The organism is Labilibaculum manganireducens (assembly GCF_963665805.2).
Classification (GTDB): domain Bacteria; phylum Bacteroidota; class Bacteroidia; order Bacteroidales; family Marinifilaceae; genus Labilibaculum; species Labilibaculum manganireducens.
In genome coordinates, this window is the sequence record NZ_CAXXEE010000003.1 from 1,499,461 (window position 1) to 1,614,803 (window position 115,343).

At 35.9% G+C, this 115,343-nt stretch carries 87 protein-coding genes and 5 tRNA genes (2 of these 92 only partly in view); 54 read left to right on the forward strand and 38 right to left on the reverse strand.

What is annotated here, in order from left to right; translation table 11 throughout:
* The 5 genes from ACHZAX_RS05665 to ACHZAX_RS05685 all read right to left on the reverse strand — a co-directional run.
* Window positions 1–2,050 carry the 5' portion of an alpha-amylase family glycosyl hydrolase gene (locus ACHZAX_RS05665; protein ID WP_320018360.1) on the reverse strand. It extends 1,019 nt beyond the left edge of the window, so the window shows 2,050 of its 3,069 coding nt (coding positions 1–2,050); it begins with the start codon at window positions 2,048–2,050; its stop codon lies beyond the left edge, outside the window.
* A 202-nt stretch (window positions 2,051–2,252) separates the two neighbouring features.
* The gene (locus ACHZAX_RS05670; RefSeq protein WP_320018361.1) at window positions 2,253–3,848 is read right to left on the reverse strand and encodes a SusF/SusE family carbohydrate-binding protein; all 1,596 of its coding nucleotides are present in this window, start codon (window positions 3,846–3,848) and stop codon (window positions 2,253–2,255) included.
* Between the two features lie 97 nt (window positions 3,849–3,945).
* Complete coding sequence (locus tag ACHZAX_RS05675; protein WP_320018362.1) at window positions 3,946–5,022, reverse strand: SusE domain-containing protein; 1,077 nt, start codon at window positions 5,020–5,022, stop codon at window positions 3,946–3,948.
* A complete protein-coding gene (locus ACHZAX_RS05680) occupies window positions 5,009–6,628 on the reverse strand; it encodes a RagB/SusD family nutrient uptake outer membrane protein (RefSeq protein ID WP_101310689.1) in 1,620 nt (539 codons plus the stop codon). The genes ACHZAX_RS05675 and ACHZAX_RS05680 overlap by 14 nt, the downstream gene beginning before the upstream one ends.
* A 13-nt stretch (window positions 6,629–6,641) precedes the next feature.
* The gene (locus tag ACHZAX_RS05685; RefSeq protein WP_320018363.1) at window positions 6,642–9,626 is read right to left on the reverse strand and encodes a SusC/RagA family TonB-linked outer membrane protein; all 2,985 of its coding nucleotides are present in this window, start codon (window positions 9,624–9,626) and stop codon (window positions 6,642–6,644) included.
* Between the two features lie 409 nt (window positions 9,627–10,035).
* On the opposite strand from ACHZAX_RS05685, the gene ACHZAX_RS05690 reads away from it, so the two are divergent.
* The 16 genes from ACHZAX_RS05690 to ACHZAX_RS05765 all read left to right on the forward strand — a co-directional run bounded on the left by ACHZAX_RS05690 (window position 10,036) and on the right by ACHZAX_RS05765 (window position 32,518).
* On the forward strand, window positions 10,036–11,070 hold the full coding sequence (locus ACHZAX_RS05690; RefSeq protein ID WP_320020423.1) for a LacI family DNA-binding transcriptional regulator: 1,035 nt from the start codon (window positions 10,036–10,038) through the stop codon (window positions 11,068–11,070).
* Window positions 11,071–11,639: 569 nt separating this feature from the next.
* On the forward strand, window positions 11,640–13,037 hold the full coding sequence (locus ACHZAX_RS05695) for an MFS transporter (protein ID WP_320018364.1): 1,398 nt from the start codon (window positions 11,640–11,642) through the stop codon (window positions 13,035–13,037).
* A gap of 15 nt (window positions 13,038–13,052) precedes the next feature.
* Window positions 13,053–13,700 carry a beta-phosphoglucomutase gene (gene pgmB / locus ACHZAX_RS05700; RefSeq protein WP_320018365.1) on the forward strand — a complete coding sequence of 216 codons (648 nt, stop codon included), beginning with the start codon at window positions 13,053–13,055 and terminating at the stop codon, window positions 13,698–13,700.
* A gap of 35 nt (window positions 13,701–13,735) precedes the next feature.
* On the forward strand, window positions 13,736–16,048 hold the full coding sequence (locus tag ACHZAX_RS05705; RefSeq protein WP_320018366.1) for a glycoside hydrolase family 65 protein: 2,313 nt from the start codon (window positions 13,736–13,738) through the stop codon (window positions 16,046–16,048).
* Between the two features lie 76 nt (window positions 16,049–16,124).
* Window positions 16,125–17,978: a glycoside hydrolase family 13 protein gene (locus ACHZAX_RS05710; RefSeq protein ID WP_320018367.1), complete on the forward strand. Its 1,854-nt coding sequence runs from the start codon at window positions 16,125–16,127 to the stop codon at window positions 17,976–17,978.
* A 38-nt stretch (window positions 17,979–18,016) separates the two neighbouring features.
* The gene (locus tag ACHZAX_RS05715; RefSeq protein ID WP_320018368.1) at window positions 18,017–20,416 is read left to right on the forward strand and encodes a glycoside hydrolase family 31 protein; all 2,400 of its coding nucleotides are present in this window, start codon (window positions 18,017–18,019) and stop codon (window positions 20,414–20,416) included.
* A 435-nt stretch (window positions 20,417–20,851) separates the two neighbouring features.
* Window positions 20,852–22,504: an alpha-amylase family glycosyl hydrolase gene (locus ACHZAX_RS05720; protein ID WP_320018369.1), complete on the forward strand. Its 1,653-nt coding sequence runs from the start codon at window positions 20,852–20,854 to the stop codon at window positions 22,502–22,504.
* A gap of 154 nt (window positions 22,505–22,658) precedes the next feature.
* Window positions 22,659–24,035, forward strand: coding sequence for an alpha-amylase family glycosyl hydrolase (locus ACHZAX_RS05725; protein ID WP_320018370.1), 1,377 nt, complete (start codon window positions 22,659–22,661; stop codon window positions 24,033–24,035).
* Between the two features lie 399 nt (window positions 24,036–24,434).
* Window positions 24,435–25,163 carry a type VI secretion system tube protein TssD gene (gene tssD, locus ACHZAX_RS05730; protein WP_320018371.1) on the forward strand — a complete coding sequence of 243 codons (729 nt, stop codon included), beginning with the start codon at window positions 24,435–24,437 and terminating at the stop codon, window positions 25,161–25,163.
* 3 nt (window positions 25,164–25,166) lie between these two features.
* Window positions 25,167–26,501 (forward strand): hypothetical protein, encoded by a 1,335-nt coding sequence (locus tag ACHZAX_RS05735; protein ID WP_320018372.1) that lies wholly within the window; start codon window positions 25,167–25,169, stop codon window positions 26,499–26,501.
* A 75-nt stretch (window positions 26,502–26,576) separates the two neighbouring features.
* The gene (locus ACHZAX_RS05740; RefSeq protein ID WP_320018373.1) at window positions 26,577–27,734 is read left to right on the forward strand and encodes an outer membrane protein assembly factor BamB family protein; all 1,158 of its coding nucleotides are present in this window, start codon (window positions 26,577–26,579) and stop codon (window positions 27,732–27,734) included.
* Window positions 27,731–28,378, forward strand: a complete 648-nt coding sequence (gene tssD / locus ACHZAX_RS05745; protein WP_320020424.1) for a type VI secretion system tube protein TssD — start codon at window positions 27,731–27,733, stop codon at window positions 28,376–28,378. Before ACHZAX_RS05740 ends, tssD (ACHZAX_RS05745) begins: the two co-directional genes overlap by 4 nt.
* 3 nt (window positions 28,379–28,381) lie before the next feature.
* Entirely contained in the window at window positions 28,382–29,716 is a 1,335-nt protein-coding gene (locus tag ACHZAX_RS05750) for a hypothetical protein (RefSeq protein ID WP_320018374.1), read from the forward strand.
* Between the two features lie 12 nt (window positions 29,717–29,728).
* Window positions 29,729–30,961, forward strand: a complete 1,233-nt coding sequence (locus tag ACHZAX_RS05755) for an outer membrane protein assembly factor BamB family protein (RefSeq protein WP_320018375.1) — start codon at window positions 29,729–29,731, stop codon at window positions 30,959–30,961.
* 348 nt (window positions 30,962–31,309) lie between these two features.
* Window positions 31,310–31,900 carry a hypothetical protein gene (locus ACHZAX_RS05760; protein ID WP_289530795.1) on the forward strand — a complete coding sequence of 197 codons (591 nt, stop codon included), beginning with the start codon at window positions 31,310–31,312 and terminating at the stop codon, window positions 31,898–31,900.
* Between the two features lie 462 nt (window positions 31,901–32,362).
* Complete coding sequence (locus ACHZAX_RS05765; protein WP_320018376.1) at window positions 32,363–32,518, forward strand: hypothetical protein; 156 nt, start codon at window positions 32,363–32,365, stop codon at window positions 32,516–32,518.
* A gap of 507 nt (window positions 32,519–33,025) precedes the next feature.
* Here the strand turns inward: ACHZAX_RS05765 and ACHZAX_RS05770 are convergent.
* Together ACHZAX_RS05770 and ACHZAX_RS05775 are read right to left on the reverse strand one after the other, a co-directional pair.
* Entirely contained in the window at window positions 33,026–33,751 is a 726-nt protein-coding gene (locus tag ACHZAX_RS05770) for a LytR/AlgR family response regulator transcription factor (RefSeq protein WP_320018377.1), read from the reverse strand.
* A gap of 106 nt (window positions 33,752–33,857) precedes the next feature.
* The gene (locus ACHZAX_RS05775; RefSeq protein WP_394698222.1) at window positions 33,858–34,922 is read right to left on the reverse strand and encodes a sensor histidine kinase; all 1,065 of its coding nucleotides are present in this window, start codon (window positions 34,920–34,922) and stop codon (window positions 33,858–33,860) included.
* 290 nt (window positions 34,923–35,212) lie between these two features.
* Here ACHZAX_RS05775 and ACHZAX_RS05780 point away from each other — a divergent pair, with 290 nt between their 5' ends.
* Complete coding sequence (locus ACHZAX_RS05780) at window positions 35,213–37,063, forward strand: glycoside hydrolase family 13 protein (protein ID WP_320018379.1); 1,851 nt, start codon at window positions 35,213–35,215, stop codon at window positions 37,061–37,063.
* A 105-nt stretch (window positions 37,064–37,168) separates the two neighbouring features.
* On the opposite strand, the gene ACHZAX_RS05785 is transcribed toward ACHZAX_RS05780, so the two are convergent.
* Complete coding sequence (locus ACHZAX_RS05785; RefSeq protein WP_320018380.1) at window positions 37,169–37,912, reverse strand: slipin family protein; 744 nt, start codon at window positions 37,910–37,912, stop codon at window positions 37,169–37,171.
* Window positions 37,913–38,375: 463 nt separating this feature from the next.
* Here ACHZAX_RS05785 and ACHZAX_RS05790 point away from each other — a divergent pair, with 463 nt between their 5' ends.
* The 8 genes from ACHZAX_RS05790 to ACHZAX_RS05825 all read left to right on the forward strand — a co-directional run bounded on the left by ACHZAX_RS05790 (window position 38,376) and on the right by ACHZAX_RS05825 (window position 47,181).
* The gene (locus ACHZAX_RS05790) at window positions 38,376–39,668 is read left to right on the forward strand and encodes a cytidylate kinase family protein (RefSeq protein WP_320018381.1); all 1,293 of its coding nucleotides are present in this window, start codon (window positions 38,376–38,378) and stop codon (window positions 39,666–39,668) included.
* A 3-nt stretch (window positions 39,669–39,671) separates the two neighbouring features.
* On the forward strand, window positions 39,672–40,253 hold the full coding sequence (locus tag ACHZAX_RS05795; protein ID WP_320018382.1) for a Crp/Fnr family transcriptional regulator: 582 nt from the start codon (window positions 39,672–39,674) through the stop codon (window positions 40,251–40,253).
* A 175-nt stretch (window positions 40,254–40,428) separates the two neighbouring features.
* Window positions 40,429–41,049: a hypothetical protein gene (locus tag ACHZAX_RS05800; RefSeq protein WP_320018383.1), complete on the forward strand. Its 621-nt coding sequence runs from the start codon at window positions 40,429–40,431 to the stop codon at window positions 41,047–41,049.
* Between the two features lie 274 nt (window positions 41,050–41,323).
* Complete coding sequence (locus tag ACHZAX_RS05805) at window positions 41,324–42,820, forward strand: IMP dehydrogenase (protein ID WP_320018384.1); 1,497 nt, start codon at window positions 41,324–41,326, stop codon at window positions 42,818–42,820.
* A 349-nt stretch (window positions 42,821–43,169) separates the two neighbouring features.
* On the forward strand, window positions 43,170–44,345 hold the full coding sequence (ercA, locus tag ACHZAX_RS05810; protein WP_320018385.1) for an alcohol dehydrogenase-like regulatory protein ErcA: 1,176 nt from the start codon (window positions 43,170–43,172) through the stop codon (window positions 44,343–44,345).
* 1 nt (window position 44,346) lies between these two features.
* Window positions 44,347–45,543, forward strand: coding sequence for a PAS domain-containing sensor histidine kinase (locus ACHZAX_RS05815; protein ID WP_320018386.1), 1,197 nt, complete (start codon window positions 44,347–44,349; stop codon window positions 45,541–45,543).
* 25 nt (window positions 45,544–45,568) lie between these two features.
* Window positions 45,569–46,102 (forward strand): GNAT family N-acetyltransferase, encoded by a 534-nt coding sequence (locus ACHZAX_RS05820; RefSeq protein WP_320018387.1) that lies wholly within the window; start codon window positions 45,569–45,571, stop codon window positions 46,100–46,102.
* Window positions 46,103–46,737: 635 nt separating this feature from the next.
* Window positions 46,738–47,181 carry a DMT family transporter gene (locus ACHZAX_RS05825; RefSeq protein WP_320018388.1) on the forward strand — a complete coding sequence of 148 codons (444 nt, stop codon included), beginning with the start codon at window positions 46,738–46,740 and terminating at the stop codon, window positions 47,179–47,181.
* A 253-nt stretch (window positions 47,182–47,434) separates the two neighbouring features.
* Here the strand turns inward: ACHZAX_RS05825 and ACHZAX_RS05830 are convergent, their stop codons facing one another.
* From ACHZAX_RS05830 to ACHZAX_RS05875, 10 genes are all read right to left on the reverse strand, one after another.
* Entirely contained in the window at window positions 47,435–49,993 is a 2,559-nt protein-coding gene (locus tag ACHZAX_RS05830) for a M1 family metallopeptidase (protein WP_320018389.1), read from the reverse strand.
* Window positions 49,994–50,118: 125 nt separating this feature from the next.
* The gene (locus tag ACHZAX_RS05835) at window positions 50,119–50,922 is read right to left on the reverse strand and encodes a DUF1338 domain-containing protein (RefSeq protein ID WP_320018390.1); all 804 of its coding nucleotides are present in this window, start codon (window positions 50,920–50,922) and stop codon (window positions 50,119–50,121) included.
* Between the two features lie 324 nt (window positions 50,923–51,246).
* Window positions 51,247–51,323 (reverse strand) — tRNA-Asp (locus ACHZAX_RS05840).
* A gap of 54 nt (window positions 51,324–51,377) precedes the next feature.
* A tRNA-Asp gene (locus tag ACHZAX_RS05845) sits at window positions 51,378–51,454 on the reverse strand.
* Window positions 51,455–51,507: 53 nt separating this feature from the next.
* A tRNA-Asp gene (locus ACHZAX_RS05850) sits at window positions 51,508–51,584 on the reverse strand.
* Window positions 51,585–51,638: 54 nt separating this feature from the next.
* Window positions 51,639–51,715, reverse strand: a tRNA-Asp gene (locus ACHZAX_RS05855).
* Between the two features lie 67 nt (window positions 51,716–51,782).
* Window positions 51,783–51,856 (reverse strand) — tRNA-Asp (locus tag ACHZAX_RS05860).
* Window positions 51,857–52,007: 151 nt separating this feature from the next.
* Window positions 52,008–52,556 carry a 16S rRNA (guanine(966)-N(2))-methyltransferase RsmD gene (gene rsmD / locus ACHZAX_RS05865; RefSeq protein WP_320018391.1) on the reverse strand — a complete coding sequence of 183 codons (549 nt, stop codon included), beginning with the start codon at window positions 52,554–52,556 and terminating at the stop codon, window positions 52,008–52,010.
* Window positions 52,547–53,395 carry a DUF3822 family protein gene (locus tag ACHZAX_RS05870; protein WP_101311479.1) on the reverse strand — a complete coding sequence of 283 codons (849 nt, stop codon included), beginning with the start codon at window positions 53,393–53,395 and terminating at the stop codon, window positions 52,547–52,549. The genes rsmD and ACHZAX_RS05870 overlap by 10 nt, the downstream gene beginning before the upstream one ends.
* Before the next feature lie 14 nt (window positions 53,396–53,409).
* Window positions 53,410–54,051, reverse strand: coding sequence for a hypothetical protein (locus ACHZAX_RS05875; protein WP_101311478.1), 642 nt, complete (start codon window positions 54,049–54,051; stop codon window positions 53,410–53,412).
* Window positions 54,052–54,138: 87 nt separating this feature from the next.
* On the opposite strand from ACHZAX_RS05875, the gene ACHZAX_RS05880 reads away from it, so the two are divergent.
* Window positions 54,139–55,572 (forward strand): ATP-dependent DNA helicase, encoded by a 1,434-nt coding sequence (locus ACHZAX_RS05880; RefSeq protein ID WP_320018392.1) that lies wholly within the window; start codon window positions 54,139–54,141, stop codon window positions 55,570–55,572.
* Here ACHZAX_RS05880 and ACHZAX_RS05885 read toward each other — a convergent pair.
* The 8 genes from ACHZAX_RS05885 to ACHZAX_RS05920 all read right to left on the reverse strand — a co-directional run bounded on the left by ACHZAX_RS05885 (window position 55,569) and on the right by ACHZAX_RS05920 (window position 64,035).
* Window positions 55,569–56,789 (reverse strand): response regulator, encoded by a 1,221-nt coding sequence (locus tag ACHZAX_RS05885; protein ID WP_101311476.1) that lies wholly within the window; start codon window positions 56,787–56,789, stop codon window positions 55,569–55,571. The genes ACHZAX_RS05880 and ACHZAX_RS05885 overlap by 4 nt on opposite strands.
* A gap of 45 nt (window positions 56,790–56,834) precedes the next feature.
* On the reverse strand, window positions 56,835–58,580 hold the full coding sequence (locus tag ACHZAX_RS05890; RefSeq protein ID WP_320018393.1) for a phospho-sugar mutase: 1,746 nt from the start codon (window positions 58,578–58,580) through the stop codon (window positions 56,835–56,837).
* A 25-nt stretch (window positions 58,581–58,605) separates the two neighbouring features.
* Complete coding sequence (gene rfbD, locus ACHZAX_RS05895; RefSeq protein ID WP_101311474.1) at window positions 58,606–59,478, reverse strand: dTDP-4-dehydrorhamnose reductase; 873 nt, start codon at window positions 59,476–59,478, stop codon at window positions 58,606–58,608.
* Between the two features lie 2 nt (window positions 59,479–59,480).
* Window positions 59,481–60,071 (reverse strand): dTDP-4-dehydrorhamnose 3,5-epimerase, encoded by a 591-nt coding sequence (gene rfbC, locus ACHZAX_RS05900; protein WP_245870435.1) that lies wholly within the window; start codon window positions 60,069–60,071, stop codon window positions 59,481–59,483.
* Window positions 60,043–60,930, reverse strand: coding sequence for a glucose-1-phosphate thymidylyltransferase RfbA (gene rfbA, locus ACHZAX_RS05905; RefSeq protein ID WP_101311473.1), 888 nt, complete (start codon window positions 60,928–60,930; stop codon window positions 60,043–60,045). The genes rfbC and rfbA overlap by 29 nt, the downstream gene beginning before the upstream one ends.
* Window positions 60,931–61,884, reverse strand: coding sequence for a UDP-glucuronic acid decarboxylase family protein (locus ACHZAX_RS05910; protein WP_101311472.1), 954 nt, complete (start codon window positions 61,882–61,884; stop codon window positions 60,931–60,933). It abuts the gene before it with no gap.
* 26 nt (window positions 61,885–61,910) lie between these two features.
* Window positions 61,911–63,251, reverse strand: a complete 1,341-nt coding sequence (locus tag ACHZAX_RS05915) for a UDP-glucose dehydrogenase family protein (RefSeq protein WP_320018394.1) — start codon at window positions 63,249–63,251, stop codon at window positions 61,911–61,913.
* 205 nt (window positions 63,252–63,456) lie between these two features.
* Window positions 63,457–64,035, reverse strand: a complete 579-nt coding sequence (locus ACHZAX_RS05920) for a PhnA domain-containing protein (protein ID WP_101311470.1) — start codon at window positions 64,033–64,035, stop codon at window positions 63,457–63,459.
* Window positions 64,036–64,303: 268 nt separating this feature from the next.
* Here ACHZAX_RS05920 and rpsA point away from each other — a divergent pair, with 268 nt between their 5' ends.
* From rpsA to guaA, 6 genes are all read left to right on the forward strand, one after another.
* On the forward strand, window positions 64,304–66,109 hold the full coding sequence (rpsA, locus tag ACHZAX_RS05925; protein WP_101311469.1) for a 30S ribosomal protein S1: 1,806 nt from the start codon (window positions 64,304–64,306) through the stop codon (window positions 66,107–66,109).
* A 17-nt stretch (window positions 66,110–66,126) separates the two neighbouring features.
* Window positions 66,127–66,486: an STAS domain-containing protein gene (locus tag ACHZAX_RS05930; RefSeq protein ID WP_101311468.1), complete on the forward strand. Its 360-nt coding sequence runs from the start codon at window positions 66,127–66,129 to the stop codon at window positions 66,484–66,486.
* 3 nt (window positions 66,487–66,489) lie between these two features.
* Window positions 66,490–67,419 (forward strand): ribonuclease Z, encoded by a 930-nt coding sequence (locus tag ACHZAX_RS05935; protein ID WP_320018395.1) that lies wholly within the window; start codon window positions 66,490–66,492, stop codon window positions 67,417–67,419.
* A 62-nt stretch (window positions 67,420–67,481) separates the two neighbouring features.
* Window positions 67,482–68,729 carry a C1 family peptidase gene (locus ACHZAX_RS05940; protein ID WP_320018396.1) on the forward strand — a complete coding sequence of 416 codons (1,248 nt, stop codon included), beginning with the start codon at window positions 67,482–67,484 and terminating at the stop codon, window positions 68,727–68,729.
* A gap of 52 nt (window positions 68,730–68,781) precedes the next feature.
* Window positions 68,782–69,042, forward strand: a complete 261-nt coding sequence (locus ACHZAX_RS05945) for a SemiSWEET transporter (RefSeq protein WP_320018397.1) — start codon at window positions 68,782–68,784, stop codon at window positions 69,040–69,042.
* A gap of 120 nt (window positions 69,043–69,162) precedes the next feature.
* Window positions 69,163–70,695 (forward strand): glutamine-hydrolyzing GMP synthase, encoded by a 1,533-nt coding sequence (gene guaA, locus ACHZAX_RS05950; RefSeq protein ID WP_320018398.1) that lies wholly within the window; start codon window positions 69,163–69,165, stop codon window positions 70,693–70,695.
* Between the two features lie 83 nt (window positions 70,696–70,778).
* On the opposite strand, the gene ACHZAX_RS05955 is transcribed toward guaA, so the two are convergent.
* A complete protein-coding gene (locus ACHZAX_RS05955; protein ID WP_320018399.1) occupies window positions 70,779–71,453 on the reverse strand; it encodes a response regulator in 675 nt (224 codons plus the stop codon).
* A 166-nt stretch (window positions 71,454–71,619) separates the two neighbouring features.
* Between ACHZAX_RS05955 and ACHZAX_RS05960 the strand changes: the two genes are divergently transcribed.
* The 4 genes from ACHZAX_RS05960 to ACHZAX_RS05975 all read left to right on the forward strand — a co-directional run bounded on the left by ACHZAX_RS05960 (window position 71,620) and on the right by ACHZAX_RS05975 (window position 75,616).
* The gene (locus ACHZAX_RS05960) at window positions 71,620–73,233 is read left to right on the forward strand and encodes a S41 family peptidase (RefSeq protein WP_320018400.1); all 1,614 of its coding nucleotides are present in this window, start codon (window positions 71,620–71,622) and stop codon (window positions 73,231–73,233) included.
* A 197-nt stretch (window positions 73,234–73,430) separates the two neighbouring features.
* On the forward strand, window positions 73,431–74,594 hold the full coding sequence (locus tag ACHZAX_RS05965) for a THUMP domain-containing class I SAM-dependent RNA methyltransferase (protein WP_101311461.1): 1,164 nt from the start codon (window positions 73,431–73,433) through the stop codon (window positions 74,592–74,594).
* A gap of 82 nt (window positions 74,595–74,676) precedes the next feature.
* Complete coding sequence (locus tag ACHZAX_RS05970; RefSeq protein ID WP_101311460.1) at window positions 74,677–75,216, forward strand: SiaB family protein kinase; 540 nt, start codon at window positions 74,677–74,679, stop codon at window positions 75,214–75,216.
* 22 nt (window positions 75,217–75,238) lie between these two features.
* A complete protein-coding gene (locus tag ACHZAX_RS05975) occupies window positions 75,239–75,616 on the forward strand; it encodes a DUF1987 domain-containing protein (RefSeq protein WP_101311459.1) in 378 nt (125 codons plus the stop codon).
* Between the two features lie 100 nt (window positions 75,617–75,716).
* Here ACHZAX_RS05975 and ACHZAX_RS05980 read toward each other — a convergent pair whose 3' ends face one another.
* From ACHZAX_RS05980 to ACHZAX_RS05990, 3 genes are read right to left on the reverse strand one after another with little or no spacing between them, the layout of a single operon-like run.
* Window positions 75,717–78,785 carry an ATP-binding cassette domain-containing protein gene (locus ACHZAX_RS05980; RefSeq protein WP_101311458.1) on the reverse strand — a complete coding sequence of 1,023 codons (3,069 nt, stop codon included), beginning with the start codon at window positions 78,783–78,785 and terminating at the stop codon, window positions 75,717–75,719.
* Window positions 78,786–78,831: 46 nt separating this feature from the next.
* Window positions 78,832–79,251, reverse strand: coding sequence for a hypothetical protein (locus ACHZAX_RS05985; protein WP_101311457.1), 420 nt, complete (start codon window positions 79,249–79,251; stop codon window positions 78,832–78,834).
* 20 nt (window positions 79,252–79,271) lie between these two features.
* Window positions 79,272–80,204, reverse strand: coding sequence for a hypothetical protein (locus ACHZAX_RS05990; protein ID WP_101311456.1), 933 nt, complete (start codon window positions 80,202–80,204; stop codon window positions 79,272–79,274).
* Window positions 80,205–80,459: 255 nt separating this feature from the next.
* Between ACHZAX_RS05990 and ACHZAX_RS05995 the strand changes: the two genes are divergently transcribed.
* Window positions 80,460–82,616, forward strand: a complete 2,157-nt coding sequence (locus ACHZAX_RS05995) for a S9 family peptidase (RefSeq protein WP_320018401.1) — start codon at window positions 80,460–80,462, stop codon at window positions 82,614–82,616.
* A 142-nt stretch (window positions 82,617–82,758) separates the two neighbouring features.
* Window positions 82,759–84,090, forward strand: coding sequence for an MATE family efflux transporter (locus tag ACHZAX_RS06000; RefSeq protein ID WP_320018402.1), 1,332 nt, complete (start codon window positions 82,759–82,761; stop codon window positions 84,088–84,090).
* Window positions 84,091–84,119: 29 nt separating this feature from the next.
* Here the strand turns inward: ACHZAX_RS06000 and ACHZAX_RS06005 are convergent, their stop codons facing one another.
* Window positions 84,120–85,838, reverse strand: a complete 1,719-nt coding sequence (locus ACHZAX_RS06005) for a BamA/TamA family outer membrane protein (protein WP_320018403.1) — start codon at window positions 85,836–85,838, stop codon at window positions 84,120–84,122.
* A gap of 351 nt (window positions 85,839–86,189) precedes the next feature.
* The gene (locus ACHZAX_RS06010; RefSeq protein ID WP_320018404.1) at window positions 86,190–86,645 is read right to left on the reverse strand and encodes a hypothetical protein; all 456 of its coding nucleotides are present in this window, start codon (window positions 86,643–86,645) and stop codon (window positions 86,190–86,192) included.
* Window positions 86,646–86,853: 208 nt separating this feature from the next.
* Here ACHZAX_RS06010 and ACHZAX_RS06015 point away from each other — a divergent pair, with 208 nt between their 5' ends.
* A complete protein-coding gene (locus ACHZAX_RS06015) occupies window positions 86,854–87,192 on the forward strand; it encodes a BlaI/MecI/CopY family transcriptional regulator (protein ID WP_394698301.1) in 339 nt (112 codons plus the stop codon).
* Window positions 87,192–89,573, forward strand: coding sequence for a M56 family metallopeptidase (locus ACHZAX_RS06020; RefSeq protein ID WP_320018406.1), 2,382 nt, complete (start codon window positions 87,192–87,194; stop codon window positions 89,571–89,573). Before ACHZAX_RS06015 ends, ACHZAX_RS06020 begins: the two co-directional genes overlap by 1 nt.
* Before the next feature lie 50 nt (window positions 89,574–89,623).
* Here ACHZAX_RS06020 and ACHZAX_RS06025 read toward each other — a convergent pair whose 3' ends face one another.
* A complete protein-coding gene (locus ACHZAX_RS06025) occupies window positions 89,624–90,187 on the reverse strand; it encodes a DNA-3-methyladenine glycosylase I (protein ID WP_320018407.1) in 564 nt (187 codons plus the stop codon).
* Window positions 90,188–90,585: 398 nt separating this feature from the next.
* On the opposite strand from ACHZAX_RS06025, the gene ACHZAX_RS06030 reads away from it, so the two are divergent.
* From ACHZAX_RS06030 to ACHZAX_RS06040, 3 genes are all read left to right on the forward strand, one after another.
* Complete coding sequence (locus tag ACHZAX_RS06030) at window positions 90,586–91,332, forward strand: hypothetical protein (RefSeq protein ID WP_320018408.1); 747 nt, start codon at window positions 90,586–90,588, stop codon at window positions 91,330–91,332.
* Between the two features lie 608 nt (window positions 91,333–91,940).
* A complete protein-coding gene (locus tag ACHZAX_RS06035) occupies window positions 91,941–92,513 on the forward strand; it encodes a uracil-DNA glycosylase family protein (protein ID WP_320018409.1) in 573 nt (190 codons plus the stop codon).
* On the forward strand, window positions 92,510–93,064 hold the full coding sequence (locus ACHZAX_RS06040) for a DUF1643 domain-containing protein (RefSeq protein ID WP_320018410.1): 555 nt from the start codon (window positions 92,510–92,512) through the stop codon (window positions 93,062–93,064). The genes ACHZAX_RS06035 and ACHZAX_RS06040 overlap by 4 nt, the downstream gene beginning before the upstream one ends.
* A 269-nt stretch (window positions 93,065–93,333) precedes the next feature.
* Here ACHZAX_RS06040 and ACHZAX_RS06045 read toward each other — a convergent pair whose 3' ends face one another.
* Entirely contained in the window at window positions 93,334–94,470 is a 1,137-nt protein-coding gene (locus tag ACHZAX_RS06045; protein WP_320018411.1) for an IS91 family transposase, read from the reverse strand.
* Between the two features lie 2 nt (window positions 94,471–94,472).
* Entirely contained in the window at window positions 94,473–95,303 is an 831-nt protein-coding gene (locus ACHZAX_RS06050; RefSeq protein WP_320017809.1) for a tyrosine-type recombinase/integrase, read from the reverse strand.
* Window positions 95,304–95,777: 474 nt separating this feature from the next.
* Here ACHZAX_RS06050 and ACHZAX_RS06055 point away from each other — a divergent pair, with 474 nt between their 5' ends.
* Complete coding sequence (locus ACHZAX_RS06055; RefSeq protein ID WP_320018412.1) at window positions 95,778–97,526, forward strand: hypothetical protein; 1,749 nt, start codon at window positions 95,778–95,780, stop codon at window positions 97,524–97,526.
* A gap of 149 nt (window positions 97,527–97,675) precedes the next feature.
* A complete protein-coding gene (locus ACHZAX_RS06060) occupies window positions 97,676–98,761 on the forward strand; it encodes a GNAT family N-acetyltransferase (RefSeq protein WP_320018413.1) in 1,086 nt (361 codons plus the stop codon).
* A gap of 345 nt (window positions 98,762–99,106) precedes the next feature.
* Here the strand turns inward: ACHZAX_RS06060 and ACHZAX_RS06065 are convergent, their stop codons facing one another.
* The 3 genes from ACHZAX_RS06065 to ACHZAX_RS06075 all read right to left on the reverse strand — a co-directional run bounded on the left by ACHZAX_RS06065 (window position 99,107) and on the right by ACHZAX_RS06075 (window position 102,241).
* Complete coding sequence (locus ACHZAX_RS06065) at window positions 99,107–100,696, reverse strand: M56 family metallopeptidase (RefSeq protein ID WP_320018414.1); 1,590 nt, start codon at window positions 100,694–100,696, stop codon at window positions 99,107–99,109.
* 2 nt (window positions 100,697–100,698) lie between these two features.
* Window positions 100,699–101,088: a BlaI/MecI/CopY family transcriptional regulator gene (locus ACHZAX_RS06070; RefSeq protein WP_320018415.1), complete on the reverse strand. Its 390-nt coding sequence runs from the start codon at window positions 101,086–101,088 to the stop codon at window positions 100,699–100,701.
* A 319-nt stretch (window positions 101,089–101,407) separates the two neighbouring features.
* Complete coding sequence (locus ACHZAX_RS06075) at window positions 101,408–102,241, reverse strand: FKBP-type peptidyl-prolyl cis-trans isomerase (protein WP_320018416.1); 834 nt, start codon at window positions 102,239–102,241, stop codon at window positions 101,408–101,410.
* 345 nt (window positions 102,242–102,586) lie between these two features.
* Here ACHZAX_RS06075 and ACHZAX_RS06080 point away from each other — a divergent pair, with 345 nt between their 5' ends.
* The 9 genes from ACHZAX_RS06080 to ACHZAX_RS06120 form a co-directional block, all read left to right on the forward strand.
* Entirely contained in the window at window positions 102,587–102,844 is a 258-nt protein-coding gene (locus ACHZAX_RS06080; protein ID WP_320018417.1) for a putative signal transducing protein, read from the forward strand.
* Window positions 102,841–103,275, forward strand: coding sequence for an SRPBCC family protein (locus ACHZAX_RS06085; RefSeq protein WP_320018418.1), 435 nt, complete (start codon window positions 102,841–102,843; stop codon window positions 103,273–103,275). The genes ACHZAX_RS06080 and ACHZAX_RS06085 overlap by 4 nt, the downstream gene beginning before the upstream one ends.
* Entirely contained in the window at window positions 103,275–104,081 is an 807-nt protein-coding gene (locus ACHZAX_RS06090) for a hypothetical protein (protein WP_320018419.1), read from the forward strand. Before ACHZAX_RS06085 ends, ACHZAX_RS06090 begins: the two co-directional genes overlap by 1 nt.
* A gap of 7 nt (window positions 104,082–104,088) precedes the next feature.
* Window positions 104,089–104,541 (forward strand): GNAT family N-acetyltransferase, encoded by a 453-nt coding sequence (locus ACHZAX_RS06095; RefSeq protein ID WP_320018420.1) that lies wholly within the window; start codon window positions 104,089–104,091, stop codon window positions 104,539–104,541.
* Window positions 104,542–104,849: 308 nt separating this feature from the next.
* Window positions 104,850–107,498, forward strand: a complete 2,649-nt coding sequence (locus tag ACHZAX_RS06100) for a helix-turn-helix domain-containing protein (RefSeq protein ID WP_320018421.1) — start codon at window positions 104,850–104,852, stop codon at window positions 107,496–107,498.
* 282 nt (window positions 107,499–107,780) lie between these two features.
* Complete coding sequence (locus ACHZAX_RS06105; protein ID WP_320018422.1) at window positions 107,781–110,870, forward strand: SusC/RagA family TonB-linked outer membrane protein; 3,090 nt, start codon at window positions 107,781–107,783, stop codon at window positions 110,868–110,870.
* Window positions 110,871–111,211: 341 nt separating this feature from the next.
* Window positions 111,212–112,885 (forward strand): RagB/SusD family nutrient uptake outer membrane protein, encoded by a 1,674-nt coding sequence (locus ACHZAX_RS06110; protein ID WP_320018423.1) that lies wholly within the window; start codon window positions 111,212–111,214, stop codon window positions 112,883–112,885.
* A gap of 184 nt (window positions 112,886–113,069) precedes the next feature.
* On the forward strand, window positions 113,070–114,089 hold the full coding sequence (locus tag ACHZAX_RS06115; RefSeq protein WP_320018424.1) for a PEGA domain-containing protein: 1,020 nt from the start codon (window positions 113,070–113,072) through the stop codon (window positions 114,087–114,089).
* Window positions 114,090–114,176: 87 nt separating this feature from the next.
* Window positions 114,177–115,343, forward strand: partial view of a hypothetical protein gene (locus tag ACHZAX_RS06120; RefSeq protein ID WP_320018425.1) — the 5' end (the start) only. It continues 1,215 nt past the right edge of the window; the window shows 1,167 of its 2,382 coding nt (coding positions 1–1,167); the start codon lies at window positions 114,177–114,179; its stop codon lies beyond the right edge, outside the window.

A 115,343-nucleotide genomic window follows, 5' to 3' on the forward strand; every position in this document is an offset into this window, starting at 1 on the left:
AAGCAACGGCAGTTTCAACTCTCGATAGGGCTGTATTTAGGTTTGTTACATTATAGCTGCCTAAAGAAGCTCCATAGGTAAGATTACGATACATCATGCGCTCTTCATCATGACTTTCCATATAATTCACCAATTTTGGGCCGACCCATTGTCTCTCTTTCCATGAATACCAACTGAAATCAGAAGAATATCCCATGGAAGCTTCGCTGTATTCATGATTGGCATTTCCCCAAAGCATGATGCCATGCGCGGCCAATTCTTTTTCTTCATCATTATCGGATAAATGCTCGAAAATCACTACGGCGTTCGATTTAACGTTCCAAATTGCAGTAGACATACGTTTTAGTATTTCAATACGCTGAAGGTCGTACTGTCCACCCCAAGGATCACTGGTATTGCTGTGTGGTGTGTTTGAAAATCCTTTGGTAAAATCGAAGCGAAATCCATCAATGTGATATTCGTTCATCCAATAGGTATTAATCCGATCCACTAACTTTTGTGTCGCCGTACTTGTGTGATTGATATCATAACCCCATTGGGCATCCGGATTTTCAAAATTGCTTGTGACATTGTACCATGGATTATCTGCAGTTGGTTTTGAACCATCGAAGTACATGCGTAAAAATGGTGATTGTCCGTAGGTATGATTTAGAACCATATCCATATAAACAGCTATTCCTCTGCTGTGACATTCGTCGATAAATGCTTTGTAGTCATTTTTTGTGCCATAGGCTTTATCAGGAGCAAAATAAAAGGATGGATTGTATCCCCAGGAATCATTTCCTTCGAATTCGTTAAATGGCATCAGCTCAATCGCATTAACGCCAAGTCTTTCCAAATAATCTAATGTGTCTTTAACTGTTTTAATATCACCAGCTGCAGTAAAGTCACGAACATGTAATTCGTAAACGACTAAATCTTCTTTTGACGGAGGAGTAAATTGTGCATCGGACCATGTATAAGTGGTTTGTGCTGTTTGGAAGACACTGGCAATTTCACTTGTTTTATCAGCAGGGTAGGGAATCAAATTTGGATAAGTTGTGCTTGAAATGTATTGGTCATTCCACGGATCTAATAGTTTATCAGCGTATGGATCTGCAATTTTAATATCACCGTCGATAACATACTGGAAAATGTATTCTTTTCCTGCCGTAAGGTTGTCGAGAGTAATCCAAAAATAGTCTCCATCCTTATTCATTTGGTAGTTGTTGTCGTAATTCCAACCGTTAAAATCACCAATAACAAAAACATATTCTTTGTTTGGAGCATAAAGTGATAGAGTAACGGTATTGTCATCAATGTAATTGATACCATCTTTAATCCCGGCAGGTTTTGTTGCTGCGGGCGTGTCCTCACGAAGAGCTATATTTACGGTATCTCTTGCTTCCTCACCGCTTGCAGTTGCAACAGCAATTAATTGGTGATTGCCTGCGGCATTTGGAGTATAGGAATAATTTAATTGAGTTGATGAGGTGGAAGTCATGCTTACGCCATCGATTAACAGCTCTAAATTATCACTTGCTTCAGAATTTGCAGTAATTAATACGGATTCATTCTTTCCAAAAATGGTATTGTCAACCGGTTTCGCGAATTCAACATTGAGTCCACCTTCGCTAATGTCAACAAAAATGTCTGTTCCTCCGTCTCCTTTTCCTTCTTTCGAATTGTCTGCACTTCGAAAAACGAAAGCCATTTTTAATATTTTTTCACCGCTTGTTACGCCGTAGTATTCGCGAATGCTTGGTGTAATGCTTAATTGCCACTTGTTATTGCCAAGTGATGTTAGTTTATATTTTTCGCTGTTATCACCCCAGGTCGGAGCGTATTTCCAATCACTGGTAGAAGTGCTTTTGTCAGTAATAACGCCGGTGTGGGCATAGACATCTCCGGTATAGTCTTTTAATCCGGCGGTACCCAATGAGGCATCAAAGGTTATTGTTACAGGTTTATCTTCGGTAGGAAAGGTTGGATCTGAAATAATTATCTGTCCAATACCAATTGAAGGGATTAGCAGAAGAAAAGAAAGGAGATATGTGTATAGTTTCTTCATAGTTAGTTGTTTCTAGATCAAATTATTTGTCAATAAGTGGCATGCATTAATTATTCTGTTTTTCTTAATTTACGCCAAATATGTGTTAATAATAAGCAATTGTAATTGGTCGAAAACAGATGTTGCGAGAGAGTATTTTTTAAATAAAAACAATTTGAAAAAAGCCGCCCATGGGAGCGGCTTTTTAATTTAATTATTTCACTTATTCAAAAGTTCCAGACTCAGTACTGAAATTTAATTTCACTTTTTGACCAGTTGTAATAGGTGCACCAGCCAAGTCATTTCCTGTTCCTCGGTATTCAATTTTTCCTGCTAACACACTAAACTCTGCCTGCCACCAATCAACAGGATTGTTATCAGTGTTAGTCAAAGTACTAGCTGTTACATACATTCTTGCATTATCATCAGCTACAGCGGCTGGCGAAACAAGAATTTTGGCATCAGTATCATCAGTAGTGAACAAGAATTCTCCACCATTCCAATTTCCAAAAGCAGGACCCTGAGCATAGATAACAGGATCGGTTATTTGAATCGTATTAGTTAAAAGGTTTACGACAACCATTTTATAGCCAGCAACTTCAACAGGGATGTTATCTCCACCTTTATTCCATACTCCATTAGCATCTGAAGTGTCACCGGTTTTCCCGAATTCAGTACCATTCCAATCTCTAACAGAATTAAACTTTAATTCTGCACCAGCACCAAACCATGCAATTTTCCAGAAAAGATGAGAATTACTATGAACCGGAATCATTTCCAATACAGCATCATCTGTCCAAGCCCATCCAGGAACAAAGCTTCCATTGATGTACATGGTTGTTGGGAAAGTTGAAAATAAGACTTCTGCGCCATAAGCGACACCTTCACTATTTATTGCGTAAGCTCTAGCATGATAGGTAGTACTTGTTTCTAATCCGCTAATATCAACTGTAAATTCTCCTTCGTCTCCTGTATTGGTAACTTTACCATCAGCAATTGTTGGGTTTTCAGTTTTTCCATAACAAATTCCTCGTTCAGAAATTGGTAAGCCTCCATTGTAAATAACGTTTCCTGCTACCTGAGCTGTTGTAGCTTTAGCTGATGCAGTTCCTGTTTCAACAGTTGCAATTCCAACAAGAGTGGTAAATGTAATTTGAGCACTATAAACGGTAGCAATTGAATTTGTTGCATAAGCTCTGGCATAGTAAACTGTTTTAGCTTTAAGGTTTGTTAAGGCACTAGTGAATTCACCCATTCCCTCACCTTCTTCAGTAAACGTATTCTCTACTGTTGGATTTTCTTCGGTACTCCAACAGATTCCTTTGGCTGTAACCAATGCTTTCCCATCATAAGGAACATTCGCTGCAATATTAGCTGTAGTATCAGTAATATCTGTTGCCTCATTTGAGATAATAATTGTTGGCTTATGAGCTAATGTTGTGAATACATCATCTTTACCATATAATGTGTTTCCACTTTCAGTAGTTGCGTAAGCTCTGTAATGGTATGTTGTTAAGTGCTCCAAACCGTCAATAGTTACCCAATAAACAGCTTTTTTTACATTATCAGCTACTTTTTTCGAGTCTGCAGTAGTAGGATTTTCTGTAGTAGCCCATACAACACCATATTCTGAAATTCCATCACCTTCAGCAACAATCATTCCACTTAGTTCTGCCGAAGTAGATGTTATTCCATCGTTTTGCCAGGTTGCCATTTCGGTATCCAATTTAACCAGGTCATCCTTATTGCAACCGACAAATACTAAAAGTAAAGCGGTGAATGCAAGGCCTAATAATTTGATAAATATATTATTTTTCATACTTAAATATTTAGTACTAATATTTATTAAATTTTGAATAAACACAGTAATCATTTGGGGTGCGATATCTAAAGGCACCCCTTGATTTATTCATGAATTAATTTTTTATAACGGTTGCTACAGATTCTGTAATGTTAAGTTTAATAGTATAATTTCCTGCACCTTTGGATACTGGAATGTTTTTTCCACCCTGACTTAACGGAACCGTTTTTTTGTCTGAATTGTAATTATCAGCACTTCCATCAGCAGTTCCATTTCCACCGAGATTCCATGCCCAACCGTCATTTAATCTAAATTTAAAATTACCATTTGTTAAATTGGCAGTAATTTCCCAAATACGATCTACGGAGTTATAATCCATTTTTGAATCTGGAGTATTCCATCCGTTTGGAGTCGCATCACCAACAAGACCAATGTTATATGCTTCAATGGTGTAAGTTAAGTCATTGGTATTAACGGTAATATCATACCAACCGGCATCAGCAACAGTTATTGCTGTACCATCTATTGCAATTCCACTAGTTCCAGTTCCGTAAGTAATGTTATTATCAGGATCAAGTAAAGTAAAGTTATCTCCAGCTTCAAATTTTACAAAACCCTCATAAATACCATCACTACCTGGAGATTTGATTTTTTGAGTCTCAGATCCTGAAATAAGCACATCTAAACGAAGTAAACCAAATATGGTTGTAGCTCCATTTTCTGTTTCTGAATAGTAAATAAGATTATCAACACCAAGACCAGCATCTGCTTCAAGAACACATTTAACTCTAAAGTCTACTGATGAAGTTTGATCTTCAGGAAAACCATTCAGTAAAATTGAATTTAGTTGGTTTACAGTTAACTCAATATTATCGCATGTGCTACCCTTATATAATTCAGTTACATCTTGAAAGTTATTCCCTTCTGGACATGCCTCAAGAAAATAGGTTACCGAAGCAGTAAATCCAGGATCTATCGGAGTACAGGTAAAAATTAAGTTGTCTGTTCCGTTAGCTCTTACTAAAGTTAAATCTGGTAAAGTAAGAGTAGGGACAGTAACGTTATCACTCAATCTTAGTTGTTCACCGTCTTCATCACAACTCGTGAAGAAGCCTAATACCCCAACTAATGCAAATAATAATATATAATATTTTTTCATTTTTTTTGGATTTAAATGATTAATAACCATCATTTTGCTTAATATTAGGATTCGCAGAGATTTCATCACCTGGTATTGGGAAAATATCGAAATGACTACTTGTGCTTGTTCCGTCAAATGTTCCACCTTTCCACTGCCATAGATAATCTCCACCAGTGAATTTTCCAAAACGAACTAAATCAGTACGTCTTTGTCCTTCATAGTAAAATTCTCTTGCTCTCTCATCTAAAATGAAATCAGCATCTACATCACTAACTGAGATGTTACCACTATCATCTCCATATGCTCTTTCGCGAATCATATTAATATCAGCTACAACAGCAGCAGTAGCGCCACTTGTATTGTATAAAGCTTCCGCTCTCATTAAATAGGCATCTGCTAAGCGAAATACAGGAAAATCTGTAGATGCAAAAGTAGGGCTATAATTCTCAGCTCGTGAACCGTCGTAATTTCGCGCTGTAAACTTATAAACACCTATACCAAAGTCTCCGCTTGATGAAGGAGTAGGGATATTTATTGATCGTTTTTGATGCAAGAATACTCTGCCATCAGGACACTGAGCAAAAGTTGCATCTGTAGCAGGAACAGGATTATTACCATAAACAGTCAAAGTATCAACCAAAATGTTCATTAAGTTTTTTCTCGCTCTGTTACCATTCCAGTTTGGATTATCAGGAAGATCATGCAATGTTGCTGCGTCGATATAAGTTCCATCACTAGAAGATTGAATAATGAAAGTAATTCCACCATTTCCTTGTGTGTTTATACCATCTTCGGCGAAAGCAAAAATCATTTCATTGTTACCATGACCACGATCGTTATCTGCACTAAAGTTTTGTCTGTAATTAGCAGCTAAACTATATGCAGGACTCGCAATAACTTTATCACAATAGGTTTTACATTCATCCCACTGGGCTGTTCCGGTATAAACCTCTGCATTTAAGTATGTTTTTGCCAATAACATCCAACAACTTCCCTTATCAGCTTGTGGATAGTTAAATCCAGGCTCCCCTAAATCAGGTTCAATTGCTTTCAACTCATCTACTATAAATTTAAATAAATCTGCACGTTGAATTTGTTCTGGGAAATATTTACCAACTCCGTCTTCTTCTGTTGTAAAAGGAGGGTTTGCAAAAAGATCCATTAACCAATAGTAGGCAAAAGCTCTTAAGTATCTTGCTTCCGCACGATATTGAATGATGTTTGGCTCTGTACTCCCAGCTGTTACATTTAAAAAGTCGTTAGCATAAGTAACACTTAAACTTAAACGTTGGTAAACCGCTGTTAAGAAAGGATTTTGTGCACTCCAGTTTTGAGTATTTAAATCTGAAATACCAACATCACCCCAAGCACATATACCTTCATCTGTTGTAATGGTTTGTAGATTCCAAAGTGCTCTCATGGTAATAAAGAAACCATCATCACTGGATGTAATATCGGCATCGTCATCTTTTTGACCAGAGATAATAAAACTGGCATACAATTTAGCCAATGTTTGTTCCATATAGGCTGGATCGTCGCCAAGATTTCCTGCTAAAATTTTATTGGGATCAGTTGGCTTCACGTCCAAATCATCTACACAAGATGTATACACCATTGCAGTGATTAGGATACTGAATATTATATATATTTTCTTCATCTGTTGTTGTATTTTAGAACGTTAAATTTACACCCAAAGTGAATGTACGTGGTCTAGGATAAAAGTTGTTGTCAACGCCAAATCTGTCATCTTTTTCTCCAACTTCTGGATCTAATCCTGAATAATTTGTTATTGTAAATACATTCTGAACGGTAAAACTTACCCGTGCATTAATGTCTTTACCTGCAAATTTGTTAAAAGTATATCCTGCACTAATGTTATCCATCTTTAGAAAGGAAGCGTTTTCTACGAAATAATCAGAAGTAAATTGACGTTTTACAAAGTTTGTTTTGCTTAAATTGGTTGGCATGTTTTTCCAGTAACCAATTTGTTGAATTTGATCATATGAAGCTCCTGCTGCTACTTGATTTAAAACATAATTTCCTATGTTTGCACGTAAAGATGTTGACATATCAAATTGCTTGTAATTGAAACGAGCAGAAAGACCAAAGATATCTGTAGGAGTAGGACTATGGTAGATATACTTGTTCGCATTATCTCCACTAATTTTTCCACCTTTGCCAGCTATATCTTCGTATAAACCTTCTATAGGTTTACCGTTAGAATCGTAAATTTGCTTGTTTACAAAGAAAGAATGAGCTTCTTCGCCAACTCGGGTAATTTGTGTTACACCAGTCATTCCTGAACCTTCTGGAACACCAATGTAATTAGGATCATCAGTTAATAATAATTTAGTCAATTTATTATCATTGTGAGTATAATTCATTCCAATATTTAATGACATATCGGGAGTGGAAATTGCAACAAAGTTTAATGAAACCTCAAAACCTTTGTTTTCAAGACTTCCAACATTAGTATACAATCTGTTGGAAAAATTACTTCCACTTGGAATGGTTACATTGTTTAATAAATTTTTTGTTTCTCTAAAATAGTAATCAACCGAACCATTAATACGATTGTTTAAGAATCCAAAGTCTAAACCAATATTTTGAGTGGTTGTTTCTTCCCATTTAATGTCAGGATCGTAAGTGTTTGGTCTCAACGTTGAAGTGAATTGCCCATTGATTGGGTAATAGTAACCTTGTTCAGAGCTTATGTATTGTGGTTGATAAGGATAATCGTTATCCGATATATCCTGCTGGCCAGTGATACCCCAGCCTAATCTAATTTTTAAGTCAGATACAGCATCTACATCTTTCAAGAATGATTCTTCATGCATTTTCCAGGCAAATGCTGCCGAAGGAAAAAATCCCCAACGATTGTCTTCGGAAAATCTTGATGAACCGTCATATCTAAATGTTCCTGTAAGTAGATATTTATTCTTTAAAGCATAATTCATACGACCAAAGAAAGAAACTAGATAATTTTCCGTTTCAGAAGCAGTATTCTTATCTACTTGCAATGGATGATCAGCATCTTCAATTGATCTGGTATAGTCAGTACTTTCTCTTTCAAAATGCTGCCATGAATATCCTCCTGTTAAATCCAGTTTGTTATCTTCATTAAACTCTTTTTTGTAGTTTAAATAGAAATCTAAAAGGTTGTTCTTATTCTTGGCAGTGTAATCGCTTAATTTACCCCATGAGGATACAATCGTTGATGGTGATGTAATCGGACGATTGTTTTGACCATCACTTTCTGTATAGTCTGTTGCGACATTCAAATTAGCCTGCATATCACGAAGAAATGGAAGCGTGTAATTTAATTTTAAGTTAGCTACAACTCGATATACATCCGATTTGTTATTAACCTCTTTTGCTTGTTCTACTGGATTAGGTGTTCCAAGGCCAGCTCCGTATTTCTGCCACTGATAATATCCACCAAATTCGGGAGCATTGGTGTCATAAATTGGTTGAGTTGGATCCATTGATATTGCAGATCCAATTGCACCGTCATCTCCAAAGTTATTGTTGGTCATCATGAATTTAGCATTCATGTTAACCTTTAAATCATCATTCAGAAATGTTGGATTCAAATTTAAAGATCCGGTGTATCTTTGCATATCTGTATTCTCAAGAATACCAGTTTGGTCGGTATAACCTAAGGAAATTCGATATGGGACATTTTTTTTTGATCCAGAAAAGGCCAAGTTATGATCGTGGGAAATTGCTGTGCGGAAAATTTCTTTCTGCCAATCAGTATTCTCAGTTCCCAACTTGTTATAGTTTAAAGGATCGTATAAAACAGGATGATCAACGGCAATTTTTCTTAGCTGATCACCAGAATATACATCGACATAGTCAATAGCACTGGCAACAGAAATGCTTCCAGTATAGTTAACTTTTAAAGGGGATCCTTTTACTCCTTTTTTGGTAGTAATAATAATAACACCATTGGAAGCTCGGGAACCGTAGATCGCAGTTGAAGAAGCATCTTTCAGTACCGTAAATGTTTCAATGTCATTTGGGTTGATAAATGATAGGGCATTTGAACTACCGCTTACATTATTCCCAACACTTTCAATTGGCATTCCATCAACAATAATTAATGGATCATTTGATGCATTAAAAGAAGAACCACCACGAATACGAATTGTAGATCCGCTACCAGGAGCACCACCTGCTGATGTAATTACAACTCCGGCAGATTTACCTACTAAGAGATCTTGAGGTGAGGTAATATTACCCTTATTAAAGTCTTTTGAAGATACACTGGTTACAGAACCTGTTTTGTCTTCTTTTTTAACTGTACCATAACCAATCACAACAATTTCGGAAAGGTTCTCGGTTTCAATACTTAAAATTACATTGATTTGAGATTGTGAGCCAACTACAATCTCCTGAGAACGATATCCTACAAAAGAGTAAATAATAGTTGCATTGGCATCTACACTTAGCGTGTATTTTCCGTCAATGTCGGTAGTTGTTCCTACAGTTGTGCCTTTTACAACTACTGAAACACCAGGAATTCCCATGCCATCGTTTGCATCGGTAACTAAACCAGTAACTACTTTTTCCTGTGCATGAATCATGGTAAATGAAAATACCATAACGAGCATAAGAAGTAGTTTTCTAAGTCTACTAATGTTAAGTTCCATAAATTAGAAATTTAAGATAAATTAGTTAATTAGTTAATTAGTTAAGGTGTTTTAGATAAAAATATGAACTCGTGTTTCCGACTTGGGTTCTTCCTTTTTTAGCTTTCTAAAATTACCCTAACGTTAAGTTAGCCTTAATTCATTCTGTAATCAAAGATAAATGCGGATGTTTTTTTTTTGTAAATGATTGATAGTTAAGTGTAAATAAATCATCGCAAACGTCACCGCAAACGTTTGATATTCACATATTGATATAAGTTGATAATATCCGAACAAATTCCAATCAAACCTATATGTTTGTTTAATTTTTCCTATATTTACAAAGCTTGTTTCAAGTGTATTTGTAATGTGTAGCACATTTCTAATCATCTTGTTACATGTCTTTACTTAGGGTGTTAATATCTAATTAATATACAAATTTTATATGAGAAGCGGGCAAGTAACAATTAAAGATATAGCCAAAGAATTAGGAATTTCTGCCTCTACAGTTTCAAGAGCACTTAAAGATCATCCTGATATTAGTTTTAAAACTAAGGAGGCCGTTAATGAACTTGCTAAGAAATGGCATTACAAGCCCAATGCTGTAGCTTTAAGTTTGCGAAATAGTAAAACGAATATCATTGGGGTGATTATTCCGGAAATTGTCCATCACTTTTTTTCTTCGGTAATCAGTGGAATTGAAGATATAGCCTCAAAAGCCGGATACAATGTGATGATATTTCAATCGAATGAATCTTATGTGAGAGAAATGGCTAATGTTCAGGCTTTACTTTCAAGTCGTGTCGATGGAGTTTTGGTTTCCATGTCAAAAGAAACAAAAGATCACAGTCATTTTCAGGAATTAAGGGATAATGGAATACCAATCGTATTTTTTGATCGTGTTTGTAATGATTTGTCATCAGATAATGTAATTGTAGATGATTTTGCAGGTGCTTTTGCGGCAGTAGAACATCTAATTAAAATAGGGTGCAGAAGAATTGCTCATTTATCGGCACCCCAGCATATGTTATTGGCTCAGAATCGTCAGAAAGGGTATCGCCAGGCAATGTTAAAACACAAAATTCCAATCGATGAAAATTTAATAGTTAAATGTGACAGTTTTGATGAGGCAATTCTAAAAACTCCTGATTTATTGGCTTTGCCTAAACCACCGGATGCGATATTTGCAGTGAATGAATTAACTGCAGCCGGAGCACTTTTGATGGTGAAAAAATTAGGATTAAAAGTTCCTGAGGATATTTCGATAGTTGGGTTTACTGATGGAGTGGTTTCGCGAATTACTGATCCTTCACTTACCACTCTTGAACAGCATGGTTTTGAAATTGGTTTGAAAGCCGCAGAGCTGATTGTGGAAAGAATTTTTGCAGGAGATATGGATTATGAGCCTGTCACAAAAGTTGTTAAAACCAATTTGATTGTAAGAGGATCAACCAGACATATATAATATTGTATACTGATGTCTAAAAAAAGTTGCCTTGAGCAGCTTTTTTTGTATGCTGTAAGGGCTTTTTTTGATGAAATAAGATTATAAATTCATCTTAAATTGAAAAAAAACAGATTTATTTTTGAATTTGTTGCAATCGTTTGTTATGGGTTATTAAGCCTGTTTTTATTGACTGTTTGAAACTTTCAGCTTGAAGTTGTTTTGACATATTGTATTTTTTTCTCTACTTTTGACCGTGGAGGGAAACCTCTTTTCCGACTTAATTTTATATTTACTTCCTTATTAATATGATCTCGTTTCCAGATAAAATGATGGAAATTACACAGATCTATTATTTGTTTAACACTATATTGTGTTGGATAATTAAGTTAGTCCTTTGCAACACAAATTAAAGTGATGTGTATCAGGATCTATTTTTTCCAAAATTTTATTTGAAACAAGAATTGTTTATTGAATTTCTCATTGCTGAGGAATCTGATCCGTATGTTCATGGGTCAAATTAAAGAACAGTTTATGATTGTAATTAAAAACGTCAACCCATTTACAGGAAGGACATAATTAACTAACAAATGAAAAAACAGCCTCGATTAAGTTTTTGGCAAATCTGGAACGTCAGTTTCGGATTCTTAGGAATACAGATGGGATTTGCCTTGCAAGGAGCAAACGTAAGTCGTGTATTATCAAGTTTAGGAGCAGATTTGCATCATTTATCTCTATTTTGGTTGGCGGCACCTGTTATGGGATTAATTGTTCAGCCAATTGTTGGAGGTGCGAGTGATCGGACATGGAACCGTTTTGGTCGAAGAGGCCCTTACATTTTGGGAGGTGCTGTTGTTGCTGCTTTGGCAATGTTTTTTATGCCTAATGCAGGTATAGCAGTTAAAATTATGCCGCCTCTTGTATTTGGTGCTGTGATGTTCGCTTTAATGGATGGGTCGTTTAATATTACGATGCAGCCATTTAGAGCGCTTGTTGCGGATATGACTCCTGAAGAACAAAGAAATGCAGGATATTCTATTCAAAGTTTCCTGATTAATACAGGAGCAGTTTTGGGATCTATTTTGCCATTTGTTTTAACCAATGTAATGGGAGTTAGTAACGTTGATCCTGATGGAGGAGTTCCTTCGTCGGTTATCTGGTCGTTTTACATTGGTGGCGGTATGTTACTGTTATCAGTACTTTGGACTGTTTTCAGAACAAAGGAATATCCACCTCATGAATATGCAGCCTATAAAGGTTTGGATGTAGTTTCAAAGGAGAAAAAGGAAAAACGTACGTTACTTGGATTCTTTAAATTGTTGAAAGAAACTCCAAAAACCATGATGCAATTAGCTGTTGTCCAGTTTTTTTCGTGGTTTTCTCTTTATTTGATGTGGGTATATACTACCTACGCTTTGGCACAGCATTCCTGGGGATGTCCAATTACTGATGTGAAATCGGAATCGTTTCAGGACGCAGGAGATTGGGTTGGAATTTTGTTTGCAGGCTATAGCTTGTTTGCCGCAATATTTTCAATTTTAATGTCCAGATTGGCGAATCGGTTTGGCAGAAAAACTGTTTATTCTTTAGCCTTACTCTTGGGAGGTTTAGGTTTTTTGTCGACCTACCTGTTTAGCGGAGGCGATTTAATTCATTTAAATCTTTTATTAACTGAAGTTGATGTGCCTTCGAGTGCTGCATTGTGGATGATTCCAATGGTGGGTGTAGGAATAGCATGGGCTGCAATTCTTGCGATGCCTTATTCTATTCTATCTGACTCTTTACCTGCTGATAAAATGGGCGTGTATATGGGAATCTTCAATTTTACAATTGCAGGACCTCAGATTATTAGTGGAATAATTGCCGGTGAAATTTTAAGATACTTTTTTAACGGTGAGGCAATTTATATTATGGTGATCGCCGGAGTATCAATGTTGTTAGGGGCAATTTCTGTCACTTTCGTTAAGCAAAATAAAGCTGTTAATTAATAATATTTGTTTGAAATGGGAACAATTAGTGCATGTATATTTGATTTAGATGGAGTAGTGGTTGATACGGCGAAGTATCATTACATCGCATGGAAAAGTATAGCAAATGAGTTAGGCTTTGACTTTACAGAGGAGGATAACGAGAGATTGAAAGGAGTAAGCCGAATGACCTCTTTGGATATTCTTCTGTCGATTGGTGGAGTTGAGCTGGATCAGGAAACTAAACTGAAATTGGCCGATAAGAAAAACAAAAACTATTTGGAGTACATATTAAGAATGACTCCTGATGAAATTCTTCCTGGAGTGAAAGAATTTATGAATGAACTCAAATCCAAAGGAGTGAAGATTGCTTTGGGATCTGCAAGTAAAAATGCGATGACTATTCTCAATCAGTTGGAGCTTACAAATTATTTTGATGTGGTTGTTGACGGAACTCATGTGAGCAATGCAAAACCTGATCCGGAAGTATTTCTAAAAGGTGCGGAGCTTCTTAACGTATTGCCATCGGAATGTGTGGTTTTTGAGGATGCAGAAGCAGGAATAGAAGCTGCTGTTAACGGTAAAATGAAGTGTGTAGGAATTGGTTCGCCCGATGTATTGGGGAAAGCGAATATTGTAGTTCCTGGTTTTGTAGGGTTTTCAATAGGACAATTGAACTTTTAAGGACAGAGTAGGATTATTTTTTAAAGGAAATCAACATGAATGAATATTTAAAGCATGATGAGTGGTGTATTATAGAGGAAGGATTCAAACCTGAAAATCATCGATCATCTGAAAGCATATTTAGTCTTGGTAATGGCAACATGGGACAAAGAGCCATGTTTGAAGAAACTTACTCGGGCAAAACATTACAAGGAACTTATATCGCCGGGGTTTATTATCCTGATAAAACCAGAGTAGGTTGGTGGAAAAACGGTTATCCGGAATATTTTGCGAAGGTATTGAATGCGCCAAACTGGATCGGAATTGATGTGAAAATCAATGGAGAAATACTTGATCTTGCAAAATGTAAAGTGAGCAAATTTGTTCGCACATTAAATATGCAGGAAGGTGTTTTGATGCGTTCATTTGTTGCCGAAATGTCGAATGGAAACCAAATTAAGGTAGACGCAAAACGTTTTTTAAGCATTGTAACTTCTGAAGTAGGAGCAATCCGATATTCAGTTACTGCTTTAAATTTCGATGGAAAGATTAGTTTCAATCCTTATCTGGATGCTGATGTAGCGAATGAGGATTCTAATTACGATGAGAAGTTTTGGGATGTATTATCTTGTAAATCTGTAAAAGGAGAAGCTTTGATAACGGCTAAAACCAAAAAGTTGGATTTTCATGTTTGTATAGGAATGAAATATGACGTATACAAAGATGGACAGAAACTTGAAATGACTGCTTCAATTACCGAAGAGGAGAAATACGTTTCCAATACGGTTGAGTTTGATGTTAAAAAAGAAGAAGAACTTACCATTTATAAGTATGCAGGTGTTTTAAGTTCATTAAATCACAGTAAGGATGAAATTCTTACTGATGCGCAAAAAGTTGTTGCAGAAGCTTATGGAAAAGGGTATGATTCCCTTTTAGAAGAGCATGTTGCTGCATGGGCAGGAAAATGGGCGAATAGTGATATTACCATTGAAGGTGATGTTGCAGCACAGCAAGCCATTCGTTTCAACATTTTCCAATTAAATCAGACTTATACCGGTGAAGATGAACGATTGAATATTGGACCTAAAGGTTTTACCGGAGAAAAGTACGGAGGAAGTACTTATTGGGATACAGAAGCTTACTGTGTTCCTTTCTACCTAAGTACATCAAAACCTGAGGTTACCCGCAACTTGTTGATTTACCGTCACAAGCAATTGCAAAAGGCCATTGAAAATGCTGAAAAGTTAGGTTTTACCAATGGAGCAGCCTTGTATCCAATGGTAACAATGAACGGGGAAGAGTGTCACAATGAGTGGGAGATTACTTTCGAGGAAATTCACCGTAACGGAGCCATTGCATTTGCTATTTACAATTACATCCGTCACACAGATGATAAAGATTATTTAGCAGAATTTGGCTTGGATGTACTAATTGGTATTTCAAGATTCTGGAGTCAGCGGGTTAACTATTCTCAGGCTAAGAAGAAATATGTAATGCTTGGCGTTACAGGTCCTAATGAGTACGAAAATAACATCAACAACAACTGGTATACAAATACCATTGCAAACTGGTGTATGAAATATACTCAGGAAGCTATGGCTCATGTTAAAGAGACAAATTCCGGTCGCTTTGCTGAGATTATGGAGAACCTGAAATTCGATTTCGAAAAGGAAACTGCAAAATGGAATGATATCATTGATAACATGTATTATCCGGTTGATGAGGAAACAGGAGTATTCCTGCAACAGGACGGTTATTTGGATAAAGAACAAATTCTGGCTGCCAATTTAGATCCGAAAGTACGTCCGATCAATCAGCATTGGTCCTGGGATAGAATTTTGCGGTCATGTTTCATTAAACAGGCTGATGTACTGCAGGGTGTTTATTTGTTCGAAGATCAGTTTGATGAGGAAACTATCAAGAAGAATTATCAATTCTACGAGCCTAGAACTTTGCATGAATCATCTCTTTCTCCATGTATTCACTCCATTCTGGCATCTAAAATTGGTGATATTGAAGGAGCTTACAATTTGTATTTAAGAACTTCCCGTTTGGATATTGATGATTACAATCATGAAGTACACGAAGGACTGCACATTACAAGCATGGCAGGAACGTGGATGTCGATTGTTGAAGGTTTTGGCGGAATGAGAGTATCCAACGGACAATTGATATTTAAGCCGTTGATTCCTAAAGAATGGAAATCATATTCATTTAAGGTTCGATTCAGAGGAAATCTTTTAAATGTAAGAGTTTCTGCTGATGAAGTTGGTGTAATCAATGAAGAGGGTGAAGATATTTCCTTATTCCTGATTGATGACGAATACCTAATTGAAAAGAACAGCTGCCTGGTTATCGAGCACGCTTAAAATCAGTATAAAAACAGTTCAGGATAAGGGGAATTCCTCTTATCCTGATTTTTTATCAAGTCTTAATTTTAATAGAATGAGAACTTTTTTGATTTCCTTACTGATGGTTTCCTTTTTTAGTTTTTCCTCGTTTGCCGAAAAAGTGAAAATTGAAAGAGTAGAGCCAATGTTTTGGTGGGTGGATATGAAGAATCCAAATTTACAACTTTTGGTTCATGGTGAAAATATTTCGAAATATGATGTTTCGATGAATTATCCGGGAGTTACAATTGAAAGGATGATAAAGACAGATAAACCCAATTATTTGTTTGTAAATCTGCTGATTAAAAAAGGAACGAAAGCGGGTAGCTTCGATCTTGTTTTTTCGGAGAAAGGCAAAAAGAAAGCAAGTTACTCGTATGAATTAAAAGCCCGAAAAAAAGATGCTGCAAACCGAAAGGGTTACGATGCATCAGATGTGGTGTATTTGATTATGCCGGATCGATTTGCGAATGGAGATCCAAAAAACGATTCGGTTGATGGAATGGAAGATAAATTGGATCGTGAAAATCCTGACGGCCGTCATGGCGGGGATATTCAGGGGATTATTGACCATTTGGATTATTTGCAGGAACTTGGAGTTACTGCAATCTGGAATACCCCTTTAATGGAAGATAATGAACCAACAACATCTTACCATAATTACGCCATTTCGGATTATTACAAGATTGATGCCCGTTACGGAAGTAACGAGGATTATGCCCGATTATCAGCGGAAGCAAAAAAGCGGGGAATTAAAATTATTATGGATGTGGTGACCAACCATTGTGCTTCGGCTCATTGGTGGATGAATGATATGCCTTCAGGAGATTGGGTTCATGTATTTCCTGAATATACCCAATCGAATCACCGCAAGAGCACTACGAATGATCCGTATGTTTCGAAAGTAGATTACGAAAAGAACTTTGATGGCTGGTTTGCAAGGTCTATGCCGGATTTAAATCAAAAAAATGATTTACTGATTAACTATTTTATTCAGAATACCATTTGGTGGATAGAATATGCCGATTTAGGCGGGATTAGAGTAGATACCTATCCGTATAACGATAAAGATGCCATGGCAGTTTATTCTGGTACAATTATGAAAGAGTATCCAAACCTGAATATTGTTGGAGAAACTTGGTTAAGCTCGCCTGCTGAGATTGCTTACTGGCAAAAAGATGCAGTAAATCATGACGGCTACAATTCTAATTTACCATGTGTAATGGATTTTTCTTTGTTCGAAGCCATGACAAAGGCTTTTAATGAAAACGAAGGATGGAATACCGGTTTGGTTCGCCTGTACAATTCTCTTGCTTTTGATTATTTGTACCCACACACAGACAACTTATTTATTTTTGCTGAGAATCACGACACCGACCATATTATGTCGGTTTTAGGAGGCGACATACAGAAATACAAAAACCTGATGACTTTTCTGCTTACAACACGTGGTATTCCTCAGATTTACGTGGGTACAGAGATTTTGTTGGAAGGCAAAAAGAGCGATGGCGATGGAAAAATGCGCGTTGATTTTCCCGGAGGATGGGAAGGTGATGCAAAAAATGCTTTTACAGCTGAAGGAAGAACGGCAAAAGAAAATGAGGCTTTTAATTTCTTGAAAAAACTATTGAATTGGAGAAAGCAAAATCCGGTAATCCACACCGGAAAACTGATGCATTACGTTCCCGAAAATGATACTTACGTTTATTTCAGAAGCAATGCGGAAAAAACAATAATGGTCGTGATCAATAAGAACAAAAATGCACAGGAATTGAATTTGAAGCGATTTGCAGAAAGTTTGGGAACATTCACTTCTGGAAAAGATGTGATTAGTGAAAAAGAATTCGATTTATCCAAAGGAAGTATCTCCTTGGCTCCAAACACATCAATTATATTGGAATTAAAATAAGTGTGATCGGGTGATCACAAAACTCTCAATCTCAGAAGATGACTAATAAGATTATTTTGCGTTTTTCGATATTTCTGATTGTTGCACTTGCTTCATTTTCGGCAATTGCACAAAACGGCCGGAGGGTTTATCAATCGCATAAAGTGAATGGCAGCCAATTGGAACTTGTTACCAATGATGGCAGTTATGAAATTCAGTTTTACAATCAAAACATTGTAGAAACGGCCTTTATCCCGAAAGGGGAAAAGGGAAAAGGAGAATCGACTGCTGTCGTTTTACAGCCCGAACAGACTTCTGTTAGTTTGATTGAAAAGGGGAATGAATTGCAATTCCTGTCCGAGGGAGTGAATGTAACAATTTCAAAATCTCCTTTTGATATCAGTTACAGCTACAAAGGCAGACAGTTGCTTTCCGAAAAAGAAGGATACGTAAAAACAGACAGCACCGAAAATATTGATTTTACAATTGATAAGGATGAAGTTTTATTTGGTGGCGGTGCTCGTGTTTTGGGCATGAATCATCGCGGATACCGACTCCAATTATACAATCGGGCTCATTACGGATACGGAACTCATTCCGAATTGATGAATTACACCATGCCTTTGGTGATTTCTTCGAAAATGTATGCCGTTAATTTCGACAACGCACCCATTGGTTATTTGGATTTAGATAGTAAAAAAACAAATACCCTGCGATACGAAAGTATCAGCGGAAGAAAAGTATATCAAGTAATTGCTTCGGATACCTGGGAAGGTTTCACTTATGAATTTACAAATTTAACGGGCAGACAACCTATGCTTCCCCGTTGGAGTTTTGGTAATTTTTCGAGCCGTTTTGGATATCATTCCGAGAGGGAATGCAGAGCAACAATCAATCAGTTTTTGAAAGATTCCATTCCTGTGGATGCGATTATTCTGGATTTGTTTTGGTTTGGAAAAGAGATGAAAGGGGAGATGGGAAATTTAGCTTTTGAGCGTGATTCGTTTCCAACACCAGAGAAAATGATAGCTGATTTTGAAGACAAAGGAGTAAAAACAATCCTGATTACGGAGCCATTTATTCTGACTACTTCAAAACGATGGGATGAGGCTGTGAAGGAAGAAGTTTTGGGAACCGATTCGATTGGAAATCCTTATACCTACGATTTTTATTTCGGTAACACCGGATTGGTGGATGTTTTTAAACCCAAAGCAATAGATTGGTTTTGGAAGATCTACAAAGGATTGGCGAATAAAGGAATTGCTGGTTGGTGGGGTGATTTGGGTGAGCCGGAAGTGCATCCTTCCGCATTGCAGCATGCAAACGGATCGGCCGATGAAGTGCACAATATTTACGGTCATTACTGGGCAAAATTGATACGTGATGGATATCAAGAAGATTTTCCCAATCAGCGCCCGTTTATTTTGATGAGAGCAGGAGCTGTTGGCTCGCAACGATATGGAATGGTGCCATGGACAGGTGATGTGAGTCGCTCGTGGGATGGATTAAAGCCACAAACCGAAATCTCATTGCAAATGGGATTGCAGGGAATTGCTTACATGCATTCCGACTTGGGCGGGTTTGCAGGTGATAATTTGGATGATGAATTGTATACCCGCTGGTTGCAGTATGGTGTTTTTCAACCGATATTCCGCCCGCATGCACAGGAAGCAGTTCCTTCCGAGCCTGTGTTTAGAGAAGCAAAAACCAAAGCCTTGGCAAAGAAATCAATTCAATTGAGATATCAGTTGATGCCGTACAATTATACGCTTGCATTTGATAATAACCAGACTGGTTTGCCGTTGATGCGTCCACTGTTTTTCGAAGAACAAAATAACAAAGAATTACTATCTGTTTCGGATACCTATATGTGGGGAGATGCATTTTTGGTATCGACCATTACCGATGCTGGCTTAAAAGAGAAAGATGTTTACATGCCTGCTAATTCTGTTTGGTTCGATTTTGTATCCGGGAAGAAATACGAAGGCGGAAAAAGCTGCACCATAACAACAGAGGAAGATCACATTCCCGTATTTGTGCGCGGCGGTTCTTTCATTCCAATGATTAAAGGAATGTTGAATTCCAAAACCTATTCTCTTGAAAATATGGAATTGCATTACTATCACGATAAGTCTGTTGCGGCAAGTAAAGGACATTTGTACAACGATGATGGAGTAACTCCTGATGCATATGAAAAGGGAGAGTATGAAATACTGAATTTTGCATCTAAGACTTCCAAATCGAAATTGCAGATTGCTGTTAATACTGAAACCGGAAGTAATTACAAGTCTGTCGAAAAGAATATCAATTGGGTTATTCACAATATAGATAAGAAACCAAAAAAAATATCCTTAGGGAAAAAATCTGTTGATTTTATTTGGGATAAAGAATCAAAAACACTACGGTTTAAAGGGAATGTATCAGAAGGGAATCAATCAGTAACAATAAAATTGCGATAGGTTTTGTGAGGAAGAATTAAGAGTAGGATGCTTTTTAACCAAAGAATAAAATTGAACCACAAAGAGCACCAAGTAGATCACAAAGGCACACAAAGAATAATATTGATATTAAAATTTAAATAATTATCCGGATCTGAAAAATGGGAACAATCAGTATGTGTTTTCTTGCTATTTGTATTGAAATCAGCGAAAATCATAGTGAATCATTTAAAATCAGCGTCTAAAACCTTATTAACCAAAGAATAAAAAATGAACCACAAAGATCACCAAGTAGATCACAAAGGCACACAAAGAATAATATTGATATTAAAATTTAAATAATTATCCGGATCTGAAAAATGGGAACAATCAGTATGTGTTTTCTTGCTATTTGTATTGAAATCAGCGAAAATCATAATGAATCATTTAAAATCAGCGTCTAAAACTATTGAAACAATGAAGAAATTAGGATACAGCTTATTTGTAGTATTGTTTTTTTTGCTGTCGGCTTGTTCAACATCCGAAAAGCAAATTGCAGATGCCGACAAGCCATTTGTGTGGGAGGGAGCTAACTTGTACTTTTTGCTGACAGATCGTTTTTGCAACGGAACCACAGACAATGATGTGAATTTTGAGCGTGAATTGTCTACCGGAAAGCTGAGAGGTTTTGAAGGTGGTGATATCAAGGGAATTACCCGGAAAATAAAAGAAGGATATTTTAATGATCTGGGAATTAATGCCATTTGGTTTACTCCGGTAACCGAACAAATTCATGGATCGGTGGATGAGGGAACAGGCAATACGTATGGTTTTCACGGATATTGGGCCAAAGACTGGACTGCTTTGGATCCTAACTTCGGAACGATGGAAGACTTGTCTGAACTGGTGGAAACCGCTCATGCCAACGGAATTCGGATTGTTATGGATGCCGTGATTAATCACACCGGACCGGCAACAGCGACTGACCCGGCCTGGGAAAAGGAATGGGTGAGAACCGGACCAACCTGCACTTATCAGAACTTTGAAACTACCACAGAGTGTACGTTAACTAATAATCTGCCCGATATTAAAACCGAAAGCACACAGGAAGTGACTGTTCCTGCAAGTTTGGCGGAGAAATGGAAAAATGAAGGCAGATACGGGCAGGAAATGAAAGAACTGGATGAATTCTTTGCCCGCACGGGATATCCCCGTACCCCAAGATACTACATGATTAAATGGTTGTGCGATTACATCATTCAGTTTGGAATTGATGGTTACCGGTCCGATACTGTGAAGCATACTGATGAAACCGTTTGGGGCGATTTCCGCAAAGAATGTGAGTATGCATTTCAGCTTTGGAAGAAGAACAATCCTGAAAAGGTGATGGACAACAACGAATTTTATTCTGTTGCAGAAGTTTATGGATACGGTATCAGTAACAAATTTATTTACGATTTTGGCGATAAGCAGGTGAACTATTATGCCAATGGATTTACCGATGTAATCAATTTTGAATTCAAGTACAACGCATTATCGGGCTACGAAGAATTGTTTTCGAAATATTCTGAAATATTAAATGGCGACTTAAAAGGTTACGGAGTTTTAAACTACCTGACATCGCATGATGACGGATCACCTTTTGATCAGAAACGGGAAAAAAGTTTTGAATCGGCAAATAAATTGTTGCTGTGCCCGGGAACTTCGCAAGTGTATTATGGCGATGAAACAGCCAGATCATTGATAATAGAAGGAACTGTTGGCGATGCAACTTTACGTTCGTTCATGAATTGGAAAGAAGTTGAAACCGATGAGCATGCACAAGCCGTATTGGCTCACTGGCAAAAGCTTGGCAAATTCCGAAGAGATCATCCGGCAGTAGGTGCAGGAGTTCATAAGATGATTTCAGAATCACCTTACCTGTTCAGCAGAACATATAACAATGCTGAATTGCAGGATCAGGTTTTTGTAGGATTGGATTTGCCAATAGGAGAAAAAGAATTGTCAATAGCAGATTTAGAGGACGGAACCAAATTGCGTGATGCTTATTCCGGTAAGAAAACAAAAGTGGAAAACGGAAAAATAAGCATCGATACCGAATACGATATTCTATTATTGGAGTTGTTGTAATTATTTATACAATTGCCCCAAACCCCTAAAAGGGCTTTTTAAAAAATGATGATGTAACAAATTGGGTAAAGTCCCCTTTAAGGGATTTAGGGGTAAGGCTATAAAGATTTGAAACTAAAACATCACACAAACTAATCATCTAAACAAAATAGCAATGAAAAAATTTAATCACATTGTTCTGGGTTTGGCTTTGCTAACAGGAATGTTGGCATCCTGCCAAAATAAGCCGGCTAAAAAAGCTGTTGCTGAAGAAGTAAAAGTTGAAAAACCCCTTGCATGGACTCGTAATGCGAACATCTACGAAGTGAACATTCGTCAGTACACGCCTGAGGGAACGATCAATGCCTTTGTTGAACACATGCCTCGTTTAAAGGAAATGGGTGTGGATATTCTTTGGGTGATGCCTGTTTTTCCTATCTCCGAAAAAAATCGTAAAGGAAGCATGGGCAGCTATTATGCTGTATCAGATTACCGGGCAGTTAATCCTGAGTTTGGAACTATGGATGATTTGAAAAACATGGTAAACAAAGCTCACGAAATGGGCATGCATGTTATTTTAGACTGGGTTGCCAATCATACTGGCTGGGACAATATTCTAATGACTGAGCATCCAGATTTTTACACAAAAAATGAAGCAGGAGAAATAGTTATTCCCGAAGGAACCGATTGGTCGGATACTGCAGACTTGAACTACGACAACAATGAACTGCGTGAGTACATGATCGGTTCATTAAAATATTGGATTGAGAATGCTGACGTTGATGGATTCCGCTGCGATGTAGCAGGAATGGTTCCTACTGATTTTTGGGAGAAAGCCCGTAAAGATTTAGATGCAGTTAAGCCTGTATTCATGTTGGCCGAAGATGGCGGACCGGAATTGGTTCAAAATGCATTTGATATGTGTTATGGATGGGATTTTCATCATTTGATGAATGAGATTGCCAAAGGCGAGAAAAATGCCAACGATATTGAAGCATATTTCACCAAAATAGATACTGTTTTTCCGGCAGATTCTTACATCATGAATTTTATCACCAACCACGATGAAAACTCTTGGAACGGTACCGTTAAAGAAAGAATGGGCGATGCAGGAAACACTTTTGCAGTATTGACTTTCACCATGCCTGGAATGCCCTTGATTTACAGCGGACAGGAAGCAGGAATGGACAAGCGGTTGAAATTTTTCGAAAAAGATGATATCGATTGGAGCAACAAAAGCTTATTGCCATTCTATACACAATTACTTAGCCTGAAAAGCACAAACAAAGCTCTTCAAAATGGAGTGAAAGGTGGTGAGATTGTTCGTATTTCTTCCGACAAGAACGAAGCTGTTTATGCATTTTCCCGCGAAGCTGAAGGCGATAAAGTACTGGTGGTATTGAACCTGACTGCCGACGCTCAGGAATTTACACTTGCGTCAGAAGTATTAGCAGGCGATTACAAAGACTACTTTAGCAAGGAAGAGGTGAAATTCTCAGCAAAAGAGAAAATGTCTCTTAAAGCTTGGGAATACAAAGTGTACGTAAAATAAGCAAGACCGATTTCCGATATTTCGGAAACCAGATACCCCAGCGAAAAGCCGTTCATGTGAGCGGCTTTTTGTGTTTTATACCATTCATTCAATAGCTTTGCAGTCCTTAATTTGTCGGGATGTTTGTTGTGAAATCAGTCTTTGTTGCAGCGATTCGGTGTAGAAAATCGTAATCCTTTAATATCCATTAGGCAGTAAGCTGTTTGTAATGATGTGTTTGTGGTGATGTATTTTGTTTTGTGATGAAAGTGATTAACGATAATTCACACCTGTTAAATGCACATAATTTATTTTTATTATCTTTACTACCTCTTACTAATAATTAATAAAAGAGTTTGCTTCTCCAGCTCAGGTTTTACAGGAGAAGTTATTATACTTTTACAATTAAGCGAAACATAAATGAGTATTATAGCAAAAATGTATGTTGATGATCTGGTTTACAACATCCGACAATTAGATTTTGGTTTCGACCAAAAAATCAATACCAATGGCACCGCCTCCACACAACCCTTAGGTGGATTATTCAATATAGAGGTAGAAAGTCCTAAAAATACACATTTGTATGCTTGGGGAGCCAGCAATTTGGATATGAAGTATGTGAAATTGGTGTTCTCACCGGTTACACTTGCATCCAAAAGCCGAACCATCGAGCTGTACGATACCCTCTGCATTGCACACCACGACTATTTTCACAGCGAAGGCAAAGATCCAATGGTTAGCGTACTCCGACTCTCACCCGCCATCATCGTTCAGGATGGCCAAACTATGGTCGAAAAAAACTGGAAGGTAACTGATTTAAGCAGGCAGAATGTGGAGCCTACGGCCGTGCCAGTGAGTACTGAAGATGAAGAGGAGCAAGAAGAATCACAACCTGTAATAACAGAAATGTATTATGAAAGTTTAGATGGTGTAATTTGGAACAATTGGCTTGACCATGGTGAATTTATTTTATGTGTTAAAAGTCAAAATTCTGTAGGGAAATCATTTTCTTCCAATTTAAATTTTCCAAACAGAATAATTGAATACCAAGGAAATGAACTTGTTGATAATAAGTTGGAGAATATTGCAATAAAATCCAACGAAATGAAAATCAAATTAAAGTCAAAGTTAAAAACAAAAAAACAATAGGTTATGAAGGGAGTTACAACTATTTGGCTAAACGATTTTCCTGCGAATAAATTAAGTATTGAGGAAAAAGAAATTACCGAAAGTGATCAGGTTCAAGGTGGTGGCTTATTGGAGATTATAAATTATATAATAAGTGAGCAGATAAGATTGGGTAAAGAATCACCATTAGATAATTTTATTCAGGCATTGGGAATATTTTATTATAAACCTAAGGATTCTTTAAATGAATTTGCGGATACAAAGTATTGTTCAAAAGTGCTTAGAGATGTATTGGGCGATGTAATTGTGGGGATTGAAGCCGAAGCCCGATTTATTGTCGCTACCGTGTTTAAACATCTTCAGAAATTGGAGTTTTTGAAAAATGAAGATGAAATATTAATCATTCTTGAACAAGGAGGCTGGACAGAAAAAGAAATAGCAAATCCAACAGCTATTGCAGAACAGATTCTGACCAAAGAAATGAAGAAGCTAAGTAATGGTGCCGAAATTTTGGGATTGACCTCAGATTATGTAGAATCTTACTTTCAAACCAAAGCTCAAAATATTAGTGCCTTTACTTTAGAGCATGCCGAAGATTTCTTTAAAAGCAAAGAATTGAGTGGTAAAAAATTCAAAGCAATTGCAAACTCATTGGGTGCAAGCAATAAAGAGCTTCAACAGCTGATGAAATATAGAACTACTGGGAATACAAAAGGAATAGAATTATTCCTTGTAAATAAAAGAGTAACGAACGGTACGACTGATGCTGTTTTAAAGAGAATGTATCAATCAAATAAGGAATTAAAATCATTTATAGGAACAAATACGAAAGCCGTTAAAGATTTGGTAAGAAAGAGTGGTTATGCAAAAAAATTCATGAAGTTTGCATTTAAAAATGTTAATACTCTAGGATATGTAGACTCATTAATCTCATTGGAAAGTGCTTATGAACCAGAAAAGATGATGGATAACATGTTAACGGCAGCTGGAACTTTGATAAGTGCTTCGGCCGGTTTTGGGGTTAGCGCTTTATTGGCTATTGGTAATGATCATTGGGATCGATTTGAAGAAGATATGTTTGACGCAATTTATAATTCCTGTGGTATTTCATGGCCTGATTTGTGTCGACTAAATAAGAGTGACACATTTATGTTTCCTCAATTTGCCCGAATGTTTTTTCAATATAAAAAAGAGGAACATATTTTGTTTTCAAATAAAAAGATTGTTCCTACGAGTATTAGAATTCTTGATACAAGTGTAGCAGGGGATGTTTTTGGATTTGAACCAAAATATGTGAATTACTTTTTGTATGAAGATCAAGAATTACAGGAGGTTTGTTGTACTAGGTATCAGAATTAGTTACGTAGAGTTTATTTAGAGGAAAAAATTAATGAGAATTTACAATAATATAATATGGTTTTTAAAAGTATTGTTTTGAGTATAGTTTTATCACTATTTATTGTTTCTTCAACAAAGGGTCAGAATAAAAAAGTTGAAGATTTAATGCAATATTACAGATTAAAATCTGATTCCATAGATATTGCAATAGATAATCAAGCTCGAAAAGTTTTAAATAATCAAATTAGATATATAGGACATTTTAATTTGAGTGGAAGAACAGAATCATCTAACCTTGTATTATCAAACGATACTATATTTGTTTCAAAACGAGATTCTATTATCTGTTTCAATGGCAAAACGGGCGAAAAATACTGGGCAGAAAAGCATAAGAATAGATCAAATGGAGAAATGTTGAATACAAAATCCAATATCATCCTTACTTACTATAGAGCTTTTAAAGGTATTTGTAAAAGAACAGGAGAATTGGTCTGGACTACTGAAGAGTATAACATTCGAACGAGTAAGTATAATAAACAGAAGGATCTTATTTTTCTATCAAAAGATTCGACTACCGTTGGCTTAGATGCTGCATCAGGAGAAAAAAAGTGGGAATATAAAAGCAGTATGCCGTTTTATTTATTGATGACTCAGAATGATTTTTTAATAGGTAAAAGCAAAGATACTTTATTATGTATTTCTATTAATTCTAAAAAAATTATCTGGAAGTATAAAGAGGAATATTTCGATTCAGTTACTGCATGTGGGGATAATATTGTTGTGAGAAATCGTAATGATAGTACTCTCAAACTAAATATAGAAAATGGGAATATTCTATCTAAAGAATTTATGAAATATGATAGAAATTGGATTGATATAATTTTAACACGAAAAGGTTATGTGAAAAAAAGAATGGGACAAAAAGGAATATCTCTTGCAGGTAAGAAATTAGACAAGCCAAAATGGACGTATGAATTCCCAAATAATGAGACGCTTAATGTGCCTATTAATAAACCTATTGGATCAGATAAAAAGAATCTTTATGTAAGTACAGAGCAAGGCAAGTTACGAGCTATAAATCTAAAAAATGGAAAGCCTTTATGGGAGTTTGATACTTATTCCAGAGTAACATCTAATATTGTTATGGGTAGTGGGGTGTTGTATTTTGTGAATGTTTCAGGTCAAGTCATAGCTATTGACACTGATTTAAAAGATGGTGTTCATAAATGGACTAATTTAAGAGATTTTGAATAAAAAAAACGCAGTGCTGTACTCTTCTCTTGGGTGGATTATTCAATATAGAGGTAGAAAGTCCTAAAAATACACATTTGTATGCTTGGGGAGCCAGCAATTTGGATATGAAGTATGTGAAATTGGTGTTCTCACCGGTTACACTTGCATCCAAAAGCCGAACCATAGAGCTGTACGATACCCTTTGTATTGCACATCACGATTACTTTCACAGCGAAGGCAAGGATCCAATGGTAAGCGTCCTTAAACTCTCACCAGCCATCATTGTTCAGGATGGCCAAACTATGGTTGAAAAAAACTGGAAGGTAACTGATTTAAGCAGGCAGAATGTGGAGCCTACGGCCGTGCCAGTGAGTACTGAAGATGAAGAGGAGCAAGAAGAATCACAACCTGTAATAACAGAAATGTATTATGAAAGTTTAGATGGTGTAATTTGGAACAATTGGCTTGACCATGGTGAATTTATTTTATGTGTTAAAAGTCAAAATGCCGTAGGGAAATCATTTTCTTCCAATTTAAATTTTCCAAACAGAATAATTGAATACCAAGGAAATGAACTTGTTGATAATAAGTTGGAGAATATTGCAATAAAATCCAACGAAATGAAAATCAAATTAAAGTCAAAGTTAAAAACAAAAAAACAATAGGTTATGAAGGGAGTTACAACTATTTGGCTAAACGATTTTCCTGCGAATAAATTAAGTATTGAGGAAAAAGAAATTACCGAAAGTGATCAGGTTCAAGGTGGTGGCTTATTGGAGATTATAAATTATATAATAAGTGAGCAGATAAGATTGGGTAAAGAATCACCATTAGATAATTTTATTCAGGCATTGGGAATATTTTATTATAAACCTAAGGATTCTTTAAATGAATTTGCGGATACAAAGTATTGTTCAAAAGTGCTTAGAGATGTATTGGGCGATGTAATTGTGGGGATTGAAGCCGAAGCCCGATTTATTGTCGCTACCGTGTTTAAACATCTTCAGAAATTGGAGTTTTTGAAAAATGAAGATGAAATATTAATCATTCTTGAACAAGGAGGCTGGACAGAAAAAGAAATAGCAAATCCAACAGCTATTGCAGAACAGATTCTGACCAAAGAAATGAAGAAGCTAAGTAATGGTGCCGAAATTTTGGGATTGACCTCAGATTATGTAGAATCTTACTTTCAAACCAAAGCTCAAAATATTAGTGCCTTTACTTTAGAGCATGCCGAAGATTTCTTTAAAAGCAAAGAATTGAGTGGTAAAAAATTCAAAGCAATTGCAAACTCATTGGGTGCAAGCAATAAAGAGCTTCAACAGCTGATGAAATATAGAACTACTGGGAATACAAAAGGAATAGAATTATTCCTTGTAAATAAAAGAGTAACGAACGGTACGACTGATGCTGTTTTAAAGAGAATGTATCAATCAAATAAGGAATTAAAATCATTTATAGGAACAAATACGAAAGCCGTTAAAGATTTGGTAAGAAAGAGTGGTTATGCAAAAAAATTCATGAAGTTTGCATTTAAAAATGTTAATACTCTAGGATATGTAGACTCATTAATCTCATTGGAAAGTGCTTATGAACCAGAAAAGATGATGGATAACATGTTAACGGCAGCTGGAACTTTGATAAGTGCTTCGGCCGGTTTTGGGGTTAGCGCTTTATTGGCTATTGGTAATGATCATTGGGATCGATTTGAAGAAGATATGTTTGAAGTAATTTATAATTCTTGTGGAATCTCTTGGTCTGATTTATGTGATGTTGATGATGATGGTAAGTTTGAAACGCCTCAATTTTGTAGATTATTTCTTCATTATAAAAAAGAAGAACATATTTTGTTTTCAAATAAAAAGACTGTTCCTACGAGTATTAGAATTCTTGATACAAGTGTAGCAGGGGATGTTTTTGGATTTGAACCAAAATATGTGAATTACTTTTTATATGAAGATCGGGAATTGTCGGAAGTGTGTTGTACTCGATACCAAAATTAAATTATTATTATCATGAGTAAAATAAAAAGTTGGAGTTATAATATGAATACTTTATCAAATACAACGAGAAGATTTTATTTAGTAGTGACTATTCTATTTTGTGTATCGTTACTTCCGGCTAAAAGTCAGGAGAATTCTAATACTATGCTTAAGTTAATTAAATCTCATTACAATTTGAGAGCAAGAGTTCTTCATGTTGAAAAAGTTAATGAAGCGCGTTGGGTTTTCTCAAATAATGAAAGGTATGTAGGACATTTTAATTTGAGCGGAAGAACAGAATCATCTAACCTTGTATTATCAAACGACACTATGTTTGTTTCAAAACGAGATACAATTATTTGTTTCAATGGAAAAACGGGAGAGAAATACTGGGTTGAAAAGTATAAAAATAGATCAAATGGAGAAATGTTGAATACAAAATCCAATATCATTCTTACTGACTATAGAGCTTTTAAAGGTATTTGTAAAAGAACAGGGAAATTGGTCTGGACTACTGAAGAGTATAACATTCGAACGAGTAAGTATAATAAACAGAAGGATTTTCTTTTTCTATCAAAAGATTCGACTACCGTTGGCTTAGATGCTGCATCAGGAGAAAAAAAGTGGGAATATAAAAGCAGTATGCCGTTTTATTTGTTGATGACTCAGAATGATTTTTTAATAGGTAAAAGCAAAGATACTTTATTATGCATTTCTATTAATTCTAAAAAAATTATCTGGAAGTATAAAGAGGAATATTTCGATTCAGTTACTGCATGTGGGGATAATATAGTTGTGAGAAATCGTAATGATAGTATTCTTAAACTAAATATAGAAAATGGGAATATTCTATCTAAAGAATTTATGAAATATGATAGAAATTGGATTGATATAATTTTAACACAAAAAGGTTATGTAAAAAAAAGAATGGGACAAAAAGGAATATCTCTTGCAGGTAAGAAATTAGACAAGCCAAAATGGACCTATGAATTCCCCAATAATGAGACGCTTAATGTGCCTATTAATAAACCTATTGGATCAGATAAAAAGAATCTTTATGTAAGTACAGAGCAAGGAAAATTACGAGCCATAAACCTTAAAAACGGGAAAATGTTGTGGGAGTTTGATACTTATTCTCATGTAACATCAAATATAGTAATAGGAGATGGAGTATTGTATCTAGTGAATGTTACAGGTCAGGTAATTGCCATTGATGCCAATTTAAAAGATGGCGTGCAAAAGTGGACTAATTTTAGAGATCGTTAATAATTACTTTATGAAGATTAAAAGCAGTTCTATAAATGGATTGCTTTTTGAATTATGATATGAGAGATGGTTTGGTGAACTTTCTGAAAAAGAAAAGAGGATGCGATAATAGCGATATTGGAAAATTCTAGTCATAAAGAGGAATTCGTTAAAATAAAAAACAATATAAATTTATAACTAAGAATCTGAGAGTGTTTTTATTGGTCTTTGGCTGTGTATCTGTTTTTTTGGATTGTAACTTTGTTTATAAAACGAAGTATTCGTCAAGGACATAAACAAAAGGAGTTGAAGTCTTAATGACTAATAAGTAAGGAAAAGGAATTGTTGTGTAATTGAACATATTTATAGATGAGTAAATTTAAAATAATAATAGTTGTTAGTATTTTAATGATTCTTTTAAATTCATGCAAAGATACCAAGGAAGCTATTGTGATAGAACAGAAAAGGGTAGATTATCCTGTCGTTTTAAGAATGAGTTCTAAGTACAAGAAAATTTTTAGAATTAACCTTCCTCTTAAACTTAAAATCAAGAATAATTCTTTAAGGAGAAGATCTTTTACTTCTATCGATTATGAATATGAACCTTTCAGACGGAGGTTCGGGATAACCTTGTTCCGAGAGCAAGAGAAAAAGTTAAAGAGAATATCAAATACTAAGTTTAAGCATATATATCCATATGAAGAAGAGGTATTTGTTTTTAAAACATGGCATAGATTGGATTCTTCTCAAACTTTTCAAAAGTATTTCTCAGAGGATATTAAAAAAATGATAGCACTTAAACAGGATACATTACTTGTTGGTAATTTAGATGATTTTAAATGCAATTACAAAGAAATATTTGATCAAATAGTTAGTGGTGACTCTATTAGGATAGACTTTAGGAATCCTAGAGCAGGAGATAATTTAAACGGAAGAATTACTGTGCCTGTAGAATGGTAAACATTTATTTATGAAAAAAATACTCAAGTACCTAGCTCTTATTCTTTTTTGCGAAATAATTAGCTTAAGTATTGTTGCATATATTAATCTCTATTTTCGACAATGGAAGTATATGAATATTACGCACCTTTTGTTTTTTTTCGTTTTGGTAGTGGTTTTATTTTTTTCAATAAAGAAATATGGAGCTAAATTTCTTTACCGCATATTAGCAATCCTATTGTTTGCTGGAATTAGCTTTTTTGGAATGGAATCGATTGATGGATATTTAATGTTTGATAGAGAAATATCAAAAACGATATTACATTTATGCGGATGGGAAAATATATCCATTTGGGAGTCGGAATCGGAATCAAGAGTATATGGATTGTTTACGATCATATTGCCAGGTTTTATTGTGTTTTACACTTTGCTTATGTTGTTGTTTGGGAGGTTCTTACCTAAATTTTTAAAGTGAAATCTTTTATGAGAATTGAGTATATATATAATAATATTCCACTAGGAAGAAATTATGGGATAGGATTATTTGAACAAAAAAATGACAGTATTTCTATTCGTTTTTTAGACTCTAGCACAAAGAGTGGTTTAGGAGAAAGGATTGCCGTACCTGTAAAATTGTAATTCTTTAGGTTCTAATCTCCAATAAACGATTTGGCTGGCATACTTATTCAGCAATATTTCGGAAAACAGATACCCCAGCGAAAAGCCGTTCATGTGAGCGGCTTTTCCAGTTTAGTATGATTTTTAAGTCAGTATCCCATTCAGTTATAATATAGAGACTTTCTATGGTGATCTGGGCAATCAAAAAAAGTTTGGCGATCATCTGGCGTGAGCCAAGCAGTCAAAAAAAAGTTTGGTGGTCATCTGGCACGAGCCAGGTAGTCAAAAAAAAGTTTGGCGATCATCTGGCACGAGCCAGGTAGTCAAAAAATTGTTTGGCGGTCGTCTGGCGCAATTTAGATAATCAAAAAAAAGTTTGGTAGTTGTTTGGCGTGATCCAGGCAGTCAAAAAAAAGTTTGGCAATCATCTGGCACGAGCCAGATAGTCAAAAAAATGTTTGGCGGTCATCTGGCACGAGCCAGATAGTCAAAAATTAGTTCGTGATAATCCAAGAGCAAATTCGGAATTTAGTTGATGCTGTTTTGGTTGAGTACATCCATAACCATGCTTTTGTAATTTCGGCCAATTGGGATGTATTTTTGTTCGACTTGAACAAGGCTTGAAGTGAAACTTTCAATTTTGTCGATCGCAATAATAAATGATCTGTGTACTCTTAGGAAATTTGTTTCGGGTAGCTTTTCTTCAATGTTACTAATGGTGTTAAGAGTAATAATTTCCTGTCCGTTTTCCTGATAAATACTTACATAGTTTCGCAGGCTTTCAATGTAAAGTATTTCATGTAAGAAAACTTTCACCATTTTCTTTTCGGATTTCACGAATATAAATGCTTGATCGGTGTTGCTTTGTTCCTTTTTTTCGGGAATCTGATAATCGTGTTTTTTGAGCTTGAAATATCTGTTTACAGCTTTAATAAAGCGTTCGAAAGGAATAGGTTTGATTAAATAATCCAAGGCTTCCAGATCATAACTTTCCAAGGCATATTCTGAATAGGCAGTAGTGAAGATTACTGTTGGAGGATTGGAAATATTTCGCAGCAATTGAATTCCTGTTAATCCCGGCATTTGAATGTCCAGAAAAAGCAAATCAATTTTTTTACTGTTTAAAACAGATAAAGCCTCAACTGCACTTTTGCATCTTCCTTCCAATTGCAAATAGTCAATTCGCTTTATATATTCTTCCATTATATCAAGAGCAAGATCTTCATCATCAACTAGTAAACACTTTACTTTCATACGATTATTATTTTATGTTTTTGCCATATGGTTCCAAAAGCTTTCGGGATTACCAAGTTGGGATAATCATCTCCCTGTGTGTCAAAATCGCTTTGGCACGGATGTTTCATAACAATTGTAAATTTAAAAGAACACTATAAGATTCTTCAGTATGTCTTATTTTAAGTTCATGTTTTTCGGGATAGATTAAAGATAATCTCCTTTTTACATTTTGCAAACCAATGCCACCTGCAACAGAATCTTGATTGGAGCTTACTTTCGGAATGCTGTTTTCAATTTTCAGAACCAGTTTATTTGCCTTACTTCCAAGTTCGATGGTGATCCATGCATTTTTATCCAATCCTTTGGTACTGTGTTTAAAGCTGTTCTCAATAAATGGCAGGATGATCATTGGAGCAATGTGATTGCTGTCCAAATTACCCCAAATATTCAAACTTACATCAATACGGTCTCCATATCTTATCTTTTCCAATTCCATATAACTTTTGATGCTATCTACTTCTTTGCGTAAATCAACCTGAGTAGAATTGGTTTCGTAAAGCATGTACCGCAGCAAATCCGATAGTTTAAGAATCACATCCAGGGATTGATCAGACTTTTTTAATATCAGTGAATACAAACTGTTTAGAGTATTGAAAAGAAAATGAGGTTGAACCTGATTTTTTAAAAAGATTAATTCAGCCTCTAGCTTTTCTTTGGCCAGAATCTGTTCGTTCTGCTGAACTTTTGCTAAATATTCCATCAGTTTTACTGTCATGGGTAAGGCGAGCACAGCTCCTAAATTAACGGCTCCCCGAACTATTTGAGTGAGAGAAAAAGTTGATTCTTTTTGCCATTCAGGGAAAAAGAAATCAACAATAATCAGGTTATCGGTTATGCGTTGAATAAAGGCAGCAAAACCGATCAGGATAAGGAAATAAAAAAGGAACTGCCAAATTTCCCCTTTGTATAAAAACCTTGGATACAAGTAGTAAATAACAGCATAAACCAAGAGTATTTTTACCGGTAGATTGATTAGTTCGACCTTTACTGTTTTTATATAATTTGCATCGAATGTGCCCCATGCATAAGCAAAGAAAAGTACAAATATGATCCAGTAAGTAAGGTGCTGAACAAGTCTGTTATTTACGACTTTGGAAAGCCAATTATTCTCGGGGGTGATGATCTGCATTCTTGTAAAGATAAATATTCCGAAACTACATATGTAAGGCATTTTACAAATATTCACTGGATATTTAAGTGTGTATTGGATATAAAACCTACTTTCTATTGCCAACAACCATTTTTATGGGATGTTTGCAAACAAGAACATTATACAGTAATCCGCAGGAGTAGTTATACTGTTTGCAGTATTTATTTGCATCTCATTAAGAGGATTGGTTACTTGAACTATAATCAAATGAAACGTCCATATATAAAGCTTTCGGAGCCATTTAAAAAAAAACTTAAAATTATAAACAGATGAAAAGAATACTCATGATTTTTTTAACCGTACTGCTGATAGGAAGCAGTTCGGCTTATGCAAAATACAAAATTGATCATTTGGAGCCTGCGTTTTGGTGGACAGGCATGAAGAACACCAGCCTGCAACTGTTGATTCATGGCGAGAATATTGCTGATTTACAACCTGAGGTAAATTATGCCGGTGTCAGCATCATGAAGGTAAGTAGAGTGGCGAATGAAAACTATCTGTTTGTTGATTTAAAATTGAGTGAAATCACAAAAGCCGGAAGTTTTGATATCCTTTTTAAAAAAGGAGCGAAAACCATCCTAAAATACAAGTATCAGTTGTTGGAACGAAAAGAAGGTTCTGCCGAACGTTTAAGCTACACTCCTGCGGATGTGATGTACCTGATTACGCCGGATCGTTTTGCCAATGGCAATATGGCGAACGATAATGTAGAAGGATTACCTGAAGGTTTGGATCGTGAGCAAAAAGATGGTCGTCACGGTGGAGATATTCAGGGAATTATTGATCATTTGGATTACATTTCCGATATGGGATTTACGTCCATTTGGTCGACTCCATTGCTGGAAAATAATCAAACTACTTATTCTTATCATGGTTATGCCATAACCGACTATTATCAAATTGACCCACGCTTTGGAACAAATGAGGATTACCGTAAATTTTCGAAAGAGGCAAGGAAAAAAGGAATAGGAATCATCATGGATATTGTTTTGAACCATTGCGGTTCTGAACACTGGTGGATGAAGGATCTGCCCTCAACGGATTGGATCAATAACGAAGGGAAATTTACAAGTTGTTCTCACAAGCGAACCACAGTTCAGGATCAATATGCATCGAAAGAGGATTTGAAACAGTTTTCTGATGGTTGGTTTGTAGAAAGCATGCCCGATTTGAATCAGCGCAACGAGTTTATGTCAAAATACTTGATTCAAAATACCATTTGGTGGATAGAATATGCCGACTTATATGGACTCCGTGTAGATACTTATCCATATTCAGACTCTGAATTTTTGATTGAATGGAACCGTAGAATTTTGGAAGAATATCCAAACCTAAATATTGTTGGCGAGGAGTGGAGTACCAATCCAGCCGTTGTATCCTATTGGCAAAAGGGGAAAGAAAACAAGAATGGTTATGTTTCCAACCTGCCAAGTTTGATGGATTTCCCCTTGCAAAATGCACTGGTGGAAGGATTAACAGAAGAAGACACCTGGGGGACAGGATTCATCAAATTGTACGAGATATTGGTAAATGATGTGCAATATCCAAATCCAAATAATTTGGTCATCTTTCCTGATAACCATGATATGGCCCGAGTTTTTAATCAGTTGAATAAAGATTACAATTTGTATCGAATGGCTATGGCTTACATTCTTACAATGAGAGGAATCCCTCAAATATATTATGGAACAGAGATCCTGGCAAACAGCAATGCAGGTGGTGATCATGGATTGCTGCGCATGGGTTTTCCCGGAGGTTGGGAAGGCGATGAAGTGAATGCTTTTACAGGAAAGGGCCTGAGCACACAAGAAAAAGAAGCTCAAAATTATTTAAAGAAATTATTAAATTGGAGAAAGACCAGTTCCGTTATTCATAAAGGAAAGTTGATGCATTATACACCTGAACATGGAATATACAGCTACTTCCGGTATACCGGCAAAGAAAAAGTAATGGTGATTTTGAATAAGAATACTGAATCGGTTCATTTGCAAACAGAGCGATATCATGAAATGCTGAAAGGGAATGAAACAGCAAAAGATATTATCTCAGGCAAAATAATTCAAATGAATGAGGGCATAGAAGTTCCGGCCCGATCGGCAATTATTTTGGAGATAAAGTAAGAGTAAATTAGAATTAGTTAATGGCCTCGGGTAATTTTGAACTGCACCCCAAATGTTGTGTTTAACTTTTGGGGTGCAATTCAGTATTTCCGGGGATTTTATATTCTAATTCTCCTCTTTTGGTTTCCGTGGCAACACCTCTTCAGGAAATGGGAACAGAATGGTCGAATTCTTTTCCGAAGCAATATTGGCAAGGGTTTGGTAGAGTCGTAATTTAATAGCCGATGGCGATTGATCGATTAATTTACCTGCGGCCAATAAATTTGCAGCGGCTTGTTCTTCTGCCAATGCGAGAATAATCCGTGCTCTTCTGGAGCGTTCTGCTTCGGCCTGATTGGCCATCATGCGCCTCATGTTCTCAGGCAGCTGAATGTCTTTAATTTTCACATCGATAATTACAATTCCCCAAACTGCAGTTTCTTGCTCCACAATCTTTTTGATATTTTTCCCCATCTCTTCGCGTTTCGACAAGATGGTATCCAGTTCCACCTTACCACACACATCGCGCAAGGCAGCCTGAGCCAACTGCGTGATGGCAAAAGTGTATTCCTCCACTTCCAAAACCGCCTTTTCGGGATCGTTGATTTGAAAAAACACGACACCATCTATACTGCATGGTACATTGTCTTCGGTCATCACTTCCTGCGAGTCGATATTGATGGTGATCACACGAATGTCGACAATGCTAATGGTTTCAACAATGGGAATAATCCATCTGAAACCGGGCTGCAATATTTTGATGTACTTCCCAAAGCGGAATTTTAAGGCTCTTTTGTATTCGAAAATTACACGGATTCCGGCCAACAGAAAAAAGATAAGGGCAATGCTGCTTACTAAGAAAAAATTCATGGCGTGTGGTTTTATTTGAGGTGAAAAACAATATCCGCAACTTAATATTGGAGAGCAGAACTAAAAGAATTGTTATTCTTTGCATGTGAGTGGTTTACATCAATTTACGAAAAAATGGGACGAGGGGCAAAATTAGATGACACTGAAACATACAATACTTCATGCGTATATCTCTTGTATGAGACATTTTCTCGGGTATGAATATGCTTTTGTTTAAAAGTGAGAAGGATTATTTATTTTCTATTGTTTGATTCAAATCAAAATCAAACATTTTCTGTCAAATTCTCAATGTAAGAATAACTTACAACACTTATTATGATGTTAATTTAGAGGTGCTGTTGTTTTATAAATTAAAATTTCCAATATGTGTTTATAAACAATGGTTTATTGGGATATCGGATAGCGTATTATTAGTAATTTTGAACTTGTAATCAAGTGATTTTAGCTATTATAGTAAATGAGAATGAATAATATTACGCAACGAATTTTGGCTTTTGTTTCCGGGCTTTTCATAATGGCTTTTGGGGTAGCATTATCAGTAAAAGCGAATCTGGGAGTCTCACCTATTTCATGTATCCCATACATTTACAGTTTAAGGTATCCGCTGACAATGGGAGAGATAACTATTATTTTCAACGTTTTTCTGATCCTATTGCAAATTCTCCTATTACGTCGAAAATATCGTTTGTTTCAATTAATACAACTTCCAGTCGTATTTGTATTTGGTTTTTTTACTGATTTCACCCTTTATTTAGTTTCAGATCTTACTTTATCAGGATACGGGTGGCAGGGATTGTTGTGTTTGCTCAGTTGTGTAGTGATTGCATTTGGTGTATTTCTGGAAGTAAAAGCGGGCATTACCTATTTGCCGGGAGAGGGTTTGGCCATGGCTATAGCCGAAACATGGAAAAAGGAGTTTGGGAAAGCTAAAATTTGGGTTGACAGTTCAATGGTCATTGTAGGCGCGTTAAGTTCTTTTGCATTGATTTACCACTTACAAGGAGTGCGGGAAGGAACAATTGCCGCAGCTCTTTTGGTTGGTTATCTGGCAAGATTATACAGTAGGAAACTACCGTTTTTCGATGTTTGGCTGGGAAATAAGCCGCAAGAGAAAGAAAAGTCTGAAACTCCTGTTCAAATACCAAATAAAAAATTAATTATTACCATATCCCGGGAATATGGCAGCGGAGGACATGAGATTGGACAGCTGATTGCAAAAGAACTGGGATTTTCTTTTTACGATAAAGAGTTAATTCAATTAACTACCGAGCAAAGTGGGTTCACAACTCATTATATTGAGGAACACGAACAAAAACTGGCTCATTCTCTGTTGTATGATCTTTATGAACAGAACTATGCTTATTTAAATGAACAGCAGCCTCCGCTTGATGTGCTGTTTTTAGTGCAAAGCAAAATAATTCGTGAAATATGTGAGAAGGAATCTTGTGTTATTGTAGGGCGGTGCGCCAACTTTGTGTTAAAGGATCATCCTGATTGTTTTACTGTATTTATACATGCAGGCAATGAATACCGAAAAAATAAAATTGTTGAGGAATATGACTTGGAGGCTCGGGTAACAGATCAATTATTAGAAAAGGCAGATCGCGAACGGGCTAACTATTGCAGCCATTTTACGGGTAAAAATTGGAACAATGCAAAAAATTATCATTTGACTATTGATAGCTCGCATTATGGATCAGAGAAAGTTGCCCGAATGATTATTGAGGCAGTAAGAGAAAAAATTCCTAAGAAGTAGTTTATGGATCAGCTAAGTAGAATAAAAAAGAGCATTGACTCAATTGTTTCGTTAACAGATGAGGAATTATTGATATTCTCTTCTTGTCTGGAAATGAAAGCCATTAATAAAAATGAACTCTTTTTACAGGAAGGGAAGGTGTGTGATTTTGTCGGGTTTGTCAATTTTGGAATGTTGATTTATTTCAAAACCTTGGAAAATGGCAACGAACTGACAACAGATTTTGCATTTGAAGGCGATTGGGTAACGATTAACGAAAGCCGTTTGAGTAATTTGCCGTCATTAATCAATATCAAGGCCATCGAAAACTCTGAATTGTTAGTGATTAAACAGCAGGATTTATCCAAGCTATATACAAAGATTCCAAAATTGGAGCGCCTGGGCCGAATCTTAATGGAACAATCATTTGTGAAGATTGCTCAGCAGAGTATCGATTTGCAAGTGCTTTCGGCAAAGGAGCGATACAAAAGCTTATTGTGCAATCATCCTGAAATCTTTCAAAAGGTGCAGCAATACCATATTGCCAATTATTTAGGTATTGCTCCAAAGTCGTTAAGCCGAATTCGCAAAGAGTTTTTTCAGTAAATCAATTTGGTAACAATTGCGGAGGGATCTCACTTCCTTATATGCCGATATTTGTATCGTAAACAGTAACACTTTATGATATGAAACGTCCATGCCAAAGCGATTTTGACACACAGCGGGATGATTATTCCAAGCATGGTAAGTTCCATCTTACAAATGAAAGCAAATGTAAAAGATGAAAAAGCAATTCTTTCTTTTTGTGGTAATAATAGCTTTATCCACAACAGTTTCAGCACAATCAAAAACAGTTGAATCAACTTGCAGCAAATCAAACTTTGCTTCCCAAACCGATAGTATAACAACCAAACAAACCGTAGGCATTGCCATTGATCTGCTTCCTCCGATTATGAGTGCCACAACCGGCAATCTGGGTTATTCGGCTCAATTGTGGTATGGATACAGAAAATATCGGGTTCGCGGAGTAATTGCAGGTTTTCAGATGCCCGATAAATTGATGGGGAATAATGATTTTAAAGATTTGAAAACAACAGCCGCAGCTTTGATTTTTGATTGTTTCAAAAACAACAATTTTGAAGGTTGGTGGTTGGGAGCAGGGGCAGAAATGTGGGACAACACAATCAGCTCGAAAATTGACAACAGGAGTTATGATTTTACAAATTATGTGATTACGGCCGGTAGCGGATACATCATCAAACTGCATAAAAATTTCTACATTGAACCCTGGGCAGCCGTGCACTATGTTGTAAATAATGAAAAAGTATTGGTTGGTGCAACCGAGTATAAAACCAAAAGGCTTCAAGGGGAAGTATCGTTGAAAGTGGGTTGGCATTTTTAGGTGTATTTCAACTAAATAATGGTAATACAGAAGAATTGAACGTATTTTTAAAAGTATTTGGGAATATTATTGATTTTCAATTTTGTAATTTAAAGAATGGGTTTGAGTCTTGCTAAGTTTTTGTATAGTAGTGTTTTAGTTTGATTGGTGAGAGGTTGTTGTCTGTAGCGAATCAGATTGTTTTAATTTTTAAGCCTGTTTGATTTAATAGAGACAGGATGTTTTTATACCTTCGTAAAATTTTTTATTTGAACAACCATTGAATAGAACAACTATGGCTACGATTATTAATGACGTTTCGAGAACCTTTAGTGAGTATTTAATTATTCCAGGACTAACTGCGGTCGATTGCACACCTGACAAAGTTAGCTTGATGACTCCATTGGTTAAATTTAAAAAAGGAGAATCTTCCAGAATCAACCTGAAAACACCTTTTGTATCTGCAATTATGCAATCTGTTTCCGATGATGGAATGGCTATTGCCTTGGCTAAAGAGGGCGGTGTGTCGTTTATTTTCGGTTCTCAGTCAATCGAGGAGCAGGCCAAAATGGTTAAGAAAGTAAAAAAACACAAAGCTGGTTTTGTAGAGAGTCGTGCTAATATTATGCCTGAACAAACTTTACAGGATGTAATTGCTTTAAAAGAAGAAACTGGATTTTCAACAATTGGGGTAACCAGTGATGGATCGGCAAACGGAAAATTTTTAGGGATTGTTACTGGCCGCGATTATCGATTAAGTAAGGATAGTCTGGATAAAAAGGTAAAAGAGTTCATGACTCCTATAGAGAATCTTGCTGTAGGTGAGTATGGAATTAGTTTGACTGAGGCAAATGATATTATCTGGGATCACAAGTTAAATACCTTGCCTGTTATCGATAAAAAGCAAAATCTGAAATACTTTGTTTTTAGAAAAGACTACGATAATCACAAAGAGTATCCGAATGAATTACTGGATGATCATAAAAGACTAATTGTAGGAGCAGGTATTAATACCCGTGATTTTGAAGAGCGTGTACCTGCCTTGGTTGAAGCTGGTGTTGATGTTTTGTGTATCGATTCATCGGATGGATTTTCGGAATGGCAAAAAATTACCATAGAATATATAAAAGAACATTATAAGGGTAAGGTGGCTGTTGGAGCAGGAAACGTGGTTGATAAAGCTGGGTTTTTATATTTAGCCGAGGCTGGCGCCGATTTTGTTAAAGTTGGAGTAGGCGGTGGATCTATTTGCATTACCCGCGAGCAAAAAGGAATTGGCAGAGGTCAGGCAACAGCTTTAATTGAAGTGGCCGAAGCCCGCGATGAATATTTTAAGAAGACCGGAGAGTACATTCCTATTTGTTCCGATGGTGGAATTGTGATGGATTATCACATGACCCTTGCTTTGGCAATGGGAGCTGATTTTATGATGATGGGAAGATATTTTGCCCGTTTCGACGAGAGTCCGACCAGAAAATTATTAATTGGCAGCAACTATGTGAAGGAATATTGGGGCGAAGGTTCGAACAGAGCAAGAAACTGGCAGCGATATGATATGGGAGGTAAGAACAGTCTTAAGTTTGAAGAAGGTGTGGATAGTTTCGTTCCTTATGCCGGTAAATTGAAAGACAATTTAGATATTACCACAGGTAAAATTAAATCTACCATGTGCAGTTGCGGTGTTGCAACAATTGCAGCATTGCAGGCTGAAGCAAAAATTACCTTGGTTTCATCTACAAGTATTATCGAAGGTGGTGCTCATGATGTTATTGTTAAAGACACAAAGAACTAAACGATTTAAGTTTAAGTATATTTCCAGACCAAGCTCTTAGCTTGGTCTTTTTTATATCTGCTAATCTTTTTTATTTTGATGAAAAAGGCATAGAGTATATCTGTCATATTTGAATGGACAACAATTGAATTCGTGATTTGGATAGCTTTTTAGCACAGAGTCCTTCCTGTGATTACGGATCTTATTTTTCCTAAATTTTGTTTTTTTAAGAAATCCATTTATTGTAAGATTCTAATTGGGAGAATATTAATGCAAGTATTTACATATTTGCTATCTTTAAAGGAGTTCTTGCTAAAAACTTCTTTATCTGAGAGGTATTGTACGTACTAACCTTTTTAAAATATTCGTAATGAATAAAGAATTCGATGATATACAATTGGAAATTAGAAAATTTGTAGCTCCGGAATATATTTTCGGACTCGATTCAAGAGTTTACGTGGGTTTGTATTGTCAAAAGCTTGGCGGACGAAAAGTTTTGTTGGTTACCGACAACATAATTTTAAAGTCACCATGGTTGTTGGAGGCGGAAGGTAAGTTGAAGGAAGCTGAAATTGACTATGTGATTTTCTCCAATGTTTCTCCTAATCCCAGAAATTACGAAGTAATGGAGGGGGCACAAATGTATAGCCAAAACAAGTGCAATATGATTTTGGCAATTGGAGGAGGGAGTGTTATCGATTGTGCGAAAGGAATTGGAATTATCGCTAACAACGGTGGAGATATCAGAGATTTTGAAGGAGTAGACAAAATATACAAGCCCATGCCTCCCTTAGTGTGTATTCCAACTACAGGAGGAACATCAGCCGATGTTTCTCAGTTCGCAATCATCAATAATTACGAAGAGAAGTATAAGATGGCGATTATTAGTAAGGCAACTGTACCTGATGTGGCACTGATTGATCCCTATGTATTAACGAGTATGAGTAAGCATTTAACTGCTTGCACCGGAATAGATGCCCTTTCTCACGCCTTTGAGGCGTTTGTATCTAATGCAAATTCAGCATTTACCGATTTATATGCACTCGAGGCAATCCGATTGCTGGATAAAAATTTATTGTCATCAGTACAAGAACCAAACAATTTGCAGGCAAGAGGAAAAGTAATGTTGGCAAGTCTTTATGCAGGATTGGCATTTTCAAATGCCAGTTTGGGATGCATTCATTCAATGGCTCATAGTTTGGGTGGGTATTTAGATTTACCACATGGTGAGTGCAATGCCATATTATTGCCACACGTGGTGAACTATAACTTTAATACAGCCTCTGACAGATATAAAAAGATCGCAGAAATTCTGCAATTATCATCGGTGGGGGTTAATAATCAGGAAAACAAAAAATTACTGATGAACTATCTTTTTCAAATGAACAAAACATTAGGTGTTGATAAAACCCTTCAGGAAAAGGGGGTAAGTTTAGATATAATCTCAGTTTTGGCGAACAAAGCAATTCAAGATCCGTGTAATGCAACCAATCCGCGACCTCCGGTAAAAAAAGATTTGGAAGTGGTTTATAAAGAAGCTTTATAATATGGAAGATAAATGGATTAACGATAGAAATAAAATAATAGGCTTAGGTGAGAATTCACATCGGAAAAGCTATTATCCAGAGTTGCAAAATAAAATTGAAGAGCTGGAAGCTTCACGGAAGAATCTGGATGCGATTATTCACAGCACCAGCGATGGAATCATCATTCATGATATTTCAGGTAATATTTTATTTTTAAACAAACCTGCTGAATCATTGTTGAATGCTAAATTGGGTGATAATTTAACGGTAATGGATATATCTGCTGTCCAAAACGATATTGATATTCTGCCTGACATATGGAACGAAGTAAGAAATAACAATACACAAACAATAGAGTGGATTGTTTTACAAAATAAAACTAGAAAAGAAATACCCGTTCAGGTTTCTATTAATAATACTTTTTGGAATGGGTTAGATGTTTTTGTAGCCGTTATCCGTGATTTTACGGTACGCAAAGAATATGAAGAAAAGCTGCTGGAAGCTAAAAAAAAGGCAGAAGAAAGCAATCACTTAAAAACAGCTTTTTTACAAAATATGTCTCATGAAATTCGAACCCCCATGAATTCCATTGTTGGGTTTTCGGAATTACTTAACGATTTGGATTTATTACCTGAAAAACGCAAAAAATTCACCTCCATAATAATTGATAATGCGCATCAGCTTCTTTCAATTGTAAACGATATACTCACCATTTCAACTTTACAAACAAAGCAGGATAAGGTTTATCTGGAATCAACCAATGTTAATCAGGTTTTATCGGATTTATTGATTATTTACGAAAAACAGGCACTTTCGCGACATTTATCAATTCAGCTTCATCGAGCATTATCCGATAAGGAATCGGTTGTATTTACTGATAAAACTAAAATAATTCAGATTTTAACTAATTTACTGAACAATGCGTTTAAATTTATTCACGAAGGCAGCATTGAGTTTGGATATAGGCTGATTGACGGGGATATGGTTTTTTATGTAACTGATAGTGGTATTGGTATACCGGAAGAGATGCAAACCAAAATTTTTGACCGGTTTATGCAGGCAAGTGATTTTGTCATGTCAAATTATGGAGGAACAGGATTAGGTTTAGCCATTTCAAAAGAATTCATCGATTTGCTGGGTGGTAAAATTTGGGTGGAATCTGACGTAAACAAAGGCTCAACATTCTATTTTACCATTAAGTATCTTCCTGTAAATTAAAGAACCATACTAATTAATAGCCACAGTGAAAAGAGTTAGACTAACACAAACCGATAATACTGGTTTTTTGCAGGCTTGGGAATTGTATGGGGATGCTTTCCCTGAAGCGGAACGCCGGGAGTTTGATTTACAGAAACAGATAATGAATCGTGCAAATTATCATTTTGATATTGCAACTGTTGATGAGGTTTTTTCAGGTTTTATATTGTGGTGGCAATTTGAAGGACTGAGGTATATAGAACATTTGGCAACACCGATTGAATACAGGGGCAGAGGATATGGTAAAACAATTGTTGAGCAGTTGATTTCTGAGAGTTACGATGATATACTACTGGAGGTGGAATTGCCGGATTGTGATAGCAGTAAGCGACGAATTGCTTTTTACGAACGCTTGGGATTTATCCTAAATAGGCACGACTACCGGCAACTTCCCATGCGAAAAAATGGAGTTCCCATACAGATGCTATTAATGACTTATCCTAATGGGTTAACAGAAACTAGTCTGACTCTTTTCAAAGAAAGCTTTTGGGAAATGTGCTATGTTCCATATTTTGAATAGTTGATGCGATTATCATATGTAGAATTAATCTGAGGCTATACTAAAAACGGGTAATCTAAAATTTACAATCAAAAAGATTGCTTTTCTGAGAGTAGAATGAACTCTCCAAACAAAAAGATGGCTTTTCTGTAAGTAGAATGAGTCCACCAATCAAAAAGATGGCTTTTCTGTAAGTAGAATGAGTCCACCAATCAAAAAGATGGTTTTTCTGAGAGTAGAATGAACTCTCCAAACAAAAAAATTGCTTTTTCTGTAAGTAGAATGAGTCCACCAAACAAAAAGATTGCTTTTTCTGTAAGTAGAATAAGCCAACCAATCAAAAAGATGGCTTTTCTGAGAGTAGAATGAGCTCACCAATCAAAAAGATTGCTTTTCTGAGAGTAGAATGAACTCTCCAAACAAAAAAATTGCTTTTTCTGTAAGTAGAATGAGTCCACCAATCAAAAAGATGGCTTATATGCGGGTAGTGTTTCTATTTTTTATGTATTTTTTTTGGCAGGAGAACAAGCTTGGTAAAATTTAGTGTCCAATTTTTAGGCATGGGACAGTGAAAGAGCAGAAGATTTTTTTATTGCTTATTTAAAGGTCTCCGAGAACTTTAAATTCCTATTTTTGTTTTCAAATTTACGATTTATATGAGATATTTTTTGATGTTGTTGGCTCTTGCTGTTGGTTGTTTGTTGCCAGTTCAGGCGAGTATAAATGCAAAGTTAGGTGTGTTTTTAAAAGCGCCGCTTATGGCTGCTTTGGTTAATTTTATGGTGGGTGGTTTTGTCCTTTTACTGGTAATTTTGGGTACCCGTACTCCAAATAACTTATTGTTGGCTGCAAAGGAAGCCCCAATATATGCATGGATTGGCGGCATGATGGGTTCTATATTTGTTGGTTCAGTTATTTTTCTGATTCCACGACTGGGGGCAGCCTTAAGCTTTGGCTTAATTGTAGCCGGTCAGTTGGTATTTTCGTTGATTCTTGACCATTTTGGAATGTTTGGCGTACCTGTTCAACCCATTAACTGGGGACGTATTTTAGGAGTTTTACTCATCTTCGCAGGAATATTGGTGGTACAGAAGTTTTAGCTTTTACAACCAAAGTTTAGAGTTCCCCTTCTACTTTAGGAGAAGGGGTTAGGGAATGAAGTAGGTAATAAAAATAAAAAAATACCACTCCCACAAACAGATCCAAAATAGTAAGTGTTTACTTAAAAACTAACAGCGTCGATAAACCTATAGGTATTGAGTAAAAAAATGGCACTCCCTTTTAACAAGAGCACCATTTAAATTTTTAATACTGAGACTTACTCCTTGGTACTTTTACCTTTCTCCTTTTCCCTTACTTCTTCCTCAGCACCAAATCCGATGCCTGAAGAATCTTCAATTTCAAATTTTCAGGATAATCTGGTTGTTCCTCTAAAAACTGACGGGTAATATTTCCTGCTTCTTTCGATTGCAGACCGCTATAACTGGCACTTAACCAATTGGCAGGAAAGAAAATGTCTCCGGTAATCTGAATTTCTTTCAGTAATTCCAAGGCCTGTGGTAAATATGCTAGAGCTTCTTTTTCCCTTATCGGATGATTCAAATAGCCCAAACCATCTAAAACCCAGCGCTCAATTTCTCTGTTTTCGGCTATGTGCAGACTGGCAAAAAACTCTTTGCGAACTTGCTGATTGGCCGACAGGGCAGGAGCCGCAAATTGCAGGCGTTTCTTACGGTCTGGATTTTTAATTCGTTCGATTTGTGTGGCAACAAGCTCTTCTGATTTTTCGGGCATTTTAATGGCCAAATTGCAAGCCAGGTCGGTAGCTTTGGTTTCCGAAAGACTAAATCCGCCAATGGCAATTTCTTCTTTCCAGGCTGTGAAGAGTTGCTCCAAACACACTTTGCTTTCGGCAATACTGCTTAAGGTGCTGAATAAGCTCGATTTCTTGCTCATGTCCTTCTCCTCATTTAGTTGAATCCAAAGGCTGTCTTCCAAATGTTTCCCAATTTGTAACCTTTCTTCGGCACTTATATGAAGCCAATAAGCCGACTGCATATAAGACAGCATGCGTTCCAAAATCAATGCGTTTTTTTCCTTTGCCAATTGTTTCTCGGCAGCAAGCACAAATTCTTTTCCGTTTACTTCTCCTTCGCAAAGATTCTCATACAGGTTGATCCACGCCACTCCACGCACCAAATCATCTTTAATTTTGTGCATATTTTCAAGAAGGAATTGCTTGCTTTTACTGTCTAGTTTAAAAAATCCATAGGCATTGCCTTTTCCATTTGGGATCATATAGTCAGGTGTTTTTTTGCCTGTAGCTTCCGAAATCACAAGCTGTGGCTGATCAAATTTCACAGATAACACTTCGTTTATTTCTTCATAGCCTAAAAGGATGTTCAACTCCTGATTCCAGTCACCATCATTTCCTTTGGCATCACTTTGCGTGATTGTCAAATCAGTAATCAAACCATTTTCACTTGAAATTGATGATGTTATTACAGGCCTTCCGGCTTTGTCAACCCAAACTTTGCTCCATTGCTTTAAATCACCAGAAGTGGTTTCGTCCAAAATCGCAATCAAATCTTCCCAACTGGCATTGCGGTAAGCATATTTTTTCAGATAAGTTTGCAGGCCTTTTTGTAATGCTTTTTCACCGGTTATCCGTTCCAGCATATCCATTACAATTGGCGATTTGTGGTATATAATACTTCCGTAAACCGATCCGGCATCTTTTAAGTTTGGCAACACCTGATTAATTGCATTGGCTCCGCTTGTGCGGTCAACTGCATAGGAACTCGGGAAATGAGCCATCTTAAATTTCAGTGCATGGTTCATATCCGGAAAGCTTGGGTTGGTAATTTTATCGGCAAGAAAATTGGCAAAAACCTCTTTCAGCCAAACCTGATCGAACCATTTCATAGTCACTAAATCGCCAAACCACATGTGAGCTGTTTCGTGGGCAATTAAATTTGCCCGGTACAATCTGTCGTTTTTGCTTGCATTTTTATCCAAAAACAATTTGGAAGCATTGTACAGCGTCGCTCCCGTGTGCTCCATTCCGCCATATTGAAAGGATGGAATCACCACAATATCATACTTTCCAAAAGGATAGGAGATATCGGTATATTCTTCCAGCCAATCGAGTGATTGAAACAACAAACGAAAGATTTCATCGGTATTACCAGCCAACATTTCAGGATCAGTTTCGCGGTGATACATGGTGTGTTGATGTCCATTGTGTTCGCGGGTTATGGTTTCGAATTTACCGGCTGCAAAAGAGAACAGATAGGTTGGCAGTTCTTTTGTGGTAAAAAATTTATAATGGCTTTTGCCTGCGTCTTCTTTAACTGATTCAGTTTTACCATTGGCTATTGCCTTCCAGCTTTTTGGCACACTTAATGCCAATTGAAATTTGGCTTTTAAATCTGGCTGATCGAAGCATGGGAAAGCAGTTCTGGCTCTGTCCGGCACAAACAAAGTGTATAAAAATTCATCGTTACGATTCAAGGAGCTGTTTCCGGTCGTAAATTCAATGTCAATTTCGTTTTTCCCTTCTTTCAATTCCCCTTTCGGGATAATCAAATGCTCCAATTCAAAGCGGTATTTCGAGGGGTTTCCATTACAAACCACTTTATGGATTAAGTTGGCGTTTTCACGAAAATCAATTTGGAGATCCTGATCGGTTGATTGCAATTCGAAACTGATTTTATTGCTTCCCGGAATTGTCTTGTTACGATCCTCAGGGATATCAAAATTCAGCTGATATTTCAGATTGGAGATATTCGCTTTTCGGTATGCCGCCATTGTTTTGGCTACGCCTGTTTCAATGTTTAATTGTTTTGTGTTTGTGGTGCATGCCGAAAAAAGAAATGCAATAAGAAGGAATAGTGTTGATGTATTTTTCATGTTGTAGGTTTAAGTTAGAGGAGGTAAAGATAAAAGTTTATGGAACAAAGAGGAATGATGAAAAGCAAAAAGCCCGCTCAAAACAGATTTGTTCGGCGGGCTGATACATTTTGGTAAATTTTAATTTATTTTTCTCTGAAATTACTGCTGTCAAAAATTTTATTGGCATTGGCTGCGATAAAGCTTGAGAATAGCTGTCCGTTTTCATCCGGATAACGAATAGCAAATTCATAGAAGCATGCAGGTATTTCGTATACACCTTCTTCAAATTCAACTTTAATAATCTCGGAAAGGGTAGAGGACTGCTGCAGAAGCTTTTCAGGCGTGCCTTTAATTTCACCTCCCGAGGTGTTCATTTCAAAGCCATTGTCTTTAATAAATTGATTCACTTTCTCGATACTATTGTATTTCTGAAGCGCGTTGATGCTGACCGTAAAGTGATTCACCCTGAATCCGTGAACGTAAAGCCAGGCGGCGTATTCTGATTCCTTCCGCAGAAATTGATAATCGGCATAGCTTGGTTTACCCCAAACACTTCCTTTGTGAATTAAATCAGGATCAGCATAATAGGCATTGCCCACCGAATAGAGTCTTCTTTTTATAGTCTTCTGAAATTCTTCTGAAAATTCAGAAAGTATTAATTCTGATATAAATACCCTTGGTGCATTTTCCTCACTTGGATGTTCCAAATGAACGGCGTTCAAGTGCTTATCTTCGAACACATATTCTCCTTTATATTCGTAGCCTGCTTTCAGGAATTTCTTTGCCAAAACCTGAATGTTCATTCTTGGGTCATCGAAGGTTCGAAAAGCTACATGGTCATTAATTACCTGTTCCCCTTCTTTGGTGAATAAATCATGTATAGCCTGGGCAGAAGGATTTTGTTTTGTGTATTCCTTCCATAGCCGATGAAATATTTCTTGTTGCATAATCTGTATTTTAGTTAGTTGTACAGTAATTTATGAATTTTAATTGACTGGATTTATGTTTGTGGTCAGATTTCTTTTAAACTTTTGCTCATGTACTATTGAAAATGCAAAAAAATGACAAAAAAAGAATCTGCAGTCTTAAATTGTCAGGAAAGTATCGTTTATAATTTGTTAGTTGATGTTTGCTTACGAAAGTGACTTGGATAGAGTCGAAGAAGGAGTAGAAGAGTTTCGATTTGTTTTCAAAAAATTTGAATGTTTTTGGAAAGATGTAAAATCGAAAAAGCCTCCGATTCTTTTGAATCGGAGGCCTTCTAATTATTTTGGCGGTCTGGACGAGACTCGAACTCGCGACCCCATGCGTGACAGGCATGTATTCTAACCAACTGAACTACCAAACCAAAATATTCTGCGATTTGTTTTTTGTAAGAGTAACAAATCAAAACTCTTTATTTTGGCGGTCTGGACGAGACTCGAACTCGCGACCCCATGCGTGACAGGCATGTATTCTAACCAACTGAACTACCAAACCAAAATATTCTGTGATTTGTTTATTGTAAGAGTACAAATCAAAACTCTTTATTCTGGCGGTCTGGACGAGACTCGAACTCGCGACCCCATGCGTGACAGGCATGTATTCTAACCAACTGAACTACCAAACCAAAATATTCTGCGATTTGTTTATTGTAAGAGCAACAAATCAAAACTCTTTATTTTGGCGGTCTGGACGAGACTCGAACTCGCGACCCCATGCGTGACAGGCATGTATTCTAACCAACTGAACTACCAAACCAAAATATATGCATTTCCCAAAAGGGAAACTGCAAATCAAAAATAGTGCAAAGAACTTTTTCTTTTAGCGGTCTGGACGAGACTCGAACTCGCGACCCCATGCGTGACAGGCATGTATTCTAACCAACTGAACTACCAAACCTTTTTTTGATTGCGATGCAAAGATAATGCAAGTTTTCTTACTTGCAATATCTGTATGCAGTTTTTTTGACTGAGATTCTGCTTTAAGGTAGTAAAATAGCGGTTTTGAGCTTGTTACGCTGGTGAAAAAAATGCTTTTTTTTTGTAAAGATCTATTCTGATTCTTTTACCGACTTAAAGAAGCTGAAATTTACACTTCCGTAAACTCTTTTTTCAGTAAAATTTGGATGTTCAGAAAAGTCATTCGACGAACCGTGTTCAATAATTAAAAGACCATCTTCGGTGAGTAATTCCTTTTCGAAAACTAAATTGGGAATTGTTTCAAGAGATTTCATGGCGAACGGAGGATCGGCAAATATCAAATCAAATTTTTGAGGGAAATTTCGGAGAAATCTAAAAACATCCGATTTAATTACTTGAATTTGTTCAAACTTTAATTCTTTAATTGTTTTTTGAATAAAAGAGAAGTGGTTGTGGTTTTTTTCCACACACATTACCTTTTCGGCGCCTCTGGAGGCAAATTCATAACTAATACCTCCTGTACCCCCAAAAAGATCTAAAACGTTTAAATCTTCAAAATCAATAACGTTATTTAATACATTGAAAAGGCTTTCTTTGGCAAAATCGGTTGTTGGCCTGGCCTTAAAATTTTTATCCGGAGATATCCTTCTTCCCCTATGAGTCCCACTTACTATTCGCACCTGGATAAATTTAAAAGATTAATGAATTGATTGTATTCCTTGTGTGGAATACTTTTATTTATTCTAAACTCCGATGGAAGTATTTTAACTTCAACCTGACCTAGGTATTTTTTTAGTAAAAGAATTACATTGCTATCTTCCTGAACGAGTCCGTCAATAATTAGCCTGCTTCTCTCATTGTTTAACTTTTGTTGTTTAAAGATGTTGAGAATATAGTAGGCTAAATCAGAACTTGCGCTGTATGAGAATGTGTTTATGAAATGTTTCCCGTTTCGATCAGGTATAATTACATGAAAAAAGTAATTCTGAATGTTCAAAAAAACCTGTGGGTGATTTTCAGCAATTTTTTGATTCAATGCCTCTTTGTAAAAGGGCAGGCAATGATGATACAGCTTACTGTTTTTAAAGTGAGATTGAACAAATTCTTTAATGTTGTTAGGAAAAGAGAATACAATCCACGATTTTAATTCGGGAAGCTCATTCCATTCCAGATATTCATTTTTTTCAAGGCAATGAGATAATTGAAAGCTCTCAAAAGCAAAGTCTTCCGAGAAAAACTCTGATGGAATAAGCAATACTTTATCAGAGATCCAAAGAAGCGAAACATCCTTAAAACTTAAATTTAAGAGTTCGTGGTTTCGAACAATTTCAATAAATGAATTTATTGGATTATTGTCGCTGTTTGTTTTGAAAGGAATGAACTGATTTAATGCGATGCACTCCTTATGCCCGTTGAGTATAGAAAAAGAAAATCCATCCAGGCTTACCTGGATGGATAGTGTATATTCTTTTGTTTTGTTTTTATCAAATGATGAATCAACAAATACAAGGTCGCTCATGTATAATTTTATATTTATTCCCAGTTACCTGCGTTGTTGTTTGCTTCTTCAAGAGAACCAACCATTAAACCAGGATATTTATTTAAACGAATACGGTTTCCATTTTCTTCAAGAACTTCTTCACGATATTCATCCATAATATCATCAAAAATATCCATGTTGGAAACTTTTGCTTCAAAAACCTGAACTTTTACATTCGATCCGGTTACAAATACAGTTGCACCTAATTTAAATTGTTTTTGTCCTTTGGTAAAAGGAACAAAACGTAAATTCTCGATTGCATATTCTCTTCCAAAAACAGTGTCAAGAGCTGAAATCATTACTGTATCACGAGTGATGAATCCTTTTTTTACAGCTTCTTTTTCAGTCATACCAGCTTCAACTTGCTCATCAGTAAGAGAACCTATCGCTTTAATCAAAGGCATAGAGTCAGTTTTGATAAAATTAATTAAAGTGTCAAAACTTCCGGTATATTTACCATTAACATCTTTGTAAGCACCTTCTGCTTTACGGATATCTTTCAACTGTTCAATAATTCTAGCGTACCTTTGATCTTTGATTTTACCAAATTTAATCGGTTTCATAATGCTTTGGTAGCTTAAAAAAGCAAGAACAACAATAGCTATGGCAAGTAAGATTTGAAAGACTTTTTTCATTTTTATTCTTATTAGTTTGTAAGTTTGTCTGCAAATTTAAAAAAAAAATCTATTTGGTTATTTTTCTAGCCATTAAAATTATCAGAAATGTTAAAAAATCATGTTGCCTTACTAATTAGAGAAAGTTTGAACTTCGAACCAACCGATGATCAGCAAAGGGCAATTGACTGTTTAGCAGATTATGTAACGAAGAATGATGAAGGTGGAATTTTTCTGTTAAAAGGTTATGCCGGTACCGGAAAAACGACTCTGGTGAGTGCTTTGGTATCTGTTTTAGATAAAATGAAAATTAATTCAGTTCTTCTGGCACCAACTGGTAGGGCGGCAAAGGTTCTGTCTCACTATTCAAAAAAATCAGCCTTTACAATCCATAAAAAGATTTACCGGCAGAAGTCATTAACTGATGATCTCGGGATATTTGCTTTGGATCGAAATTTAAATAATAACACTGTTTTTTTAGTGGATGAGGCTTCTATGATTTCCAATTATTCTGCAGAGGCATCCGTTTTTGGTTCCGGCAGATTATTGGATGATTTAATGCAATATGTTTTTTCAGGAAAAAATTGCCGTTTGATTCTAATAGGTGATACTGCACAGTTGCCTCCAATTGGATTGGATATAAGTCCGGCTCTTGATCTTCATGAGTTGGAGTCGTGTTACAATTTGCCTGTAACAGAGATGATTTTAACTCAGGTGGTTCGTCAAAATCAGGAATCAGGCATTTTAATGAATGCGACTAATTTAAGGGGTATGCTGGCCGATGAAAAAAGTGGTTATCCTGTTTTAACAACAGAAAATTACCCGGATATAAAACGAATTGGCGGAGCCGAACTGATAGAAGAAATCTCCAATGCTCATTATAAATATGGCTTGGAGGAAACAATTGTAATCAGCCGCTCCAATAAAAGGGCGAATAAATTCAATCAGGGAATTCGAAATACAGTTCTGTACCGTGAGGAAGAAATTTCAGGCGGTGACTATTTAATGGTTGTGAAAAATAATTATTTCTGGGCTCAGGATATTAAAGAAATGGATTTTATTGCTAATGGCGATATTGTTGAAATTGTTCGGATACATAAGCATCTGGAAATGTATGGATTTCGTTATGCTGAAGTTACCATTCGATTTCCGGATTACAAAGATGTGGAGTTGGATACTATGATCATGCTGGATACTTTGGATATCGAAACGGCATCACTTGGTTATGAGGAAAATAAAAAGCTGTTTTTTACCATTGCCGAAGATTATGCTGATATTCGTTCCAAGAAAAAGCGATATGAAAAAGTTCGTGATAATAAATTCTTTAATGCCTTGCAAGTGAAATTTTCATATGCCGTAACCTGCCACAAAGCTCAAGGTGGACAATGGAAAACAGTATTTGTAGATCAAGGCTACCTAACCGATGAGTTATTGACAGCAGAATATTACCGTTGGCTTTATACTGCGGTAACTCGGGCTACAGAAAAATTATTTCTGGTTAATTTTAAAAAAGAATTCTTTCCTAACGAGAACGAGAATTAAAGCTCAATACCAATAATTAGAATATCATCGGTTTGTTCATTGTTTTCTTTCCAACTTTCAAACCAATTAAAAATATCCGATTTTTGAAGATTAATGGATTTTGATTGAATTGTTAGTAATTTGTCGTAAAACTGCTTCTTTTTAAGTGTTTTAAGCTGTTGTCCTCCAAGTTGGTCAGTGATACCATCTGTGTACAGGAAAATGCGGTCACCGACCTGTGTTTCTATTTTTTTAATTGTGAATTCGGCAAACTCTGATTCTTTGCCTATAGAATTGCGGTCACCTTGAATTTCGAATAAAGAATATTCATCACTCCTGTCTTTAGCCTCAATAGTTTCGTTATTGCATTTTAAGGGGGCTGAAGTCTTTCTGATTAAAACAAGTGATCTTTTTGCTCCTACAAATTCCAATATATGTTCTTGTGGGTAAATGGAGCAAAATAATCCATCCATTCCGTCATATTGCGTGTAGGTATCACTGGATGTATTCAGAATCCGGCTAAATTTCTGACTGAGAAGTGGAAAAACATGTTCTGCACTAATTTCGTTCCCATTTTGAGAAAGAGTGTGCAATTCCATTTGCCCCATAACAGTTAACATGGCTGCAGGAACTCCGTGACCGGTACAATCAAATAAACCAATGTTCTTCTTATGGAAATTTTGTTGAATCCAATAAAAATCTCCGCTTACAACATGTTTAGGCAGATTAATGATGAAGGATTTAGAGAATAATCTTCTGAAATTTTCCGCATCGGGAAGAATCGATCTTTGAATTCTACCTGCATGAATCATACCTTGATGAATATCGTAGTAAGATTTGTATTTGGAAATTTCTTGTTTTTGTTCATTGATTTGAAATGCAATTAATACTTTGGTTTGCAGTTCGGTAAAATCAATTGGTTTTTTAACGTAGTCCTGAGCGCCTAAACTTAAGGTTGCTTTAATGGATTCCATTTCTGTTTTGGCCGAAACCATAATAACAGGAATTTCTTTCAGTCTTTCATTCAATTGGATTTTTTCAAGAACTTCGATTCCATCCATTACGGGCATCATAATGTCAAGAAGAATAACATCAGGAATGTTATCGTTTAGCCAATCAAGAGCTTGTTGGCCTCCTTCTTTTGAAATGACAGTATAATCACGTCTGAAATATGCTTCAATTAATTTATTATTAATTGGAGAATCGTCAACAGATAGAATGGTTCTTTTGTTATCCATAATAAGTTAAAAGGTATAGGGTAGCATAAAGCTACCCTAAAAATATCAGTTTAATTCTAAAGAGCTAATAATTCCTTGAATTTTTTTATTGGCTTTATCTTCAGTAGCGTAAAAATCTTCAATTGAAGCAAGGTTTTCACGGACTTCGAAATAATATTTAATTTTAGGTTCGGTTCCCGACGGACGAACAGAAATCTTTGTTCCGTCTTCCAAATAAAATTGAAGAACATCTGCTGTTGTTTCAAAATCTAAAGCAGTTTCTTCTCCTGTTACCGGATTGGTTGCTATTCTTGTTGAATAATCTTTAACCAAAACCAAGGTTGATCCGTTAATTTTTTTCGGACGATTGTAGCGGTAGTCGTACATTAATTTTTCAATTTCCTGTGCTCCTTCCAGTCCTTCACGAACGATGTAAATCATTTTCTCTTTCGAGTAACCATATTCTACATAGATATCTTTAAGGATATCGAATACGTTTTTCCCCTGCTCTTTAGCCCAGGCAGCAATCTCGGCCATAATACTGCAGGAAGATACTGCATCTTTATCACGGGTAAAATCACCTGGCATGTAACCAAAAGATTCCTCGCCGCCACCAATGTAGTTTTTATCAGGATTCTTTCTGATCACGTCAGCAATCCATTTAAATCCTGTGTAAGCATCAAAACATTGTACTCCATTTTGCTCCGCTACATCCTTGAATAGTTCTGTTGTAACAATAGTTTTTACTACATAATCGTTACCAGTTAACAGTCCAAGTTCTTTTCTTCTTCTAATTAAGTAGTAATTAAAAATAAGAGCAGTCTGATTTCCATTTACAATTTCCCACTCGCCTTTATCATTAGTTGCTGCAATGCCCAAACGGTCACCATCCGGGTCACAAGCCATCACCAAATCAGCATTAATTTCTTTGGCTTTATCAACAGCCATTTTAAGAGCTTCCGGTTCTTCAGGATTGGCTGACCATACAGTAGGAAAGTTACCATCTACAACATCTTGTTCAGGAATATGAATTACATTCTCGAAACCGTAATTTTTTAATGAAGCAGGAACTAGTTTTACTGTTGTTCCATGCAAAGGAGTAAAAACAATTTTTAAATCTTTTTGATTTTTAATCGCTTCCGGTGAAAGGCTTAATGTTTTAACTGTATCCAGATAAAGCTTGTCCATATCTTCTCCAAGCACTTCTATTAAAGCAGGATTACCTTCGAATTTGATTTCTTCAAGTTTTACCGCCTTAACCTCAGCAATTACATTTTTATCGTGAGGAACAACCAACTGAGAACCGTCTTCCCAATATGCTTTGTATCCATTATATTCTTTAGGATTGTGTGAGGCGGTTATAATCACACCCGATTGACAGCCCAATTGACGAATTGCAAAAGACATCTCAGGCGTTGGTCTTAAATCTTCAAAAATATATGCTTTAATACCGTTTGCCGAGAAAATATTGGCAACAGTATCAGAGTATAATTTGCTGTTGTTACGACAATCATATCCAATGCAAACAGAAAGATTATCTTGTCCGGCAAATACTTTGTTGATATAGTTTGCCAATCCTTGGGTGGCGGCTCCAACAGTATAAATATTCATTCTATTTGTTCCCGGCCCCATTTTGCCTCGTAATCCTCCGGTTCCAAATTCAAGATCTTTATAAAAAGAATCTATTAAATCAGTTTTATCTTCTTTCTCTAATAATGATTTTACAGCATCCTTTGTTTCCTGATCGTAGTTCCCCTCAATCCAGATTTTGGCTTTTTCATTTACTATTTCAAAAATCTCAGTTTTGTTCATCTTTGACACTATTTCTTTTGGTTAACTATTCCGTAATTCTTTTAATACAATGTTCAATTCTGCTTCTCCAGTGTGGTATTTCTATCGTAAAAATATGTTTAATTTTCGATTTATTCAAAACGCTGTAGTGAGGCCTTTTTGCAAGGCATTGAAAATCCATGCTTTCAATGCTGTTAATTTTACATTTATTTTTCGACGTGTTTTGTATTTCTGTGGCAAAATCGTACCAGCTGCAAACGCCTTCGTTGGAGTAATGGTAGGTTCCAAAATCATTAAATTTACTATTTTTATCAATACTCTCAATAATTTGAATGATTGCAGAAGCTAAATCATGTGCATAGGTTGGTGTTCCTATTTGATCGCTTACAACGCCTAATGAATCTTTTTCTTTCCCCAGCCGAAGCATGGTTTTTAAAAAATTCTTACCGAAGGGGGAGTATAGCCATGAGGTACGTATTATGATGTGTTTTTTGCAGGTGTTTCGAACATTTTCTTCTCCTTCAAATTTTGTTCTGCCGTAAACTCCCATTGGTTTTGCTTTTTGATCCTCAGAATAAGGAACCGAATTGTCGCCAGAGAACACATAGTCGGTAGAAATATGAATTAAAGTGATGTTATTCTGAGAAGTTGCTGTAGCCAGGTTTTTTACAGCATCAGCATTTATCAATCTGGCAGCATCCTCATTTTCTTCTGCCTGATCAACATTTGTGTAGGCGGCGCAATTAACAATGTAGGCGATTTGTTTATCCTTGAGGTAATTGCTTATTGCATCCAAAGAGCTGATGTCCAATTCTTCAATATCCGTAAAGAAAAACTGAAGATTGCTAAACTTTGCCGATAGCTCTTTTATCTCAGTACCCAACTGCCCGTTAGAGCCTGTAATTAGGATTTTTGTCATGCTCATTTGCTGTATTTAAAATTCTTTTCAGCTTCTTTGAAATTTGGATATACTTTATCCTTTGGGGATATGATAGCTTTGCCCGGCTCTATTCTCCAATTTATATTTAAGAATGGATCGTTGAAGTTAATTCCTCTTTCTGCTTCAGGATTATAAAAATTATCGCATTTGTAAATGAAGGTCGCAGACTCGCTTAAGACAGAGAATCCGTGTGCAAATCCCTTTGGAATTAGAAATTGAATTTTATTATCCGCAGACAATTCAATGCCACTCCATTGCCCGAAAGTTGGAGAATCTTTTCTTAAATCAACAGCAACATCAAACACTTTACCTTCTATTACGCGTACCAATTTTGTTTGAGAGTAGGGAGCCAACTGATAATGAAGCCCTCTTATTACTCCATGTCCGGATTTTGATTCATTATTTTGAACAAATGACAAGTCAAGACCTTTTTCCCGGAAAATCTTTTCGTTGTAGCTTTCGAAAAAATATCCTCGTTCGTCTTCAAAGACTCTTGGTTTGATTATTAATAAATCGGGAATTTTGGTTTTGATAATTTCCATGTTAGCTGCACTGCTTATTGATGTTTTCATTGGCTACCATCATCAAATATTCTCCGTATTGATTTTTGAGTAATGGTTGAGCTAATTCAATTAGTTGTTCTTTGTTTATGAATCCGCTTCGGTAAGCAATCTCTTCCAAACAGGCAACTTTTAATCCTTGTCGTTGCTCTATTGTAGCAATGTAATTGGATGCCTGAAGCATGCTGTCATGTGTTCCCGTATCCAACCAGGCAATTCCACGCCCTAAAACCTGAAGCTTAAGATTGTTTTCTTTTAAATAGATGAGGTTTAGATCTGTTATTTCGAGTTCTCCGCGTTTTGATGGTTTTAAAGACTTGGCCTTTTCAACCACAGTATTGTCGTAAAAATACAAGCCGGTTACTGCATAGTTGGATTTAGGATGTTTAGGTTTTTCTTCCAGACTTTTCACTTTGCCATTCTCATCAAAATCGGCAACACCATATCTTTCCGGATCTTTCACATGATAGCCAAATACCAGTGCTCCTTCGGTTAGTTTTGCCGAAGCGGTAAGTTGTTTGCCAAATTCATATCCGTAATACAGATTGTCGCCCAATATCATACAAACAGGACTGTTTCCGATAAACTCTTCACCAATAATAAATGCTTGTGCTAATCCATCCGGTGAAGCTTGTTCTGCATACGAAAGGTCAAGACCGAACTGGTTCCCATTTCCAAAAAGATCTTTGTACAGAGGTAAATCTTTTGGAGTAGAAATAATTAGAATTTCCTTTATTCCTGCAAGCATCAAAACGGAAAGAGGGTAGTATATCATTGGTTTGTCGTAAACCGGAATGATTTGTTTCGAAATGCTTTTTGTAATCGGATAAAGCCTTGTGCCCGAACCTCCGGCCAATATGATTCCTTTCATTTAGTGTGTTGGTTTTATTGATAATAAGTTATCAAAATACGAAATAGTTCGAAGTAAACCTTCATTTAACTGGATTTTTGGTTCCCAATTATTCAATTCCTTTTTTGCAAGACTAATGTTTGGCTGTCTTTGCGAGGGATCATCTTTTGGTAAGGGTAAATAAATGATCTTAGAGCTTGAATTGGTTAGTGCAATTACTTTTTGAGCCAATTCCAAAATTGTAAACTCATTTGGGTTACCAATATTCACAGGGCCAATAAATTCTTTTCTTGAATCCATCATTCTAATCATACCTTCCAAAAGATCATCAACATATTGAAAACTTCTGGTCTGCAAACCATCACCGAAGAGAGTGATATCTTCGCCTTTTAGTGCCTGAACAATAAAATTCGAAACAACACGGCCGTCATTTGGGTGCATGTTGGGGCCGTAAGTGTTGAAAATACGCACAATTTTTATTGCAACATTGTTTTGTATATGATAATCCATAAACAAGGTTTCGGCACAACGCTTTCCTTCATCGTAGCAGGAACGAATGCCAATTGGGTTTACATTTCCCCAATAGTCTTCTGTTTGCGGATGAATTTCAGGATCGCCGTAAACTTCACTTGTTGATGCCTGAAGAATTTGAGCGTTTATTCTTTTGGCGAGTCCAAGTAAATTTATTGAGCCCATTACCGAAGTTTTGGTCGTCTTAATTGGGTTGTATTGGTAGTGTATCGGAGAAGCAGGACAGGCCAAATTGTAGATTTGATCTACTTCGGCATAGTATGGTTCTGTAATGTCGTGACGAACAAGCTCAAAATACGGATTGTCTGTTAAATGAGCAATATTCCTTTTTGAGCCTGTAAAATAGTTGTCCAAACAGATCACATCATTGCCTTCGTTAAGTAATCTTTCGCAAAGATGGGAGCCAATAAATCCGGCGCCTCCGGTAATCAAAATTCTCTTCATAGTTTAACTCCTTTGGTCTTATTTGTTTACACAACAGCTTCTTTTTTAATGATTTCTCTTCCAATAGAATAATAGGTGTAGTTCAGTTCTTTCATTTCAGAAAGGTCATAAATATTTCGTCCGTCGAAAATTAATTTTTCCTTCATCAATTTTTCCATCACTTTAAAGTTTGGAAGTCTGAATTCCGACCATTCAGTAACTATTAGTAAAGCATCGGCATCAATTAAAGCTTCGTATTGGTCTTTGGCATAGCTGATTGTGTCGCCAATTTTCCGATGGCATTCTTTTGCAGCAACAGGATCATAAGCAATTACTTCTGCTCCTTCACTTAAAAGTTTGTTGATAATAACCAATGATGGAGCCTCTCTCATATCATCAGTGTTTGGTTTGAATGATAAACCCCAAAGAGCAATTTTTTTGCCCCTTAAATCTCCATCAAAATGCGCCATCATCTTTTTGTACAGCACGCTTTTCTGGCGGTTGTTTACCAATTCAACAGATTTTAAAATTTCAAGAGGATGTCCCTTTTGTTCCGCTGTTTTAATAAGAGCCTGAACGTCTTTTGGAAAACAGGATCCGCCATATCCTGTGCCTGGATAGATAAATTTATTTCCAATACGGCTATCTGATCCAATACCACGGCGAACGTTATTTACATCAGCTCCTACAATCTCGCAAAGATTGGCAATGTCATTCATGAAAGAGATTTTTGTTGCCAGCATTGAGTTAGCAGCATATTTTGTCATTTCTGCCGAAGGAATATCCATAAAAATTACCGGATGATTATTCATTAGAAATGGCTTGTAGAGTTTGGTCATTACTGCCTGAGCTCTTTCCGATTCTGTTCCAATTACCACTCTGTCAGGTTTTAGAAAATCGTCAATTGCAGCTCCTTCTTTTAAAAATTCCGGGTTCGAAGCAACGTCAAATTGAATATCAACATTTCGGCTTGTTAGCTCGTTTTTAAGGGCGGCTTTAACTTTTTCAGCAGTTCCAATTGGTACGGTACTTTTAGTAACAACTACAAGGTAGTGATCAATGTATTGTCCAATTTCTCTTGCTACACCAATTACGTATTGAAGATCTGCACTTCCATCTTCGTCTGGTGGGGTGCCAACAGCAATAAAAACGGCATCAGCATCAGAAATACTATCTTTTAAACTATTTGAAAAAAACAATCGGCCTTTTTCCATATTACGTTTTACCATTGGCTCCAAGCCAGGCTCGTAAATTGGAATAATACCTTTATTTAAATTGTCTATTTTAGTCTGATCTACATCAACGCATGTGACAGTAATTCCCGTTTCTGCAAAGCAAGTTCCGGAAACTAAACCTACATAACCGGTACCAACAATAGTAATGTTCATTTCGTTCGTTTTAGAGTTTTATTTGGATGGCGTAAATTATGATGTAAATAAAGCGAAATTAATTCACTAATAAAATGATTTTGATGGCTGATTTTAGAGCATTGGGACATCTTATATCACTAAAAAGAATTGTTGTGAAAAAGAATAGGGATACCAAATTAACAGCATCCCTACGTTAGTATATATTCAACTTATTAATGCTGATCTAGTTCGATTTCTTCACGTATTTAGTTAAGATCACAATCTGCTGTCCTTCTACACGGCCTTCAATATGTTCTGCGTTATCTGCTACCAGAGAGATATTACGAACAGCAGTTCCACGTTTGGCTGTAAAACCACCACCTTTTACATTTAAATCCTTGATTAGGGTAACTGTATCGCCAGCTTGCAGTTGTGCTCCGTTACTATCGATATGTTTTACTGCATCTTCGTCGTTATCGTCTTCGCCGGTTGCTTTGGCCCATTCTAAAGTTTCCTCGTCCAGATAAAGCATATCCAGTAAATCTTGCGGCCACCCTTCTGAGCGCAATCTGTTTAGCATGCGCCAAGCCATTACCTGAACAGCAGGAACTGTGCTCCACATGCTGTCGTTTAAGCAACGCCAATGGTTGGCATCTGCTAGTTCCGGGTTTTCAATTTGAGAATGGCAGGTCGCACAAACCAATATGTTTTTATCGGCAGTTCCATTTGTTGGAGAGACTTCGTATGCTTTTAAATCTTCTTTTGCACCACACAATTCGCAAAGGGAACCGCTTCTGCTATGTAATTCTTTTTCAATATTCATTTTCTTATTGTTTAATTTGTGTCTGTTGAACAATCTTTTTTCTTAGATTGACCATCTCGATTTACCAGAGCACAAAGTTAAACGAGTTTATTTAAAATATAAATAGTGTGTCGAAATAGTTTTGGTTAAAGAGCTTAATGATTGTGATTATTTTAATGGATTTCCTGAAAAAATAGCTGTAACTTATATATTTCTCAGAATAATTGTATACTTTTGCACCGAATTTTATATATAATGTCTAATTTATTAGTGAAAAGTAATTAAACAAATGATTGAAGAAAACAAAAAAGTAGACAGTTCTGCTCCAGATGCAGAATTTGATTGGGATGCGTTCACAAGTGACGAAGGTTTCGCTGGTGGAAACAGAAAAGATTTAGAAGAAATGTATGATAAAACTTTATCTACCATTTCTGAAAAAGAAGTAATTGATGGTACAGTTATTTCAATGAACAAAAGAGAAGTTGTAATCAATATTGGTTACAAATCCGACGGTATTGTCAGCTTAAACGAATTCAGATATAATACTGAATTAGCAATTGGTGATACAGTTGAAGTTTATGTTGAAAATCAAGAAGACAAAAAAGGACAGTTAGTTCTTTCACACAAAAAAGCTCGTGCGTTACGTTCATGGGATCGTGTTAACGCGGCTCTTGAAAAAGACGAAATTATTAAAGGTTACATCAAATGCCGTACTAAAGGTGGTATGATCGTTGATGTATTTGGAATCGAGGCTTTCTTGCCAGGATCTCAAATTGATGTTAAGCCTATCCGCGACTACGATGTATTCGTTGGAAAAACTATGGAATTCAAAGTTGTGAAAATCAACCACGAATTCAAAAATGTTGTTGTATCTCACAAAGCTCTTATCGAAGCTGAATTGGAACAACAGAAGAAAGAAATTATCGCTAAGCTTGAAAAAGGTCAGGTTCTTGAAGGAACTGTTAAAAACATCACTTCTTACGGTGTGTTTATTGACTTAGGTGGAGTAGATGGTTTGATCCATATTACTGACCTGTCATGGGGTAGAGTAACTCACCCAAGCGAGATTGTTGAATTAGATCAGAAATTGAACGTTGTTATCCTTGATTTTGATGATGATAAAAAACGTATCGCTCTTGGTCTAAAACAATTAACTCCTCATCCATGGGATGCTCTTGATGCAGAAATGAAAGTTGGCGATAACTTGAAAGGAAAAGTTGTTGTTATGGCTGATTATGGTGCATTTGTTGAGATCGCTACTGGTGTTGAAGGATTAATTCACGTATCAGAGATGTCTTGGTCACAGCATTTGAGATCTGCTCAGGATTTCATGAAAGTTGGAGACGAGGTAGAAGCTCAAATCTTAACATTGGATCGCGACGAGAGAAAAATGTCTCTTGGTATCAAGCAATTGAAACAAGATCCTTGGGAAGGAATTGAGGCTAAATATGCTGTTAACTCTAAGCACACTGCTAAAGTTCGCAACTTCACTAATTTTGGTGTATTTGTTGAAATCGAAGAAGGTGTTGACGGATTAATTCATATTTCAGATCTTTCCTGGACTAAGAAAGTGAAGCATCCAGCTGAATTTACTACTATCGGTGCTGAAATTGAAGTTGTTGTTCTTGAAATAGATAAGGATAACAGAAGATTAAGTTTAGGACACAAACAATTGGAAGAAAATCCATGGGATGTATTCGAAACAATCTTTACAACCGACTCAGTTCACGAAGGAACTATCGTTGATATTTTCGAAAAAGGTGCTGTAATTGCTCTTCCTTACGGAGTGGAAGGATTTGCAACTCCACGTCACCTTGTGAAAGAAGATGGCTCGCAAGCTAAAGTTGAAGAAAAATTAACTTTCAAAGTTATTGAATTTTCAAAAGCAGCGAAAAGAATCATTCTTTCTCACTCAAGAACTTTCGAAGATGAGAAGAAAGCTGACGAGACTGCGAAGAAAAAAGAAGTAGCAAAAATCGCTAAAAAAGGAGTTAAAAAAGTGAAAGATTCACTAGAAAAGACTACCTTAGGTGATATATCAGAACTAGCTGCTTTGAAATCGCAAATGGAAAGCGACGAAGTTGGCGAGAAATAATTAAAAATTAAGTAATTATGGATTTCAAGATTGACAAGAAAGATGGTTATACCCTTGTACAGGTATTGAAAGACAAGTTGGATACCCACATTGCTCCTGCTTTAAAATCAGAATTGGTTTTAATTTCCGGAAATGGTGAGAAAAGTATCCTTTTGGATTTAACTCCTTGTACATATTGTGATTCGTCTGGTCTTAGTGCAATACTTGTAGCCAATAGGTTGTGTAAAAATGCTAATGGAACATTTGTGCTTCATGGCCTGCAGCCTGCTGTTGAACGATTAGTTTCAATTTCTCAGTTGGATTCGGTTCTAAATATTTCTTATAATATGGATGATGCTGTTTCAACGATGAAAGGTCAAATTGAATTAAACAAATAGTTAGTGAAATTTGAAGTAACAATCTTAGGCAGTAACTCTGCTTTACCAACTACCAAAAGATTCCCAACCGCTCAAGTACTCAATGTACTTGAGCGGTTTTTTTTAATAGACTGCGGAGAGGGAACACAAATTCAAATGAAGCGGTTCAGAGTTCCGATGAGCCGAATCAACCATATTCTAATTTCGCACATGCATGGCGATCATATCTTTGGATTGATTGGTTTGCTGTCTACTTTCTCGCTTCAGGGACGAAAATCGGATCTTCATATTTACGGTCATAGTAAATTGGAAAGATTCATTCAGTTTCAATTGGAACTGTTGGAGACGAAACTTGATTATCAGATTTTTTATCATACCATTTTTGGAACCGAAATTCAAACCTTATTTGAGGATGATTCTGTAATTGTACAGTCATTTCCTTTAAAACACGGTGCAATGCCTTGTGCTGGATTTCTGTTTAAAGAAAAGGAAAGACTTCGGACTTTAAAATCGGATATGCTGACTTTTTATAATATTCCTATTAAAAACAGGCATGCTATTAAGCAAGGCGAAGATTTTATTCGTGAAGATGGAGAGGTGGTTCCGAATAAAAAGTTGACAAACGATCCGCTAAAAGTAAGAAGTTACGCTTTTTGTACAGATACGGCGTATTTGCCAAAAATTGCACCAATAATTGAAGGTGTCGATTTATTGTATCATGAAGCAACATTTTTAAAGGCAGAAGAAAAGCGGGCAAAGAAAACCTACCATTCAACCGCAGAACAAGCAGCGAAAATCGCTGTAGAAGCTAATGTGAAAAAATTACTAATTGGTCATTTTTCTGCTCGTTTCGAGGATTTAAAAGAACATCTAAAAGAGGCAAAAGATGTTTTCCCAAATTCAGCACTGGCCGAAGATGGGAAAAAGTTTTTTGTGGAACTTGGTAGGGATTAATCATATTACAATCAAGTTTTTTTTTACTTTAGCAGTTCATAAAATTTAAAATAGACACACAAATGAAGCGATTACTATTTATTGGCTTGGCTTTTGCCCTTTGCTCATCAGCAATGGGACAGCAAAAGCAAGATAAATCGAAATTTCAGGAATACAAACCTGGCTATTATCAAAATTCGATTCTGAAGGACATTCGTAATGTGGATGAGCAATTGGAAAGTAAAGATGTTGACAAAAAATTCTTTATGGATCAAAGCTCATATGAATTGCCCAATAAAGTATCATTGTATAAAAACAATACGGAATGGGCACAACCGACACTTTCGCAGGGAAATACCGGAACATGCTGGTGTTTTTCCACCACTTCATTTTATGAATCGGAAGTGTATCGTTTTCACAAAAAAGAAGTAAAAATTTCTGAGCTGTATACAGTGTATTGGGAGTACGTTGAAAAAGCCCGTCGTTTTATTCAGGAAAGAGGAGATTCTCATTTCGAAGAAGGTGCCGAAGGTAATTCTGTTGCCCGAATATGGAAAGAGTACGGAGCATGCCCTGAGAGCGAGTTTACGGGCTTGTTGAATGGTCGTAAATTCCATACTCATGCGAAGATGTATAAGGAAATGATGGATTTTCTGAATGGATTAAAGCAAAGTAATGCATGGAATGAGGGGGAAGCTCTTTCAACGATCAAATCGATCATGAATCATTATTTAGGAACACCTCCTTCAAAATTTACAGTGGAAGGAAAGGAATATACACCACAAACTTATCTTGCTGATTATCTGAAATTAAATATGGATGATTATGTGGAAATTCTTTCGTACAAACAAGAGCCATATTGGGAACAGGTTGAATACAAAGTGCCTGACAATTGGTGGCATTCTAAAGAGTATTACAATGTTCCTTTAGATGATTATATGACTGCTGTAAAGAAAGCTGTTCGTAGTGGTTACACAATGAGTATTGGTGGAGATGTTTCTGAGGCCGGCTTCTTAAGAACAACGAATTGTGCCATGGTTCCATCATTTGATATTCCTTCGGAGTACATTAATGATGATGCGCGTCAGTTACGTTTTTCGAATGGTTCTACGACCGATGATCATGGAATGCATTTGGTGGGTTACTATGTTGATAAGGAAGGTAAAGACTGGTATTTGATTAAAGATTCAAGTTCGGGGTCAAGAAATATTGATGAAAACTCAGCTGAATTTGGATATTATTTCTTCCATGAAGATTACGTGAAACTTAAAATGATGGGATTTACAGTTCATAAAGATGCAGTGAAAGACCTTCTGAAAAAATTTAAGTAATTTACAAACCCCTAAGATTTTCTTAGGGGTTTTGGTTTAACTGAAATAATTAATGGAAACTACCTTTGTGTCGATTTTAGGTTTTGCTGCAGCTTTCTGTACTACCGTTTCATTTATCCCGCAAGCATTACGTGTTATTAAAACGAAACAAACGAAAGATTTGTCTTTGGTAATGTATTCCATGTTTAATATTGGAATACTTATGTGGTTGATTTATGGGGTGTTGATAGATGCCTGGCCAGTTATAATTGCAAATGTTATTACTCTTGGTTTGACCTTAATAATTTTGGTATTGAAGATAAAGTACAAATAGATTTGCAATCAGGTGTTTTTTGATTCGCGTATTCAAATAATGTAGTTTACGAGAACAAAATTTGTATATCTTTGTACGCCAAATAGGATTACTGAACAACCCCCTCAATTTATAGATTTTATGCAGGAAAAAATTCTGATTTTAGATTTTGGCTCACAATATACACAGTTGATTGCCAGACGAGTTCGTGAATTAAACGTTTATTGTGAAATTCATCCCTTTAATAATCCTCCCGTTATCGATGAATCGATTAAAGGAGTTATTCTTTCTGGAAGTCCGTTTTCTGTTCGTGACGAAAAGGCTCCGATTCCAAATTTATTAGAAATAAAAGGTAAACTTCCACTTCTGGGAGTTTGTTATGGTGCGCAGCATTTGGCTCATTGTTTTGGTGGAGAAGTTATGGCTTCTAATAAACGTGAATATGGTCGTGCCAATCTTACTTCTGTAGATAACAGCAACGAATTATTGAAAGGCATTAGCTTGAATTCGCAAGTGTGGATGTCGCATGGTGATACCATTGAGAAAATGCCTTCAAATTTTAAAGTAATTGCAAGTACTTCGGATGTAGAGAATGCCGCATTTGCGATTGAAGGTGAGACAAGCTTCGGAATTCAGTTCCATCCTGAAGTGTATCACACAACAGAAGGAAGTATTCTGTTGAAGAATTATATCGTAGATATTTGTGGTTGCCACCAGAATTGGACACCTGATGCATTTGTTGAAACAACAGTTGCTGAATTAAAAGAAAAGCTGGGTAATGACAGAGTAATTCTTGGCTTATCGGGAGGTGTTGATTCAACGGTAGCAGCTATGTTGGTACACAAAGCAATAGGTAAAAACCTGTATTGTATTTTTGTTGATAATGGTTTGTTGCGTAAGAATGAGTTTGCCGATGTATTAAAAAAATATGAAACTTTAGGATTGAATGTGATTGGTGTTGATGCGGGAGAGAAATTTATTTCTGCACTGGCTGGTGTTACCGATCCTGAAACTAAGCGTAAAATAATTGGTAATGCCTTTATTGAGGTTTTCGATGAAGAATCTCATAAAGTTGAAAATGCCAAATGGTTAGGACAAGGAACTATTTATCCTGATGTTATTGAATCAGTATCGGTATCCGGAGGACCGTCGCAAACCATTAAGTCTCACCATAATGTTGGGGGATTACCTGATTTTATGAAATTGAAGGTGGTTGAGCCATTAAAGTTGCTTTTTAAAGATGAGGTTCGAAGAGTAGGAAGAAGTATGGGATTGGAAGATAAATTTATTAGTCGTCATCCATTTCCAGGACCTGGTTTGGGAATTCGTATTTTAGGTGATATTACTGCTGAAAAAGTTCGTATTCTTCAGGAGGTTGATCACATCTTTATCTCAGGATTGGTAGAAGATGGATTGTACGATGAAGTTTGGCAGGCAGGAGTGATGTTGTTGCCGGTTCAGTCTGTTGGTGTTATGGGAGATGAGAGAACTTATGAAAGTGTTGTTGCCTTAAGGGCTGTTGGGTCTACAGATGGAATGACAGCAGATTGGTCACATTTGCCTTATGAATTTCTTGCAAAAATTTCGAACAAGATTATTAATGGAGTGAAAGGTGTCAACAGAGTTGTTTATGACATAAGCTCAAAACCACCGGCAACTATCGAGTGGGAATAATACTCTACAGTAAAGGCTAAAATATATATATTGCAACGCAATATCTTCGACTGAAGGTATTGCGTTTTATTTTAATTGAAATGTTAGGATTTGAATTGATCTTGGTTGTCAAGATAAAATTTGCGGGTATTCTCAATATCAGTAATTAATTGATTTAATTTTTGAACTGATAATTCCTGATCGTTATCTAAAATATGTTTTTCCAATTCGATAATAGTAGTTCTTGCAGCTTCCATAGAGAAGTTTGCCAATACTCCTTTTAGTTTATGAGCAGCATCCTTTGCAAGTTTAAATTCCCCGTTATTTAAAGGAGTTTGAATGTCATTGATTCGGGATTTCCAAATTTCAAAAAACTTTTCGATTACTGTTTGTATAAATTCACGATTGTTGTCAACCCGTTTAAAAAGATCTTTGAAATTAATAATAGCGACTTTTTGATCACCTCTTTTTATTTCTTTTGGAAGATCGATTAGTTTCAGTATCAGTGATTTTAAATTGAGATTTTCTGGAAAGAACAGTATTTTATTGTCTTTGCAAAGCTGCTCTTCTTCAGGATTAGTGGTAATAATAAGAAGCTTATTGTTTTTTGGAATAGTATTTGCAGAGTAGCTTTTTACAGATTTAACAGACTGATTTAATTCAATAGCATTTTGGTCATCTAACTGATATTTTGAGATAATTAAATCAAAATTTTCATCGATGATTAATTCAATTGCTTCCTGTCCTGTGTTACAATTTTCAAAAGCTATTTGAGTCATTGAATCAATGTTCAGTGAATTATGAAAACCAATTAAAAGTATGTTCGGTTTATGTTTCATATTTGTATTTTACAATACCTGTATTTCTTATAAAAATTGTATCTTTCGGTGACTTTTTGAAATTTAAAATCAATTTGCGCAAAATTTATTAAAAAGCATAATTTATATGAGTAGTAAGAAATTATTTTTGAGGAACGTGGTTTCTATCTGTTTAGTCGGCCTGTTTATGTATGTCGGTGGACTTAAGGCTCAATCAGTAAAGAATCAAGCGATAAAATATCAAAATTTGTTGGCATTAATCGATGCATTCTATGTTGATACAGTTAGTCTTGATCGATTAACAGAAGATGCAATTGTTAAAGTGTTGTCTGAATTAGATCCGCATTCGGTTTATATAAGCAAAGATGAGATTCAGGAAATGAATGAACCATTGCAGGGAAGTTTTAGTGGAATTGGCATCCAATTTAATATTTTGAGAGATACATTAATGGTTGTAGCAACCATTCCTGGTGGTCCGTCAGAAAAGGTTGGTTTACGTGCCGGCGATCGAATATTAAAAATTGATAACGAAAATGTTGCAGCTGTTGGATTAAAAAATAATGATGTTCGTAAAAGCCTGCGTGGTGATAAAGGAACAATTGTTAGTCTTGTTGTAAAGAGGAAGCGCGAAAAAGAATTGATTGATTTTGTAATAACAAGAGATAATATTCCTATCCATAGTTTGGATGCATCTTACATGATTAATAATCAGATTGGTTACGTCAAACTTAATCGATTTGCTGCAACAACTTCGGAAGAATTTATGGAAGCTTTAATTAAATTAAAGGCTGAAAATATGCAGGATATGATTCTCGATCTAAGAGGTAATGGTGGAGGTTATATGCAGGCTGCAATTGAAATTGTTGATCAATTATTCGAAGCTGAGCAATTAATTGTTTATACTCAGGGTTTAACAAATCCAAGAAGGGAAAATATATCTACTGCCAAAGGTATTTTTAAAAATGGGAAAGTTGTTGTGCTTCTTGATGAAGGATCTGCATCTGCATCGGAGATTGTAGCAGGGGCAATTCAGGATTGGGACAGAGGCTTAATTCTTGGCCGCAGATCTTTTGGAAAAGGTTTGGTACAACGTCAGTTTCCATTGTCCGATGGATCTATGATTCGTCTTACCACAGCTCACTATTATACTCCGACAGGAAGATGTATTCAAAAGTCGTATGAAAAAGGTTTAGAGGATTATCATCTGGATATATTGAACAGATATAAATCAGGCGAAATGATAAGTGCAGATAGTATACACTTTCCAGATTCGTTAAAGTATAATACATTAGTGAAAAATAGAATCGTTTATGGAGGAGGAGGTATTATGCCTGATATTTTTATACCTATTGATACAACGGCTAATTTTAAATATTTCAATTTATTGGTTCGGAAAAATGTAGTTTATCCTTTTGTTGTGAATTATATGGATAGGAATTTGAAGAAGTTGAGAAATAAATATGCAAACTTTGAAGATTTTGATAAAAACTTTGAAGTCAGTGAAGAGATGCTTCAAGAGATCGTTTCTATGGGAGAAAAAGAGGGGATAGAGAAAAATGAAGAGGATTATCTTGCTGTTGTTGATGATTTGAAGCTTCATGTAAAAGCACTTTTGGCCAGGGATTTATGGGAGAGTTCTGAGTATTATAAGGTCGTAAATAAGAAAAATGATTTTATATTAAAAGCGGTAGAGGTTTTGAGTAATCCAAAGATCTATCAGAAAGAATTAGCGAATGAATAAGTAATGATACTAAGCCGAAAGTTTAACTTTCGGCTTTTTTTATTAATATCTTCTCGAAAACCTATGTTTTTAAGAGCTAAAGATTAATTTTGTAGCCGAAATGCGGATCGAAAGCTTTGGTTTTTGAAATGAATAAGGAATTGTTTTTCTTGTAACCGTTATTTGAAATAATTAAGAGACATTAAAAAAAGAAAGTTTTGAAAACAGACTCGGGTAAATTCAGATTAATTGCAAAAACCTTTCAAGGGTTAGAGGAAGTATTGTTTCATGAGTTGGAACAATTAGGTGCAGAAGAGATTAGAATCTTAAAGCGAGCTGTGAGCTTTGTTGGAGATAAAAGCTTAATTTATAAAGCAAATCTTCATTTGAGAACAGCAACCCGGGTTTTGAAACCAATCCATAAATTTAATGCTAAGGACACAGATGAGTTGTACAAAGGGATTCAGGAGATAGACTGGAGCGAGTACATCACACATCGTGAAACAATTGCCATTGACAGTACTGTAAGTTCAGAAGATTTCAAACACTCTAAGTTTGTAACCTATCGTGTAAAAGATGCTATTGTTGACCAATTCTTCGACAAGATTGGAGATCGTCCAAATGTTCGGGTGGTTAATCCAACCCTAAGAATTAATATTCATATCGATAAAAATACCTGTACTGTTTCTCTTGATAGCTCCGGAGAATCATTACACAAAAGAGGGTATCGTGTTGCAGAAACAGCAGCTCCTCTTAATGAAGTTATGGCCGCAGGTATGATCTTGTTATCTGATTGGGATAAAAAAATGAATTTTATTGACCCTATGTGTGGTTCGGGTACCCTTTTAATTGAAGCCGCTCTTATTGCATATAATATTCCTCCTGGATTGTATCGTAAAGAATTTGCTTTTCAAAAATGGAAAGAATATGACGAAGATATGTGGGAAGATATCTATAACGAAGAAACTGAAGTAGAATTTGAAGGGAAAATAATGGGTTCAGACATTTCTGATAAAGCTGTTGAGATTGCCGAAGCAAACATTAGAAATGCGGGCTTGCGAAGAAAAATTGATTTGAAAATTACTCCATTCCAGCAATTTGTTCCACCTATAGAGAAAGGTTTGATGATTACAAATCCACCTTATGGTGAGAGACTGAAAATTAAGGATTTGGAAGGATTGTATTCTATGATTGGAGAGCGTTTAAAGCACAATTTTGCTGGATATGATGCATGGATATTGAGTTACTCTGAAGAGTGCTTCCATAGCATTGGATTGCGTCCTTCCCGAAAAATAACGCTGTTCAATGGTCCATTGGAATGTAAATTTCAAAAATATTCAATGTTCGACGGAAAAAAGAACGAAAGATATAAAAAGGAGTAATTAGGAAAATTGATTCCATATCTCATCAGCTCAACGATATTTTATTATATTTGTCCAGCGGGTAACAATAATTATATTATTTATGAACTTTGATCTAAACCAGTGGTATTCCGAAAAAATAGATGAAGATGCTATTTTCGACTATATGGGGCGGATTGAAGATGAGGATGTTACTGATATTTTACACTCGATTGAACAAATTTTGAAAGATAGAAATGAACCACCAAAGCTTTTCAAGAAAGTTTTTAATGTATTGGTTGAACTGGTTCAGAATTTACATCACCATGGTGAGGTTCCTTCTGAATTAGATGTTTCCTATGAAAAATTTGGTGTTTTAATTTTACGTGATGAAGGAAATCAGTACAGAATTTGTGCAGGGAATTTTATTAAAATTGATGGATTAAGACTTATTCGAGATAGAATTGATCAAATTAATACATTGTCTTCGACAGAAACTCAAAGTTTATATAGGATTATCTTAGAAAACGACCAATTCTCTGAAAAGGGTGGTGGCGGACTAGGAATGGTTGACATTGCAAGAAAGAGTGGCAATAATATGGAGTATCAGTTTTTTCAATACAACCCTAATTTTTTGTTTCTTGCTATAGATGTAATTATTTAATAACAATCAAAAATAGATTTTCATGAATTCACTTATTATAGAAGGTAGCCCTAAAACACCAAACATAAATTTTGATGGAGATGAAGGTTCTTTTTTAATTTCCGGGCGATCAATTCCAGAGAATTCCTTAGATTTTTATAAGCCAATTATTGAGTGGCTTGATACCTACATTAATGAACCAAAGGAAGCTACGATCGTAAATATTAGACTTGAGTATTTTAATACCAGCTCTTCGAAATGCTTGCTGGATGTCTTTAAAAAGCTTGAAGTTATATTTAAGCGTGGACAAAAGGTTGGAATTAACTGGTATTATGAAGCGGATGATGAAGATATGTTGGAGGCTGGTGAAGATTATCAGTCTATTATTAAGATTCCATTTACAATGATAGAAGAAGAATAGTATATTTTAAGATATATAAAAACCGCAAGTTTTCACTTGCGGTTTTTTTATGAATTGAAATCAGGCTTTTTTTGAATTTGATAAATCGATTTTTGAAGATTTATCGTTCGTATTTTTTCTTGTTAAATTTTTGATCAAAAACACCTAATAGTTTCTTGAATAAGCTATAATACAGAATAATATACAGCGAAAATGTCGAGAGCCAAATAACGATGATATTTACCCAGTAAGTGTCGAAATATTGTCCAAATACCCTTTTCTGAGGAGCATAAAAGTGTGCTTTAATAAAACTTCCTTCTGGATTCCTGTAAATAGGATCAATTTTTTGGAATAATTTCCCTTTGTATTCAATAATTCGTTCGATATCGTTCGAATTTCTAACAAACTCAGTAAGGCCATCATTCGTGTATGATTTTTTCATGTTCACAAATGCCTGCTTGTCTAAAAATCCTTTTTGCAACTTGGTTAAGCGTTCATCCTTTTTACGATTCGAGACGTTGTATAAATTGATGTAGTATCGGTTCAATTTACTAAAATACTCCCGAGTCGCTTTAATAACGTCAGCGTTTAATTTTTGAGGATTGAGTTGATCTAAGTTATCAAATGGAATTGCAATTTGATCAAGATCTTCTATCGAAAGTTCGTTATGAAGGAGTAATAAATTTTCGGCAAGTTCCTTCTTTTTATCTGGTAATTTAAGATATCGTTCGCTGGTATTTAATTTGTTCTTAAGTATAGGAAGCCAATAATTTTTACGATAATCTGCTTTACTCATTAACTTTTCGTAGACGTAAAAATTAGCCATATATTCGTTGTCTTTGTATTGTTTTACAGCTAAAGCTTCATAAGCCCAACGAGCAGTTATTATTTCACCATACCAGGGAATATTATTCGGTGTCGAAATGGTTGGATTAAGTTTATCAAATTTTACAATTATACCACTTAAAATTAGCTGTGGTATTAAGATAAAAGGAATTAAAATGTAAATGGTAATCACAGTTTTAAAACTGTCAGATATGATTAAACCAAGCATGTTCGCAAAACACCAGGCACTGAACAGAGCAAGCCAATATTCAAAAAACATTCCTTTAATTTCCAGAATAGAATTACCTATTATCGTAAATAAAAAGGCTTGAAAGGCTGATATGGAGAACAGAATAACAATTTTTGAAAGTAGATAACTAAACTTGCTTAAGTTTAAAAACCGTTCCCTTTTAAGAATTTTTCGATCTTTAATAATTTCCTCAGCACTAAGAGTTAAGCCAATAAACAGAGCAACGATTACCGACATAAAAAGATAAACGGGAAGGTTGCTGTTGTTACTAAATGTATAACCTAAATCATTGGCAACATCAATATTGTAAAATTTAATAATATAGCTTAAAAGAAATGCCAATAATGGTGTTTCAAATAAATTAATAAATAAGTATTGGCGGTTCGCCAGTTTGGAAATTACATCCCTTTTTACAAATACACTAAATTGTTTAAAGATATTTGGAATTTTGAATGTTACCGGAGGAAGTTCTGTTGTATCCTCAATAGACTTGTTCACACCGACATATTCGTGATATTTTTTATACCATTGAATTGGAGATACCTTTCTAACCTGTGTAGGATTACCGTATTCATCCAACACCTCAGATTCAATAATATTAAAAATCTGGTCAGCATCAACGTTACCGCATGATGAGCATTCACTCTCGGTGCGATTTGCCCGCATTGTTTGCGATTTGAAATAGGTTATCGCATCAAGTGGGTTCCCGTTAAAAATCAGATAACCACCAGTATCCAAAATTAACAAGCGATCGAACATTTTAAATATATCCGAAGACGGTTGATGTATTACGACAAAAATCAACTTCCCTTTTAATGCTAAATTTTTAAGAAGATCCATAATCTTTGCCGAATCTCTCGATGATAAACCTGAAGTTGGTTCATCAAGAAATAATACGGAAGGTTCACGAATCAATTCCAAAGCAATATTTAACCGCTTTCGCTGTCCGCCGCTGATTTTTTTATCCAATGGATTTCCCACTTTAAGATTTCGGGCATCGTACAAGCCTAGATCTTTAAGTAAGTTCAATACAATTCTAATTAGTTGAAAAGTACTGTATTTGTCGAAGCAAAGTTTGGCATTAAAATATAGATTTTCGAAAACGGTAAGCGATTCTATTAATAAGTCATCCTGCGAAACATGACCAACAACACCTTCCAATTGGGATTTATCGGCTACAATGTTGTATCCATTAATCTCAACAATTCCATCACTGGGATTTTCTGACCCATTTAAAACATTTAAAAGCGTTGTTTTACCTGCACCACTTGATCCGATAATGCCAACCATTTTTCCTGACTCTTCCTTGAAAGAAAGATCATGAATACCAATATTATTTTCTTTAAACCGGTATTCAATATTTTTGGCTTCGAATACAACCCTTTTGTGTTCCTGATCGCGATGAAAAGTAGTGGCAATATCACTAAAATAAATCGGATTAATTTTCGGGTTTCGGATGGATGAACCTTGAGTTAAAAGATGTACTCTTTCGGGATTAAGATTCTGCCCGTTCATGATTAGCTCTTCAATTCCCTTGAATCGCAACACGAACATATCTACTCGCTTAAGACGAAGAATTTTAATTTCACCTACGAAACCTTCAGCATAATAATGTTCTCCTACTTCAAATACTTTGTTCTCATTACTAACGGTAAGTAAGCGTACTGATCGGGTGATTTCATCGAAATCATTTAGAACAAAATTCTTTAATCGATCATAACTTCCAAGAGGAAGGTTAAAGGTTTCTGCAACAGTTTCAACAAATGCGAATTCTTGATCACTAATTTCTTTTTCCAATTTTAGGAATTCCAACAACTGAATGAGGACAATAACCTTTTGACGGACAATGAGTTCTTCGTTTATTTCGGTGCATATGCGAAGCACTCTCACCGAGCTTGCCGAAGTGTATTTTTTAATTTTTGTGGTTCTTGTAGTACGCTTCTGGTTAGCCTCATAGTGTTGATCATATAAGCTAAGATATTCCTCAGCAGTTTCTTGATCAAGTTGTTGCTTGAGATATTTGGAAACCATTCTTCGCCTTTCAATTGCTGAACTTTTTGGGTGAGCAATGATTGCAAATAGCTGCATTAAAGCCTTAAGAATTCGTTCACTCATAGAATGTGAAAGTTAGTGGTGTGTTGTGAGAAGAGGTGAACGGATATTATTGTTTAAATCCGATTAGGAGAAGGACAAATCCGGATGTTACTTCTTTCTGATTTAATTTGGCTTCAATGGTACAATTTATCGAGTTGGTAAATTGAAAATCCCAGTAAGGCGAGTTCTTATGATCCTTATTGGAAAAAAGCAAATGATTTTCCTCATCGTAAATTGAGAAGATTACATTTTTTTCCATTTTGCCAGTGGCTCCTACAATTCGGTAATAGTTATTGGCATAAAAGGTTGTGTGAAATTCAGCAACTTCACCACCTGATAGAAGGGCTTTATATTGTTGGCCATCGGATATAAATTCAGGTTCCAGATATTTTGTGCAGTTTTGCAATGTAATATCCGATTGCGCATTAGAGTGAAGGCTAAGACCTGTAAATAATAATATAAGAATAAGGGTATAGAAGCGATTCATAAGTCGTTTTTTTAAATGGATTACTTGATGATGTAGTTACGAATAACACTTACTTTATCAGTAATTGAAGCTAATTGTTCTTTATTCATCACCAATTCAGATTTGCTTTTTACAATTGTCAGTTTGTTTTTAGCATCAGTAATTGGAGGAATATATGTGTATTTATCTTCTATTTCATCAAATGTGTAGGCTAAATCGATCAATCGATCAACCAAAAAATAGAAGTCTTTAGATTCATTGGAATAGGGTACTAAAAGTTTTATTAAATTCTCAAGAGGTCTTTTCTGCTCTGAAATCCGGGTCATTAATTCTTTGTTTGGACTCGTCTTGATTTGTTGGGTTAGAATATAAACCGATTCTATCCAACCACCTGCTAAGATTAAAGCTCCGGTATTTTCTCTGTCATTGGCTTTTAAATAATTATCGATTTTACGATAGGTAGTACTTACAATAACGAGCAAAGAGTCTCTATTTTCAATATTTTTCTCAATACGTTCAATTGTAGGTTTATCCATTGCGTTGTATAATCCAATTTCCTGAGAAATGATTTTTAAAACCGCAAAATAACTTGCTGCATCCTGAGTTTGACGATAGATGTTAATGTATCCTAAATCAGATCCGTAAATGCCGAAATTTACAGCTTTACTAAAATTTTCAACATAGTCGCTTGCTTTGCTTGTGGTATGCAATAAATCTTTATTGTAAGGAATTCCCGATTGCTCAAGAAGCAATGAGATTTGATACGGAGATGGCAGACTGAAGAGAATATTATTGTATTTAAAAATATTCGCAGACTGATCTATATCTTCCATGATAGCAGCTTCTGCAGCGATCTCGTCAGCGGCAACATCATTCTCAGTCTTATTTTTGCGTAAAATAAAAAATGTTACGATTGCAGCAATAGAGATTAAAATAAGAAATTTAATACTGTTTGGTATTTTGTTCTTCGGCATATTGTATAACTTAAAATTTATTAAGCCAATTTAGAAAGAATAAACTACTTCTCAAAGCTTAGTGTATGCTACACTACTGATTCGTTTTGCGAATTTACTATTGATTGAGTTTTTCGATCTTACTTTGGATTTTGTTCAAAGTAATTGGTGATTGTCTCGGTTAATTATTCTTTCATTATTACTCTATTTCTACTAAAAAGGATACATTTGGAGACGAATTTTTTGAAAAGAAATATAACAACAACAAAAAACACTATGAAAAGAGTATTCCTTCTAACCTATTTACTAATCATTTGTGCCCTTTTTACTGCTGCAGATGCTCAAACAAAGAAATTGAGTATGGAAGACGCTATTTTGGGACAATGGGGAAAGTTTTATCCTGAAAATTTATCTCAATTATCGTGGAAAGGCGAAAGTAATCTGATATCCTATGTTTCAAACAATGAAATTATGGTGGCTGAACCAGATGAAGAGGCTAAAATTATTTTTACATTATCGGATTTAAATGTGATATTAAAATCGGCAGGAAACAAAGAATTAAGCAGATTGCCGCGGTTTTCATGGATAAGTAATGATGTGATTCAATATTATAATCAAGGTAATTTTATTCAAATCGATCTGCTCAATAAGAAGCTTGTGTCACAATTGAAAATTAACTCTAAGGCGGAAAATGCTGAATTTTGTGCTGTTAATTCATCTGTTGCATATACCATTGAGAATAATCTGTATATAAGCGGTGCAGATGGAAATGAAGTGGCTGTAACTTCGGATCAGGATAAAAATTTGGTTAACGGTCAGACGGTGAGCCGGAGTGAATATGGTATTAGTGATGGAATTTTTTGGGGACCAAAAGGAAAATGTTTGGCTTTTTATCGGAAAGATGAAAGTAATGTTACCACATTTCCATTATTAGATATCAACACACGGGTTGGCGATTTGAAGGAAATTAAATATCCGATGGCTGGCATGGGCAGCGAAACGGTGAGTTTGGGTATTTATAATCTGAAAGAGAAATCGACAGTATGGATTCAGCCTGATGATTTTGGAACGGATCAATATTTGACAAATATTACTTGGGGGTCAGATGGGAAATTTATTTACATTCAGGTTTTGAACCGTGCTTCGGATCATGCTAAACTGAATAAATACGAAGCAGCAACAGGTAAATTTGTAAAAACACTATTCGAAGAAAAAGATGATCGCTGGGTAGAACCTTCCCATGAATTGATTTTCTTAAAAAATAATCCAAATCAATTTATTTATCAGACCAATAACCGGGATGGTTTTAATCATGCTTATTTGTACGATACGGATGGAAAATTGATCAAACAATTGACATCAGGTGATTGGGAAATTACAGAAATTTTGGGTTTTGATAAATCAGAAAAGAACCTGTTTTTTGTATCAACGGAAGTGAGTCCTATTGAAAGACATGCATATAAATTGAATTTAAAAACGGGCAAGCGAATTCGCTTAACAACAGAGGAAGGAACTCATGCAGTTCAACCAAGTGCCGATGGTAAATTTATTATTGATAATTACAGCAGTTTAAATGTGCCGCGAAAAATCAATATTGCTGATGCAAAAGGCAAAGTGATAAAGGAATTGGTGAATGCTGAAAATAAGCTGACTGATCATGATTTGGGTGAAATAACTTTGGGTACCATAAAATCCGCAGATGAAAAAACTGATCTGCATTATAGAATGGTTAAACCAGCAGATTTCGATCCAAATAAAAAATATCCGGTGGTGGTTTACGTTTACGGGGGGCCGCATGCGCAATTGGTAACTGATAATTGGTTGGGAGGTTCCCGTTTATGGGAGCAATATATGGCTCAGAATGGCTATTTAATCTATGTTTTGGATAATAGAGGTTCAGCAAATAGAGGAAAAGAGTTTGAAGCCATTATCCACCGTCAGTGCGGTCAACCCGAAATGGCTGATCAAATGAAAGGTGTAGAGTTTTTAAAATCATTACCCTATGTTGATGCTGATCGTATTGGCGTTCATGGATGGAGTTATGGCGGTTTTATGACCATTTCCTTAATTACAAATTACCCGGATGTATTTAAAGTTGCTGTAGCCGGTGGTCCGGTAATTGACTGGAAATGGTACGAAGCGATGTACGGAGAGCGTTATATGGATACTCCGGAAGAGAATCCGGAAGGATATGCTATGACCTCCTTACTTGCAAAAGCAAAAGATTTGAAAGGAAAACTATTGATCTGTCAGGGCGCAATTGATAATACTGTGCTATGGCAGCATAGTTTAAATTTTATCCGGGAGTGTATTAAAAACAATGTTCAGGTTGATTATTTCCCTTATCCTTGTGCCGAGCACAATGTAAGAGGGCGTGATCGTATTCACTTAAAGCAAAAGGTGAGTAATTATTTTGATGATTATTTGAAATAAGAGAGGCTGGTTAGTTATAAAAATAAATAAATCGTCATTCCAATTCCGATATTTTTCGGCAATTTTGGGGTGACGGTTTTTTTGTTCCTGAAGTGTCACTCATTATGATTTTAAGTGTGTATACATTAAATAAAATATCAATTTGAAAACGCAAATCAATTATAGAAGTATCTGGAAAATAGCTTATCCTATTATTTTAGGAAGTGCAGCACAAAATATAATTGCTCTTACCGATACTGCATTTTTGGGGCACTTAAGTGAAACAGCTTTGGGGGCTGCGGCTATTGCAACAATATTTTATTTTGCGGTTGTAATGCTTGCCTGGGGGTTTGGATTGGGAGCTCAAATTGTTATTGCAAGAAGAGTGGGGGAAGGAAATCTCAAACTTGTTGGCAAAACCTTCGATCATGCTTTGTATTTTTTATTGTTTTTGGCGGTATTGCTGGTCGTTTTTATGGAATTACAAGCTCCGCCTATTCTGAAGACTATTGTGAAATCGAATGCAATATATAATGCCAGTATCGATTACATTTCTTACCGGGCGTGGGGAATCCTGTTTGCATGCGTAAATTTATTGTTCAGAGCTTTCTATATTGGAATCGCAAAAACAAAAATAATTGGCTGGAGTACCATTCTGATGGCAATTATTAATATCTTTTTCGATTATGTGCTGATATTTGGAGAGTGGGGATTTCCTGAAATGGGAATAAAAGGTGCAGCCTTTGCTTCTGTAATTGCCGAGTTTTGTGTTATGCTTGTTTTTATTGCCTATACTCTAAAAAGAGTACCTGTTAAGACTTATGATTTATTCGGTTTTGCAAAAATTGATTGGGAACTTTATTCGCGGCTAATTAAAGTATCTTTTCCCATGATGATTCAGAATTTTTTGGCTCTGTCGTGTTGGTTTGTTTTCTTTTTAATGGTAGAAAGAATGGGGCAGAGAGAGTTGGCAATTTCAAATATTATAAGAAGTATTTATGTTTTGATGATGGTGCCGGTTTGGTCTTTTGCATCAGCGGCTAATACTTTGGTGAGTCAGGTTATTGGGGAAGGACATTCGGCTGAGGTTATGCCGGTTATTTGGCGGACAATTAAGTTGTCCTTTCTTTCGGTTTTAATATTGGTTGGTATCTGTATTATTAATCCTGAATTAATAATTTCAATTTATACCGAAGAGCTGGGGTTGATTGCTGATACAAAACCGGTTTTGTACGTGATTTTTGGTGCAACTTTAATTTTTCCAATTGCAGTGACTCTTTTTCATGGTGTTTCAGGAACAGGAAATACTTTTCATGCTATGTTGATTGAGATTGGGGTTTTAGTATGCTATTTGGGTGGAGTCTATCTTTTAATAGCAGTTTTAAAATTACCAATTTCAGGAGTGTGGACTTCGGAGTATTTTTATGGCGGATTTCTTGGTTTGAGTTCCTGGTTGTACCTTAAATTCGTTAATTGGAAAGAAAATAAGATTTAAATTTTTAGAGAATAAGAAATTCCAAAGAACTATTCAAAAGGAATTACTTCTGGTTGAGAAACTCTAAAGTTGTTGAATTTAGGTCTTTCTTCTCCGGATAATTGATATTCGAACTGATTAAAATCGGAGGGCGCTTTTGGATAAAAAGCAAGGCGCAGCTGTATGGTTTTAAATACCAGATTTTCGTTGCGCAAACGAATACCAAATCCTACACCGTAATAGAATTTTTCCTTAAGAATGTTCTTTTTATTACTGCCTATAAATCCCATGTCGGCAAAAGAGTAAAAAGCAAAACGAAAACCCCCTAAAGTATAAGGTGTAAAGGCAACAGTTTCCAAATTAAGAACTAATTTCTGAGTGCCTGTTACATCTTCTTTTGAAAAACCTCGTATTCCTGTATCAGTAATTAAGCTTATGAATTCTTCTGGAAATCTTCTTATTCCCAGTGTATATTGCAAATCTGCAAAATTACGAAGACGAAGAGATCCGAGATTACGAATGCGACTGAAGAACTTTGTTTGACCAAGCAAGACACCCTGTTCAAACCTTTCTGAATTAAAATATCCGCCAAGCGCAACCCGGTTAAAGAAATAAGTTCTGCTTTTTTGAAGGTAAACTGCTTTTTGGAAATCAAAACCCAAATACCTTCTATAGGAGTATTCCCGGTCTTCGTACCCCATGGTAAGCTGTGCTAAAGAACCATATGGTATATCCTCAGTTCGTCCAAAATTGTAAATTAAATTACTCTTGTAATATTGAATTTGACTTAAGCTTAAACTAGCCAGATAGAGAATATTATTGTGGAAAAATTGATTTAGTGTTGGACCAACTTCAGGTCTTTCGAAAAATTCCCGACCCGATATTCTTCCTGTTATATATAATTTTCTTCGGGCAAATTGTTTTCCCGATTTAATCTTATAAGAACGCCCGAACCAAATATTTCCATAATTAAAATCCAAAGGTATTTCGTTAATAATCGGATCATCTTTTTGAATTTCGTCCGATCTCATGGTTTGCGAGAGGGTAAAGCCTCCGGCATATTTGGTATTGTAGGTTGCGAAACTTCGGTCCAAATCTATTTGAATAACCGATTTTTCATAAGTGTTTTGGTAGGTAAAAGTGGCATCAATATATGATTTTCGGATATTTCTAATTTTATATCTCCCTGTGTAACCATATTTCTGATCTTTATTTGAATCAAATTCAAAACTATTACTAAATTCATGTCCCAATCCGTAAAGATTTCGATTGTATATTTCAAAATCGGTAGAGGTTAGGGAGCCAAGCTTCATATTTGCTCCCCACGAAAACTGATCTTTAACCCATAATTGAAGATCGACTAATGTTTGTGAACCTAAAACAGGAACAACTCTGAAATAGGCATCCTTAATGTATGATAATTCACGGATTAAGCGTTCATTATCAGCCAGATTGTATGGATCTACATCATCACCTTCGTTTATTCGTAACAGTTTGCGTAAATGGTTTTTCCGACTGGTATTATGAAGTTTATTTCCGGTTGTTTCTATCCAGGTTGCTGCAACTTGAGTTGTATCATATAAAGTAGGCCCAAATGGTTTTAAAACCCGAACAGTAATGTTTCGTATTGTTTTACCTCGATACTGCACGAAAGCGGTTTCGCTGCGTTCTGTTTTTATCGTATCTGTTGGATTTAGTTTGTCGGGCGAGATAAAAAACAAATTGTATAATTCCTTGGTGAACTTACGCTTGCCGGCACCCTGCTGCAAAGAATTGTAAAATTTAGATCCATTTTTCGAATTGTTTTTAAAACGTTTTTCTCTTACGGTATCTAATAGAAAAATAATTGTATCTCTGGAAATGATATAGGTGCTATCCTGTAATTTGGCATATTGTTTTTTTTCAGCAAGCGTATCTCTTCGCGAAATCCTTTGCCCATTTGCATGGAGAAGATTTCCTATCGAAAGAATAAGAATCAGACAATATGTACCTATTTTACGAATGAGTCCAAATTTTAATTACAAAGAGGATGATCTTTTCCCAAAGATATATAAATTGTAATTTGATTTATGCGTACCAAAGCACAAGAATCATACCTTAACAGGTCTGAAATAGTTAAGTTATTTTAATTCGTTGATAGATATCAATTTTTTGTTGAGCTGATTTATACTTTCCTCAGTCCATTTCCATTTGCCTTCTTTTCTTATTTCACCCGCTAAAAATTTTCCCTTAAAAAGTTCAATAGTCTCTACCGCACTTCCAAAACCAAATCGTTTCAATCCCATTTTAAAAACAATTTTATCGTACTTTATATTTTCTTTTCCACTGAAAAATATTAAGTAATAGTAGAATAATCCTATTTCGGCTGAGTGATCATCGAACTCTATTTTGTAAACGATTCTGTTCCTTTTTAAAAGTAACAACAGCACGTACATGCATAGCACAGTAGTTAAATAAACCACGTTTATGCCTACAAAAAACAGGATAATAACAATTAGAAGTGCCAGTAAGGAAAGTTCCTTTTTTATTCTTTTTCCCAGAGGGTATTCAATAGGGTCTAATTCAAATTTTTCCATTGCTTATTTTTTGCATAGTTAGCAAAATAGCACACAGTAATCAAGATGAAATGAATAATTATCGAATGCTCTCTACACTAACTTGTCTTATCAACTAAAGTTTTAGTAATAAAATTTGTCTACTAAAAAATTAGTACTAAGTTTGTAGTAGATTAATCTAAAAGTAAATATTGATATGAAGGAGTTGACCAAAGCAGAAGAACAGGTAATGCAAATTGTGTGGGATTTAAAAGAAACTAACGTAAGAGATGCAATAGCTTGTTTTCCGGATCCCAAACCTGCTTATACAACGGTTGCGACTGTAATGAATGCCTTAGAGAAAAAAGGATTTGTGAATAAAATCGCTCAGGGAAAATCTCATGTGTTCTCTGTTAAGATACCTAAAGAAGACTATTCTGGCTTTAAAGCAGGAGCATTGGTGACAAATTATTTTAACGGTTCATTTTCTAGAATGGCTTCTTTTTTTGCTAAAGATAATAAGTTAAGCATTCAGGAATTGGAAGAGATGATTGAGATTGCTAAACGTGAAATAAACAAAGAGAAGTGATGGGAGCAATGACGGATTACTTACTACAGTCATCGGCTGTTCTGATTTTGTTTTATCTGATTTACATTTTGGTATTGCGAAATGAACGATTCTTCGCAGAGATTCGCTTTTACCTGTTGGGAAGTGCTTTGTTAGCTTTAATTCTGCCCCTTCTAAAGTTTTCTTACTCGATTACTGTAGAATCAGTCTTTGTAAATAATGCGATGGGAGATTTATTTGTTGATTCACTTTCTGGAGAGGCAATTCAGCAGGCCAAATCGATAATTTCCTTGGAATCGTTATTGCTTTTAATTTATCTGACTGTGTGTACCGTTCTATTTGTTAGAAGTGTTTTAAAGGTTCTTCAAATAAGACAAATTATAAAAGCCGGAGAATATCAAATTATTGATGAACAAAAGGTAATTCTTTTGGATCAATCCATACCTGCTTTTACCTTTTTCGGATACATTGTAATGAACAGGGAGGAGTTTAGCGACAAGTCTCTGAATAATATATTTGCGCATGAAAAAGTACATGCTCAGCAAAAGCATTGGATCGATCTGCTGTTTGTTGAACTGTTGACCATTGTATTTTGGTTCAACCCTTTTGTATGGCTTTATCAGGTTGCGGTAAAACAAACGCATGAACTTTTGGCTGATGATGGAGTAATAGCGCGTGGCTTTAACATCGGACAATATCAGGCAATTTTAATGAACCAGATTATGGGAACTGAGGTTTTGGGCTTAGCCAATAACTTTAACTATTCCATCACTAAAAAACGTATGATTATGATGTCGAAAGAAAAAAGCCCGCTAAATAGGCGCTATAAATTATTGATTGTTATCCCGGTAGTGTGTGCTGTAATGTTATTCAACCTGCAAATAGTAGAGGTACAAGCTCAGGAAAAGAAGGTTGAGCATAAGTTTAGTGCGGATAAGAATGGTGAAAAAGTATATGTGACTGTTGATAAAATGCCACAATATCCTGGCGGGTCACTTGCCTTACAAAAATACATTGCCGAATCGGTGAGATATCCAAAAGATGCATTTGAAAAAGGCATCAGCGGAAGAGTTTTCGTCACTTTTGTTGTAAATAAAGAAGGGAAAGTAGATCAAGCTCATGTTGTTCGTGGTGTAGATGCCTCTTTGGATGCTGAAGCACTCCGGGTGATGAATTCAATTCCGAAATGGACGCCAGGTTATGAAAAGGGAGAAGCCGTAAGCGTTTCTTATACCGTGCCAATTAATTTTAGTTTTAAGGATGATGAGAAGATAGATGAAACAAGTGTTGATGGAAGGGCAAATCGCAGCCAAATGGATGGTGTTGCTCCTCAATTTCCAGGAGGGGATTTGGAATTACAGAAATTTATAGCCAGAATGGTAAAGTATCCTGAAGAAGCTCAGAAAAAAGGAGAAAAGGGTAGAGTTTTTGTGACATTTATTATAAATAAATTAGGAGCTGTTGATAGTGTTCGCACCGCAAAAAGTGTCTCACCTTCATTGGATGCTGAAGCAATTCGTGTGATTAAAGCCTTACCTGATTGGATTCCAGGAAGCAAAGATGGGCAATCTGTGAATGTTACCTACACACTTCCGATTAATTTTGATTTGAAAGATGATCAAGGCCAAATTATTGTAGACGTGCCTAAAAAGGAAAAGATAAAGGAAAAGGAAAAGTACAATGGCGAAGATGTTTACGTTACAGTTGAAAAGATGCCGCAATATCCTGGCGGGTCACTTGCCTTACAAAAATACATTGCCGAATCGGTGAGATATCCAAAAGATGCACGGGAAAAAGGCATCAGCGGAAGAGTTTTCGTGACTTTTGTTGTGAACAAAGAGGGTGATGTAATTCAAGCCCATGTTGTTCGTGGTGTCGATCCTTCTTTGGATGCCGAAGCACTTCGTGTGATGAATTCAATTCCGAAATGGACGCCAGGGTATGAAAAGGGCGAGGCAGTTAATGTATCTTATACTGTACCCATTAATTTTAGTTTAAAAGATGATAAGAAGAAAGAAGTAGAGCAGAATCGAAAAACAAATTTGGATTCAAAGATTGAGTCTAAAAAAGAAGAATTTAGTTATAATGATGAGCCTGTTTTTGTAATTGTTGAGGAAATGCCGGAGTATCCTGGGGGAGCTTTAAAATTAAAAGAGTTCTTTGCCGGTGAAGTGTCTAAATTGGATGCCGGCTATATAATTGGCAAGAGATGCTTTATTACCTTCTTGGTAACAAAAGAAGGATTGGTTGCAAATGCTCATGTTGTAAGAGGGACAGGTGATAAAGACGTGGATGCAAAAGCATTGGAGATTGTTAATAGTTCTTTAAAATGGAAGCCAGGAAAACAAAGAGGAAAAGCAGTAAATGTATCGTATACCGTACCAATTAATTTTGGAGCATAAGTTAGTTTTTAAAAAGAATTGCCCCTCACTTCGGTCAGGGGCAATTCTTTTTAAACCGATTTGTATCGAAAGCAATCCGTAGTATGATCGTTTACCATACCCGTTGCCTGCATAAAGGCATAACAAATGGTGGGGCCAACAAATTTGAACCCTCTTTTTTTCAGGTCTTTGCTCATAGCTTCCGATTCGGGCGTAGAGGCAGGAACTTCCGACATGCTTGTCCAATGATTCTGAATGGTTTTTCCATCGGTAAAGCTCCAAATGTATTGGTCGAAAGAACCGAATTCTTTCTGAACTTCGAGAAATGCCTTCGCATTTTTAATGGCAGAATTTATCTTGAGTTTATTTCGGATTATCCCTTCGTTTTGGAGCAATTCATCTACTTTTTCGGGAGTGTAATTCGCAATTACATTTGCATCGAAATGATCGAAAGCTTTGCGGTAGTTTTCCCGTTTGCGCAGAATGGTAATCCAGCTTAAACCAGCCTGTGCTCCTTCCAAAATCAGAAATTCAAACAACATTCTGTCATCGTGCAGGGGTGCTCCCCATTCACTGTCGTGATATTCGCAGTACAATGGATCGTCGCCAGCCCATTTGCATCGTGTTTTGCTCATTTTGCTTCCTTTTTAGCTTCCCGATAAAGATAAAAAGAAAGTTCAGACTTATCTCTTGCTATCCGGCTTTAGCCAATCAATTTGTTTTCGGTTCCCCTTCGTGGATGTAAGGCATCTGTTTTTGATATTTGGTTTTATATCGGAAGTGCAATTTTATTTTAAGATTTTTTAACATTCAATTATGATCTGTTTTTATTAGCTTTAAACCTGCTTAGCCGAAACATAACAAAAAATAAGAGAAATAGTCTCTTGTTACAATGTAAGGCGTAAAATCTGTCGATTGAAAATGGATTGCTTTGCGGGCTGATTCATTAAAACAGATTGTTCTCTCATTTGCTTCCTGTTAAGGGAGTTTGATTAATTTATCTTTTAAACTTTTATTTTAAAACTGGTAAAATATGAGCAATGCTAATTATTTGGCTGCTAACAGAGAAATTATTGAGGCATTTCCTGCCGAAAGGATCGTTGTTATTCGGGTACCTGTAATGTATGCAGTGCAGGAAGCCGAAAACTTGTATCATTGGGCTAAAGTGGATCTGCCGCAATTAGAAAGTGTAAACATAACTGCCGATAGTCTGGCCGAACTTAATGTTCGTTCGGGGGCTTGCCGCGAGGCGCAGTCTCTTTGGATTACTAATCAGAAATTGGGAACCGAAGCTCAAAACATGTGGAACGAAGCTTCGCCTGCCGCTTACAATTTGCGCGATGAATTGATTCATACATTTCGGTACGCATTTCGTGCAAACGAAAAGCTGTTGGCTCATGTAAATTTAATTGCAGAGGGCAACGGTCACGCCGATATGATTCAGGATTTAAATGACTTAGCCGTGTTGGGTAAGAACAATGAAGACCTGCTTACTGCAATTCATTTTGATCTTGCAAAATTAGATCTGGCGGCGGCTTTATCGTCTGATATGGCCGATTATCTGGCAATTGCCAACGGCAGTAAACAAACAGGCGATGAATCGAAGCTGCTGCGCGATAAAGCCTATTCTTACTTAAAAGAACAGCTTGATGAGATTCGTGCTGCGGGGAAATTCCTGTTCTGGAAAAATCCCGAACGCCTGAGTGGATACAGCAGTGATTACTGGCGAAAGAAAAACGCTTCCAAAAAACAGGAAGATGCCGCAGAAGTAAATGCTTAATGCAGTACCACAAGTAAAAACTCCACCAAAGTGGAGTTTTTTTTTGTCTCGGTAGCTTTGTAGGCCAGGTAAGTAAAGTTTTAGGTCATCCGAGTACTGTTTTACTTGATGCGAGTACTGTTTTTTGGCATACGAGTTAAGCGTATTGCCCTGCTGGTAGCTTTTAACACTCCCAAAGTTGAACAGGATAGGAGTAAAGACAACAGGAATACAAAAAACATTTACCTGCAGAAGAAAAACGGATACTTGTTCGTAGAAAAAGACTACTTGCCGGCACAAAATTTAAACACTTTACCTTCTTGCTGATGTGTAAATGCTTATTTATATTAATTAAAAAGGGTTTTGGATATAATAAGCAGCCCTGTTTTGTTCTAAATAATTAAATTTATGCATCGATTAAAAAAAGGTATGGAGATTAAATCCCTCAATCATTTCCTTTTTCGTGGAAGGGTGTATAATCTCTTGCAAAAAACAAGAGTCTGTTAGATGTAATTTTAGCAGATAACAAAATAAATAACAGTAGCTTACGCAGACTAACAGATAGGTGGGATAAAGTACATTGTACTTTGCGTATGCGTTACCAACAAGCTTAAAAAAAGACCGCATTAATGGGACATTATAGAATTGAAATAGAAATAGAAGGAAAAAAACATAATACACTTTCCGATATTTTACCAGACAATGGAAGTCTTGAAATATTATTTATAGCAAAGACACCAGCTCCATCAAGTGTAGAAATTGGACATTATTTTCAAGGAAGACAAGGAACGATGTTTTGGAATAAACTTTCTGAATTTGATATTCTTAATATTCCATATGGTCAATTTGCAGATGAATATTTATTATCCAATAACTATGGAATTACTGATATTGTTAAAATCCCAAGGAGTTATGGAAATGAACCTTCAGATTATGAATACAAACAAGGATTTACAAGGATATTGAACCTAATTGAAAAATTCGAACCAAGAGTTATCGTATTTGTATACAAAAAAGTACTTGATAATATTATCCGATTAAACTATGGGATTAATGAAAAATCGAATTACGGTTTTAATGCCAAACTTGACAAGTACTTTAAAGCAAAAGTTTTCGTGTTTCCAATGCCAGGAACACCTTGCAGAAGAGAACAAGCTATGCAATCAATGAAAGAACTTAGCAATCTAATGAAAGAAAAATGAGAAAACCTGTTTATAAATATCCTGACTTTGTGAGCAAAGTAACTTTAAAGAATGATGAAAAGAAAAGGTACTGGCTTAATGTAGAGATTGACAAAGAAAAGGATGAAAGTATTTTAGTTATTCTCAAAAACCCAAGTAGAGCAACAAAAGAAATATCTGATAAAACTGTATTCAATGTTTGTAATTACATTCATCGTAATCAGAGTAGATTTTTGGAATTGAAAAATATAGGTAACGTAATATTCCTAAATCTTATAACGAATTACGAAACGTATTCTGACAAATTACAAGTCATCAAAGATGAGATTATTGACAAAGAAAACTTAATGACAATAAATGACTTTTGTGGAAAACACAAAAAAGTGATTATCGCATGGGGTAATCATCCAAGTGGTCTTTACAATGAATATCAAATTTTAAAATCTTCAACAATGGAAATATTGACAAAAAATGAAAGTGAAGTGTTTTTTGTTGATAAAATGTCAAATATTGGTAATCCAAAACATGGACAAGTTTGGGGTTATAAAAATGAATTAATTGGACTAAAATGAATAAAAGCCAGCTTGTAACAACTAAGCGTTCGTGTGGCAGGAACTGCCCAGCATGAACGGTGGGTTGACGTAACCGATGACAGAATTCTGACTCTTATGGGGAATGGTGTAAGTGAAAACCTTTTTAGAAAGGGAATTTAATATGGAAAGATTTTTAAATGCAGTAATTTCAAAGAATAATAGAAAGTTGTAGATCCGTCTACAGCTTTTTTTGTGTTTTAGATTTAGAATAGTTGACAATGGCACATAGCTATGGCAGTAGCCTTTTGTTAAGACTTTATTTTTACAATAGCCTGAATAATTGATGTATCAAGAGCTTTGATGTTTTTCGGAGGGCCTCGATTATCAAAATACCGGATAGTGATGAGTTCTCCTTTTTTACAAGTTGGACAAATTCGATGTTTACTTTTTTGTTCTAGGCAAATAGTAATCGAGCCCAATTTCTCGTGCAAAATGGGCAGTATTTCTTGTTTTAGCGAACTAGAAAGTATGCCGTAATGACGAATGCGTGTAAACCCCTTTGGCAAAATATGTAAGGAGAATCTTCGAATAAATTCTCCATCCTGTAAGCTTACCAGATGTTTTTTTCCTCCCTGCCGGTAATCTTTGGCCATAAAAGTTACTTTCCCTTCTGCTATATCTATCAGTCTGTGGTTGCTAATGGCAACTTTGTGGGTGTATCGGCCAAGGTATTCTACCACTTGTTTGGAGCCAAAGAAAGGCCGTTTGCAGTACACCACCCACTTTTTCTGAAACAATTGTTTGTAGATCTCTGGTGTGAGATTAAAATGCAATCTGATTTGCCGGGTAAAACGTGCCCGAAAAACTTTACTCATAGCTTTTACAGGAAACAAATATTTATCCTTTCCCTTAGCCACTTTCCATTTTTTATTACGATTAATCCCACCACCAGGAACAATGCAGTGTAGATGTGGATGAAAGGACATATTTTGCCCCCAAGTATGAAGAATACTAATCATCCCCGTTCTCCCTCCTATAAATTTAGGATTGGCTGCAAAGTCTTTAACTACACTCCAAGCGGTTTTAAAAAGAATGGAATAGACTGTTTTCTGATTGGCAAATGTTAGTTTGTTTAGCTCTGATGGCAAGGTAAAAACTAGATGATAGTAAGATACATTGATCAATTCATTTTCGCGTGCGAGTATCCACTGCTGACGTTTGTGTCCCTGACATTTGGGACAATGACGATTTCTACAAGAGTTATAGCTAATATGTATCCCCTTACAATCTGAGTTCAAACACTGATCGATATGTCCGCCCAAAGTTGCAGTTCTACAAATTTCGATGGCATAAAGCGTTCTTAGTTTCCACCGATTGGGAACCTTCTGTTCTAACTTATGGTGATTTCTTCTTAAGATATCAGCCACTTCATACTTAGCTTTCATCGCTATTTCATCTTATAGATTCTATCCATAGGTGAAAAGGCTTTATGCTTATCCAGATTGCAGATGTGAAGATAAAGCATGGTGGTTTTAATATCGGTATGTCCCAACAGATCTTTAAGTGTCATAATATCAGTTCCCATTTCCAGAAGATGAGTCGCGTAAGTATGACGAAGAATATGGGAACTGATCTGTTTTTTGATTCCCGATTTCTTACGAGCTTCATTAATAATCCACCTCACACCATTTGCTGAAAAATGTTGAACTGTTCCATCGGGTCCATTCCCATTAAACAGCCAGATGTATGGACGAAGAATAGCTATGTATTTTTTAAGTGCATAAGATAAGTTGTCACCCAATGGCACATAACGATCTTTTCGCCCTTTGCCTTCTTTGATGTGTAGCATTTTACGATCCAAATCCACATCTGGAATTTTTATATTGAGTAGTTCCGATCGCCTCAATCCACAGCCATACATTAAGGCAATCAGCATTCTATGTTTTAGTAATTTAGGTGTTTCTATTAAGCGTTTTATCTCTGGAACACTCAGTACTACCGGAAGTTTGTGAACTTTTTTTAAGGATGGTAATTTATGCAGTATGGGGGCTTTATCGTAAAGTTTGTAAACAAAACGCAAACCATAAAGTGTATGCTTAAAATAAGACGATGAAGGTGTTTTCTTTTTCGATTGCAGATAATGAAGGTAATCTAGTACTTGTTCAGCATCTAAATCGAGAGGTGAACAGTTAAAATGAAGTGTTAATGTAGCCAAACAGCGAGCATAATTAGTAAGCGTACTCAAACTTTTACCAGAAAGCTCAATAGAGCGTTTCATCTTACAATAAATATTGTTAAATTCATCGCATGAATTACATGCCCGTTCGATTAAGGTGCTTTTTTTTCATAATACGAATTTTAAATTAAATACTATCTAAAGGTAAGTAAATGGGTTCTTTAGCTACCTTTAGGTTTCGTTCAACAAAATGTAAATGTAATGCGGGTTTCAGCGGTTTTTGTAACCGCAGTCCTTCGTTGCAACACCGCCAATTCGTCTTTGACGATTGACGGAAAAAATGAAAATATGAATAAACGAATTGGCTCCGTGCGGTTTTGAAAGCTCACCGCTTTTAATCCCGCACTCCACTTACATAAACCGTCAGACTGTCTAAAAAGCAAAGCTTGACAGTGATTTATATAAGTAGTCTGTAAAAATGAATAAATAGGAGAATCTAAGCAAGTTAGTTTAGGTTATTAGACAGACTGCCGTTGTGTGTAATTTAACCGAACCCTGATACAGTGTAGCTTTTATATGGAAAATTGGTATCCTAAAATATTTGACGATGTAAAGGAATTTAGTCCTATAAAGGGAGATTATTTGTTTGTAAGTGAACTTGTAACTCATGAATTAAAAGGAGGAATTCAATCTTCAAGAGATTATCAAAGCTTGTTAATAAATCCTGAGTTAATCAAATTTATAAATCCGAAGGAAATTAATCATGCAACAGATAGTTCTGTACATCCGATATATGATGAGGATTACGAATATAAAGGAAGGTCTTCTGTTTTCATTTCTAATCATGAAGGTTTAGAAAATGTCAGCCCGTTTGTCTATTCTTGGGAATCAGCTAATAATATTACCTTTCAACCAGACCCAATGTTTCTTCAAACATATGGATTAACACCAAGATTAACAGAGAAAACGATTCACTGGGATGACCTTAGCAGACCTTTAATGGATATTGTTACACTAATTCCTAAATCTGTTTATGACTTCCCGAATTATTCGCAAAGCTATGTTCAGATTAGAAAGGATTATTTACAGGATTATTTAAAATTAACGAAGAAATCCTTGATACAGGTTTATTGTGAGACTAGGATATTAGAATGTAATCAAGAACTCGAAGGATTATTAGGGGAAAATGGATATTTTGAAAGGACAACAAAGTATAACCATTTTAGAATTAACAAAATATCAGAGAATAAAATATTTACTGAGGTAACTGGATACCGACAAATAAATCTTGGCGATAAAGTTCCATTTAGTAAATGGGATAAAAAAGAGAAAGTCTTTAACTGGCCAGGATACACAGAACCTATTTCTAGAAAAAATGCCAAGCACTTTGACTATGTATTTGTATCAGATGAAGTTTTAGATATTTATGAGAAAGACGAAAAATATGAAGTTTATCCATCAGGTGGAGTTGGATATATGAATCAATGGTCAGTTTCTAGAGCTTCACGAGTAGGTAGGAATCATATTCAACTTGAATTATTTAAACTATATGAAGGTACTCCAACGGATGTAATTGCTCATTGGAATAAATTTGCAGTTAACAAATCGGCAGTTGATTTCGATAAAGAAAATATTGTTGACAAGGCTGAAAGATTAGTTTTTAAATACATAGATTTTGCAGAATGCCTATCTCAGCTAATTTTCAATTATTTCGAAACCAATCTAAAAACCGATGAGTTAATTAGGTTAGATAAGAAAAAGCTAAAATATTATGGCTGGTACACAGAAGAAACTATCAAACCGATAACACATCATTTACGTCATAAATTAGATAAGCAAGACTTTTTGTTTCGTGTTAAGAAACTTCATCATTTCTTAGTTGAAAATCTGGTAGAAAGAAAACTTAGATATATTGCATCTGATATTTTTGGTATTGATTTAAACAAATTCAAGAGAAATCCAGATGAAGTTATCCGTAGTATTAAACTTTTAAATATCATATTGAACTATATTCGGATATCTGAAGAAACAGGTTTAAATCTTAATCAAGACTCTGCTGAGATAAATAATCGATTACTAGAAAATGAACTAGTAGAGATGGAGTTGATTAAACATTTAAATGCAATTAATAACCTTAGGCAATTGGATTCTCATAAAGGAGGAACCAAATCAGATGAAAAGTTGACTAAAGCTCTAAATATATTTGGATTGGAAAAGAATCAAGTGCATGATAATTATTTAGATGCATGCGAAACAATTTATGATAAAATAGAACTTGAATTGAGAGAATTAAGAAAAACTACACACAACATTTTGTATAAGTAATGGCAGGGGAAGTGCAAAATATCAGCTTTTGTTGCCCGCTCAAACTGCGTAGCGGTTTGACAGGAAAGAAGCCCGCAATCTGCCACTACTCATACAATTTACCGTTGTGTGCCATTTGAGCGAACGTTACAACAGATAGATGATAAGGAATGAAAATAGAAACAAATAGACTTTTAATAAGACCAATATCACAAACCGATATAGAATCAGTATTTGAATATCGCTCAGATAAAGAGACAAATAAATATCAAGGTTGGATTCCTGAGACAATAAATGATGTTGAGACTTTTATTGAAAAAGTTGCGAAACAAATAAATGAACCCGAGACTTGGTTTCAATTTGTAATTGTAGAGAAAAATTCAAAAAAAATAATCGGAGATTTAGGTATACACTTTTTCGGAGAAGAAAATTTACAGGTCGAGATTGGTTGTACGCTGAATAAGCTTTACCAAAGCAAGGGTTATGCAACAGAATCCGTTGAATCCGTAATTGATTATTTATTTAACGATTTGATAAAACATCGGATTATAACTTCCATTGACCCAGCAAACACAAATTCAATAAAACTTGTTGAAAGAATTGGTTTTCGCAAGGAAGCTCATTTTATTAAAAGCTTATTCATTAATGGAAAATGGGTTGACGATATGGTTTATGCAATAACAAAAAAGGACTGGGACAAGAAAAAGGAATCATCTGCAATTTCCGATTTCCCAGTGTTGACAACTGATAGATTTGTATTAAGACAGTTTAATCATGAGGACTTAGAAAGCGTTTATAAAGGTTTGTCAGATCCTGACGTTATTAAATACTATGGGATAAGCTTTGATACTTTGGAAGCGACTAAAGAACAAATAACTTGGTTTAGTGATTTAGAAAAAAACGAGACAGGAATATGGTGGGCAATTTGTAATAAAGAAGACCTAACTTTCATTGGAGCGGGTGGATTAAATGGTTTGGAGAAGGAAAATCGTAAGGCTGAAATCGGCTTTTGGCTTTTACCTGAAAACTGGGGAAAAGGAATTATGAAAGAAGTTATGCCTGTAATATGCGATTTTGGATTTAAAACTTTAGGACTCCACAGAATTGAAGGATTTGTAGATTCGGAAAATAAGAATTGTAAGAACGGTCTGAAAAAGTTTGATTTTGTATTTGAAGGTACAATGAAAGATTGTGAAGTTAAAAATGGAAAATACATAAGCCTTGACATATATTCAGCGATTAATAAAGACAAGTAAAAACGGCACACAGCAACTAAGCGTTCGAGTGGCAGGAACTGCCCAATAGGTACGGCGGGTTGACGGAACCGATGGCATAAAATATTGATATTTTCACCTCTAATTCTATCGTGTAATTCAATCAATTTAGGTGTTTCAGCGCGACAAGGAATTTTACCTTGAATAGCTACAGATTCTTTCTAAATCTTGACCTGTGTTTAATTTACCATTAATTATCGGCACCTCTTTTCTCTCAAATTTTCCAGTGTAAAAAAGTTTCAGCCGGACTACATGCAATGGTAAAACGTCCAGTGACAAAACAAAAAGAGACACCATTTGGCATCTCTTTTCAACTTTATTTGTTTTTTAAAATTCTAATTCCATCGCAAAATTGACAGGAACAGCCTTTCCTCGTTGTGATCCAGGTTTCCAATTTTCCATTTCGCCTGCAATTTTTGTGGCAGCTTTTGCAGCTATATTGTTGCTTTTGGTAAGGATCTGAATATTGATTACTTCCCCTTTTTCATTTATGGTAAAACCAACAGTTGCTTTCCCTTCAAGTTTTTTGCCCTCAAAAAAGAGTTCATTTTTCAGTTTGTTCTTTTGTTTTTGCACGTACCTTTCTAATCCGTAAAATCCTTGATTGTATTGTGGCATATCTTCTACAACAATAAAAACAGGTTCATCCGATTTTGAAAATTCTTCAGGAGCTGTTGGAGGTGGAGGTACATCTCCGTCTGAAGACAACGCATTGGTGTTAATATTAATACCAATGACTTCTTTCTCCAGTTGGAGATTAAAAGTTTGTTCTTTCAATTGTGGATTTACTTTCATTACGGCCGTTTTATAGCCTACATACGAAACAACAATTTCACTTTTTGCAGATTTGGGTACATTCAGTTCAAACATTCCTTTTTTATCAGCAACAGCACCTGTTGTTGTTCCTTTTATAATTACTGAAGCACCTGTAAGCACAGTTCCATCTTCATTCCGAACAGATCCATGAACTTTAATGGTCTCTTCATTAATCGGAATTGCAGAAATATTTTCTGTTACAGGATCAGGTGCTGTAGTTTTGTATTCTGGTTCGGCAAAAGCCACCAGAAGAATAGCCAGTACAGGAATTCCCCATACCATTCGAAACAATTTGCGTTTCGCTGTTTTCTCTTTCGTCATCATTTTAAATCGGGTTGGGCCTTGGGCAGAACTAAAGTGATTGGCTAATCCAATTACCTGAGTGCCCATTAGCTGGTTAATTAATAATGCCTGATACCTGACAGGTGAATGGCCCCGGGTTAATACACCTTCGTCAGCCAGGTATTCATGGTTTTGTTTTATTGCTCGTTCAAATAACCATATAAATGGATTGAACCAGAAAAACACTGTTAACAGCTCTATAATGAACAGATCGATCCAATGACGCTCTTGAATGTGCACTTTTTCATGAGTTAAAATGTCGTTGATTTCGTCTTGTTTAAAATATTTAGGATTGATTAATATGCGGTTGAAAAATGAGAAAGGAGTATTGTAAATCTCATTCTCATAAATCAAACAATTATTGATTTTTTTAGGTGTTGATTTGGTTATAATTTGCAATGGCTTTCTGCACTGAATTACTATTCTTAGCAGCACAATTGCCATTCCTGTAAAGTAAATCAGATGCAAAATACTTGAAATAGATATGTTGCTATTCAAGTTAGTATCTGTAGTTTCACTTGAAATATTGTTATTAAAAACACCACTGAATTCGTTGAATGTTTCTTTTGCCGATGTTTGCACTGTTACCTGATAATGAATAGGTACAAGTGCAACAATAACCGAGATCATCAGGCTGATCAGTAAAAAGTAACGGTTGGCTTTAAAATGAGTTGAATTTCTCAATTGCAACCAATACAAGGTGAATAAAACTGCCATACTCACCGATGCCCGAAATAAGAATTCAAACAATGCGTCCATAATTAGTTTTCTTTTTGTTGATCTTTTTTCATTTCTTCCTCAGCCTGTTTCATGATATTTTCCAGGTCAGAAATGTCCAAATCGTTTTCTTTGGCAAAAAAACTGGCCATTTTTGGGAACGATCCACCAAAATAATTTCCAAGTAATGAGCTAAATTGAAATTTGGTGTATTCTGCTTTACTTATTGCAGGTGTGAACAGTTTAGTGTTTCCAATTTTTCGGTGAGTTACAAATCCTTTCTTCTCCAAAACACTAAGAACAGTTGCTACAGTAGTGTAGGCAGGTTTCGATCCGTCAAATTGTTCCACTACATCTTTAACAATAGCTTCTCGCAATTTCCAGATAATTTGCATGATTTGTTCTTCGGCTTTTGTCAATGATTTTACATCCATAGAGTCTATTGTTTTTAATTTCTACTACAAATATAGTAGTTTGATTTTTAATTCCTACTATGTTTGTAGTAATTATTACTATAAATATAGTACGTGTGTTGCGTGAATTTTCTGAAATGCCTGTAAAGTATGGTCTTTATCCGATAAATTATAATTTGTTTTAAGGATTGAAATGACATTAAGCGATAGAATTTCTATGTAAGCTTACTGCAGGCTTCCATTAAAAGAATGAGTTTCTTTGTCCAATAATTTAGAAACAAAGTATAAATAGAAAAGGGATACCTTTCGATATCCCCTTTACTATTCAGTTTTACTTGATTTATTTCTTCTTATCTTTTTTCTCGATTACTTCGATGAGGTTGATATCGAAAACCAGCGTTTCGTTCGGACCTATTTTTTCTCCGCTTCCTCTTTCACTATATCCTAAATCTGCTGGCACATACAATTTCCATTCCGATCCTTCGGGCATTAACTGCAGAGCTTCAGTCCAACCTTTAACTACCCGGTTTACGTAGAAAGTTGTTGTGTCGCCACGTTCTTTCGAACTATCAAAAACAGTACCGTCAAGTAAAGTTCCGTGATACACACATTTAACGCGATCCGAAGCCGCAGGTATTTTGCCGGTACCTTTTTTTACTATTTCGTATTGAAGCCCACTTTCGGTTGTAATTATTTCTTTACGTTTTTTGTTTTCCTCCAAAAATTTTTGCCCTTTTAAAAGATTTGTTTTTTGCAGTTCTTTATACAGGGAATCTTGCACAGCCTTTTTTTCATTGAAGATTTTTCGTAGATAAATATCCGCACTCATTTCTGAGAAATATGATTTTCCATAGGCCAATTCGTTTAAAAACCCTTTGTAAAAAGCATCTTCGTTAATGGAGTCGAATTGCTTGATTCTAAAATCAGAATAGCTTTTTGTTAATTTGGTTTTTGCAATAGCTATGGCGATGTTTTTATAATCTGCCGAATCCATTTGGAACGGAATTCGTTCGAATGATTTTTTGAAATTATTGGCTTCAATATATCCTAAAGCATAACTAAGACTGTCAGTGCTCGATTTGAAGTTAGCTTTACCCGATCTCGGAACTTTTTTACAAGCACTAAGACATACAACAACAGCTAAAAAGGCAAGAATAATACTAGTACGTTTCATTTTTTGATACTTCTTTTTAAGGTTATTGATAAAATTATTTTTTGATGTGAAATTTTGTATTCGCTGTAAATTGAAGACCACAATATAATTCTCATTTTCAATGCAAGCGAAAGTACAATTTTGAGCTAAAAATTAAAATAAAAAATAAACAAGAAGGAGTTAACCTAAGTTGTTTTTAAGATTTTTTAACATGAACCTATAAAATTTATGTATGTTTAAGGAGTATCAGTTTTAAGTATTTCCATTATCTTTTTCAGCATATAGATGATGGATTGTTATTGATTAATTTAAAGATCAATTTTGATAAAATAAGCTAATTTATTGAACTGTTTACTATTTGATGATATGACCGCAAATAAAGATGATTTGGATTTAATTGTAATTTATTCGGGAAACCCGATAGATTCAGAAATAATAAAGGACATTCTCACAGAAAATGGAATTGCTGTAAATGTAAAAAACCAACTGATGGGAACCATTGCACCATGGCAGGTTTCGGCAGGTGGTGTTAATCCTGTTGAACTTGAGATTTTCGCAAGAGACAAAGAGCAGGCTCTTCGCTTAATTAACGAGTTCACTAAAGGAAATAATCCAACAGCATGAGCGATAGAAGCCAGCCAATTATTATTGAACAAAGTTTCAATAAATCGAAAGAAGAGGTTTGGAGTGCTATTACTGATCCTAACAAGATGCGCAAATGGTTCTTCGAAAATATGCCAGATTTTATTCCCGAAGTGGGGTTCGAAACCAGATTTAATGTTGATGCCGGAGAAAGACAATTCATGCACATTTGGAAAATTACTGAGGTGATTCCATTTGAGAAAATTGTTTACAATTGGCGATATGAAAATATGTATGGGAATGCTTTTGTAAGTTTTGAATTATTTGACCGGGACATTGAAACTCTTTTGCGCCTCACTAATTTGGGTCTGGAAACATTCCCGCAGGATATACCCGAATTTTCCAGAGAGTCATGCACTGATGGCTGGCAGTATTTTATCAATAAAAGGTTAAAGGAGTTTTTGAATCAATAATGAATAAAGTTTTAAAATACATTTGGAGATTTCTGATCTTTGCGATCTTAACTGTCATAAGTCAGATTGGAGGAATTGTATATTTGATTGGTATTGTCGTATCAAAAAAGATAAGATACAAAATGTACGGAAAATCAATTTTGATATTCTCAAGCTTGTATCTGCTAATTACATTTCTTATTGTTCCTCTTATCGCACCTTTGTTCGGAAGACAAAAAATCGATACTAATTCTCATTTGAGGCCAGCTGGTTATATAACAGTTTTATTAAATCGTAATTATGTGACTGCTGAAACAAATAAGTTTCTGAGAGAAATTTCAAATCGGTTAATGTGTGATAAATCTGAAGTTCAAATTCGATATTTGGATGCCTGCTTTCCATTTATAAAAGGTTTTCCACTGTTACCACATCTTAGTCACAAGGATGGTTGCAAAATAGACTTTAGTTTGGTGTATGAAGATGAAAGCGGAAAGATAGTTAACAAGGGAAAGTCGCTAAGCGGTTATGGCATTTTTGAAGAAGCCGGTGAAGATGAATTCGATCAATGTAAAGATTGTTTGGAGAAAGGGTACTCTCAATACGATTATCCTAAATATCTGATTTTGGGAAGTATTAATCCTGATTTACGGTTTTCGGAGAAGGGAACAAAAGAGTTGATCGAAGCTATCTTGAATAATGAAAAACTAAGAAAATTGTTTATTGAGCCACATTTAAAGCGGAGATTGAATCTTACTGATAAGCGTATTAGGTTTCATGGTTGTGGTGCAGTTAGGCATGATGATCATATTCACGTGCAAATAAATTGATAAATTCATGATTGAAATTCAAAGAACGAACTCAGAAAATAAAGATTTCATTGATCTTGTTAGATTTCTTGATGCCGATTTAGAAATACGGGATGGAGAGGATCATGCTTTTTATTCTCAATTCAATAAATTGGATCATATTAAGTATGTGGTTTTGGCTTATGACAAAGGGGAACCAGTAGGTTGCGGTGCAATAAAAGAATATGAGCCGAATATAATGGAGATAAAGCGGATGTTTGTATTGCCTGAGTACAGAGGAAGGGGAGTCGCATCAAAAGTGTTAAAGGAATTGGAAAATTGGACAAGAGAATTGTTATTTGAAAAATGCATTCTGGAAACAGGAGTGAAACAACCCGAGGCAATAGGACTATACCAAAAGAATGGTTACCATTTTATCCCTAATTACGGACAATATGCAGGCGTGAAGGAAAGCGTTTGTTTTGAGAAACCGGTGAGTTAAATCCCTCTGAGCAAGTAAAACCCAATTTATGCTGAAAGCATCAGATATACTGCTTTTTTTGGTCATATTATGCTCCATTTTGGTCAATTTGTACTAGTTGCGAATTCTTATTTTTTGTTGCTTTACCAATACTGTAGAATATGCTATTGAGTATATTTTTCACAAAACAGGATTGTTGTAAATGAATGTATTAAAATATTCGTAAATAGTTTTTCAATTTAGATGCGTAACAAGAGTGGCTCATGCAATGTGGGAGATTGGGAGCCTCTCTTGTTTTTCTTATCTTTATATTTCATGAAATGAATGGGATGCTAAGAAAGATTGTAATATGCTGTGTTTTTTTGCTTTTACTATGCAGTTCGAAACTGCAGGGAACTCAGTATTTTCAAAAACTAGCTAAGTTCACAACCGAACATGGAATTGCCAACAACACTATTTTATCGGTATTTCAGGATTCTACAGGTTTATTATGGATCGGGACCTTTCAGGGCATAAGCAGCTACAACGGATCGGAGTTTGTGAGTTATCCAATGTCTGATTCTATTTTTTTGCATGCCATTTCTTTTATCGATCAGATTAATAAGAATCAACTTTTACTGGGAACAAACGAAGGGAATTATCTGTTCTCTATTTCTGATCGGGGATTTATTAAACTTGATCTGCCTCAAATGGAGCATTCTCCAATTACTGCGCTCTTTCGAATCAATAACAAAATTTATATTGGAAGTAAATCCGGAATATTCGAGTATGATGAAGAAAGGCAGACTGGTATTCGAGTCTCTGATCAGGAAATTACCTGCAAACAGATTTCCCCGGATCAAAAACTTCTGTTGGGAACATATGGAAATGGCATTTGGGAAGCAAAGCTCGAAGCTGAAACGTTTACTCTCGTGAGTTCTTATCCGGAGCTTAAAAAAGAAAAGCTGGTTTCCATTCAATTTCAGGATGATGGAGTTCCCGTATTTTTAACGGATAAAGGCCTTTGGATTTCAGGGATAGAAGAAATAAGGACGGAAACTCCTGATTTCTTTACTTCATTGAACATTTCGGGTACCGATGGAATTATTTTGGGAACCAATGGGGAGTTTGTTCAGCAAGTGCAGCAGATTGATGGTAAATACAGTTTGAAGGATTATATCGACCGTGAAAATGAAATATTTAATGACTTCTATGATGCACAGGTAAACATTCTTTTTCGCGATTACTCGGGATCTGTGTGGATTGGAACAAATCGTGCAGGTTTGAATAAAATTGATCGTAAAAAAATCAGTTACAAAAAATATAAAAGCAATTTACAGGAACAGGAACCTGAAGCGGGCTATATAAATGCGCTTACTCAGTCAGATGATGGTAAAATATGGATTGGTACTTCGGGTAAGGGCTTGTATTTGCTCGATCAGGAAAAGGAAGAGTTGATTTCTATTCCTATTTTGCAAGGGAATATGAATGATTTATTCATTGAAGCCATTCTGCACTTTAAAGACAAGTTGTATATCGGCACAAGGCATATGGGCATTATTACGGCTGATTATCCTTCTCTAAATTCAAAAAAAGTGATTGCTTCCGGACAATTGTTTTCGACTGAGGCTGGTTTGGCAAAAAACGACTACATCTATGGTTTAAAGCAGTTTAATGAGAAGTTGTACATCTGTTCGGATAAGGGGAGTTTTGTTTGCGGGGGCGAAGCGGATGATTTAAGAAGATTGGATAGTATGCCTTCCATCAATATCAAAGTAGATTCCCTGAATAATATGTGGGTTTTGTCTTTGTACATGGAATTGTACTTCAATCAGAAAAAAATTGAATTAAGCTCAGAGGTTTCCGATTTTTATATCAATGATACGAATGAGGTTTGGGCAGCTACGTCAAAAGGACTCGCTTTAATTCAGATGGAAAGTTCAAAACCTTTTTTTTTCAATCCACCCGATAAAGTGATTGAATTTACATCCATTGAGAAGGATAAGAAAGGGCAATTTTGGCTGGGTTCCAGAATGGGTATGTATCGTTTCGATTCTAAAAGGAAGTTATTCACAAGCTATCAAATTCCCGGTGGTTCAAAGGCCAATAGTTTCAATCACGGAAAGTTGCTGCATAGCAGGTTAGACGGATTTTATTGGGGAAGTAATGATGGTGTTGTTTCCATCAATCCTAAGGAAAACAGCTATTTGGCTGCGCCTTTGTTTAAAGTTGAGCAAGGCGCAAATGGAACTGAATCCATTTTTAAAATCTATAATTATTCATTTAATCATCATGAGGAAAATGGAATCGCTTATCGGTTTTCTGATCCTGATTCTACATGGAGATATATTTCTGCCAATCAATCCACGCTTGATTTTTCGCATTTAGGAAAAGGATCTTATCAGGTAGATATTACGGCAATAAATTCCGATGGGATCGTCAGTAAAGATTATTCGTCCTTCAAATTTCAAAGGAAGCGTACTTACAATACTGCTGTGATTTTGTGGTTCATTTTTGTACTCATTTTAGGGGGAATTGTATTTCTCTATTGGAGATCAGGAAATGCAATTAATTCTTTACTTGTTAAAGGTGAAGATCAGACTGTAATGGAAACGCCGGAAGAGAAGATTTTCAAAGAATGGATGAAGAATGATTTTATGCAAAAGGCAATTCTTTTGATTGAAAACAATCTGTCCAACAACACTTATGGTGTAAATGAACTCTATGCTGGCATGCAAATGAGCAAGTCGAACTTCTACCGGAAGTTAAAAACCAATACCGACTTGTCTCCGAATGAATTGATTCGTTTTGTCAGACTCCAGAAATCAACCCAGTTATTGATTGAAGCAAAATTAAGCGTTAATGAAATCGCTTATGATATGGGCTTCAATTCACCTTCCTATTTTACCCGTTGTTTTAAACAACATTTTGGAATTGCTCCTTCGGAATACAAAGAATATTACGAAAATCTTTGGTGTATTTCTGAACCGGTACAGTAATTCGCCACAACTTTAAAGCTTTTATTTTGAATCTGCATGAGTTTTGAATTGACTTTTGTCTTAACTCATGCATTTTAATGCAAATTGGTCATATCGTACTCAATTTTGGTCAATCAGTACAATCATTTTCCCCCTGTAATAGCGTGTTTTGAAAGGTCTTTAAGAGACTCTAAAAACTTGTGAAATTATCTCGAAAGAGTTAATACAAGATCAATATTCTTGGGAATGCTCTCACCATCCCCAGTTAACCAGATGTATTAATTTTAATCTAACCTAAAATTTATGAATCAAAACTCAAAAAGTTTAGCAAGGCAAAGCAGCCTTCTAAAGAAAAGTTTTTCATGGATTGCAAGCTTGTGTTGTGCCGCTTTTTTTATTTCGGTTACACCTGCATTTGCATCTTCCAATGAAGGAAAAATTGAAACAACAGTGTTCCAAACTCAGGAATACAATGTACAGGGTAATGTGGTGGACAAAAACGGAGAGGCTTTAATTGGAGTGAACATCATTGTAAAAGGAACTACAACCGGTACCGTAACTGATATTGATGGTAATTATCAAATTAACGTCCCTGAAAACGCAACTCTTGTTTTTAGTTTTATTGGTTACTTAAATCAAGAAATTACAGTTACCAAAAATTCTACAATTAATGTAAGTTTAATTGAAGATGCTTTAGGGCTTGATGAAGTTGTGGTGGTTGGTTACGGAACCCAGAAAAAAGCCAATCTTACCGGATCCGTATCAGCTGTTAAGGGAGATGAACTGGTGAAAAAACCGATGACAGATGTTCGTCAGGCTTTGCAGGGTGTATCCACCGGTGTAACCATTATCGACCGGGGAGGAATTCCCGGAGAGGAGAATCTGAATATTAATATCCGGGGTATCGGATCCTTATCATCGAGTACAAATCCTTTGGTTTTGGTTGATGGTATTGAAATGTCGATGAGTGATATCAATCCGAATGATATCGAAAGTATTTCTATTTTGAAAGATGCAGCATCTGCCTCAATTTACGGTGCAATGGCAGCCAATGGCGTAATTCTGATTACTACCAAAAGAGGAAAAGAAGGTGGTTATAAAGTGAGCTACGATGGTTATTATGGCTGGCAAACACCTGCAACCCTTCCAGAACTGGTTGGTGCTGAAGATTACCTGAATCTGGTAAATGAGGCTCTTGTTAATGCGGGATTAAATCCGAAATACTCCGATGACTACATTCAGAAAACACTTGCCGGTGATGATTCTGTTAACTATCCCTATACCAACCTCTTTGAGGAACTATTCGAGACAGCACCCGTATTTAACCAATCGCTGCAAATAAGCGGAGGAACCGGGAAATCGAAAATTGCTTTGTCCCTGAATCATATGGATCAGGATGGGATGCTTAAGAATGTTAGTTCAAAACGTTATGGTTTCCGATTGAATACGGATTTCCAGGTGAAGGAAAATTTTAAAGTAAGAGCTGATATTTCATTCAATCGCAGAGATAATAAAAAACCAAACCGACTAGGTTCTGCTATTGGAGCTATGGTGGGAACCTCGCCTGTAACTGTTTTGAAATACCCCAATGGAGTGTATGGTTTGAATAAAGACAATACCAATGCCCTTGCTTGCCTTGAAGTTGGTGGTATGAATGAATCTGTTGATGAAGCTCTTAATTTGAAAATTGGGGCAGATATTGGTCTTGTAAAAGGTTTAACCCTTAAAACTGATTTCTCCTATAAAAGTATCAACAATCGTTATAAAAACTATACGGCAGCATATGACTTTGTTGATCCTGAAAATACAGATAATGTGATTCAGAAATGGTCACCCAGCAAATTAACAGATGGTCGCTGGCATCAGGAAGAAACCAACTTTAAAGCCTTACTGAATTACAACACAACCTTTGGGGATCATCAACTTGATTTGTTGGCGGGTTCAGAAATTACTGAGAATACGGCATATATTTTAAGCGGACAGCGTAACAATATTTATGGCGATAATTATGCAGAGTTAAATACTGGTGATGCCGAAGGTCAAACTAATTCCGGCTATAATGAAGACTGGGCCTTATTGTCTTATCTGGGAAGAGTGAACTATGCTTTTAAAGGCAAATATTTACTCGAAGGAAATATTCGTTACGATGGTTCCTCACGATTTGCAGAGGGAAACAAGTGGGGAGTTTTTCCGTCCTTTTCAGCAGGTTGGAGAGTAACAGAAGAAAGTTTTATGAACGCCATTGGCACCATAGATAATCTGAAACTAAGAGGAAGCTGGGGACAGTTAGGAAACCAAAACATTGGTTACTATAAATTTTCATCTACCGTTTATGCCGATTTCCCTTACAACTTTAATGATAACGAGGTGAATGGATATTCGCAGTGGTACTATGCCAATACCGATGTAACCTGGGAAACAACCGAGATGATTGACCTTGGATTTGATCTTGCCTTATTCGACAACAAACTCGAAATTGTGGCCGACTGGTATCAAAAAGATACTAAAGATGTTCTGCTGAAATTACCAATTTCTTACTTAACCGGATTAGCTGCTTCGGAAACCAATGCCGGACAGGTTCGGAATACGGGTTGGGAACTGGCCATTACCCATAGAAATAAGATTAATGATTTGACTTACTCAGTTGGTTTTAATATCTCCGATGTGAAAAACGAACTGGTTAATTTTGCAGGAAACGAGCCTTCAATTAGTGGATGGTCGATTCTTAAAGAAGGTGAAGCGATTAATTCTTTCTTTGGATATGAGTCAGATGGTTTATTCCAGTCTCAGGCAGAGATTGACGAGCATGCAGTTCAACCCAACCAATCGGAACTAAAGCCCGGTGATATTAAATTGGTTGATCAGAATGGCGATGGTGAGATTAACGACGATGACCGTAAGGTGATTGGTTCTCCTATTCCTCACTACACGGTTGGTCTTAATCTTTATGCCGAATACAAAGGCTTCGATTTTTCTGCATTCATGCAAGGGGTTTTAAAAGCTGAAAACTACTTTTATGGAGCACCCAACGAAGGACCGGCATACGAGATTTTCACCACAACCCGGGTATTGGACAGATGGACACCTGAAAATACAGATGCTTCCTTTCCAAGATTACAGGCTGCTTCAAATAAGAACAACTATTTATACAACGATTTTTGGATTAGAGATGCGTCCTACATTAGGTTGAAAAACTTACAAATTGGTTACTCTTTTCCACAATCAGTTCTTGAAAAATTAAGAGTTGAGAAGCTCAGAGTCTACGCCGGAGCAACAAATCTTTTTACCATAACTGATGTTGAATCAGGACTGGATCCGGAAACTTATGATGGAAGACCAAATTACTATCCTCCTGTTTCAACCTATACAATGGGTGTGCAAATTCGATTCTAATTGAATTCTTAAAGAGAAAAAATTACAATTTCCGATAGTTATCGGGTTTACTACTAAAAATGATTATATGAAACGAGCAGGAGCAAAATTTCCTTACACAGGGGAATTGATTATTCAAGCGACTTTCATATGGCAACTTAAAAACAAATAATAATCATATGAAACGTCCATGTATAAAGCTTTCTACACACAGGGAGATGATTATATGGTAAGTTCCATATGACAAAAACTTAAAATTATAAACATATGAAACGTCCATGCCAAAGTAATTTTGACACACAGGTAGATGATTATTCCAGCTTGGAAAGTTCCATATGGCAAAAGTTTAAAATTATAATCATATGAAAACAAATATAATATGCTTAGTATCTGCGATGCTGTTTGTATTCGCAGGCTGCAGCGATGATTTTCTGGATCGTACTCCCAGCGATCAGGTATCCTCAGCAACTTTCTTTACTCAACAAAAAGATTTGGAATATGCTGTAAATGCAGCTTATGCTTCCATTGGCTTTAATAACTGGGGAACAGATTATGGGTATTCAACCGATTTGCTTCGTATAGAAGCTATAACCGATAATGCCCTTGATCATCATTCATGGAATGAAGGTTACCGTCTTGCAGATGGAACTGCTTCTTCATACGATTGGTATGTTGAAAGCCGTTGGATGGAGCGATACAGAGGGATTCAAAGAGTGAACAGAATATTGGAAGGCGCTGATGGTGTTACTGATATTAATGAGGATTACAAGGCTCGCTTACTTGCTGAAGCGAAATTTCTAAGAGCCTTTTTCTATTTCGATTTGGTTTACCTTTTTGGTGATGTACCCTTCCTGACAAACAGTATTGCTCCGGAAGATACAACACCAACTGAAGGTGCTGATGGTGAGAAAGAGGCAGCAGAAGCTGCTAAACGAACTGATAAAGCCATTATTATGGATGCCATTGTGAAGGATCTTACAGAATCAGCAACAAATCTGCCAAGCTCCTATTCCAGTGAGGATCTTGGTCGTGTGACCAAAGGTGCTGCTCTTTCACTGAAGGCCAGAATCCTTCTTTATCAGGAAAAATGGGGAGAAGCCGCTATTGCAGCAAAAGAAGTGATGGATCTTGGAGTCTATACTATTTATCCAAGCTATGGGAAGATGTTCACTTACGAGGGAATCAGCAACTCAGAGGTGATATTCGATTTGCAGGAGTTGAAAGAAAAGCAATGGAATTTCACCATGCAGAATTACGGTCCCAATTCAGCTGGAGGATGGAGTAGTGGATGTCCTATGCAATCATTGGTTGACAGCTATGAGTGTACAGATGGTAAGACCATCAGTGAATCAGCCTTGTTCGATCCTAACAATCCATACGCTAATCGTGATCCTCGCATGACTTATTCCATTCTTTATCCGGGTAACGACTGGAGAGGCGGCGTATACAATACTATTCCGGGAGCAACTTATCCTGGAAAGGAAATTGTTGCAGGTGATGACTTAACCGATGGGACAGGTGGGCAGTGGAATAAAACGGCTACAGGTTACAATTGGTTGAAATACATTTCAGAAGAGGACATCGACAATGGAGATTACTGGAATGGGTCTATTCATTACATTTTGATTCGTTATGCTGAAGTCCTGTTGACTTATGCCGAAGCGAAAATTGAGAACAACGATATTGATCAATCTGTTTTCGATGCTATAAATGAAGTGCGCCAGCGTGCCGATGTGAATATGCCTGCAGTTGCAGCCGGCAAAAGTCAGGATGAGCTGCGTACAATTTTAAGACGCGAACGAAGAGTGGAGTTGGCATTTGAAGGTCTACGCCTGATGGACATTAGAAGATGGAAAATTGCTGAAGATGTAATGCCAGGTGTACCCAAAGGACTTACTTATACAGATCCTAATTCAGGAACTCAAGTGACTCTTTCGTGGGGAACACGTGTTTTTGATAAAAACAAGCACTATGTGTGGCCGATTCCTCAAGCAGAAATTGATATCACTCATATCGAACAAAACCCTGGTTGGTAGAAAACTAAAAATAATTTCCGGAGGTATTTCCTCCGGAAAAATTTAAAACTCCAATATCTTATAGATAAGAATCTGTAGTTGAATTCATATGCCGCTAAACTCTTTTGATATTGATTCATAAAAAAAAGAGTTGGGTGTCAATATGAAATCAGAGTAATTCCATTTGCAAAAAAATCCCTTAAAAATGAATTTGAATACATTATACATGATATGTTTCCTCACTTGCTTTTTATTCGGATGCGATTCAAGTGAAGAAAAACAAGCAAGTTCTGCCCCCAAAATTAGTATCACAAGTCCGTACGAAGGATTTATATACATCGATGGGAAATACAAAGGATCTAAAACTCCTAAAGAGCTATTTCTTTCAAATGGAAATCACGTTATTGGGGTAGCGATGAACGAGACAAGAACTTATCTGAGAAAGGAAATAGAAGTCACCGATGAAGTTACATCTGTGAATTTAACTGACTTGGATAAACCAGAACCAAAAATATGGAAAGCGCTTTGGATAGGCGTTGAGACAGTAACTCATGACGCTTGTACATCTACATATAGTAAAGAAGAGTTAGATCAGGCGTACAATTATTTCCGGTGGAGTATTAAGGAACATTTTGAGAAATTCTCTTACAACACAATAAAATGGGAGGTCGTGCGGGAAGACTACTCCGAACCATTGGCTTTGGATTTGGCCAATAATGGACTGCTTATAAATCCTTCTGCGATAACGTCTTTAAAACCGGAAATTAAACCAGGTGATTACGATGCCATTTTTTGTTTTTACAGAGAGAAAGAAGGCGATTGCCATATGAAAGACAATTTTTTTGGATTAGCATGGCTTGATCCTTTATCTCTGGATTTTAAGGCAGGTTTTGTTATTGTGAAATTTGACGATTATAAAAGTGGAAGTGTAAAAGAACGATTACAATGGTATAAGGAAAATGATCCCGGTGTATGGTGTCATGAATGGCTTCACACTGTTGGAGAAGGTTTTTATCAAGACTTAAAATATGAACTTCCGGAAAAGAATACTGAAGGACTGGTTATTCATAGTGCTGAGACCTATAAATATACATATCCATGGTTGGGGTGGTATGAAGATATCATATCTGGCCGTGTAAAGCATTTATCCAGACCTATGGAATATGTAGGTATTGGACCGGAAGCTTTTTTGAAGCATAATGTTAGAGATATCGCAGTACAATAAGAAGATTAGCTTGTAATTGAGGTAAAAGAATAAATCACAAATGTTTTAAGTCTCAAATTTATAACCGATAAATTAAGATAATATCAGATGAACAAATCATTTTTACTAATACTATTTTTATACCTGTTCCAATCTGCCATTGCGCAGGAAAAGGTATTTTCGGGGGCTGATGAGCAGTCACCTTCGCGAGCCCAGTTTTTCTCTTGGATTAACAACACCAACGAAGGAACCACTGAGGAACAAACCCTCATCAACCTTGAGTTTTTTCAATGGCTTCAACAAGAGTACGGGATGATTTTGGACATCTATGCTTTCGATGCAGGGGCAATTGATGGGAAAAGATTTTATGGAAGTATTCATTCAGAACGCTTCACGAAGCAGTTTCCTAATGGATTCGATCCTATTTATAAAAAAGCTAAAGAAATGGGTACCCGATTGGGGGTCTGGGGTGGCCCGGATGGTTTTGGAGATACCGAAAAAGAAAAACAAGCTAGAATTGATCAGATGGTAAGTCTTTGTAAAGACTATGAGTTCGCCCTGTTCAAATTCGATGCTGTTTGTGGTCCTTTGCGACCTGAAAAAGAAGATGCCTTTATTGAAATGATGAAGGCTTGTCGAAATTACAGTCCCGATCTTATTCTGTTAAATCATCGTTTAGGTTTAACAAAGGGTAAAGCTTATGCAACAACATTTTTATGGGGTGGTCAGGAAACTTATATCGATGTGTTTACCTCAAACAATACAACTGCTCCTCATCATCGGGCAGGAGCTTTGGATAGAGGATTGATACCGGGTTTAAAACGATTAACCGAAGATCATGGGGTTTGTATTTCATCCTGTATAGACTATTGGGATGATGATTTGATTATGCAGGCTTTTAATCGCAGTATGATTTTAGCGCCGGAGGTTTACGGTAATCCTTGGTTGCTTAATGATGATGAATTTGCGAAACTGGCAAGAATCTACAATCTCCACCGTAAATATGGAAAGATATTGGTGAACGGGAAAGTTCTTGACGAAAACAAATATGGTAAATCTGCTGTTTCCCGGGGTGATGAAAATACGCGCCTTGTAACCCTTACTAACCTGACTTGGGAAAATAAAACCTACAGTATTAAGCTGGATGAAGAAATAGGCTTAACAACCAATGAGAATATTGAGCTAAGGCAATTTCACCCTACCGAAAAAATTATTGGAAATTTTAGCAAAGGAGAAGAGGTTGAAATTACGGTTGCACCATTCCGCTCCTGTTTG

Coding starts and splice junctions, on each gene's coding strand:
- ACHZAX_RS05670 (WP_320018361.1), bottom strand. CDS start 3,848: ATGAAAAATAATATATTTATCAAATTATTAGGCCTTGCATTCACCGCT.
- ACHZAX_RS05675 (WP_320018362.1), bottom strand. CDS start 5,022: ATGATGGTTATTAATCATTTAAATCCAAAAAAAATGAAAAAATATTAT.
- ACHZAX_RS05680 (WP_101310689.1), bottom strand. CDS start 6,628: ATGAAGAAAATATATATAATATTCAGTATCCTAATCACTGCAATGGTG.
- ACHZAX_RS05685 (WP_320018363.1), bottom strand. CDS start 9,626: ATGGAACTTAACATTAGTAGACTTAGAAAACTACTTCTTATGCTCGTT.
- ACHZAX_RS05695 (WP_320018364.1), top strand. CDS start 11,640: ATGAAAAAACAGCCTCGATTAAGTTTTTGGCAAATCTGGAACGTCAGT.
- pgmB (WP_320018365.1), top strand. CDS start 13,053: ATGGGAACAATTAGTGCATGTATATTTGATTTAGATGGAGTAGTGGTT.
- ACHZAX_RS05705 (WP_320018366.1), top strand. CDS start 13,736: ATGAATGAATATTTAAAGCATGATGAGTGGTGTATTATAGAGGAAGGA.
- ACHZAX_RS05710 (WP_320018367.1), top strand. CDS start 16,125: ATGAGAACTTTTTTGATTTCCTTACTGATGGTTTCCTTTTTTAGTTTT.
- ACHZAX_RS05715 (WP_320018368.1), top strand. CDS start 18,017: ATGACTAATAAGATTATTTTGCGTTTTTCGATATTTCTGATTGTTGCA.
- ACHZAX_RS05720 (WP_320018369.1), top strand. CDS start 20,852: ATGAAGAAATTAGGATACAGCTTATTTGTAGTATTGTTTTTTTTGCTG.
- ACHZAX_RS05725 (WP_320018370.1), top strand. CDS start 22,659: ATGAAAAAATTTAATCACATTGTTCTGGGTTTGGCTTTGCTAACAGGA.
- tssD (WP_320018371.1), top strand. CDS start 24,435: ATGAGTATTATAGCAAAAATGTATGTTGATGATCTGGTTTACAACATC.
- ACHZAX_RS05735 (WP_320018372.1), top strand. CDS start 25,167: ATGAAGGGAGTTACAACTATTTGGCTAAACGATTTTCCTGCGAATAAA.
- ACHZAX_RS05750 (WP_320018374.1), top strand. CDS start 28,382: ATGAAGGGAGTTACAACTATTTGGCTAAACGATTTTCCTGCGAATAAA.
- ACHZAX_RS05755 (WP_320018375.1), top strand. CDS start 29,729: ATGAGTAAAATAAAAAGTTGGAGTTATAATATGAATACTTTATCAAAT.
- ACHZAX_RS05760 (WP_289530795.1), top strand. CDS start 31,310: ATGAGTAAATTTAAAATAATAATAGTTGTTAGTATTTTAATGATTCTT.
- ACHZAX_RS05765 (WP_320018376.1), top strand. CDS start 32,363: ATGAGAATTGAGTATATATATAATAATATTCCACTAGGAAGAAATTAT.
- ACHZAX_RS05770 (WP_320018377.1), bottom strand. CDS start 33,751: ATGAAAGTAAAGTGTTTACTAGTTGATGATGAAGATCTTGCTCTTGAT.
- ACHZAX_RS05775 (WP_394698222.1), bottom strand. CDS start 34,922: ATGCAGATCATCACCCCCGAGAATAATTGGCTTTCCAAAGTCGTAAAT.
- ACHZAX_RS05780 (WP_320018379.1), top strand. CDS start 35,213: ATGAAAAGAATACTCATGATTTTTTTAACCGTACTGCTGATAGGAAGC.
- ACHZAX_RS05785 (WP_320018380.1), bottom strand. CDS start 37,912: ATGAATTTTTTCTTAGTAAGCAGCATTGCCCTTATCTTTTTTCTGTTG.
- ACHZAX_RS05790 (WP_320018381.1), top strand. CDS start 38,376: ATGAATAATATTACGCAACGAATTTTGGCTTTTGTTTCCGGGCTTTTC.
- ACHZAX_RS05795 (WP_320018382.1), top strand. CDS start 39,672: ATGGATCAGCTAAGTAGAATAAAAAAGAGCATTGACTCAATTGTTTCG.
- ACHZAX_RS05800 (WP_320018383.1), top strand. CDS start 40,429: ATGAAAAAGCAATTCTTTCTTTTTGTGGTAATAATAGCTTTATCCACA.
- ACHZAX_RS05805 (WP_320018384.1), top strand. CDS start 41,324: ATGGCTACGATTATTAATGACGTTTCGAGAACCTTTAGTGAGTATTTA.
- ercA (WP_320018385.1), top strand. CDS start 43,170: ATGAATAAAGAATTCGATGATATACAATTGGAAATTAGAAAATTTGTA.
- ACHZAX_RS05815 (WP_320018386.1), top strand. CDS start 44,347: ATGGAAGATAAATGGATTAACGATAGAAATAAAATAATAGGCTTAGGT.
- ACHZAX_RS05825 (WP_320018388.1), top strand. CDS start 46,738: ATGAGATATTTTTTGATGTTGTTGGCTCTTGCTGTTGGTTGTTTGTTG.
- ACHZAX_RS05830 (WP_320018389.1), bottom strand. CDS start 49,993: ATGAAAAATACATCAACACTATTCCTTCTTATTGCATTTCTTTTTTCG.
- ACHZAX_RS05835 (WP_320018390.1), bottom strand. CDS start 50,922: ATGCAACAAGAAATATTTCATCGGCTATGGAAGGAATACACAAAACAA.
- ACHZAX_RS05870 (WP_101311479.1), bottom strand. CDS start 53,395: ATGAGCGACCTTGTATTTGTTGATTCATCATTTGATAAAAACAAAACA.
- ACHZAX_RS05875 (WP_101311478.1), bottom strand. CDS start 54,051: ATGAAAAAAGTCTTTCAAATCTTACTTGCCATAGCTATTGTTGTTCTT.
- ACHZAX_RS05880 (WP_320018392.1), top strand. CDS start 54,139: ATGTTAAAAAATCATGTTGCCTTACTAATTAGAGAAAGTTTGAACTTC.
- ACHZAX_RS05885 (WP_101311476.1), bottom strand. CDS start 56,789: ATGGATAACAAAAGAACCATTCTATCTGTTGACGATTCTCCAATTAAT.
- ACHZAX_RS05890 (WP_320018393.1), bottom strand. CDS start 58,580: ATGAACAAAACTGAGATTTTTGAAATAGTAAATGAAAAAGCCAAAATC.
- rfbD (WP_101311474.1), bottom strand. CDS start 59,478: ATGACAAAAATCCTAATTACAGGCTCTAACGGGCAGTTGGGTACTGAG.
- rfbC (WP_245870435.1), bottom strand. CDS start 60,071: ATGAAAACATCAATAAGCAGTGCAGCTAACATGGAAATTATCAAAACC.
- rfbA (WP_101311473.1), bottom strand. CDS start 60,930: ATGAAAGGAATCATATTGGCCGGAGGTTCGGGCACAAGGCTTTATCCG.
- ACHZAX_RS05910 (WP_101311472.1), bottom strand. CDS start 61,884: ATGAAGAGAATTTTGATTACCGGAGGCGCCGGATTTATTGGCTCCCAT.
- ACHZAX_RS05915 (WP_320018394.1), bottom strand. CDS start 63,251: ATGAACATTACTATTGTTGGTACCGGTTATGTAGGTTTAGTTTCCGGA.
- ACHZAX_RS05920 (WP_101311470.1), bottom strand. CDS start 64,035: ATGAATATTGAAAAAGAATTACATAGCAGAAGCGGTTCCCTTTGCGAA.
- rpsA (WP_101311469.1), top strand. CDS start 64,304: ATGATTGAAGAAAACAAAAAAGTAGACAGTTCTGCTCCAGATGCAGAA.
- ACHZAX_RS05930 (WP_101311468.1), top strand. CDS start 66,127: ATGGATTTCAAGATTGACAAGAAAGATGGTTATACCCTTGTACAGGTA.
- ACHZAX_RS05940 (WP_320018396.1), top strand. CDS start 67,482: ATGAAGCGATTACTATTTATTGGCTTGGCTTTTGCCCTTTGCTCATCA.
- ACHZAX_RS05945 (WP_320018397.1), top strand. CDS start 68,782: ATGGAAACTACCTTTGTGTCGATTTTAGGTTTTGCTGCAGCTTTCTGT.
- guaA (WP_320018398.1), top strand. CDS start 69,163: ATGCAGGAAAAAATTCTGATTTTAGATTTTGGCTCACAATATACACAG.
- ACHZAX_RS05955 (WP_320018399.1), bottom strand. CDS start 71,453: ATGACTCAAATAGCTTTTGAAAATTGTAACACAGGACAGGAAGCAATT.
- ACHZAX_RS05960 (WP_320018400.1), top strand. CDS start 71,620: ATGAGTAGTAAGAAATTATTTTTGAGGAACGTGGTTTCTATCTGTTTA.
- ACHZAX_RS05970 (WP_101311460.1), top strand. CDS start 74,677: ATGAACTTTGATCTAAACCAGTGGTATTCCGAAAAAATAGATGAAGAT.
- ACHZAX_RS05975 (WP_101311459.1), top strand. CDS start 75,239: ATGAATTCACTTATTATAGAAGGTAGCCCTAAAACACCAAACATAAAT.
- ACHZAX_RS05980 (WP_101311458.1), bottom strand. CDS start 78,785: ATGAGTGAACGAATTCTTAAGGCTTTAATGCAGCTATTTGCAATCATT.
- ACHZAX_RS05985 (WP_101311457.1), bottom strand. CDS start 79,251: ATGAATCGCTTCTATACCCTTATTCTTATATTATTATTTACAGGTCTT.
- ACHZAX_RS05990 (WP_101311456.1), bottom strand. CDS start 80,204: ATGCCGAAGAACAAAATACCAAACAGTATTAAATTTCTTATTTTAATC.
- ACHZAX_RS05995 (WP_320018401.1), top strand. CDS start 80,460: ATGAAAAGAGTATTCCTTCTAACCTATTTACTAATCATTTGTGCCCTT.
- ACHZAX_RS06010 (WP_320018404.1), bottom strand. CDS start 86,645: ATGGAAAAATTTGAATTAGACCCTATTGAATACCCTCTGGGAAAAAGA.
- ACHZAX_RS06015 (WP_394698301.1), top strand. CDS start 86,854: ATGCAAATTGTGTGGGATTTAAAAGAAACTAACGTAAGAGATGCAATA.
- ACHZAX_RS06020 (WP_320018406.1), top strand. CDS start 87,192: ATGGGAGCAATGACGGATTACTTACTACAGTCATCGGCTGTTCTGATT.
- ACHZAX_RS06025 (WP_320018407.1), bottom strand. CDS start 90,187: ATGAGCAAAACACGATGCAAATGGGCTGGCGACGATCCATTGTACTGC.
- ACHZAX_RS06030 (WP_320018408.1), top strand. CDS start 90,586: ATGAGCAATGCTAATTATTTGGCTGCTAACAGAGAAATTATTGAGGCA.
- ACHZAX_RS06035 (WP_320018409.1), top strand. CDS start 91,941: ATGGGACATTATAGAATTGAAATAGAAATAGAAGGAAAAAAACATAAT.
- ACHZAX_RS06040 (WP_320018410.1), top strand. CDS start 92,510: ATGAGAAAACCTGTTTATAAATATCCTGACTTTGTGAGCAAAGTAACT.
- ACHZAX_RS06045 (WP_320018411.1), bottom strand. CDS start 94,470: ATGAAAGCTAAGTATGAAGTGGCTGATATCTTAAGAAGAAATCACCAT.
- ACHZAX_RS06050 (WP_320017809.1), bottom strand. CDS start 95,303: ATGAAACGCTCTATTGAGCTTTCTGGTAAAAGTTTGAGTACGCTTACT.
- ACHZAX_RS06055 (WP_320018412.1), top strand. CDS start 95,778: ATGGAAAATTGGTATCCTAAAATATTTGACGATGTAAAGGAATTTAGT.
- ACHZAX_RS06060 (WP_320018413.1), top strand. CDS start 97,676: ATGAAAATAGAAACAAATAGACTTTTAATAAGACCAATATCACAAACC.
- ACHZAX_RS06065 (WP_320018414.1), bottom strand. CDS start 100,696: ATGGACGCATTGTTTGAATTCTTATTTCGGGCATCGGTGAGTATGGCA.
- ACHZAX_RS06070 (WP_320018415.1), bottom strand. CDS start 101,088: ATGGATGTAAAATCATTGACAAAAGCCGAAGAACAAATCATGCAAATT.
- ACHZAX_RS06075 (WP_320018416.1), bottom strand. CDS start 102,241: ATGAAACGTACTAGTATTATTCTTGCCTTTTTAGCTGTTGTTGTATGT.
- ACHZAX_RS06080 (WP_320018417.1), top strand. CDS start 102,587: ATGACCGCAAATAAAGATGATTTGGATTTAATTGTAATTTATTCGGGA.
- ACHZAX_RS06085 (WP_320018418.1), top strand. CDS start 102,841: ATGAGCGATAGAAGCCAGCCAATTATTATTGAACAAAGTTTCAATAAA.
- ACHZAX_RS06090 (WP_320018419.1), top strand. CDS start 103,275: ATGAATAAAGTTTTAAAATACATTTGGAGATTTCTGATCTTTGCGATC.
- ACHZAX_RS06095 (WP_320018420.1), top strand. CDS start 104,089: ATGATTGAAATTCAAAGAACGAACTCAGAAAATAAAGATTTCATTGAT.
- ACHZAX_RS06100 (WP_320018421.1), top strand. CDS start 104,850: ATGCTAAGAAAGATTGTAATATGCTGTGTTTTTTTGCTTTTACTATGC.
- ACHZAX_RS06105 (WP_320018422.1), top strand. CDS start 107,781: ATGAATCAAAACTCAAAAAGTTTAGCAAGGCAAAGCAGCCTTCTAAAG.
- ACHZAX_RS06110 (WP_320018423.1), top strand. CDS start 111,212: ATGAAAACAAATATAATATGCTTAGTATCTGCGATGCTGTTTGTATTC.
- ACHZAX_RS06115 (WP_320018424.1), top strand. CDS start 113,070: ATGAATTTGAATACATTATACATGATATGTTTCCTCACTTGCTTTTTA.